108 protein-coding genes, 1 tRNA gene and 1 riboswitch (2 of these 110 running past the window's edge) are annotated in these 115,343 nt (G+C 43.7%); of the genes, 100 read left to right on the forward strand and 9 right to left on the reverse strand.

Annotated elements, in window-relative coordinates; all coding sequences use genetic code 11:
• The 6 genes from DWW70_RS00995 to DWW70_RS01020 all read left to right on the forward strand — a co-directional run.
• A protein-coding gene (locus DWW70_RS00995; RefSeq protein ID WP_118649114.1) for a DAK2 domain-containing protein crosses the window boundary here: on the forward strand, positions 1–891 show its 3' portion. 801 nt of this gene lie to the left of the window's left edge; 891 of the gene's 1,692 nt are visible here — the last part of the coding sequence; its start codon lies beyond the left edge, outside the window; its stop codon occupies positions 889–891.
• Between the two features lie 42 nt (positions 892–933).
• Positions 934–2,970, forward strand: a complete 2,037-nt coding sequence (recG, locus tag DWW70_RS01000) for an ATP-dependent DNA helicase RecG (protein ID WP_118649115.1) — start codon at positions 934–936, stop codon at positions 2,968–2,970.
• A 20-nt stretch (positions 2,971–2,990) separates the two neighbouring features.
• Complete coding sequence (locus DWW70_RS01005; RefSeq protein ID WP_118649116.1) at positions 2,991–4,583, forward strand: cellulase family glycosylhydrolase; 1,593 nt, start codon at positions 2,991–2,993, stop codon at positions 4,581–4,583.
• A gap of 104 nt (positions 4,584–4,687) precedes the next feature.
• Positions 4,688–5,254 carry a 16S rRNA (guanine(966)-N(2))-methyltransferase RsmD gene (rsmD, locus tag DWW70_RS01010; RefSeq protein WP_055144569.1) on the forward strand — a complete coding sequence of 189 codons (567 nt, stop codon included), beginning with the start codon at positions 4,688–4,690 and terminating at the stop codon, positions 5,252–5,254.
• A complete protein-coding gene (gene coaD, locus DWW70_RS01015; RefSeq protein WP_022216541.1) occupies positions 5,247–5,735 on the forward strand; it encodes a pantetheine-phosphate adenylyltransferase in 489 nt (162 codons plus the stop codon). Before rsmD ends, coaD begins: the two co-directional genes overlap by 8 nt.
• A 46-nt stretch (positions 5,736–5,781) precedes the next feature.
• Entirely contained in the window at positions 5,782–6,528 is a 747-nt protein-coding gene (locus tag DWW70_RS01020; protein WP_022216540.1) for a hypothetical protein, read from the forward strand.
• Positions 6,529–6,553: 25 nt separating this feature from the next.
• Here DWW70_RS01020 and DWW70_RS01025 read toward each other — a convergent pair whose 3' ends face one another.
• Both DWW70_RS01025 and DWW70_RS01035 read right to left on the reverse strand, forming a co-directional pair.
• Positions 6,554–7,096 (reverse strand): hypothetical protein, encoded by a 543-nt coding sequence (locus DWW70_RS01025; protein WP_147360128.1) that lies wholly within the window; start codon positions 7,094–7,096, stop codon positions 6,554–6,556.
• 424 nt (positions 7,097–7,520) lie between these two features.
• Entirely contained in the window at positions 7,521–8,765 is a 1,245-nt protein-coding gene (locus DWW70_RS01035) for a tRNA(Met) cytidine acetate ligase (protein ID WP_118649118.1), read from the reverse strand.
• Positions 8,766–9,055: 290 nt separating this feature from the next.
• Between DWW70_RS01035 and recA the strand changes: the two genes are divergently transcribed.
• From recA to DWW70_RS01065, 6 genes are all read left to right on the forward strand, one after another.
• Positions 9,056–10,114 (forward strand): recombinase RecA, encoded by a 1,059-nt coding sequence (gene recA, locus DWW70_RS01040; RefSeq protein WP_118649119.1) that lies wholly within the window; start codon positions 9,056–9,058, stop codon positions 10,112–10,114.
• The gene (locus tag DWW70_RS01045; RefSeq protein ID WP_118649329.1) at positions 10,107–10,727 is read left to right on the forward strand and encodes a regulatory protein RecX; all 621 of its coding nucleotides are present in this window, start codon (positions 10,107–10,109) and stop codon (positions 10,725–10,727) included. The genes recA and DWW70_RS01045 overlap by 8 nt, the downstream gene beginning before the upstream one ends.
• A gap of 74 nt (positions 10,728–10,801) precedes the next feature.
• Positions 10,802–12,355, forward strand: coding sequence for a ribonuclease Y (gene rny / locus DWW70_RS01050; protein WP_118649120.1), 1,554 nt, complete (start codon positions 10,802–10,804; stop codon positions 12,353–12,355).
• A 107-nt stretch (positions 12,356–12,462) separates the two neighbouring features.
• Positions 12,463–13,017, forward strand: a complete 555-nt coding sequence (locus DWW70_RS01055; RefSeq protein WP_055222571.1) for an NUDIX hydrolase — start codon at positions 12,463–12,465, stop codon at positions 13,015–13,017.
• Between the two features lie 225 nt (positions 13,018–13,242).
• The gene (xerD, locus tag DWW70_RS01060) at positions 13,243–14,121 is read left to right on the forward strand and encodes a site-specific tyrosine recombinase XerD (RefSeq protein WP_055144557.1); all 879 of its coding nucleotides are present in this window, start codon (positions 13,243–13,245) and stop codon (positions 14,119–14,121) included.
• A gap of 34 nt (positions 14,122–14,155) precedes the next feature.
• Positions 14,156–15,004, forward strand: coding sequence for a formate/nitrite transporter family protein (locus DWW70_RS01065; protein ID WP_055222574.1), 849 nt, complete (start codon positions 14,156–14,158; stop codon positions 15,002–15,004).
• A 196-nt stretch (positions 15,005–15,200) separates the two neighbouring features.
• On the opposite strand, the gene aroC is transcribed toward DWW70_RS01065, so the two are convergent.
• A complete protein-coding gene (aroC, locus tag DWW70_RS01070; protein ID WP_022216531.1) occupies positions 15,201–16,298 on the reverse strand; it encodes a chorismate synthase in 1,098 nt (365 codons plus the stop codon).
• A 286-nt stretch (positions 16,299–16,584) separates the two neighbouring features.
• On the opposite strand from aroC, the gene DWW70_RS01075 reads away from it, so the two are divergent.
• The 19 genes from DWW70_RS01075 to DWW70_RS01165 all read left to right on the forward strand — a co-directional run bounded on the left by DWW70_RS01075 (position 16,585) and on the right by DWW70_RS01165 (position 40,838).
• A complete protein-coding gene (locus DWW70_RS01075) occupies positions 16,585–16,755 on the forward strand; it encodes a chorismate--pyruvate lyase (RefSeq protein ID WP_117549008.1) in 171 nt (56 codons plus the stop codon).
• Between the two features lie 128 nt (positions 16,756–16,883).
• On the forward strand, positions 16,884–17,150 hold the full coding sequence (gene rpsO, locus DWW70_RS01080) for a 30S ribosomal protein S15 (protein ID WP_004851136.1): 267 nt from the start codon (positions 16,884–16,886) through the stop codon (positions 17,148–17,150).
• Positions 17,151–17,455: 305 nt separating this feature from the next.
• Positions 17,456–19,552: a polyribonucleotide nucleotidyltransferase gene (locus DWW70_RS01085; protein WP_022216529.1), complete on the forward strand. Its 2,097-nt coding sequence runs from the start codon at positions 17,456–17,458 to the stop codon at positions 19,550–19,552.
• A gap of 158 nt (positions 19,553–19,710) precedes the next feature.
• Positions 19,711–22,113 carry a GH36-type glycosyl hydrolase domain-containing protein gene (locus DWW70_RS01090; RefSeq protein WP_055222577.1) on the forward strand — a complete coding sequence of 801 codons (2,403 nt, stop codon included), beginning with the start codon at positions 19,711–19,713 and terminating at the stop codon, positions 22,111–22,113.
• Positions 22,114–22,189: 76 nt separating this feature from the next.
• Positions 22,190–22,882: a ClpP family protease gene (locus DWW70_RS01095; protein WP_055144542.1), complete on the forward strand. Its 693-nt coding sequence runs from the start codon at positions 22,190–22,192 to the stop codon at positions 22,880–22,882.
• A gap of 59 nt (positions 22,883–22,941) precedes the next feature.
• Entirely contained in the window at positions 22,942–23,823 is an 882-nt protein-coding gene (locus tag DWW70_RS01100; protein WP_118649121.1) for an undecaprenyl-diphosphate phosphatase, read from the forward strand.
• A gap of 21 nt (positions 23,824–23,844) precedes the next feature.
• Positions 23,845–26,742 carry an FtsK/SpoIIIE family DNA translocase gene (locus tag DWW70_RS01105; protein ID WP_118649122.1) on the forward strand — a complete coding sequence of 966 codons (2,898 nt, stop codon included), beginning with the start codon at positions 23,845–23,847 and terminating at the stop codon, positions 26,740–26,742.
• Positions 26,743–26,761: 19 nt separating this feature from the next.
• On the forward strand, positions 26,762–28,432 hold the full coding sequence (locus DWW70_RS01110) for a formate--tetrahydrofolate ligase (protein ID WP_118649123.1): 1,671 nt from the start codon (positions 26,762–26,764) through the stop codon (positions 28,430–28,432).
• 12 nt (positions 28,433–28,444) lie between these two features.
• Complete coding sequence (gene folD, locus DWW70_RS01115) at positions 28,445–29,287, forward strand: bifunctional methylenetetrahydrofolate dehydrogenase/methenyltetrahydrofolate cyclohydrolase FolD (RefSeq protein ID WP_117549001.1); 843 nt, start codon at positions 28,445–28,447, stop codon at positions 29,285–29,287.
• Between the two features lie 28 nt (positions 29,288–29,315).
• Entirely contained in the window at positions 29,316–30,629 is a 1,314-nt protein-coding gene (gene rimO / locus DWW70_RS01120; RefSeq protein ID WP_118649124.1) for a 30S ribosomal protein S12 methylthiotransferase RimO, read from the forward strand.
• Positions 30,626–31,150 (forward strand): CDP-diacylglycerol--glycerol-3-phosphate 3-phosphatidyltransferase, encoded by a 525-nt coding sequence (gene pgsA / locus DWW70_RS01125; protein ID WP_118649125.1) that lies wholly within the window; start codon positions 30,626–30,628, stop codon positions 31,148–31,150. The genes rimO and pgsA overlap by 4 nt, the downstream gene beginning before the upstream one ends.
• Positions 31,151–31,390: 240 nt before the next feature.
• A complete protein-coding gene (locus DWW70_RS01130) occupies positions 31,391–32,806 on the forward strand; it encodes an acyl-CoA carboxylase subunit beta (protein ID WP_015534885.1) in 1,416 nt (471 codons plus the stop codon).
• A 15-nt stretch (positions 32,807–32,821) separates the two neighbouring features.
• The gene (locus DWW70_RS01135) at positions 32,822–33,799 is read left to right on the forward strand and encodes an OadG family protein (RefSeq protein ID WP_118649126.1); all 978 of its coding nucleotides are present in this window, start codon (positions 32,822–32,824) and stop codon (positions 33,797–33,799) included.
• A 19-nt stretch (positions 33,800–33,818) separates the two neighbouring features.
• A complete protein-coding gene (locus DWW70_RS01140) occupies positions 33,819–34,199 on the forward strand; it encodes a biotin/lipoyl-containing protein (RefSeq protein ID WP_015534886.1) in 381 nt (126 codons plus the stop codon).
• Between the two features lie 41 nt (positions 34,200–34,240).
• Positions 34,241–35,371, forward strand: coding sequence for a sodium ion-translocating decarboxylase subunit beta (locus DWW70_RS01145; protein ID WP_022216519.1), 1,131 nt, complete (start codon positions 34,241–34,243; stop codon positions 35,369–35,371).
• Between the two features lie 33 nt (positions 35,372–35,404).
• Positions 35,405–36,811, forward strand: a complete 1,407-nt coding sequence (locus tag DWW70_RS01150) for an oxaloacetate decarboxylase subunit alpha (RefSeq protein WP_055273021.1) — start codon at positions 35,405–35,407, stop codon at positions 36,809–36,811.
• Positions 36,812–36,909: 98 nt separating this feature from the next.
• Positions 36,910–38,169 (forward strand): NAD(P)/FAD-dependent oxidoreductase, encoded by a 1,260-nt coding sequence (locus tag DWW70_RS01155; RefSeq protein WP_118649127.1) that lies wholly within the window; start codon positions 36,910–36,912, stop codon positions 38,167–38,169.
• A 40-nt stretch (positions 38,170–38,209) separates the two neighbouring features.
• On the forward strand, positions 38,210–38,872 hold the full coding sequence (cmk, locus tag DWW70_RS01160; RefSeq protein ID WP_118649128.1) for a (d)CMP kinase: 663 nt from the start codon (positions 38,210–38,212) through the stop codon (positions 38,870–38,872).
• A gap of 16 nt (positions 38,873–38,888) precedes the next feature.
• The gene (locus DWW70_RS01165) at positions 38,889–40,838 is read left to right on the forward strand and encodes a bifunctional 4-hydroxy-3-methylbut-2-enyl diphosphate reductase/30S ribosomal protein S1 (protein ID WP_055222594.1); all 1,950 of its coding nucleotides are present in this window, start codon (positions 38,889–38,891) and stop codon (positions 40,836–40,838) included.
• Between the two features lie 71 nt (positions 40,839–40,909).
• Here DWW70_RS01165 and DWW70_RS01170 read toward each other — a convergent pair whose 3' ends face one another.
• A complete protein-coding gene (locus tag DWW70_RS01170) occupies positions 40,910–41,968 on the reverse strand; it encodes a ribonuclease H-like domain-containing protein (protein WP_118017567.1) in 1,059 nt (352 codons plus the stop codon).
• 202 nt (positions 41,969–42,170) lie between these two features.
• On the opposite strand from DWW70_RS01170, the gene ruvA reads away from it, so the two are divergent.
• The 10 genes from ruvA to DWW70_RS01220 all read left to right on the forward strand — a co-directional run bounded on the left by ruvA (position 42,171) and on the right by DWW70_RS01220 (position 51,459).
• Positions 42,171–42,773, forward strand: coding sequence for a Holliday junction branch migration protein RuvA (ruvA, locus tag DWW70_RS01175; protein WP_022216514.1), 603 nt, complete (start codon positions 42,171–42,173; stop codon positions 42,771–42,773).
• Between the two features lie 25 nt (positions 42,774–42,798).
• Positions 42,799–43,806 (forward strand): Holliday junction branch migration DNA helicase RuvB, encoded by a 1,008-nt coding sequence (ruvB, locus tag DWW70_RS01180; RefSeq protein ID WP_022216513.1) that lies wholly within the window; start codon positions 42,799–42,801, stop codon positions 43,804–43,806.
• A gap of 13 nt (positions 43,807–43,819) precedes the next feature.
• Positions 43,820–44,221 carry a cell division protein ZapA gene (locus tag DWW70_RS01185; RefSeq protein ID WP_015534892.1) on the forward strand — a complete coding sequence of 134 codons (402 nt, stop codon included), beginning with the start codon at positions 43,820–43,822 and terminating at the stop codon, positions 44,219–44,221.
• Complete coding sequence (locus DWW70_RS01190) at positions 44,211–46,565, forward strand: peptidase U32 family protein (protein ID WP_118017569.1); 2,355 nt, start codon at positions 44,211–44,213, stop codon at positions 46,563–46,565. Before DWW70_RS01185 ends, DWW70_RS01190 begins: the two co-directional genes overlap by 11 nt.
• A gap of 23 nt (positions 46,566–46,588) precedes the next feature.
• Positions 46,589–48,088, forward strand: coding sequence for an FtsW/RodA/SpoVE family cell cycle protein (locus DWW70_RS01195; protein ID WP_118017571.1), 1,500 nt, complete (start codon positions 46,589–46,591; stop codon positions 48,086–48,088).
• Positions 48,069–49,520: a peptidoglycan D,D-transpeptidase FtsI family protein gene (locus tag DWW70_RS01200; protein ID WP_071849453.1), complete on the forward strand. Its 1,452-nt coding sequence runs from the start codon at positions 48,069–48,071 to the stop codon at positions 49,518–49,520. The genes DWW70_RS01195 and DWW70_RS01200 overlap by 20 nt, the downstream gene beginning before the upstream one ends.
• 121 nt (positions 49,521–49,641) lie before the next feature.
• Positions 49,642–50,094, forward strand: coding sequence for an NUDIX hydrolase (locus DWW70_RS01205; RefSeq protein WP_118649129.1), 453 nt, complete (start codon positions 49,642–49,644; stop codon positions 50,092–50,094).
• Between the two features lie 63 nt (positions 50,095–50,157).
• Entirely contained in the window at positions 50,158–51,012 is an 855-nt protein-coding gene (locus DWW70_RS01210; protein ID WP_117548991.1) for a class B sortase, read from the forward strand.
• Positions 51,013–51,057: 45 nt separating this feature from the next.
• Positions 51,058–51,141, forward strand: a tRNA-Leu gene (locus tag DWW70_RS01215).
• Between the two features lie 96 nt (positions 51,142–51,237).
• A complete protein-coding gene (locus tag DWW70_RS01220; RefSeq protein ID WP_118649130.1) occupies positions 51,238–51,459 on the forward strand; it encodes a hypothetical protein in 222 nt (73 codons plus the stop codon).
• Between the two features lie 110 nt (positions 51,460–51,569).
• Here DWW70_RS01220 and sigE read toward each other — a convergent pair whose 3' ends face one another.
• On the reverse strand, positions 51,570–52,307 hold the full coding sequence (gene sigE, locus DWW70_RS01225) for an RNA polymerase sporulation sigma factor SigE (RefSeq protein WP_015534897.1): 738 nt from the start codon (positions 52,305–52,307) through the stop codon (positions 51,570–51,572).
• Positions 52,285–52,740 carry a sigma-E processing peptidase SpoIIGA gene (locus tag DWW70_RS01230; protein ID WP_022216507.1) on the reverse strand — a complete coding sequence of 152 codons (456 nt, stop codon included), beginning with the start codon at positions 52,738–52,740 and terminating at the stop codon, positions 52,285–52,287. Before DWW70_RS01230 ends, sigE begins: the two co-directional genes overlap by 23 nt.
• A gap of 292 nt (positions 52,741–53,032) precedes the next feature.
• On the opposite strand from DWW70_RS01230, the gene DWW70_RS01235 reads away from it, so the two are divergent.
• The 3 genes from DWW70_RS01235 to DWW70_RS01245 all read left to right on the forward strand — a co-directional run bounded on the left by DWW70_RS01235 (position 53,033) and on the right by DWW70_RS01245 (position 56,493).
• Complete coding sequence (locus tag DWW70_RS01235; protein ID WP_158547577.1) at positions 53,033–54,727, forward strand: S8 family peptidase; 1,695 nt, start codon at positions 53,033–53,035, stop codon at positions 54,725–54,727.
• A 101-nt stretch (positions 54,728–54,828) separates the two neighbouring features.
• A complete protein-coding gene (locus tag DWW70_RS01240; protein WP_117548989.1) occupies positions 54,829–55,521 on the forward strand; it encodes a CDP-alcohol phosphatidyltransferase family protein in 693 nt (230 codons plus the stop codon).
• 87 nt (positions 55,522–55,608) lie between these two features.
• A complete protein-coding gene (locus DWW70_RS01245) occupies positions 55,609–56,493 on the forward strand; it encodes a phosphatidylserine decarboxylase (RefSeq protein WP_117548988.1) in 885 nt (294 codons plus the stop codon).
• Positions 56,494–56,606: 113 nt separating this feature from the next.
• On the opposite strand, the gene DWW70_RS01250 is transcribed toward DWW70_RS01245, so the two are convergent.
• Positions 56,607–56,981, reverse strand: a complete 375-nt coding sequence (locus DWW70_RS01250; RefSeq protein ID WP_173794552.1) for a metal-dependent transcriptional regulator — start codon at positions 56,979–56,981, stop codon at positions 56,607–56,609.
• Between the two features lie 267 nt (positions 56,982–57,248).
• Here DWW70_RS01250 and DWW70_RS01255 point away from each other — a divergent pair, with 267 nt between their 5' ends.
• From DWW70_RS01255 to DWW70_RS01530, 56 genes are all read left to right on the forward strand, one after another.
• A complete protein-coding gene (locus DWW70_RS01255; RefSeq protein ID WP_004851067.1) occupies positions 57,249–57,458 on the forward strand; it encodes a FeoA family protein in 210 nt (69 codons plus the stop codon).
• 53 nt (positions 57,459–57,511) lie between these two features.
• Positions 57,512–57,733 (forward strand): FeoA family protein, encoded by a 222-nt coding sequence (locus tag DWW70_RS01260; protein WP_022216503.1) that lies wholly within the window; start codon positions 57,512–57,514, stop codon positions 57,731–57,733.
• A gap of 131 nt (positions 57,734–57,864) precedes the next feature.
• The gene (feoB, locus tag DWW70_RS01265) at positions 57,865–60,354 is read left to right on the forward strand and encodes a ferrous iron transporter B (RefSeq protein WP_117548987.1); all 2,490 of its coding nucleotides are present in this window, start codon (positions 57,865–57,867) and stop codon (positions 60,352–60,354) included.
• Positions 60,355–60,526: 172 nt separating this feature from the next.
• The gene (locus DWW70_RS01270) at positions 60,527–60,682 is read left to right on the forward strand and encodes a FeoB-associated Cys-rich membrane protein (RefSeq protein ID WP_004851061.1); all 156 of its coding nucleotides are present in this window, start codon (positions 60,527–60,529) and stop codon (positions 60,680–60,682) included.
• A gap of 112 nt (positions 60,683–60,794) precedes the next feature.
• Positions 60,795–60,891, forward strand: a riboswitch (ZMP/ZTP riboswitch).
• A gap of 112 nt (positions 60,892–61,003) precedes the next feature.
• Positions 61,004–61,717 (forward strand): IMP cyclohydrolase, encoded by a 714-nt coding sequence (locus DWW70_RS01275; RefSeq protein ID WP_022216500.1) that lies wholly within the window; start codon positions 61,004–61,006, stop codon positions 61,715–61,717.
• Between the two features lie 35 nt (positions 61,718–61,752).
• Positions 61,753–62,931 (forward strand): phosphoribosylaminoimidazolecarboxamide formyltransferase, encoded by a 1,179-nt coding sequence (locus tag DWW70_RS01280; protein ID WP_118649131.1) that lies wholly within the window; start codon positions 61,753–61,755, stop codon positions 62,929–62,931.
• A gap of 186 nt (positions 62,932–63,117) precedes the next feature.
• Positions 63,118–63,936 carry a tetratricopeptide repeat protein gene (locus tag DWW70_RS01285; RefSeq protein WP_118017583.1) on the forward strand — a complete coding sequence of 273 codons (819 nt, stop codon included), beginning with the start codon at positions 63,118–63,120 and terminating at the stop codon, positions 63,934–63,936.
• Between the two features lie 27 nt (positions 63,937–63,963).
• A complete protein-coding gene (locus tag DWW70_RS01290) occupies positions 63,964–64,767 on the forward strand; it encodes a GTP pyrophosphokinase (protein WP_022216499.1) in 804 nt (267 codons plus the stop codon).
• 11 nt (positions 64,768–64,778) lie between these two features.
• The gene (locus tag DWW70_RS01295) at positions 64,779–66,164 is read left to right on the forward strand and encodes an RsmF rRNA methyltransferase first C-terminal domain-containing protein (RefSeq protein ID WP_117548986.1); all 1,386 of its coding nucleotides are present in this window, start codon (positions 64,779–64,781) and stop codon (positions 66,162–66,164) included.
• Positions 66,161–66,928 carry an SDR family NAD(P)-dependent oxidoreductase gene (locus DWW70_RS01300; RefSeq protein ID WP_243003551.1) on the forward strand — a complete coding sequence of 256 codons (768 nt, stop codon included), beginning with the start codon at positions 66,161–66,163 and terminating at the stop codon, positions 66,926–66,928. Before DWW70_RS01295 ends, DWW70_RS01300 begins: the two co-directional genes overlap by 4 nt.
• Positions 66,929–66,988: 60 nt before the next feature.
• On the forward strand, positions 66,989–67,558 hold the full coding sequence (locus DWW70_RS01305; RefSeq protein WP_117548984.1) for a hypothetical protein: 570 nt from the start codon (positions 66,989–66,991) through the stop codon (positions 67,556–67,558).
• 6 nt (positions 67,559–67,564) lie between these two features.
• On the forward strand, positions 67,565–68,569 hold the full coding sequence (locus DWW70_RS01310; protein ID WP_118649132.1) for an RluA family pseudouridine synthase: 1,005 nt from the start codon (positions 67,565–67,567) through the stop codon (positions 68,567–68,569).
• Positions 68,570–69,103, forward strand: coding sequence for a Holliday junction resolvase RecU (locus DWW70_RS01315; RefSeq protein WP_118649133.1), 534 nt, complete (start codon positions 68,570–68,572; stop codon positions 69,101–69,103).
• Positions 69,104–69,234: 131 nt separating this feature from the next.
• Entirely contained in the window at positions 69,235–70,485 is a 1,251-nt protein-coding gene (gene hisZ / locus DWW70_RS01320; RefSeq protein WP_117548981.1) for an ATP phosphoribosyltransferase regulatory subunit, read from the forward strand.
• Between the two features lie 58 nt (positions 70,486–70,543).
• Entirely contained in the window at positions 70,544–71,194 is a 651-nt protein-coding gene (hisG, locus tag DWW70_RS01325; protein WP_055144488.1) for an ATP phosphoribosyltransferase, read from the forward strand.
• 50 nt (positions 71,195–71,244) lie between these two features.
• The gene (gene hisD / locus DWW70_RS01330; RefSeq protein WP_117548980.1) at positions 71,245–72,537 is read left to right on the forward strand and encodes a histidinol dehydrogenase; all 1,293 of its coding nucleotides are present in this window, start codon (positions 71,245–71,247) and stop codon (positions 72,535–72,537) included.
• 37 nt (positions 72,538–72,574) lie between these two features.
• Positions 72,575–73,177, forward strand: a complete 603-nt coding sequence (gene hisB / locus DWW70_RS01335; protein WP_015534907.1) for an imidazoleglycerol-phosphate dehydratase HisB — start codon at positions 72,575–72,577, stop codon at positions 73,175–73,177.
• A 17-nt stretch (positions 73,178–73,194) separates the two neighbouring features.
• The gene (gene hisIE, locus DWW70_RS01340) at positions 73,195–74,469 is read left to right on the forward strand and encodes a bifunctional phosphoribosyl-AMP cyclohydrolase/phosphoribosyl-ATP diphosphatase HisIE (protein ID WP_117548979.1); all 1,275 of its coding nucleotides are present in this window, start codon (positions 73,195–73,197) and stop codon (positions 74,467–74,469) included.
• 18 nt (positions 74,470–74,487) lie between these two features.
• A complete protein-coding gene (gene alaS / locus DWW70_RS01345; RefSeq protein WP_117548978.1) occupies positions 74,488–77,151 on the forward strand; it encodes an alanine--tRNA ligase in 2,664 nt (887 codons plus the stop codon).
• A gap of 148 nt (positions 77,152–77,299) precedes the next feature.
• Entirely contained in the window at positions 77,300–77,476 is a 177-nt protein-coding gene (gene rpsU, locus DWW70_RS01350; protein WP_004851031.1) for a 30S ribosomal protein S21, read from the forward strand.
• 112 nt (positions 77,477–77,588) lie between these two features.
• Positions 77,589–77,864 (forward strand): YabP/YqfC family sporulation protein, encoded by a 276-nt coding sequence (locus DWW70_RS01355; protein WP_015534910.1) that lies wholly within the window; start codon positions 77,589–77,591, stop codon positions 77,862–77,864.
• Between the two features lie 4 nt (positions 77,865–77,868).
• Positions 77,869–79,140, forward strand: a complete 1,272-nt coding sequence (locus tag DWW70_RS01360) for a sporulation protein YqfD (protein ID WP_118649134.1) — start codon at positions 77,869–77,871, stop codon at positions 79,138–79,140.
• A gap of 28 nt (positions 79,141–79,168) precedes the next feature.
• Positions 79,169–80,191, forward strand: coding sequence for a PhoH family protein (locus DWW70_RS01365; RefSeq protein WP_022216489.1), 1,023 nt, complete (start codon positions 79,169–79,171; stop codon positions 80,189–80,191).
• Between the two features lies 1 nt (position 80,192).
• Positions 80,193–80,705, forward strand: coding sequence for an rRNA maturation RNase YbeY (ybeY, locus tag DWW70_RS01370; RefSeq protein ID WP_015534911.1), 513 nt, complete (start codon positions 80,193–80,195; stop codon positions 80,703–80,705).
• Positions 80,692–81,789, forward strand: coding sequence for a DUF3048 domain-containing protein (locus DWW70_RS01375; RefSeq protein WP_015534912.1), 1,098 nt, complete (start codon positions 80,692–80,694; stop codon positions 81,787–81,789). The genes ybeY and DWW70_RS01375 overlap by 14 nt, the downstream gene beginning before the upstream one ends.
• 90 nt (positions 81,790–81,879) lie before the next feature.
• Positions 81,880–82,287 (forward strand): hypothetical protein, encoded by a 408-nt coding sequence (locus tag DWW70_RS01380; RefSeq protein WP_055273004.1) that lies wholly within the window; start codon positions 81,880–81,882, stop codon positions 82,285–82,287.
• A gap of 37 nt (positions 82,288–82,324) precedes the next feature.
• Positions 82,325–83,569 (forward strand): aminoacetone oxidase family FAD-binding enzyme, encoded by a 1,245-nt coding sequence (locus DWW70_RS01385; protein WP_118649135.1) that lies wholly within the window; start codon positions 82,325–82,327, stop codon positions 83,567–83,569.
• Positions 83,556–85,199 (forward strand): NAD(P)/FAD-dependent oxidoreductase, encoded by a 1,644-nt coding sequence (locus tag DWW70_RS01390; protein ID WP_118649136.1) that lies wholly within the window; start codon positions 83,556–83,558, stop codon positions 85,197–85,199. Before DWW70_RS01385 ends, DWW70_RS01390 begins: the two co-directional genes overlap by 14 nt.
• Positions 85,192–86,052, forward strand: coding sequence for a glutamate 5-kinase (gene proB, locus DWW70_RS01395; RefSeq protein WP_022216486.1), 861 nt, complete (start codon positions 85,192–85,194; stop codon positions 86,050–86,052). Before DWW70_RS01390 ends, proB begins: the two co-directional genes overlap by 8 nt.
• 2 nt (positions 86,053–86,054) lie before the next feature.
• The gene (locus tag DWW70_RS01400) at positions 86,055–86,288 is read left to right on the forward strand and encodes a DUF896 domain-containing protein (RefSeq protein ID WP_015534916.1); all 234 of its coding nucleotides are present in this window, start codon (positions 86,055–86,057) and stop codon (positions 86,286–86,288) included.
• An 8-nt stretch (positions 86,289–86,296) separates the two neighbouring features.
• The gene (locus DWW70_RS01405; RefSeq protein ID WP_118649137.1) at positions 86,297–86,869 is read left to right on the forward strand and encodes a 5-formyltetrahydrofolate cyclo-ligase; all 573 of its coding nucleotides are present in this window, start codon (positions 86,297–86,299) and stop codon (positions 86,867–86,869) included.
• Between the two features lie 10 nt (positions 86,870–86,879).
• Entirely contained in the window at positions 86,880–87,911 is a 1,032-nt protein-coding gene (locus tag DWW70_RS01410) for a patatin-like phospholipase family protein (RefSeq protein ID WP_118649138.1), read from the forward strand.
• A gap of 53 nt (positions 87,912–87,964) precedes the next feature.
• Positions 87,965–89,416 carry a tRNA (N6-isopentenyl adenosine(37)-C2)-methylthiotransferase MiaB gene (miaB, locus tag DWW70_RS01415; protein WP_015534919.1) on the forward strand — a complete coding sequence of 484 codons (1,452 nt, stop codon included), beginning with the start codon at positions 87,965–87,967 and terminating at the stop codon, positions 89,414–89,416.
• Between the two features lie 29 nt (positions 89,417–89,445).
• Positions 89,446–92,043, forward strand: coding sequence for a DNA mismatch repair protein MutS (gene mutS / locus DWW70_RS01420; protein WP_118649330.1), 2,598 nt, complete (start codon positions 89,446–89,448; stop codon positions 92,041–92,043).
• 16 nt (positions 92,044–92,059) lie between these two features.
• Positions 92,060–94,189: a DNA mismatch repair endonuclease MutL gene (gene mutL / locus DWW70_RS01425; protein WP_118649139.1), complete on the forward strand. Its 2,130-nt coding sequence runs from the start codon at positions 92,060–92,062 to the stop codon at positions 94,187–94,189.
• Between the two features lie 11 nt (positions 94,190–94,200).
• A complete protein-coding gene (gene miaA, locus DWW70_RS01430; RefSeq protein ID WP_199669312.1) occupies positions 94,201–95,157 on the forward strand; it encodes a tRNA (adenosine(37)-N6)-dimethylallyltransferase MiaA in 957 nt (318 codons plus the stop codon).
• Positions 95,154–96,440, forward strand: coding sequence for a methionine gamma-lyase family protein (locus tag DWW70_RS01435; RefSeq protein WP_117548968.1), 1,287 nt, complete (start codon positions 95,154–95,156; stop codon positions 96,438–96,440). Before miaA ends, DWW70_RS01435 begins: the two co-directional genes overlap by 4 nt.
• A gap of 59 nt (positions 96,441–96,499) precedes the next feature.
• Positions 96,500–97,228, forward strand: a complete 729-nt coding sequence (radC, locus tag DWW70_RS01440; protein ID WP_015534923.1) for a RadC family protein — start codon at positions 96,500–96,502, stop codon at positions 97,226–97,228.
• Positions 97,228–98,094, forward strand: a complete 867-nt coding sequence (gene mreC / locus DWW70_RS01445) for a rod shape-determining protein MreC (protein WP_070099076.1) — start codon at positions 97,228–97,230, stop codon at positions 98,092–98,094. Before radC ends, mreC begins: the two co-directional genes overlap by 1 nt.
• A 22-nt stretch (positions 98,095–98,116) precedes the next feature.
• Positions 98,117–98,626: a rod shape-determining protein MreD gene (gene mreD / locus DWW70_RS01450; RefSeq protein ID WP_022216476.1), complete on the forward strand. Its 510-nt coding sequence runs from the start codon at positions 98,117–98,119 to the stop codon at positions 98,624–98,626.
• On the forward strand, positions 98,626–101,463 hold the full coding sequence (locus tag DWW70_RS01455; RefSeq protein WP_118649140.1) for a penicillin-binding transpeptidase domain-containing protein: 2,838 nt from the start codon (positions 98,626–98,628) through the stop codon (positions 101,461–101,463). The genes mreD and DWW70_RS01455 overlap by 1 nt, the downstream gene beginning before the upstream one ends.
• A 46-nt stretch (positions 101,464–101,509) precedes the next feature.
• Positions 101,510–102,214, forward strand: coding sequence for a septum site-determining protein MinC (locus DWW70_RS01460; RefSeq protein WP_055144455.1), 705 nt, complete (start codon positions 101,510–101,512; stop codon positions 102,212–102,214).
• Between the two features lie 25 nt (positions 102,215–102,239).
• Complete coding sequence (minD, locus tag DWW70_RS01465) at positions 102,240–103,031, forward strand: septum site-determining protein MinD (protein WP_022216474.1); 792 nt, start codon at positions 102,240–102,242, stop codon at positions 103,029–103,031.
• Positions 103,032–103,047: 16 nt separating this feature from the next.
• A complete protein-coding gene (locus DWW70_RS01470; protein ID WP_015534928.1) occupies positions 103,048–103,377 on the forward strand; it encodes a cell division topological specificity factor MinE in 330 nt (109 codons plus the stop codon).
• Positions 103,328–104,491 (forward strand): FtsW/RodA/SpoVE family cell cycle protein, encoded by a 1,164-nt coding sequence (locus DWW70_RS01475; protein WP_118649141.1) that lies wholly within the window; start codon positions 103,328–103,330, stop codon positions 104,489–104,491. Before DWW70_RS01470 ends, DWW70_RS01475 begins: the two co-directional genes overlap by 50 nt.
• 10 nt (positions 104,492–104,501) lie before the next feature.
• Complete coding sequence (locus DWW70_RS01480) at positions 104,502–104,897, forward strand: methylglyoxal synthase (RefSeq protein WP_022216472.1); 396 nt, start codon at positions 104,502–104,504, stop codon at positions 104,895–104,897.
• 52 nt (positions 104,898–104,949) lie between these two features.
• Positions 104,950–105,945 carry a D-alanyl-D-alanine carboxypeptidase family protein gene (locus DWW70_RS01485; protein ID WP_242859623.1) on the forward strand — a complete coding sequence of 332 codons (996 nt, stop codon included), beginning with the start codon at positions 104,950–104,952 and terminating at the stop codon, positions 105,943–105,945.
• Positions 105,946–106,018: 73 nt separating this feature from the next.
• Positions 106,019–106,438 carry a hypothetical protein gene (locus tag DWW70_RS01490; RefSeq protein ID WP_015534931.1) on the forward strand — a complete coding sequence of 140 codons (420 nt, stop codon included), beginning with the start codon at positions 106,019–106,021 and terminating at the stop codon, positions 106,436–106,438.
• A gap of 94 nt (positions 106,439–106,532) precedes the next feature.
• Positions 106,533–107,939, forward strand: a complete 1,407-nt coding sequence (locus DWW70_RS01495) for an HlyD family efflux transporter periplasmic adaptor subunit (protein ID WP_118649142.1) — start codon at positions 106,533–106,535, stop codon at positions 107,937–107,939.
• A 22-nt stretch (positions 107,940–107,961) separates the two neighbouring features.
• On the forward strand, positions 107,962–108,657 hold the full coding sequence (locus DWW70_RS01500; protein WP_015534934.1) for a YggS family pyridoxal phosphate-dependent enzyme: 696 nt from the start codon (positions 107,962–107,964) through the stop codon (positions 108,655–108,657).
• Between the two features lie 12 nt (positions 108,658–108,669).
• Positions 108,670–109,323, forward strand: a complete 654-nt coding sequence (locus DWW70_RS01505) for a cell division protein SepF (RefSeq protein WP_015534935.1) — start codon at positions 108,670–108,672, stop codon at positions 109,321–109,323.
• Between the two features lie 25 nt (positions 109,324–109,348).
• A complete protein-coding gene (locus DWW70_RS01510) occupies positions 109,349–110,065 on the forward strand; it encodes a DivIVA domain-containing protein (RefSeq protein WP_015534936.1) in 717 nt (238 codons plus the stop codon).
• A gap of 32 nt (positions 110,066–110,097) precedes the next feature.
• Positions 110,098–111,183 (forward strand): 3-dehydroquinate synthase, encoded by a 1,086-nt coding sequence (aroB, locus tag DWW70_RS01515; protein ID WP_118649143.1) that lies wholly within the window; start codon positions 110,098–110,100, stop codon positions 111,181–111,183.
• A gap of 23 nt (positions 111,184–111,206) precedes the next feature.
• Positions 111,207–111,725, forward strand: coding sequence for a signal peptidase II (lspA, locus tag DWW70_RS01520; RefSeq protein WP_118649144.1), 519 nt, complete (start codon positions 111,207–111,209; stop codon positions 111,723–111,725).
• Positions 111,726–111,728: 3 nt separating this feature from the next.
• On the forward strand, positions 111,729–112,652 hold the full coding sequence (locus DWW70_RS01525; protein WP_118649145.1) for an RluA family pseudouridine synthase: 924 nt from the start codon (positions 111,729–111,731) through the stop codon (positions 112,650–112,652).
• 183 nt (positions 112,653–112,835) lie between these two features.
• Positions 112,836–113,450, forward strand: a complete 615-nt coding sequence (locus DWW70_RS01530; RefSeq protein WP_022216466.1) for a cytidylate kinase-like family protein — start codon at positions 112,836–112,838, stop codon at positions 113,448–113,450.
• A gap of 157 nt (positions 113,451–113,607) precedes the next feature.
• Here DWW70_RS01530 and DWW70_RS01535 read toward each other — a convergent pair whose 3' ends face one another.
• Positions 113,608–114,327, reverse strand: coding sequence for a tRNA 2-thiocytidine biosynthesis TtcA family protein (locus DWW70_RS01535; RefSeq protein WP_118649146.1), 720 nt, complete (start codon positions 114,325–114,327; stop codon positions 113,608–113,610).
• 30 nt (positions 114,328–114,357) lie between these two features.
• Positions 114,358–115,343, reverse strand: the 3' portion of a protein-coding gene (locus DWW70_RS01540) for a tyrosine-type recombinase/integrase (RefSeq protein ID WP_055144446.1). Its footprint extends 79 nt past the window's final position; the window shows 986 of its 1,065 coding nt (coding positions 80–1,065); the start codon falls outside the window, past its right edge; it ends in the stop codon at positions 114,358–114,360.

Here is a 115,343-nt window from a genome sequence, read left to right on the forward strand (position 1 = left end):
GACTCGATAGTATGTGTATCTCTTGATGATATAGTTAAGATACATGTGCATACCAACCATCCTGGTCATGCATTTGAAAAGGGTCTTACACTTGGATACCTTACTAATATGAAGATAGACAACATGAGGATAGAGCATCATGAGCGTGTTATCGGTCAGGCAGAGCGCGATGAGGCCGAGAAGCAGGAGGAAGAGAGGCAGCACAGAAAGCAGGAGCATAAGGAGCCTCGTAAGAAGTATGGATTTATTACGGTATCCATGGGTGATGGTCTCAAGACTCTTTTTGAAGAGCTTGGAGCAGACCGTGTTATAGAAGGCGGACAGACCATGAATCCAAGCACTGAGGATATGCTCAATGCGATCGATGATGTGAATGCCGAGAATATATTTATACTCCCGAACAATAAGAATGTTGTTCTTGCGGCTAATCAGGCGGCAACTCTGTGTGAAGATAAGAATATAATTGTGATTCCAACCGCGAATGCTCCTCAGGGCATAAGCGCCATGATCGCATTCGACAGTACAGTCGATGTGGACGAGAACAGATCTGCCATGAAGTCGGCTGTCAAGAATGTCAAAAGCGGACAGGTAACTTATTCCGTAAGAGATACCTCGATCGATGGAAAGGCCATCAAGGAGGGCGATATCATGGGTATCGGCGATAAGGGGCTTGTCAGTGTTGGAAATGATATAGAGAATGTAACATTTGAACTGATCGCAGATGCGGTCGATGAGGATTCAGAGGTTATAAGCATATATAATGGTGCTGATGTGTCCGAGGATGATGCGCAGAAGCTTGCTGGCAGAGTGGAGGAGGCATATCCGGATGTTGATGTGCAGTGCTACTATGGCGGACAGCCGATATACTATTATATAGTATCTGTGGAATAACTTTCTGTGTATCTGTGAGATCCGTTGTGAAGAGGTGTATGTATGGAATTGAATGACTCCATAAAGACAATAAAAGGCATAGGTGACAAGACTGCGTCGGCATTTGCCCGGCTTGGGATAGAGACGGTGAACGATCTGCTTCTCAATTACCCCAGGACATATGTCACCTATGAGGATCCGGTGGATATATCAGATCTGCAGGCGGGAAGCAGGCAGTCCGTGAGGGCTGTTGTGAACAGCCGTGCGGAGGTCAGAAAAGTACATGGACTGACCATAGTAATATTGTACGCAAAGGATTTCTCTGGGACAATTAAACTTACCTGGTTTAATTGTCCTTTTTTGCGTAATTTCTTTCATATAGGTCAGGAGTTTGTGTTTGTAGGAAATGTGGCTTATAAGGGCGGTATGATGACCATGACGCAGCCGGAATACTACACTGATGATAAATACGGCGAACTTACGCATGTTTGGCAGCCGGTGTACACGGTAACGCCCGGTATAACCTCGAAGACCATACAGAAGGCTGTGAGAGGCGCAGAGGAAGCCATAGACAGGCTTGAGGATTACCTGCATGACAATGTGCTTGATGAGTACCATATTATGGGTATACAAAAGGCTATCCACTCGATTCATTTTCCTCAGGATGAGCAGAAGCTTAAGGGGGCTGTGAAGAGGATGGCATTTGATGAATTTTACAGCTTTATATCAAACCTTCACAGGATAAAAGACGACAATGTGTATGCAGAAAATACATGTATAATAAACTGTGATGAGGAGGTCAGGACGTTTATTGAGAACTTGAGGTTCAAGCTTACCGGGGCGCAGATGAATGCGGTGCGTGATATGCTTGACGATATGCGCTCTGAACATGTCATGAACAGGCTGGTTCAGGGGGATGTCGGATCAGGAAAAACCATAGTTGCAGCAGCCGGATTATACGCAGTGGCTGCAAGTGGCTATCAGGGAGTGATCATGGCACCGACTGAGGTTCTGGCGGTTCAGCATTACAAGGAGCTCAGTTCACTGTTTGAGCCATACGGAATATCTGTGGGACTTCTGACGGGTTCCATGACAGCGAAAGAGAAAAGAGAGATGTACAGCCGCATCAAGAATATGGATGTGCAGGTTGTGGTCGGAACACATGCCCTCATACAGGACAAGGTGGAGTATGGAAGACTGGCGCTCGTTGTAACTGATGAGCAGCACAGATTCGGTGTAAAGCAGCGCGAGAGACTTGCGTCAAAGGGAGAAGCTCCGCACACGCTTGTTATGAGTGCCACACCTATTCCGAGAACCCTTGCGATCATCATGTATGGCGATCTTGACATTTCAGTTATAGATGAGCTCCCGGCGGGAAGAATCCCGATCAAGAACTGCGTTGTGGATGAGAGCTACAGGAAGACGGCTCTCGGCTTTATCATGAAGGAGGTCTCACAGGGGCATCAGATATATATAGTCTGCCCGATGGTGGAGGCCAGCGAAGTTCTGGACGATGTTGCAAATGTGACCGAGTATACGGAGGAGCTGAAGAAGTCCATCAGGGATGGATATGGCGCTGACACTTCGGTGGTATGTTTACACGGTAAGATGAAGGCGGAGGAAAAGAACAGGATACTCCAGGACTTTGCGGATGGTAAGATAAGCATTCTTGTCTCAACTACGGTCATAGAGGTTGGAATAAACAATCCAAATGCCACAGTTATGATGGTGGAGAATGCAGAGCGTTTTGGCCTTGCGCAGCTCCATCAGCTCAGGGGACGTGTAGGAAGAGGGAATCTCCAGTCGTACTGCATTTTCATGAGCGGAAAAAAGGACAAGGATACTATGGAGAGACTGAATGTTCTGGAGAAGTCAAATGACGGCTTCTATATAGCCGGTGAGGATCTCAAGATGAGGGGCCCGGGCGATTTCTTTGGAATAAGACAGAGCGGGGAGCTGATGTTCAAGGTTGGGGATATATACAATCATGCTGACATGCTTAGGGCGGCGCAGGACGTATACGACCGCTATGGACAGGAGATAGATGCGAAACTGATAAATAAAGGGGATGACAGGCTGTACACTATGCCTGTATTATAAATAAAAAAAGGGGGTATACCATGAAAAATAAGAAAACGATAGTTATGGGAATAATTATTGGCATTTTGCTGATAATTATAGCGGTTATGGGATATGTGATCGCTTCGGGAAAGAAAGGTGATTCCGTTAAGAAAGAAACGCTGCAGGAGACTTCTGCAGGCACAGAAGAAGTGAAAAGTGCTGACAATACGGGCGATACAACTGAGCCGTCAGAAAAACAGGATGACCAATCCTTGGATATTGCAGGCGATTTCTATGCTGAGATAGGACATGATACAACGTGGGAGGCAGATGGCAAAAAGTGTGCTACAGAGAGCATCAACATATATAACAACACATCTGCGTCTGCAAAGGATTGGAAGCTTGAGATTACATATAAGGGAACTCCGGCTGTAGATCAGATATGGGGCGGAGAGTACAAGATATCAGGCAAAACAGTGTCAATAAAGGCCGTGGATTACACCCAGGAGATACCGGCTAAGGGCAGTATCAACCTCGGATATAATTTCTCTTCAGATGACCTCGCCGTTGGGAAATACGTGCTGTATGTAAATGACACACAGTACAGCGGAGATGGTCTTAAGATGGCAGCTTCAGCGCCTGAGAAGACCGATAGCAATGAAACAAGCGGAGGCGGGAAAAATACAGAATCCGCTGCCACTGAGAAGAAAAACAATACAAATGTTCCGGGAGAGATCCCATTTGAAACACATGGAAAACTTTCGGTAAAAGGAACGGATATAGTGGACATGAATGGAGACAAATATCAGCTTAAGGGTGTCAGCACCCATGGAATCACATGGTTCCCTGATTATGTGAATAAGGAAGCCTTTGAGACTCTGCGGGATGACTGGGGTGCAAATCTTATAAGACTTGCGATGTATACGGATACAGGAGACAGCTACGGATACTGCAGTGGCGGAGATAAGGACGAGATACTTGCTCTTGTCGACAAAGGAGTTAGTGCAGCGACTGAGCTTGGCATGTATGTCATAGTTGACTGGCACATACTAAGCGATAGTGATCCGAATAATCATATAGATGATGCAAAAGAATTCTTTGACAAGGTATCTAAGGAATATGCGGCACAGGAGAATGTCATATATGAGATCTGCAACGAGCCGAATGGTGGAACCCAGTGGAGCAGTGTCAAGTCGTATGCCGAGACCATAATACCGGTCATCAGGGCAAACGACAAAGATGCTCTGATAATCGTGGGAACTCCAAACTGGAGCCAGGATGTCGATATTGCGTCACAGGATCCGATAACCGGTTATGACAACATCATGTACGCAGTGCATTTTTATGCGGCTACCCACAAGGATGACCTGAGAAATAAGGTTAAGACGGCTCTGGACAACGGACTTCCTGTATTTGTGAGTGAGTTCAGCCTGTGCGATGCATCGGGCAATGGAGGTATTGATTACGATTCATCTGACGAGTGGTTCAAGCTTATAAACGAGAATAATCTCAGCTATTCATCATGGAGTCTGTGTAACAAGAATGAGACATCGGCACTTATAAAGTCCGATTCAACAGCCACGGGCAGCTTATCCGATGGAGATCTGTCTGACACCGGAAAATACGTGAGAGACAGAATAATGGGAAAATAGTGTGAAGATTGGAAGCTTTTCTTGTAATTTGGCAAAAGGCATGGTATAAGAATGTCTGGCAGGAAAAGTTTATGATATACAGTACATATAGATAGGAGAAGAATATGAGGGTTATTGCCGGCAGTGCAAGAAGTCTGAAGCTGGTGACGATTGATTCGATGGACACCAGACCGACAACGGACAGGATAAAAGAAACCTTATTTAATATGCTCTCAAATGATATTCCGGGATGCCGGTTCCTTGATGTGTTCAGCGGAAGCGGAGCTATTGGAATAGAGGCGCTCAGCCGTGGGGCAGCCATGGCGGTATTTGTCGAGAACAGCAGAAAAGCAGTGGAGTGTATCAATAAAAACCTTGCGTTTACGAAGCTTGCCGACAGGGCACAGGTCTTGTCAGCGGATGCAGTTCAGGCAGTGGGGATGCTGGAGAGACAGGGACAAGCATTTGACGTAATATTTATGGATCCGCCATATGGAAAGCTTCTGGAAAAGGCTGTGCTTGAAAGACTTGCAGGTTCACCTCTGATGGATGATGACACAATGGTCATTGTGGAGTCTGATCTTGACACGAATTTTGATTATCTTGATGATCTGGGACTGGAGCTTTATAAGACGAAGAAATATAAGACCAATAAACATACATTTATATATAGGAGACTGGAAGATGAGTAGAGCTATTTATCCGGGAAGTTTTGATCCGGTGACACTTGGCCATTTGGATATAATTAAGAGATCTGCGGAAATGTTTGATGAGCTGATAGTCGGGGTGCTCAATAATACCGCAAAATCTCCATTGTTTTCTTTGGAAGAACGTGTTAATATGTTAAAGAATGTAGTCTCAGATATCCCAAACGTGAAAGTTATGGGTTTTGGAGGACTGCTGGTGGATTTTGCAAGACAGAACGACGTGAAGGTCATAGTGAGAGGTCTTCGGGCTGTGTCGGATTTTGAGTATGAATTACAGATTGCCCAGAGCAACAGGAAGGTTGCCCCGGATATTGACACGGTTTTTCTTGCGACCAGTATTGAGTATTCGTACCTGAGCTCAAGCGTAGTCAAGGAATATGCGAGCTTTGGTGTGGATGTTCATGATTTTATCCCGGAGGAGATCAGGGATACATTGAGAGATCGATATTCGATAGACAGAGATTGACAGGCGAAGGAAGAATTTTTGGATAGATTATTAGGAGGAGAAAAACATGGCAAGAAAAGGTATTGAAGAGATGATCAGTGAGATAGAGATATTTATTGACAATTGTAAGTATCAGCCATTGTCATCCAGTAAGATTATTGTGCCAAAGGAAGATCTGGAGCAGATGGTGGGCGAACTCAAGCTCAAGCTGCCTAATGAGATAGAGAGATGTAAGAAGATCATGAGAAACAAGGAGGCTATACTTGCGGATGCAAGAGCCAGAGCTGATTCTATCATCACAGAGTCTGTTGCAGAGGCAAACAGACTGGTTGATCAGAGCCAGATAGTTGAGCTTGCCAACATCAGAGCGAATGAGATAACAGACATGGCGAGAAGCCAGGCTGAGCAGATCATCGCTGAGGCGAATGCGGATGCCAAGGAAGTCAGAGCAGGTTCCATGTACTATTCAAAGGACAAGCTCACAGAGATAAGCCAGTATATAAATGCAACACTTCAGGCAGAGAGAGCGAACTATGAGAACCTCATTAAGTCTCTTGAGGACAATGCGGCAAGAGTTACAGACAATATGGCAGAGCTTGATTCAAGTATAGCTCAGATCAACGGTGTTCCTGAGCAGGTACAGCCAAGTGCTGACGATTCAGCATTTGCTGATGATGACAACACAGATTACAATGTATACGGCAAGACAGAGTATTCATCAGACGACTCTGACGATGAGGATTATGATGACGAGGATTACGATGATGAATATGACGACGAGGATGAGGATGATGAGGAGTTCCTCGACGAGTAATCACGCCAGATGATACAGGATGTATTTACAGACACATCATATAGAAAATGAAACACAGGAAGGCACATACTATTTTCCCTGTTGTGTATTTGATGAAAGACAGCCCGGATATTCTTATCATATCACGGCTTTGGAACAAGGCGGATAGCCCTCCAAAGGCAGTGAGTGAGAGAATGAGGGCTGTCTTTATTTTTGTGGAAATATCCATGCTGTATAATACTGGTACACCGCTGCCTATCTCCAGATATGTGGATATTATGGTGCATGCATCGCCTGAAAAGTAGCTGCACATAAGATTTCCTGCAATGGCAAATATGACCATGTACACACCGATCACAGTTATATTGTGTACCGAGCTGCTTATTATGTCAGAATACGTATTTTCTGGATTCCCTGAATTGAGGCTCTGGTTGTCTGATGATACCTGGACTGTTGCGGCAGTAAGCAGCTCCGTGGAAGTGCTGGAGCGGTGGGATGACATACATGACAGAGTAAGCGCTATTACAGTATAAATGATCTGTGGAAGATATACAGCCTCGATCAGCCGTGCAAACGATATATATTCCATCAAATGATCCCTATATATGTAATTGTAAAGAAACATCGGACTTATATTGTTGCACATCGGGAGAAGGCTCTGACATACGTTTTCAGAGATGACCCTCTTTCGGTAAAAGAAAGCTATGATGATTGTGCCTGTGGGAAAACCGCATAGTAGACCTATTATAAAGATGATCGCATATGCGCAGCATTTTGATACCTGTATCGATCTGAGAAAGCTGGTTATAACACCGGTCAGCAGCATAAAGGGGAGCAGGATAGGTACAATGGATGAGTACCATAGCTGTAACCCCTGGGTGCATCCGGATCTGATGATGTCTGAATTTAAACATGCAAATATTATAATTGAAGCTGTTAGAATTATATAACATACGTTCTTCATATGCTAATTGTATTCATTTTATAGAGCAAATATGATAAATAAGAATATGTTATATAACTATGACAGGTTGTTCAAAATCGGTCTTTATACTGATTTTGTATTTGTTGTATACCATGTTTCTGTATATGTCTGCGGCTTTTATGTCGTATGAGAACATGGACAGACCTGTGGAATCTGTACTTTTGTATATCTCGGCTGAACGGGTTATGATCGGTACCTGCGAAGCCTTTTTCATGCTTTTTATCACGGCACCTGCATCTTTTTTTAGTCCAAGAAGCTTGATGTAGGCTATCCAGCCGTTTTCTTTAAAATGGGAATAGTCATCACACCTCAGGTCTGTGATGGTGTGCAGCAGACCTCTCTGAATGTGCGAGAGAGTATAATTCCTACATTTAAGTGCTGTTGCGGTCTCAGTAAAGGATAGATTTGTGTCAAGCCTGGAGAGACGGTTGCAGAGATCTCTATCCATGTCAACGATGTCATCCGTGCACGGAGCAAGTATCCTTCGTGCTGACAGGAGATGAGACAGGTCGTCGTCGAACATCGGAAATGACTTTCTGTACGCGTTTTGCAGGATGTTGTAGCAACTGTCAGGAATGTGGCGCCTTAAGCTTTCAACATCACCTGACCGGAGCAGCTCACGTATGGCTGAGGCCGAACAGATGTCGTTGTCGGTGGCAGTGCTGTTGTATTCTGATAAGATCCTTCTGATCGGGACAGGTTTGATCCTGGAGTCTGTCTGTATAAGAGTAGCAATATACTCTATGGCCAGAATGTTGTTCGGGCTTGCCAGGATACGGTCAAGATCAGCGCTGGTATAACCGGTAAGGTTCTGGTTCTGCAGATACTCGGAGATGGCGGCTGCTCTGGCTGATCCATATGAGATGCCCGAAGATACGGATTTTTTTATGAATTCCGATACCTGTGGCGGTTCATTGACGGTGAGTTCGGCAATTTTTTGCAGAAGATCCATGTCATCACATTCTGCGCCGAATGAGATATAGTCTATGCCATCAAGAGCGTTCATCATGCAGACTGCGGCATGTGCATAGTCTCTGGCACTTGATGATGCGTATACAAATGGAATCTCGAACACAGCGTCTACACCGCATCTCAAAGCAATCTCGGTTCTTGTGTGCTTATCTGCTATGGCAGGAACGCCTCTCTGAAGAAAATTGCCGCTCATAAAGCATATGACATGTTCGGCACCAGTTAGAAGCTTCGCCTGCTGTATCTGATATTCGTGTCCCTTGTGAAATGGATTGTATTCGCAAACTATGCCTACTGTGCTCATGGCTCCTCCTTGAAATGCGTGTTTTATAACCTGTCACGATTTATAATGCCTTTGTCGGTAAAGTTTATTCTATCTTAATAATTAATGGCTGTAAAGTGTGTTATAATGACGGACATAAAGATGTTAAGTGAAAAATTCAAGATGCGGCATTGTTCTGATGCCGATGATCCCCACATACCAGACAGATATTGATTAATTAAGTGAAGGCAGCCAATTTATGGTTGACAAAGTGGCAATAATCTAATAGTATATTAAAAGATAATCGAACATATGTTTAGGAGGAAAATATAATGGCGAATAATTCCGGTAATGTAAATATTGATGATAAGAGAAAGGCATTGGATGCCGCTATAGCACAGATAGAGAAGCAGTATGGTAAGGGTTCGGTGATGAAGCTTGGCGATTCCAATGCGAATATGAATATAGATGTGATCCCTACAGGATCCCTCAGCCTTGATATAGCACTTGGACTTGGCGGTGTGCCTAGAGGAAGAATCATAGAGGTGTTCGGACCTGAGTCGAGTGGTAAGACGACGGTAGCACTTCACATTGTTGCTGAGATACAGAAGAGAGGCGGAATCGCAGGCTTTATAGATGCCGAGCATGCGCTTGATCCGACATACGCCAAGAACATAGGTGTAGATATAGACAATCTTTACATATCACAGCCTGACTGCGGAGAGCAGGCTCTTGAGATCACAGAGACCATGGTCAGATCGGGAGCGATTGATGTCGTTATCGTGGACTCTGTTGCTGCACTTGTACCAAAGGCAGAGATAGACGGAGAGATGGGCGATTCGCATATGGGACTTCATGCCAGACTTATGTCACAGGCGCTCAGAAAGCTCACTGCTGTTGTCAGCAAGACCAACTGTGTTGTCATATTTATCAATCAGCTCAGAGAGAAGGTTGGAGTTGTGTTCGGTAACCCTGAGGTTACAACAGGTGGTCGTGCACTTAAGTTCTATGCTTCCGTAAGACTTGACGTAAGAAGAATTGATACGCTCAGACAGGGCGGTGAGATCGTAGGTAACAGAACAAGAGTTAAGATAGTTAAGAACAAGGTGGCTCCTCCATTCAAGGAGGCTGAGTTCGATATCGTGTTCGGCAAGGGTATATCTAAGGTCGGAGATATTCTTGATCTTGCTGTTGCGAACGACATAGTGGATAAGTCCGGTGCATGGTACGCATACAACGGCAATAAGATAGGTCAGGGAAGAGAGAATGCGAAGGCATATCTTGAGAACAATACAGCTATCTGTGATGAGATAGAGCAGAAGGTAAGAGAGGCGGTTGGTGTTGCCGGAGAGTCTGCCGAGAACACTGTAGATGATGGAGCAGATGAGTAGGATCGCAACTGTCACTGATATCAGGAAGATCGATGATAAAAGGTTTTGTCTGTTTGTGGACTATGAGCCTTTTTCATCGGTCTATGCATCGGATATACGAAGATTACATCTTGCCTGTGACGGTGAGATAGAATGGAGTAAACTTGAGGAATTCAGACGGGACTATCTGTTCAAACGTGCCATGAACAAGGTTGTGAACTCCATAAAGTTTTCGGACAAGTGTGAATACGATATCAGGCAGAAGCTTAAGGATCTGTATTACGACGAAGAGATCGTGGATCAGACCATCGACAAACTGAAGTCGTATGGATATATAGATGATTACAGGTATGCATGTGGATATGTACGCAGAAACTCCGCTAAAAAAGGCATTCGTGTCATACGATTTGAATTGCAGGCAAAGCATATAGGCCAGGATATTATCGATCTGGCTGTGGAAGACTCAGACATATCAGATGAAAGCGACAGGATAACATATATTTTACAAAAAAAATACACTGTGGAAGAACTGACTGAAAAGCGTGATAAAGTCTATGCATACATGTACAGCAAGGGTTTTGACAGGCGTAAGGTTTCTGAGTGTATACGAAATATTGTCTCTGATATTACTTGACATAACATCTTAAAAATATTAAACTTAAATAGTTGTATTCTTGTACAATGAAAACTTAATAAGGAGGTGCTCCTGTGAATTCACCAATAGTATGGGGAATAATCGCTGTTGTTGTAGTTGCACTGCTTGTTGCTACATGGTTTATCGCTATTGCATATCGCAAGAACATAGTAGAGACCAAGATAGGAAGAGCAGAGTCACAGGCAAGAGAGATTATTGACGAAGCTCAGAAGACCGCCGAGGCTAAGAAGCGCGAGATACTGCTTGAGGCAAAGGAAGATTCCCTTAAGACACGTAATGACCTTGAAAAGGAAGTAAAGGACAGACGTGGAGAACTTTCACGTATGGAGAAGAGAATTCTTGCACGTGAAGAGAATCTTGATAAGAAGACTGAGGCAGTTGAGAAGAAGGAAGCTAGTTTAGCTAACAAGGAAAGCGTGCTGGACAAGCAGAAGGCTAAGGTTGAAGAGTTACAGGCGAAACGTTTACAGGAACTTGAAAGAATTTCAGGTTTGACCTCTGAACAAGCAAAAGAATACTTATTAAAGACTGTTGAAGATGAAGTAAAGCATGAAACAGCAGTTATGGTCAAGGAATTAGAAACCAGAGCTAAAGAAGAAGCGAACAAGAAGGCGAAGGAGTATGTTGTCAATGCAATACAGAGATGTGCGGTTGATCATATCTCAGAGACAACGATCTCATTAGTTCAGTTACCTAACGACGAGATGAAGGGTAGGATAATTGGTAGAGAGGGTAGAAATATTCGTACCCTTGAAACTCTCACAGGCGTAGATCTTATCATAGACGATACTCCTGAGGCAGTTATCTTATCAAGCTTTGATCCGGTAAGACGTGAGGTAGCAAGAATTGCACTTGAGAAACTCATCGTGGATGGTAGAATTCATCCAGCCAGAATCGAAGAGATGGTTGAGAAAGCGCAGAAGGAAGTTGAAAACATGATGCGCGAGGAAGGTGAAGCTGCTACTCTTGAGGTAGGAATTCACGGAATCCATCCAGAGCTGGTAAGACTTCTTGGAAAGTTGAAATTTAGAACAAGCTACGGACAGAACGCATTGAAGCACTCTGTTGAGGTAGCTCAGTTGTGTGGTTTGTTGGCCGGAGAGATAGGTGTCGATATCAAGGTTGCAAAGCGTGCTGGATTACTCCATGATATAGGTAAATCACTTGATCATGAGATGGAGGGTTCACATGTTCAGATCGGTGCAGATCTTTGTAGAAAGTACAAAGAGTCAGCGCTTGTTGTCAATGCGGTAGAGTCACATCACGGTGATGTTGAGCCTGAGTCATTGATAGCACTTCTGGTACAGGCTGCAGATACAATTTCTGCTGCAAGACCGGGAGCAAGAAGAGAGACCTTGGAGACTTATACTACAAGACTTAAGAAGTTAGAGGATATTGCTAATTCTCATAAGGGTGTAGATAAGACATTTGCTATTCAGGCAGGTAGAGAAATTCGTGTAATGGTAGTTCCTGAGCATGTAAGCGATTCTGATATGGTATTGCTGGCTAGAGATATTGCAAAGCAGATCGAAGACGAGCTTGAGTATCCTGGACAGATTAAGGTAAATATTATAAGAGAGTCACGCGTGACAGATTACGCAAAATAAAAATTAGGGTTTGTAGAGATGATCTACAAACCCTTTTTATGATTTGTCATATACAGTTTACAATTCTTATGCATGATAAACTATAAAACGGGAGGTGAGATTAAAAGATGGAAAAATTCAAGAGGATAAAGACGGAAGTGGCATACAGAGCGCATGTGTTTGATGTATATAACGACTATCTTGAACTGCCTGACGGCAGAGATGTTGTATATGATCTGATAAAGCATCACCCGGGAGCGTGCATTCTTCCGGTGAAAGACGATGGATCGCTCATACTGATAAAGCAATACAGGAATTCTATTGATGATATAACCTACGAGGTTCCGGCTGGTTTTATCGATGAGGGAGAGTCTCCTGAAGATGCAGCCAGAAGAGAACTCAGGGAAGAGACAGGGTTTACCGCGAAGGTTGTGGAGTATGTGACTAGAGCAGTTCTGGCTATCGGTACAAGTGATGAACAGACTTACGTGTATATAGGCAGGGAACTTACCAGAGGAATATGTGCATTGGACGAGAATGAATTTATAGAGACCGAGGAGATAGGTCTTGATGATGCACTCAATATGATAAGAGATGGCAGGATAGTGGATTCCAAAACAATAATTGCAATCTACGCATATTGGGGTAAGAAATGCTCCCAAACAAGCAATCACATAATTTGAAACATAGAAAATTCAACTGAAACATTGTCGGAATTAAAAAATGTGAAATATTTTTGAAAAGAATTATGTCAATATCTAGTATACATAATTTGATCGCGCACCGCATTTTGTACTTTTATTAAAAATGCCGTGAAGCCTTGATTTTACTTGTTAAAATAGTGTTTGATTTTATTTACATTTGTATTTATAATATAATTCAGTCTACATAACTAAGGGGATAAATTAGTGGAACAATACATAGACAGATATGTTGATTATTTAAGAAATGTAAAAAAATCCAGTGAGAATACTGTTGCATCATATCGGAGAGATCTGATAAAATTCTACAGGTATTTTGACGAGAAGGGTATAACGAGGATTGATGATATTAATGAAACTTATATCACTTCGTATGTGTTGGAAATGGAGAAACAGGGGATGTCCATGGCTACGGTGTCACGTAACATTGCATCCATAAAGTCATTCTATGCCTATCTCATGAGGGAGAGGATAGTGAATGATGATCCAACGGAGAATATCAAGCCTCCGAAGATCGTGAAGAAGGTTCCTGAGACGCTTACCATAAGTGAGGTGAACAAGCTTCTCGACCAGCCTACCAACAAGACTCCAAAGGAGATCAGGGATAAGGCGATGCTGGAGCTGTTGTATGCTACAGGAATACGTGTTACAGAGCTTGTGACATTGAAACTCACGGATGTCAACATAAAGCTTGGGTTCATTGAGTGCCACGACGGCGACAGGGTGAGGACTGTTCCGGTTGCGGAGGTTGCTCAGAGAGCCCTCAGCAGATATATTACTGAGGTGCGCGATGATATGAGTGGAGGCAGTGATTATCTGTTCTTCAACTGCAAGGGTGCACCTATGACGAGACAGGGATTCTGGAAGATAATAAAGTATTATGCGGCTAAGGCCGGCATAGATAAGGATATAACACCTCATATGATAAGGCATTCATTTGCCTCACATATGTTGGGGAATGGAGCGGATATAAAGTCTGTTCAAGAGATGCTTGGACATGTGGATATTGCGACAACCCAGATATATCTTACAAATAAGCAGAGTAAGCTCAAGGAAGAATATGCAAAGGCATATCCGAGGGCCTAACAAATAACTTATAAACTAAGGAGACAATTAAATCATGGAAAACAATTACTACGTTCCGGCACAGATCATTGAGAATAATCTCAAGGGTGCTGTTGGAAAGGCAAATCTCAAGCTGTACAAGATGATCATGATGGGATTCTTTGCAGGAATGTTCATTGCGATAGGAGCTGAGGGATCAAACCTTGCGGTGCATACGGTGGACAATTTCGGACTTGCGAAGACTCTTGCAGGATGCATATTCCCTGTAGGACTCATGATGTTATCGATTATCGGTGCAGAGCTGTTTACCGGAAACTGTATGATGATAACAGCGGTTATTGATGGTAGGATAAAGCTTGTGCAGATGCTCAAGAACTGGGTTATTGTATATCTCAGCAATATGCTTGGATCAGTTGTGACTGCAGCTCTTATATATGGAAGCGGTCAGTTTGATAATTCAGCAGGCGGCCTTGGCGCTTATACCATCAAGGTGGCTATGGGTAAGACAGGCCTTGATTTTTGCAATGCGTTCATGTCGGGAATAATGTGTAATGTTCTCGTGTGCATCGCGGTTCTCATGTCATCTTCGGCTAAGGATATAATTGGAAAGCTGTTTGCATGCTTCTTCCCGATAATGGTATTCGTCGTGTCAGGTTTTGAGCACTGCGTTGCAAATATGTACTATATACCTGCAGGTCTGATGGCTGCATCAAACAGCAAGTACGTGGACAAGGCATGCGAGCTCTATGGATATACCGCACAGCAGATAAGTGACCAGCTCACAGTGGGACATTTCTTCAGTAAAAATCTCCTCCCTGTAACGCTTGGTAATATCATCGGCGGTGGTCTGATAGTGGGAATTGGACTTTACATCATCAACAAGCCTAAAAAGGTGGAAGAGTAGAATCTGGCGCCAGACTTATAGGCAACAAGGTCAGAATGATGGACTGAATAAATGATGGAATGAAAAATAAGATAGATAAATAAAAAACAGATGTGGCATGATTTGAGGAATCACCCCTGGATCATATCACATCTGTTTTTTATTATTTACATTTTATCGCATTATTGTTTGTCGCAATTTTCAGTTTGTTTGACAATTACTTATAAAAGTCAATTATCTTGTCCATTCTGGATGACATATTCTCAAATATAAGATCAAGGATCGTCAGGGCGGTCATGGCCTCGACGACCACAACAGCTCTCGGCCCAATGATAGGATCGTGGCGGCCTCTGATCGAGACCTCTATGTTATCCCTGGACTTGTTAACGGTTTTCTGTGTGGATGCGATGGATGGGGTCGGCTTGAAATGCGCCTTGATGATTATGTCTGAACCATCGCTCATTCCGCCGAGAATACCTCCGGCGTGATTGGTCTCCTTGTCTACGTTATAACCGTTCATGACAAATGCATCATTGTTATATGAGCCTCTTGCAGTGGATACCTCGGTGCCGTCGCCAATCTCGACAGCTTTCACAGCTCCGATGGACATAACTGCCTTTGCGAGGCATGCATCCAGTTTGTCAAATACCGGTTCACCGATACCTGCCGGCATTCCATGCACGATACATTCAACACCAGAGCCTATGGAATCGTTCTCCGCCATGCAGTCTTGAAGAAGGATTGATGCCTTCTCGTAGGCATCCGGGTCTGGCATATTGAGGTCGTTCTTAAGTATATAGTCAGCGTCAAAATTGTTCCTGTCTATATGTACATCACCGATGGAAGATACGTAGGTAGTTATGGTGATACCGAGTTCCTTCAGTATCTTTGAGGCGATCGCACCGGCTGCAACTCTGCCGATGGTCTCTCGTCCCGATGAACGGCCGCCGCCTCTGTAATCCCTGAAGCCATATTTTTCATCAAATGTATAATCTGCGTGGCCTGGTCTGTAATATGTGGCGATATCTCCGTAATCCCCGGAGCGCTGGGATGTATTTCTCACCATCATGGATATAGGAGTTCCGGTTGTCTTTCCCTCGAAAATTCCTGACAGTATCTCTATGGTATCGGATTCCTTTCGAGGCGTTGAGAACTGTGAAAATCCGGGTTTTCTGCGATCCAGAAATACCTGTATATCTTCCTCACACAGTGGAAGACCGGCAGGGCAGCCGTCAACGACAACTCCCAGAGCTTTTCCGTGGGATTCTCCCCATGTGGTGATGGTAAATTTATTTCCTATGGTGGAACCTGCCATAATATATCTCCTTTCAAATGCGGCGAAACCTGCCGCTCTCTATTCGGCAAATGAACTGCAGAGTCCTGCAGCGCAAATGTCCACGCGCACTATTATAGCATAGATAAGTTTGTGATAACAAGAAATAAGTTGGAATGCTGTAAAGTGTGAAAGCGTATAAGGCGAATGTCAAACCGGGAATATTACCGGCCGGGGTTGTAATGAAATATGTTATATATTAAAATATCTATGAAATAAATGAAAGAACACGGCTGAAAGCACAGCCGGACATAAGGTGGTCAAGAAAATGGAGAAATATTATATAGTAAAATCGATAGACGGAGATTACGCAAATCTTGCTGATGAGAATGATCTTGGCGGTGAGACAAAGCTCGTTGCAAGGGCGCTGCTTCCGGAAAGTATAGCGGAAGGAACAAGGCTGCACTATGCATTTTTGCAGTATGAAATTGCGGATTAATTTCCTCTTTACAAAACCAGACACATATGTTATCCTACACAAGGTCAACTGACACTTAGTTTGAGGACACCTCTAGGCCTTTTGCCCGGTGTCAGTCATGTATATTATTTTATAGGAGGATTGTTATTATGATAACAAAAGAGCAGAAGCAGGAAATCGTAGCTAAGTACGGCAAGGATGCAAACGACACAGGTTCAACAGAGGTTCAGATCGCACTTCTTACAGCAAGAATCAACGATCTCAACGGACATTTCAAGGCTAATCCAAAGGATCATCACTCAAACCGTGGTCTTCTTAAGATGGTTGGTCAGAGAAGAAACCTTCTTGCATACCTCAAGAGCAAGGATATCGAGGCATACAGAAAGCTCATCGAGAGCCTTGGACTTAGAAAGTAATTTCTATTCGAGCCTTAATACAATAACAATTATGGGAATCATGTGTACAAGCATGATTCCTTTTTATTTGCCCGGACACATTTTTATGGTATCAAATAGTGTAAACAGAGGTGTTTGGATATTGTATTTTTTATATTCGTATGATAAAATTTAAAAGATTGTGGAATGACATATCGAGACTTCTATAAAGAATATCATGGATCATCGCTGAAAGATGGCAAAAAGGTTATAAGACATGGTGTTTTTTATAGTTGTTTCGACGTCTTCCACAATACAAATAAATATTAAATCAAGGAGATTTTGAGATGAGTAAGGAATTCAAGAGATACCAGAAAGAGATCGCTGGCAGAATGCTCACTGTTGATATCAACAGAGTAGCTGCACAGGCAAATGGTGCTGCATTTATCAAGTACGGTGACACAACAGTGCTTTCAACATGTACAGCTTCAGAGAAGCCAAGAGACGGAATCGATTTCTTCCCACTTTCAGTAGAGTATGAGGAGAAGTTATATTCAGTAGGAAAGATACCTGGAGGATTCAATAAGAGAGAGGGTAAGGCATCAGAGAACGCTGTCCTCACATCACGAGTAATCGACAGACCTATGAGACCGCTTTTCCCTAAGGATTATAGAAATGATGTAACACTCAACAACCTTGTTATGTCAGTAGATCCAGAGTGCAGACCGGAGCTGGTTGCAATGCTCGGATCATCTATCGCAACATGTATATCAGACGTTCCATTTGACGGACCATGTGCCATGACACAGGTAGGTCTCATCGACGGAGAGTTCATCATCAACCCAACACAGAAGCAGTGGGATGAGGGTGATCTGAAACTCACAGTTGCATCTACATCACAGAAGGTTATCATGATCGAGGCCGGTGCAAATATTGTACCTGAGGCTAAGATGATCGAAGCTATCTACATGGCTCATGATATCAACCAGGACATCATCGCATTTATCAATGAGATAGTAGCTGAGGTTGGAAAGCCAAAGCATTCATATGTAAGCTGTGCAGTTCCAGAGGAGCTCTTTGCAGCGATTAAGGAGATCGTTCCTCCAGAGGCTATGGAGGAGGCTGTATTCTCAGACGAGAAGCAGGTTCGTGAGGAGAACATCAGACAGATCACAGAGAAGCTTGAGGAGGCATTTGCAGACAACGAAGAGTGGCTTGCAGTCCTTCCAGACGCTATATACCAGTATCAGAAGAAGACAGTAAGAAAGATGATCCTCAAGGATCACAAGAGACCTGATGGACGAGCTATCAACCAGATCAGACCACTTGCTGCTGAGGTTGACATCATTCCTAGAGTCCACGGCTCAGCTATGTTTACAAGAGGACAGACACAGATCTGTAACGTATGTACACTTGCTCCACTTTCTGAGATCCAGAGAGTTGACGGACTTGACGAGAACGTTACATCCAAGAGATATATGCACCACTACAACTTCCCTTCATACTCAGTAGGAGAGACAAAGGTTTCAAGAGGACCTGGACGTAGAGAGATTGGACACGGTGCACTTGCTGAGAGAGCACTTCTTCCTGTACTTCCAAGTGAGGAAGAGTTCCCATATGCGATCAGAACCGTATCAGAGACATTTGAGTCAAATGGTTCAACATCAATGGCATCAACATGTTCATCATGTATGTCACTCATGGCTGCCGGTGTTCCTATCAAGGCTATGGTTGCCGGAATCTCATGCGGACTTGTAACAGGTGATACAGACGACGATTACATCGTACTCACAGATATCCAGGGACTTGAGGACTTCTTCGGAGATATGGACTTCAAGGTAACAGGTACAACAGAGGGTATCACAGCTATCCAGATGGATATCAAGATTCACGGACTTACAAGACCTATCGTTGAGGAGGCTATCGCAAGAACACGTGAGGCAAGACTCTTCATCATGGAGACATGTATGAAGCCGGCCATCGCAGCTCCAAGACCAACGGTCAATGAGTTCGCGCCAAAGATCAAGCAGATCAAGATCGATCCAGAGAAGATCGGTGAGGTTATCGGACAGAGAGGTAAGACTATCAACACTATCATCGAGGAGACAGGTGTTAAGATCGATATCGATGATGAGGGAAGAATCTCTATCTGTGGCGTAGAGCAGGCAGGTATGGACAAGGCTATCGAGATGATCAACATGATCGTAGAGCCTCTTGAGGTTGGCAAGAACTACCATGGTAAGGTTGTAAAAGTTATCGACTGTGGAGCTATCGTATCGCTTGCACCTAACAAGGATGGACTCATCCACATCTCAAAGCTTTCAGACAAGAGAGTTGCAAAGGTTGAGGATGTTGTAAATGTAGGTGATGAGGTTGACGTTAAGGTCATCAAGATCGACGAGAGAGCAGGAAGAATAAGCCTGAGTCTCAAGGATGTACAGTAAATAACAGTTCTGAGCTAAACTATAATAAGGATATTTTTTATAAGGGTAAATTTGATGTCTCGAAGCCGGTCTGTCATATGGCCGGTTCCGGGGCATTGTAGTAAATAAAGGCATACATAAACAAACTAAAAAATAAATGCAGATTTAAGGGGGAACATATGAGATACGGTTATTTTGACGAACAGAACAAAGAGTATGTAATTGACAGACCAGACACCCCGGCACCTTGGGCAAACTACCTTGGTTCACCGGAATACGGAGCTATAATCTCCAACAACGCAGGAGGCTACAGCTTTGAGAAGTCAGGAGCAAACGGAAGAATACTGAGATACATATTTAACAGCTTTGATCAGCCTGGAAGATATGTATATCTTCGCGATGATGACACAAAGGATTACTGGTCAGCATCATGGCAGCCGGTAGGCAAGAGTCTTGATGTGTATAAGAGTGAATGTCACCATGGAACGGCATATACAAAGATGTATGCAGAGTATTCTGATATCAAGTCAGAGGTGATGTATTATGTTCCACTTAACAAGACACATGAAGTGTGGAAGGTGAGAGTTACCAACAACTCTGATAAGCCTCGTAACCTTTCAGCTATCGGATACTGTGAGTTTACAAATGACTGCAATTATGAGCAGGATCAGGTAAATCTCCAGTATACACTGTTCATAACCAGAACATATTTCATGGACAACAACAAGATCCTTCAGGTCATCAATGAGAATGTTGAGAAGGCTGAGATCAATGGAAGTAAGGCAAACAAAAGATTCTTTGCACTTGCCGGAAGTGATGTTGCATCATACTGTGGTGACAAGGAGGAGTTCCTTGGAAGATATCACGGCTACGGCAATCCGATCGGAGTTATAAATGGAGATCTTGGCAACAAGCTCAACTACAACAGCAATGCCTGCGGTGGACTCCAGACAAAATTCACACTTGCTCCGGGCGAGTCAAAGGATTTTGCATTCATAGTCGGAATGAAGGACAATGACGCTGCAAATGCTGTCATAGCCGGATACGCAGATCCTGCCGCAGCATGTCAGAAGGAGCTTGACGAGCTGATCGAGTATTGGCATTCAAAGCTCAACAACTTCCAGGTGCACACACCTAGTGATTCATTCAACAACATGGTAAATACATGGAATGCATACCAGTGTTTCATGACATTCATATGGTCAAGAGCTGCATCGTTCTCATACTGTGGTCTGAGAAACGGATATGGATACAGAGATACAGTTCAGGATATCCAGGGCGTTATCCACCTTGCACCTGAGATGGCTCTTGAGAAGATCAGATTCATGCTGTCAGCACAGGTTGACAACGGCGGTGGACTTCCACTTGTAAAGTTCACACATAACGCAGGTCATGAGGATACACCGGATGATCCATCATATGTACAGGAGACAGGACATCCTGCATACCGTGCAGATGACGCACTTTGGCTGTTCCCAACTGTATATAAGTATATTGCTGAGTCAGGCAACCTTGACTTCATAGACGAGGTTATTCCATTTGCCAACAAGGATGAGGGTACAGTTTATGAGCATCTTAAGAGAGCGATAGATTTCTCCATGAACAGACTTGGAGATAATGGTATGCCGGCAGGACTCTGGGCAGACTGGAATGACTGTCTGAGACTTGGAAAGAGAGGCGAGTCAACATTTGTTGCAATGCAGCTCTACTATGCGATGACAGTTATCAAGTATTTTGCTGAGATGAAGGATGATGCAGAGTACATAGATTACATCAATAGCATTCAGTACAAGATGGGTGAGACCATTCAGGAGAAGTGCTGGGAGGATGACAGATTCATCCGTGGATACAAGGAAGGCGGACAGGTCATCGGTTCAAAGAATGATCCTGAGGCAAGCATGTGGCTGAATCCTCAGTCATGGGCAGTTATAAGCGGACTTGCCACAAGAAAGCAGTCTGAGATCGCCCTTGAGTCTGTTCACAGGGAGCTTAACACAGAGTACGGTGTGAGACTTATGTTCCCACCATACAGAGAGCATGCATTTGACGGAGCACTCATGCTTCTGTTCAATGCAGGAACAAAGGAGAATGCGGGTATATTCTCACAGCCACAGGGCTGGATAATACTTGCCGAGGCGCTCATGGGACATGGAAACAGAGCGTTTGAGTATTTCAACGAGAGCTCCCCTGCATCCATGAATGATAAGGCAGAGATCAGAAAGCTTGAGCCATACTGCCATGGACAGTTCACAGAGTCTGTTGGAAGTCCATTTGAGGGTCGCGCTCATGTACACTGGCTTACAGGTACAGCATCCACATGTATGGTTGGCTGCGTTGAGGGTATCATGGGTATGAGACCAGACTTTGGCGGAATCAAGATCGCGCCTTCAGTCCCATCAGACTGGAAGGAGTTTGAGATCGAGAAGATGTTCAGGGGTAAGAAGCTCTCAATCAAGGTTCAGAATCCTGATGGACATGAGAGCGGTTTCCAGAGCCTCACATTAAATGGTGAGAAACTTGAGGCCAATTATATCCCTGCTGACAAGCTTGCTGATACAAACGATATCGTGCTTGTAATGTAATGAATATAAATACATTATTTATACCATATTAAGTTAAGAAGGGCTCAGCCCTTCTTAATTTTTGCCCTGATGCAGAATGAGTGGATTGGGGTTGGAAGGTGGTGCAGGCGAAGTGGAATCGGTATCGATCGCTGAGAGGTTAAAACTCACTGACAACATACATGTTATGGATGTTCCAGGTGGAGGTTATATCCTGTTATGTGGAATATATGGAGAGATTGAGGGGCATGACAAGCTTCCTGCCGGTATGAAGAGTACAAGCTACGAGAAGCTGCTTCCGGTGATAGCCCAGGCAGAAAACTGCGGAGATGTAAAGGGAGTCTTGACTCTGATAAATACGGTCGGAGGCGATGTTGAGTCCGGACTTGCCATATCTGAGATGTTGTCCAGCCTGTCAAAGCCGGTCGTCAATATCGTGCTTGGCGGCGGACATTCCATAGGAGTTCCTCTGGCGGTGTCGGGAAATGTGTCTTTTATAGTGCCGACCGCAACGATGATAGTTCATCCAATAAGGACAAATACGGCGGTGCTTGGAGTTAAGCAGAACTTTGAATATATAGAGAAGATGCAGGAGAGGATCATACAGTTCACAGTGGATCACTCATCTATAGACAGGAAAGAACTGGAGAAACTTATGTTTAACACGACAGAGCTGACCAAGGATGTGGGCTCGGTTCTGATAGGAAAACAGGCTGTCGAAAAAAGGGTTATAGACAGGATCGGTGGTATGTCGGCGGCTTTAAAAACGCTGTATGACTTGATTAATTAAGAAAATGATAGTAAAATTCCATAGGATATTGTATAAACATCGATCAAGGGAGGTTGGTCATGAGCTTATTACAGGCAATTTTGATGGGAATAATACAGGGAGCTACAGAATTTCTTCCAGTCAGCAGTTCGGGACATCTGGCTATTTTCAAGAATATTTTTGGAGTGGAGACCGATACGGGTATATTATTTGACATACTGCTCCATTTTGGCACGCTGGTTGCCATATTTATAGTCTACTGGGCAGATATAAAGAAGCTTGTTATAGAGGGACTCAAGATAGTTGGAGACTGCTGTGTCAATCTGGTAAATTTCATAAAGAACAAGACCTCGAAGGAGGAACAGATATATCCGTATAGGAAGATCGTGTGTACGGCATACAGAAAGTTTGTTATGCTCATACTCGTGTCAACTCTTACGACGACGGTGATCGCAGTCCCATTTGACAAAGCTATAGGACATGCGGGAGATACACTTTTGATACCGGGTATCTGTCTGTGTATAACATCTGTTATCCTGTATTTTGCGGACAGACTGCCGGTTGGTAAGAAGAGTGCGGCAAAGGCTACATACAGAAACGCCATATTTGTAGGTCTGGTACAGGCTGTTGCTACGCTTCCGGGAATATCAAGATCCGGAAGTACGATAACTGCAGGTCTGGCATGCGGCTACACAAGAAAATTCACGGTAAAGTATTCATTTATAATGTCGATACCGGCTGTTCTGGGAGCAGTTATACTGGAGATACCTGATCTGTTTAAGTCATCTATTTCAGGAACTGATGTTGTAAATTACATAGTTGGAATGGTAGTTGCAGGTGTTGTTGGATATTTATGTATAAAATTTATGCTTTATACGGTCAAGAAAAAGAATTTTAAGGGTTTTTCCATATATTGTATGATCGCGGGAATCGTGTCTGTAATATGGTATTTTGTTGCTTAAGATTTAGAATAGAGGTAGAAAATGGCTGCTGGTAATAAAAAGTCATACAAGAACAATACATCAAAGAATGGCACGTCCAAAAACGCTGCGTCTAAAAAGACTGTGGCAAAGAACTCTTCAAAAGGCGGATCAAATAACAGGACATCTGCGAAGAAGAATACTGCATCGAAAAAAACATCTGCCAGATCAAAGGCTGCCATAGAACGCAAAGCCCGGGAAGAGGAACTGGCAAGGCAGAAGCAGATGAGAAGTGAGATCATACTCATAGTTCTCTTTGCATTTTCGGTATTTCTGCTACTTGCAAACTTCAGGATCTGCGGAATAGTGGGAGATACCGTATCGGGATTTTTCTTTGGAATAATCGGTTTCAGCGAGTACATATTCCCGGTATATCTGTTTGTGTCGGCTGCCTATCTTATATCAAATGATTTCAGGGGGAAGATCGTCAAAAAGGTTGTATATTTTGGCGTTGTGCTCATCCTGTTGTCCATGGTATTTCAGGCTATATATTCATCGACCTTTGAGTCGGTCAAGGTCCTGTACATGGATGGGTATAAGGACAGATCGGGCGGAGGAGTTATATGCGGAGGAATATTCTTTGCGATAAGGACACTGCTTGGAGTTCCGGGTGCGTGCATAGTAATATTTATAGCTGCGGTTATCATGTTCATTCTCATAACGGAGATATCAGTTATAGACGAGATCAAACTTTTCATAGCATCTATCCGTGAGCGCAGAGAAAGCGATGATGACGAACAGTATGAAGATGAGGAGTATCAAAGTGACAGATATGACGATGGTTATTACTCACATGATGTAAATGATACTCCGGTTCGCAGAGTGAGACCATCGATGGCAAATCTCAATGTGTACAGCAGCGATAAGTCCAAGGATGACAGAGCTTCCGACAGGACTGCTGCAACGCAGGTCAAGCCAAGGAAGACTAAGCCACAGAAGAATGTAGAGAGGGAGCCTGCCAGGGATTTCTTTGCCATGGAGGATGTCCACGAGCTCACTCCAGGAGATGGCGCTGTGGATATGTCCTATGATGAATTTAACAATGATATAGAGAAAATCGTCATGACCGACAGAGAGGAGATCGTCAATCCAGTTCAGATAGACAGAGAGGATCCTGTGCATAAACCGGTGCGGAAGCCTGCACCTGTGAAGAGAAGAAAGCCGATGGTCGTAACTCCTGAAGAACCAAAGCTGGCTGCTGTGGACACTGATATGGAGGATGCAGAGATACTTTCATTTACTGATGATGCGGAGGATGTCCTTGCGGGAGCGGTAAATGGCAATATGCATCCAGAGAGTGTGTCAGATTACAATCCGCTCTACGACTCTGCATTTGCGGAGGAGGAGAAGACGGATACCGCGGCTCAAAGCAAAAAGAAGCCGGCGGTACAGACTGAGAGCTCAAAGCAGTATCAGGAGGGAAGAAAATATAAATTCCCAACGGCAGATCTGCTGTCCCAGCCTAAAAAGACGAACAATTCCAACAGGGATGCCCATGTCAGGGAGACAGCCATCAAGCTTAAGAATACCCTCGAGACATTTGGCGTCAATGTAACCATAACAAACTATAGCTGCGGTCCTGCTGTAACGAGATTTGAGATGCAGCCGGAGCAGGGTGTCAAGGTCAGCAAGATACTGAACCTTGCGGACGACATAAAGCTCAACCTTGCGGCTGCGGATATACGTATAGAGGCACCGATACCTGGCAAGGCAGCCATAGGAATAGAGGTCCCTAACAAGGAGAACTCAATTGTGGCGTTCCGGGAGCTTATAGAATCAGATAATTTCAAGAACCTCAAGTCCAAAGTGGCATTTGCGGTTGGTAAGGATATAAGTGGACAGGTCATCGCAACGGATATTGCCAAGATGCCGCATCTTCTGATCGCTGGAGCCACAGGTTCGGGTAAATCAGTGTGTATCAATACACTTATAATGAGTATACTGTACAAAGCCACACCGGAGGAGGTAAAGCTCATAATGATAGATCCTAAGATGGTTGAGCTTGCATGCTACAATGGCATACCACACCTTCTGATACCGGTCGTAACAGATCCAAAGAAGGCGGCAGGGGCACTCAACTGGGCTGTCATGGAGATGACAAGAAGATACCAGCTTTTTGCTGAGCACAGTGTACGTAATATACAGGGATATAATGACAAGGTTGAAAATGCCGTTATAGCGGGAGCTGATGGAGAAAAGCTGACCAAGATGCCACAGATAGTGGTCATAGTGGATGAGCTTGCAGATCTTATGATGGTTGCCCACGGCGAAGTCGAGGATGCTATAGTGAGACTTTCACAGCTTGCCAGAGCAGCGGGTATACATCTTGTCATAGCAACACAGAGACCGTCGGTTGATGTCATAACAGGTCTCATAAAGGCAAATGTTCCATCGAGAATAGCATTTGCAGTTTCGTCGGGAGTTGATTCCAGAACCATACTTGATATGGTAGGAGCAGAGAAACTTCTTGGAAAGGGAGATATGCTGTTCTATCCGACAGGCTATCCTAAGCCGGTCAGAGTACAGGGCGCATTTGTGTCGGATGATGAGGTTACAGCGGTTGTTGATTTCCTCAAGAAGAACAATGGCGTGGGAACATATGATGAGGAGATATCTAAATCAATATCCGGAAATGGTGGATCAGGCGCCACAGCGATAGGTGGGGCTTCAGCCAGTGATAAGGATGAATATTTCGTGGAAGCGGGAAGATTCATTATAGAGAAAGAAAAAGCTTCTATAGGTATGCTTCAGAGAACGTTCAAGATAGGCTTTAACAGAGCCGCAAGGATCATGGATCAGTTGATGGCCGCGGGAGTAGTTGGCCCGGAGGAGGGCACAAAGGCCAGAAAGATCCTGATGACTCAGGAACAGTTTGATGAATATATAGACACTAATTTATAAAAAGCGGAGGATAAGAGCTATGATGACAGACATTGAAATTGCACAGAAGGCTGAGATGAAGCACATAAGGGAGGTTGCTGCAAAGCTCGGAATATCAGAGGATGACCTCGATCTCTATGGAAAGTATAAGGCAAAGCTCTCAGATGAGCTTATAAAGAAGGTTGAGGGCAACGAGAACGGAAAGCTTATCCTCGTTACAGCCATCAATCCAACACCTGCAGGAGAGGGAAAGACGACAATCACTGTAGGACTTGGTGAGGCTATGGGACAGCTTGGAAAGAAGGCGGTTATCGCACTTCGTGAGCCATCACTTGGACCATGTTTTGGAATTAAGGGTGGTGCAGCCGGCGGCGGATATGCACAGGTAGTACCTATGGAGGATCTCAACCTCCACTTTACAGGAGATTTTCATGCTATAACATCTGCAAACAATCTCCTTGCAGCCATGATGGATAACCATATCCAGCAGGGAAATGCACTGAGAATAGATGTGAACAGAATAGTGTTCAAGAGATGTATGGATATGAACGACAGAGTTCTCAGACACACAGTTGTCGGACTTGGAAAGCGTGTCGATGGAGTGCCTAGAGAGGACGGATTTGTCATCACAGTTGCATCGGAGATCATGGCTATTCTCTGTCTTGCAAGTGACATGAAGGATCTTCAGGAGAGACTTGGCAGAATAATCGTTGCATACAACATGGACAATGAGCCTGTGACAGCGGCTGATCTCAAGGCTGTAGGAGCTATGGCAGCGCTCTTAAAGGATGCCATCAAGCCAAACCTTATCCAGACACTTGAGCATACACCGGCAATCGTACACGGCGGACCATTTGCAAATATAGCACATGGATGTAACAGTGTAATGGCTACAAAGACAGCATTAAAGCTTGCAGATTATGTAATAACAGAGGCAGGATTTGGCGCAGATCTCGGAGCTGAGAAGTTCTTCGATATCAAGTGCCGTATGAACAACCTTAAGCCGGATGCGGTGGTTCTGGTTGCTACAGTAAGAGCACTCAAGTACAATGGCGGAGTTGCAAAGGCAGATCTCGGCGAGGAGAATCTCGACGCGCTTAAGGCTGGTATAGTAAACCTTGAGAAGCATATTGAGAATCTTCAGAAGTATGGCGTTCCTGTTGTTGTTACACTGAACAGATTTGTCACAGACAGCCAGGCAGAGCTTGACTTTGTCAAGGAGTTCTGCGAGGACAGAGATTGCGATTTTGCTCTTGCAAATGTATGGGAGCAGGGAGGCAAGGGTGGTATAGACCTTGCAAATGCAGTGCTCAACACGCTGGAGAACAAGAAGAGCAACTTCAAGGTGCTCTACGATGACAGCCTGTCAATAAAGGATAAGATAAATTGTATCGCTACAGAGATATATGGCGCGGATGGTGTTACATACAGCGCAGAGGCCAGCAAGGCCATCGCCAAGATCGAGGAGATGGGATTTGGTAACTTCCCTGTATGTATGGCAAAGAACCAGTATTCTTTGTCAGATGATCCAAAGAAGCTTGGAAGACCTACAGGATTCGATATAAATATCCGTGAGGTTTATGTCAGTGCAGGAGCAGGATTTGTGGTAGCGATTACCGGAACTATCATGACCATGCCTGGACTTCCAAAATCCCCTGCGGCAGAAAGGATTTATGTTGATGATGACGGCAAGATCGTCGGATTATTCTAGGAGGACAAATAAATGTATAAGCTTATAGATGGTAAGGTTATATCAAAACAGATAAAGGATGAGCTCAAGGAGAAGGTTGCGGGACTCAAGGCAGAGGGCGTAGAGATATGCCTTGCTGTCATTCAGGTCGGAAATGATCCTGCATCGTCAGTATATGTTGGAAATAAGAAGAAGGCATGTGAGTATATAGGAATAGGTTCACTGTCATATGAGCTCCCAGAGGAGACAACTGAGGAGGAGCTTCTTGCACTTATAGAGAAGCTCAACTCTGACGACAAGGTGAACGGAATACTTGTACAGCTCCCGCTTCCAAAGCATATAGATGAGGATAAGGTCATAAAGACCATATCTCCAAAGAAGGATGTGGACGGCTTCCATCCGATGAGTGTTGGTGCACTCAGCATAGGACAGCCGGGCTTTGTGTCGTGTACACCAGCCGGAGTTATCCAGCTCATCAAGAGATCAGGAATAGAGATAGAGGGTAAGGAGTGCGTGGTACTCGGCAGAAGCAATATAGTAGGCAAGCCTATGAGCATGCTGCTGCTCCGTGAGAACGGAACCGTAACCGTGTGCCATTCCAGAACAAAGAATCTCAAGGAAGTGTGCAGACGTGCTGATATACTCGTGGTGGCAATAGGAAAGCCAGAAATGATCGATGCATCTTACATCAAGGAAGGCGCAACAGTTATAGATGTGGGAATCCACAGGAATGAGAATAATAAGCTCTGCGGTGATGTGGATTTTGAATCAGCCAAGGAGGTTGCCGGAGCGATAACTCCTGTACCTGGCGGAGTCGGCCCTATGACCATAGCCATGCTCATGTCAAACTGCGTGGAATCAATAAATATAAACTAAGAACAAGTGCAAAATTATTGGAGAACAGATGAAAGTATTACTCATATCACTAGGCTGTGATAAAAATCTGGTGGACAGCGAGGTCATGCTCGGTTTGCTGAACAAAGCCGGCCACCAGCTTACAAATGATGAGACAGAGGCAGATGTAGTAGTTGTAAATACCTGTGCGTTCATCAGCGATGCGAAAGAGGAAAGCATCAACACCATCATCGAGATGGGAGAACTGAAGAAAACCGGAAAACTAAAAAAGCTTATCGTTGCGGGATGTCTGTCCCAGAGATACAAGGACGAGATAATGAAGGAGCTTCCGGAGATCGATGTCATTATTGGTGCGACCAATTACGATAAGATAGTTGAGGCAATAGGAACCGACGAGGAGGCGATCGTAGATGATATAAATTATACTCCAAGGCCGATTGCCGAGAGAATAGTAACGACAAATGCGTCGATGGCGTATTTTAAGATCGCAGAAGGTTGTAATAAACTGTGCACTTATTGTATAATACCTCACATACGAGGCAGATACAGAAGCATGCCGATGGACAGCCTGATCGCATCCGCTGAAAAGCTTGCGTCTGATGGTATAAAGGAGATTGTCCTTGTGGCACAGGAGACTACGCTGTACGGAGTTGATCTGTATGGTGAGAAGAAGCTTCCAGAGCTTCTCATAAAACTCAGTGAGATAGAAGGCATAGAGTGGATAAGACTTCTGTACTGTTATCCGGAGGAGATAACAGATGAATTAATAGAGGTTATGGCCACGAATCCGAAGATCTGCCATTATGTCGATATACCTATCCAGCATTCTGAGAATGCGATACTTAAGAGAATGGGCAGACGAACCAGCAGAGAGGACATTGTGGAGCTTGTCGGCAGACTGAGGACAGCCATGCCGGATATAGCCATCAGAACCACGCTCATATCTGGTTTCCCAGGTGAGACACAGGAACTGCACGATGGTCTGGTCGACTTTGTTGACGAGTGCGAGTTTGACAGGCTTGGAGTATTCACTTATTCGCCTGAGGAGGGCACTCCGGCTGCGGAGTACGAGGATCAGGTGGATGGAGAGCTGGCTGCAAAGTGGCGCGATGAGATCATGGAGCTTCAGCAGGAGATTTCCTATGAGAAGAACCAGCAGATGATCGGAAGCACCCAGAAGGTTCTCATTGAGGGATATCTGGTCGACGATGATGTATATGTGGGAAGAACCTACAGAGATGCTCCGGGGGTTGACGGAATAGTGTTCGTCAGCGCACCATATGAATTGATATCCGGTTCATTTGTGGATGTGAAGATAACCGAGGCAAATGAATATGACTTGACAGGAGTGATAGTAGAATGAATTTACCAAACAAATTGACAATACTAAGAGCTATAATGATTCCATTCTTTCTCGTGTTTTTATATATGTCACCGGGATGGTCGAAGTGGGTGGCACTTGGAATATTCATAGCCGCATCACTTACAGATATGCTTGACGGAAAGATTGCAAGAAAATACAATCTGGTTACCAATTTTGGAAAATTCATGGATCCTCTGGCAGATAAGCTGCTGGTATGTTCGGCACTCATAGCACTGTCGGATCTGAACAGGATCCCAGCATGGATCGTTATAGTGATCATAGCGCGTGATTTCATAATAAGCGGATTCAGACTTATTGCGGCAGAAAAGGGAATTGTTATTGCTGCCGGATGGTGGGGAAAGATCAAGACAACGGTTCAGATGATCATGGTAGGATTTCTGATAGCTGATCTCAAGGTGTTCTACATCTTTGATCAGGTGCTCATCTACCTTGCACTTGCACTGACACTTATATCTCTTGGAGATTATCTGTATCACAACAGAGAAGTCCTCAAGAACTAAAACAGTAAAAAATAAAACAGATTTTATAATTCAACGGGGAATTTGGGGTATACTTTTGTTTGAGGGTATATTTTACACATATTCCCTGTTTTATTTTGAAAAATAATCGCTTACAACGCCGATAAACCTTTGGTGGTTTTTTCGATTTTACTTGAAATATGACGACAAAGGCTTTACAATTATACTCGGCGAAAATTGGACTATATATAGTCCTAAAATAAATTAAACGGAGGGCTAAAAATGAGCAACACACCAAGCTTGTCAGCAAGTGACAGAATTTCAATGTTACTTGATGACTCAAGTTTTGTTGAAATCGGCGCATATGTAACTGCTAGAAATACAGATTTCAACATTCAGGACAAGGATACTCCAAAAGACGGCGTAATAACCGGTTATGGAGTGATCGATGGCAATTTAGTTTATGTTTACAGCCAGGATGCAAAGGTGCTCGGCGGTTCTATAGGCGAGATGCATGCCAAGAAGATCGCAAACCTTTACGACATGGCAATGAAGATGGGTGCACCTGTTATCGGGCTGATCGATTGTGCCGGACTCAGACTTCAGGAGGCTACAGATGCTCTTAATGCATTTGGAGAGGTATTCATGAAGCAGACTCTTGCATCAGGTGTAATACCACAGATCACAGCTATATTTGGTACATGCGGTGGTGGTGCAGCACTTATACCTAATCTCACAGACGTAACATTCATGACTAAGGAAGGAGCTAAGCTCTTTGTTAACAGTCCAAATGCTCTGGATGAGAACCGTGCAGAGAAGCTTGACACTGCAGCAGCAGATTATGTTGCAGAGAACACAGCAAATGTTGACGCAGTATACGACACAGAGGCAGAGCTTCTCGGTGCAGTGAGAACTATGGTAGGTCTTCTTCCATCAAACAATGAGGATGATGGCGATTGCGCAGTATGTGAGGATGATGTGAACAGAATCATTCCAGATCTTGCTACAAAGGCAGGGGATGTGAAGGCTGTTATAGCAGATATCACTGATGATGAGTTTGTATTCGAGCTCAAGAAGGATTTTGCAGATGACGTTGTTACTGCATTTATCAGACTTAACGGTGAGACAGTTGGTGTTGTCGGAAACCAGAAGGATGTCATGACAACAGCCGGTGCATATAAGGCAGAGGATTTCGTAAAGCTTTGTGATTCATTCAATATCCCAGTTGTCACACTTGTAAACATCAAGGGATTTGCAGCAACTGTAAAGGAAGAGAAGACTATCTCAAAGGCTGTTGCAAAGCTTACTTACGCTTATGCCAACGCAACAGTGCCAAAGGTAACTGTTATGCTTGACAAGGCATATGGTACAGCCTACACAGTTATGTGTTCAAAGGCTATCGGAGCTGATGTTGTATTTGCTTGGCCTAAGTCAGTTATCGGAACAATGGATCCAGAGATGGCTGTAAAGATCATGTATGAAGATGAGATCGCAGCAGCCGGTGACAAGCTTGCTTATATCAAGGAGAAGAAGGCTGAGTACACAGATGCTCTTTCAGGTGCCGTATCTGCAGCGAGAAGAGGCTACGTGGATGATATCATCGAGCCTGATGCAACAAGAAAGAGAGTTATAGCAGCACTCGATATGCTTTTTTCTAAGAGTGAGGACAGACCATTCAAGAAGCATGGAACAATATAAAGGAGTGACAACTTAATGGAAAAGATAATAAAGAAAAAGTTATTATTGATAGTTTCTATGTTAGCTGTTACATTTGCACTTGCCGGATGTTCGTCTTCAGACAAGAAAGTAGAATTTGACTATGACGGAAACACATTGGTTCAGATAGCAGAAACACAGGCTACGAATTACATGCAGGTTGCGCAGGTTGAAGATGTATATAATTTCTATGTGGATGAAGAGGCAAATGGCGGTCAGGTAGATGAAACGACTGCTGATGCATTAAAGGTTTTTTCAACGATTGAGTCTGACTATGGTAAATTCCAGCAGTTTAAGCCGGTCAATCTCGAAGATGAAGATGATAAAACAATACAAGAAGTTGATGACAAGGTTGTTGTTACATTATATGCAGAATGTGCAGAAAAAGAAGCTATAGTAAAGGCAACATTTGTAGACAATTCGGTAACTTACAATTTCCAGAAGTATTCAGTGATGGCTCAGAATCAGTATTCAGAAGAAGAGGCTGATCAGATGCTTGCATCAAATGGTGTTTATCCATACAAGATTTCCGAATTTGAAGTTGCTGCTAATCAGACACTTAAGGACAAGATGAAGGATGCGGGAGCAAATACCCTCATAGGTATGGGTATCGTGTTTATAGCACTTATCTTCATATCATTCATAATTTCACTTCTCAAGTATGTTCCGGCTCTTTTGGACAAGGAGACAAGAGAGAAGAGAAAGGCTGAGAAGGCAAAGAAGGCTCTTGGAAGCGTTGCAACATTAAATGTTGACAAGGAGGATGAGACTCCTGCAGGAAACGCACCTGCTCCGGCTGGAATAGTAGACATTGTCAACACAGCGACCGGTGAGAGCGTTATGAACGACTCAGAGATTGTTGCGGTTATATCAGCAGCGGTTATGGCGGCACAGGGCGGAAAGACAAGAGTTCGTGTAAACTATCCAAGTAACGATAAGTTGGTTGTAAGACCAAGAAAAAAGAATAAGAGATAATTATAGGAGGATAATTGTTATGAAGAATTATAGAATCACAGTTAATGGCACATCATACGATGTATCAGTTGAAGAATTATCAGGTGGCGCAGCTCCAGTAGCAGCACCTGTAGCAGCAGCTCCAGTGGCAGCACCTGCACCAGCAGCAGCTCCTGCAGCTCCAGCACCAGCAGCAGGCGGCGCAGGAAGCGTTAAGGTTTCATCACCTATGCCTGGTAAGATCCTTGCAGTAAAGGCTAATGTTGGCGATTCAGTAAAGAAGGGTCAGGTAATCCTTATCCTTGAGGCTATGAAGATGGAAAACGAAGTTGTTGCTCCAGAAGATGGTACAATCGCAAGCATAGACGTTACAGTAGGCGCTAGTGTTGAGTCAGGCGATACACTTGCAACACTCAACTAATTGCTTGAATTAGAATAAATCTTATAGGAGGAAACAACTAAATGGGCAGCACAATAGTTGACGTTTTGACAAATTTAGCTAATCAGACCGGTTTTGCAAGTCTTGACTGGAAGAACTACGTTATGATCCTTATAGCGTTTGTATTCATGTACCTTGCAATCGGAAAGGGCTTTGAGCCACTTCTTCTTGTCCCTATCTCATTTGGTATGTTTCTTGTAAACATGTTCCCAGATATTATGGCAGAGGGCGGCTTGTTACATTATTTTTACCTGCTTGATGAGTGGAGTATCTTACCTTCGCTTATATTCATGGGTGTAGGTGCCATGACAGACTTTGGTCCGCTTATTGCAAATCCAAAGAGCTTCCTGCTTGGCGCTGCAGCTCAGTTCGGTATTTATGCAGCTTACTTCCTTGCATTCCTTATGGGATTCAATGGTAAAGAGGCTGCAGCTATATCAATCATCGGTGGTGCTGATGGTCCTACATCTATCTACCTTGCCGGTAAGCTCGGTATGGGTGGAACACTTCTCGGACCTATAGCAGTTGCGGCATATTCATATATGTCACTGGTTCCAGTTATCCAGCCACCTATCATGAAGGCTCTCACAACAAAGAAGGAGAGACTTGTTAGAATGCCACAGCTCAGACCTGTAACCAAGATCGAGAAGATTCTCTTCCCTATCATTGTTACACTTGTGGTAGTTCTTATACTTCCAACAACAGCTCCACTTGTAGGTATGCTGATGCTTGGTAACCTCTTCAGGGAGTGCGGCGTTGTAAAGCAGCTCACAGAGACAGCTTCAAACGCTCTTATGTATATCGTTGTTATCTTACTTGGTACTTCAGTAGGTGCATCTACAAGTGCAGAGGCATTCCTTAAGATGAGTACACTTAAGATAGTATTCCTTGGTCTTGTCGCATTCGCATTTGGTACAGCAGCCGGAGTTCTCTTCGGTAAGCTCATGTGTTGGGCGACAAAGGGTAAGGTTAATCCGCTTATCGGTTCAGCTGGTGTATCAGCCGTTCCAATGGCAGCCAGAGTTTCACAGAAGGTTGGATCACAGTATGATCCTACAAACTTCCTTCTGATGAACGCTATGGGACCAAACGTTGCAGGTGTTATCGGTACAGCCGTAGCTGCAGGTACATTCCTTGCAATATTTGGAATTTAATCAGAATTTATATAATTATAGGAGGACGATAAAATGGCAGATAAGAAACCGATAAAGATTACGGAAACTGTACTGCGTGATGCGCATCAGTCACTTATAGCTACTCGTATGACAACCGAGCAGATGCTTCCTATCATCGACAAGATGGATAAGGTTGGTTATCATTCAGTAGAGTGCTGGGGCGGTGCAACATTTGATGCATCACTCAGATTCCTTAAGGAGGATCCATGGGAGAGACTCAGAAAGCTCAGAGATGGATTCAAGAATACAAAGCTGCAGATGCTCTTCAGAGGACAGAATATCCTCGGATACCGTCATTATGCAGATGATGTTGTAGAGTATTTCGTACAGAAGTCAATCGCAAATGGTATTGATATCATCAGAATATTTGACTGTCTGAACGATCTTAGAAACCTTCAGACATCAGTTAAGGCTTGTAATAAAGAGGGTGGACATGCCCAGGTAGCTCTTTCATATACACTCGGTGATGCATATACTCTGGATTACTGGAAGGATATGGCAAAGAGAATCGAGGATATGGGAGCAGATTCAATCTGTATCAAGGATATGGCCGGACTTCTTGTTCCAAATAAGGCTACAGAGCTTGTACAGGCACTCAAGGATGGTTCAAGCCTTCCAATTCAGCTTCATACACATTACACATCAGGTGTAGCTTCAATGACATACCTCAAGGCTGTAGAGGCTGGATGTGATGTCATCGATACAGCAATCTCACCTCTTGCGCTTGGTACATCACAGCCTGCAACAGAGGTTATGGCCAAGACATTTGAGGGAACAGAGTTTGATCCAGGTCTGGATCAGAAGCTTCTGGCTGAGATAGCAGACTACTTCAGACCACTCAGAGAAGAGTGGATCGCAAGCGGTCTCTTAAATCCAAAGGTTCTTGGCGTTAACGTTAAGACACTTCTCTACCAGGTACCTGGTGGAATGCTTTCAAACCTCGTATCACAGCTCAAGGAGATGGGTGCTGAGGATAAGTTTGAGGCCGTTCTTGAGGAGGTTCCAAGAGTTCGTAAGGACTATGGTGAGCCGCCACTTGTTACTCCTTCAAGCCAGATCGTTGGCACACAGGCAGTTCTCAACGTTGTAACAGGCGAGAGATACAAGATGTGTACAAAGGAGTCAAAGGCACTTGTACGTGGCGAGTATGGTCAGTCAGTAAAGCCTGTTGATCCAGAGGTTAAGAAGAAGGTTATCGGCGATGAGGAGCAGATCACATGCCGTCCAGCAGATCTTCTTGAGAACGAGCTCGACAAGATTGAGAAGGAGATGATCCAGTACAAGAAGCAGGATGAGGATGTACTCACATATGCACTGTTCCCACAGGTTGCAACTGACTTCTTCAAGTACAGAGAGGCTCAGGATAAGAAGGTCGATGTCACACTTGCTGACAAGGACAGCACAGCTTATCCAGTTTAATAACTGAATTCATAAGGTCAGCTATATAAATGATCATAAAAAGGGACGGAGCTCCGCGAGCGGAGTCTCTGTCCTTTTGTTTAATATATGGAGATAATATGACAGGGAAAATAGTGGTTATAGGTGCAGGAGCTGCAGGGGTAATGGCTGCACTGACAGCGGCACAGAAGAATAAGGTCATTCTCATTGAAAAGAATGACAGGATCGGAAAAAAGTTATTTATAACAGGTAAGGGACGTTGTAATGTGACAAATGCATGTGACGCTGACGGATTTTTTAATTCAGTGGTCACGAACAGCAAGTTTATGTACAGCTCCTTTTATACATTTGACAACAATATGATAATGGACTATCTTGAGAAGGCCGGATGTCCGCTCAAGATAGAACGCGGAGGAAGAGTGTTCCCGACAAGCGATCATTCTTCAGACGTTATAGGAGCATTCAAAACTCTTATAAACAGAAATAAAAATATAAGTCTGTATTTGAATACGAAGGTTACAGGAATCAATATAGAGGATGGCAGGATAAAGAGTGTTGACGTATCAGGAGATAACGGCGGGACAGGCAATGACAGGATATACTGTGATGCTGTTATAATTTGTACCGGCGGAAGATCGTATCCACTCACGGGATCTACCGGAGACGGATACAGACTGGCAGAATATATGGGTCATACGATAAAGCCGTTAAGTCCATCACTGGTTCCGTTTGAGATAGAAGAGAAATGCTGCTCCATGATGATGGGACTGTCGCTTAAAAACGTGGCACTTCACATAAGCAGTGGAAAGAAGAAAATATTTGACGAACAGGGGGAGATGCTGTTTACCCACTTTGGCATAAGTGGGCCGCTGGTGATCAAGGCCTCCGCATATATACACAGGTATATTGGAAAAGATATAGACATGTACATAGATCTGAAGCCGGCTATGGACAGAGATATGCTTGATGCCAGACTCCTCAAGGATTTCAAGAAATATGCAAACAAAGACTTCAAGAATTCTCTTGGAGATCTGCTTCCGATCAAGATGATAGATGTGGTTGTGGAGAGATCCGGTATCAATCCGTATAAGAAGGTCAACTCAGTGACCAGGGAAGAAAGACAGAGACTTATAGATGTTCTGAAGGAATTCAGACTTACATTTGTGGGGCTTCGGGGATATGATGAGGCTATAATCACAAGAGGCGGAGTGAGCGTAAAAGAGGTAAATCCTTCCACCATGGAGTCTAAGCTTGTGGGGGGCGTGTATTTTGCCGGAGAACTGCTGGATATCGATGCGCTGACAGGTGGATTTAACCTGCAGGTGGCGTGGTCGACTGGATATCTGGCTGGACTTTCTGCTTCCGAGAGTTTACAATAGGCGTGGACGACAGTCAATTTAATTACAGGGAGACGAAGATATGAATATAGCAATAGATGGACCTGCAGGTGCAGGCAAAAGCACGATAGCAAAAAAGGCGGCAGGCGAGCTTGGTTTTATATATGTGGATACAGGTGCCATGTACAGGGCGGTGGCTGTATATCTCACAGAAAGCGATATATCTGCCAGCGATGAAGACCTGGTGGAGAAAAGCATAGCGGACATTTCCGTGGAAATAAAATATGAGGATGGAGCACAGCAGGTCTACCTTAACGGCGAGAATGTAACAGGAAAGCTGAGAACTGAGGCTGCTGGTAATATGGCTTCAAAGGCATCTGCACTTCCATGCGTCAGGGAAAAGCTTCTGTCACTCCAGCGGGATCTCGCTGCTTCAAATGATGTTGTCATGGATGGAAGGGATATAGGAACAAATATACTTCCTTCAGCAGAGCTCAAGGTATATCTTACCGCCTCTTCGGCAGTGAGGGCCAAAAGAAGATATGACGAGCTTGTCGCAAAGGGCGCTGAGAATATTGATATAGAGAAGATAGAGCAGGATATAATCCAGAGGGATAAGCAGGATATGGAGAGAAAAACAGCTCCTTTAAAGAGGGCTGATGACGCGGTTCTTATCGACAGCTCAGATATGACGATAGAGCAGGTTACAGACACTATAGTCAGACTTGCAAGAGAGAGAATGTAATACAGGTGGTTTAGATATGGAGATATTACTTGCAAAGAGTGCCGGATTCTGCTTTGGCGTTCAGCGTGCGGTGGATACAGCATACGAACATGCTGACGAGGAAAATGTGTATACTTATGGTCAGATAATACACAATGAAGAGGTGGTTGGTGATCTTACAAAGCACGGAGTGCAGGTGATCGACAGTGATGACGAATTGCTTGAGATAAAAGACAGCAAGGTCATAATCAGATCCCATGGCGCTGAGAAAAGGATATATGACATTCTGGAGGCTGGTGGGAATACGGTGATAGATGCGACCTGTCCATTTGTCAAGAAGATACACAACATAGTGCGCGAGGAAGGACAGAAAGGAAATACAGTCGTCATCATAGGCGACTCAAGCCATCCCGAGGTGAAAGGAATCGTGGGCTGGTGTGTAGAGCCTCCGGTAGTCATAGGTTCCGAGGAGGAGGCTGAGGCTTTTGTAAGAAAATATATTGACGGAGAGGTCAAAACAGCGGATAATATATCGATAGTTAGTCAGACAACTTTTAATTACAGAAAATTTAATTATATTGTTGATATTATTCGAAATAAATTGTATAATGTTACTGCTTATAAGACTATCTGTAATGCTACGTCCGTGCGTCAAAGGGAGGCGCAGGAGATTGCATCAAAGGTAGATGCCATGATTGTTATAGGTGGTCGGAACAGCTCTAATACTCAGAAGTTATATGAGATTAGTAAAAAAGAATGTGAGAATACTTACTATATACAGACACTCGTTGATTTGGATTTGACTACTTTTGAATCCGTTAGTAGGGTAGGTATTACAGCTGGGGCATCTACCCCAAACAAAATTATTAAGGAGGTTCATGGTAGGATGGACGAGATGAATTTTGAAGAATTATTAAAGAATGATGAGAGCAGAGTCTCAATCAAGACAGGAGAGATAGTAGAAGGTAGAGTTATCGATGTTAAGCCTGATGAGATTCTGGTAGACATCAGCTACAAGTCAGATGGTATTATTCCTAGAAGCGAGTATACCAACACACCTAATGCAGATCTGACAGAGCTTGTACATGTTGATGATCCGATAACAGCCAAGGTTGTTAAGACAAACGATGGCGAGGGATCAGTTCTTCTCTCATACAAGAGAGTTGCTGCAGAGAAGGCTAATGAGAAGCTTGAGGCTGCTCTTGAGTCAGGAGAGATCCTTACAGGTAAGGTTGTTCAGGTTGTAAGCGGTGGACTTAACGTTATGTACGATGAGACAAGAGTATTTATCCCTGCTAGTCTTGTTTCAGATACATACGAGAAGAATCTTGACAAGTACCTTGATCAGGATATCGAGTTTGTACTCACAGAGTACCAGCCAAAGAAGAGAAGAATAATTGGTAACAGAAAGCAGATCGTTGCAGCAAGAAAGGCAGAGGCTGCAAAGGCTCTGTTTGATAGAATAGAAGTTGGAATGATAGTTGAGGGTGTTGTAAAGAACGTTACAAGCTTCGGTGCATTCATAGATCTCGGTGGAGCAGATGGACTTCTTCACATCTCAGAGATGTCATGGGGAAGAGTTGACGATCCTAAGTCAGTTCTCAAGGTTGGTGATACTGTTAAGGCATTCATCAAGAACATTGACGGCGAGAAGATTGCTCTCAGCCTTAAGTTTGATGATACAAACCCATGGCTTAACGCAGCAGAGAAGTATGCTCCTGGAACAGTAGTTACAGGTAAGGTAGCAAGAATGGCTGATTTCGGTGCATTTATCGAGCTTGAGCCAGGTGTTGACGCACTTCTCCATGTATCACAGATCTCATATGAGCATGTTAACAAGCCAGAGGATGTATACAAGGTAGGCGATGAGGTTGAGGCAGTTGTTGTTGAGTGCAATGCAGATGACAAGAAGATCAGTCTCAGCGTAAAGGAATTACTTCCAGCTCCAGAGTATACAGATGATGTAGCAGAGGACACAGAGGAGTAATCTGATATATAGACAGTTAAGAAAACCGTAGTCGATAATGACTACGGTTTTTTTATGCCAGAATATTTATATCAGAATAGTTTGTTCAGGACTGCAAGGATATAGGCGTGGGATTGATCACATTTTTCGTGTAATTCGGTGCTGTCCGAAAGAAAACGGTTTCCTTTAAGATCTGTATCATAGAATATCTCTCCGTGAAATCCTGGTGGACAGGGTATGAAGCTGCCGGTCTTGATGGTGAAAGCATTGTCCTTTGTCGCTTTTTCCTTGTGGGCATCGTCCACATAAGCCGCCATTGATTTGTGTATGGCCATGTGCTCCATAGGTAGATAGTAATAATTTTTGTAGTCCTTGAAGAAGTATTTCATTTCGGTGTCCCGGGTCTTTGGAACGACCACATGCATATGTGTGTCACATGCATTTACAAGAATTCTATTCAGGGATTCCGTTATGCGGCATGGAAGCTTTGGAATGGAACAGTTGTATGTTATTGAATCGATGGTATCGGATATATCATCTATCTGAAAGTCATCAGGAATATGAGGGATATTCACAAATTCAGATATAGATATAAGCCCTCTTATATCGTCATGGTTATGGGTGAGCATATCGTCAAGCAGAGATTCGTCGTGAGAACTCAGATAATGCTTGTAGGCGGATATAAGATCGCCTCCTGATATAAAAGTATTTCTCTGGAAGTCGATCAGATGCTCTATGTCAAACTGCTTAGCCGAGTCCAGACGCAGAAGCTTTTTGTATTTTCTGGTTGTTCTATATATATCCACGCTCTGTATATTGTCAAGCGTAGTGTCCACGTCGAATTGCTCCATCTTTTTCAGCAAGTAGGGGATGTCAAAGGTATCGCCGTTGTATGACACCAGTATTTTGTGATTCTTTAGGATCTGTTCAAAATGGGACAGCATTTCAGGCTCTGAAGTTCCGTTGTCATTGAATATCAACTGGGTGCGAAATGCACTGTCTGAGAAATATGAACATCCGATCAGATAGAGATCCGAACGTTTGGCGCTGAGGCCGGTTGTTTCTATATCAAAATAGAGTATATCCGACAGCTCGTCCGATATGTGAGCTGTATCTACATTTATGTCTTCAGTATATTCAAAAATTTTCATAATGGCTCCTTTTGGTTCCTTGCGTAAGGTACATTATAGAACATGCATTGTTCTGCAATATATATAGTAGCTGTCGTTTTTCAAAAAAGCAAACATATATTCACAATTGATAAATAATATGATATAATTACGAAGATTTAGTGTCGGTTTCTATGCGATTTTGAGATACCGTCATATATTACAGGACAGGAAAAGTTAACGGATGATTTCATATATTCGAGGAGCACTTGAAATAAAGGGTGACAATTATATAGTGATCGAGTGTGGTGGAATAGGGTATCAGCTCATGGTATCCGGAAAGTTTATGGAGAAGCTTCCACCGGTACATTCAGAGATAAAAGTAAGCACATACATGTATATACGCGAGGATGAGATAAGTCTGTTTGGCTTTGAGAACGCAGATGAACTCAATGTGTTCAAGATACTGCTGGGAGTGAGTGGTGTGGGGCCAAAGGTAGCCATGTCTCTTCTGTCAACACTCACCGTGAACGAGCTCAGGCTTGCGGTCATATCTGAGGATGTAAAGGCCATATCAAAGGCTAATGGAATCGGGGCAAAGGGCGCTTCGAGGATCATTCTGGAGCTCAAGGATAAGCTGAGTATGGAGGATATGATAGATGCAGCATACAATGATTCGGTTGCTGTGCAGACCGCTGCAGGCGATGTGAGAACAAATGTCATATCGGCTCTCACAGCACTTGGATATTCAGGTGTTGAGGCGGGACGTGCTGTTTCGCGTGTAGATGGTTCAGCGGATATGGATGAGGAGCAGCTCCTTAAGGCGGCACTCAGATTTATGATATAGAATATTGATCAGATAGGTAGAAAAAATGGGCAGAATTATTTCAACAGAAAGCTTGGACATAGAAGAACAGAAAAGTGAATATAATCTCAGACCTCAGTATCTGTCGGAGTATATTGGACAGAAAAAGGTCAAGGATAATCTGCACATATTCATAGAGGCGGCGAAGAAGAGAAATGAGCCACTGGATCATCTGCTTCTGTATGGACCGCCGGGACTTGGTAAGACGACGCTGTCGACCATTGTGGCAAATGAGATGGGGGTAAATATCAAGATCACCTCGGGACCTGCCATAGAAAAGCCCGGTGAGCTTGCCGCGATACTCAACAATCTGTCGGACAACGACATTTTGTTTATCGATGAGATACACAGACTCAGCACACAGGTTGAGGAGGTGCTCTATCCGGCTATGGAGGATTACGCAATAGATGTTGTGATAGGCAAGGGCGCAGGTGCAAGGTCGATCAGACTTGATCTGCCAAGATTTACACTGATAGGTGCAACGACGAGGGTCGGAATGTTGTCGGCTCCCCTAAGGGACAGATTTGGAATGGTGGACAAGCTGGAATTTTATACCCATGACGATCTGAGAGAGATAGTGATGAGGTCAGCGGAGGTTCTTGGAGTTGACATAGACGAGGAGGGTGCACTTGAGATCGCAAGAAGATCAAGAGGTACACCGAGACTTGCGAACAGACTTCTCAAGCGCTGCAGGGATTATGCTGAGGTGTGTCATGACGGCCATATAGATCACGATGTTGCTAAGGCCGCTCTGGACAAGCTTCAGGTCGATTCCATGGGACTGGACGTGAACGATAGAAATATATTAATGACAATGATAGAGAAATTTGCAGGAGGGCCTGTCGGTCTGGATACACTGGCGGCTGCCGTCGGTGAGGATCCGGGCACGATAGAGGATGTGTATGAGCCGTATTTCATAATGAATGGATTCATAAACAGAACTCCCCGGGGAAGAGTTGTCACTGATCTATGTTACAGACATTTTGGACTGGATGCATTTATAAAGGATAAGTAAAGGAGAATGGGATATGGCACAGAAGAATGATATCAAGGTGGTAATCAACAATAAAGTATATACATTGAGCGGCCAGGAGAGCGAGGACTATCTCCAGAATGTGGCGACATATATCAATGGCAAGATAGCAGAATGTCAGTCGTCTGAGGCGTACAGGAGATTTAACGCAGAGTATCAGAATGTTCTGCTTGCACTGAATATAGCCGATGACTACTTTAAGGCAAAGGATCAGGTCAATCAGATGCTCACCGAGGATGACGACAAGGATAAGCAGATATATGATCTGAGACATGAGGTTATCGAGGTGCAGATAAAGTATGAGTCTGCACAGAAGATGATAGAGGAATACAAAGAGAAGATAAGTGAACTTCAGAGACAGATCATAAAACTTGAAGCGGAGAAAAATGTTAAATAAGACTGAAATTTTGGCACCGGCGGGCAACACGGAGGCGGTGAAAGCTGCAGTCAATGCATATGCAGACGCAGTATATCTTGGAGGCAGTATGTTCAGTGCCCGGGCATTTGCCGGTAATTTTGATGAAAAAGAATTGCTTGATACCATAGACTATTGTCACAGATTCGGAGTGAAGGTCTATATGGCGATCAACACACTGCTTAAGAATGAAGAGATTCAAAGGCTCCCATCATATGTGGAGCCTTATTACAGGCAGGGCGTGGATGGGATAATTGTACAGGATATGGGAGTTGTCTCCGTTCTGGGCAAGTCGTTTCCAGACCTTCCACTGCACGGAAGTACACAGCTCAGCGTGTCCAGTTCACAGGGCGCTGCGTTTCTGAAAAGCATAGGCATGACCAGATTTGTGCCATCGAGAGAATTGTCATTGTCAGAAATCACAGAGATCAAGAAAAATGTTGATATAGAGGTGGAGACATTTGTCCACGGAGCGATGTGTTACAGCTATTCCGGAAGGTGCCTGATGAGCAGCTTTGCCGGAGGAAGAAGCGGTAACAGGGGAAGGTGCGCCCAGCCGTGCAGAAAGCAGTATGACTCAAATGGTGTAAATGAGTATATGCTCAGCTTGAAGGATATGTGCATGTTAAAGAGTCTGGGAAAGCTCATAGATGCGGGAATTGATTCTTTCAAGATAGAGGGAAGAATGAAAAAGCCAGAGTATGTGGCTGCAACCGTGACTGCGTACCGTGAGGTCAGAGATGCTTATCTGGCGGGCGAATCAGTGGAGAAACTGGCAGAGGAGCAGGAGAAGAAGCTTCTCGATATATATAACAGGGGCGGATTCTACTCAGGTTATTATTACACATCCAATGGCAAAAAGATGCTTGCGAACAGCAGACCGAACCACACAGGAATTAAGGTTGGGCGTGTGAATGCGGTAGAAAAGCCATATGTGGATATAAAACTTGACGAGAATGTATCCGCAGGCGATGTCCTTGAGATAAGAGGCAGAAATGGTGATGTGGAGCTCACATGCAATGTGGCGGCAAAAGCGGGAAAGAATGTCAGACTTAAGGCGAAGTCATTCAGGAGCATTGCAAAGTTCAATGATGTATACCGTACAAGAAACGGTAAGCTTCTGGAAGATATACAGAATAATATAATAAATGCCGACAGGAAGATAGAGCTCGCTGCACATGTCAGTGCGTATGCGGATCAGCCATTAGAGCTTAAGCTTTCAACTGTAGAAGGAAAGTGTTCTGTCTCAGTCGAGGGGCCTGTGTGTACACAGGCACTTAACAAGCCTGTCACGAAGTCGCAGATAGTTGACAAGATCAAAAAGACAGGCGGTACAGATTATGTGCTCGGGGATATAACTGCTGATGTATCTGACAACCTGTTTGTACAGATAAGCGCAGTGAACAACCTGAGGCGGGAGGCGCTTGAACAGCTTGGACTGCAGATCTCACAGAGTTACAGGCGGGATGGCGGTGCAGTAAGAACTGGCCTGCCTGGCGCTGAAAGACCTCTTGAAAATGTAAAAAACAACACTGTTCACGGTGTTACAGTTGGAGTGTCGGACGCTGACCATGTAAATATTGTTAAGAATTATAAATGGGTCAGCAATGTAATAGTAGATTATAATGTCAGAAAATATGCAGATGAATTGAAGCAGGCCGGATTCAGAGTGATCCTTGCTCTGCCTGAGGTATTGCGGCAGAGAGAGCTTGACAGATATTCAGGCCTTTCCGGTGAACTTGGTTCATTTGACGGTGTGATGATCAGAAATTATGACGAGCTGGGAATTCTAAAGAAGTTGGACTATAAGGGACTCGTGATCGCGGATGCCAGTCTCTATGCGTATAATGATAATGCGTTTGATTTCTATAGAGAGAATATGGGTGATGTGTGCTTTATGTGCTCAAACGAGCTCACACTTGATGAGATACATGGTCTTTCATATGATACACTCATAAAGCTCTATGGTCATCAGAAGGTTATGATCACTGCAAACTGTATAGCAGGCAATTACATGAACGGTTGTGCCTCAAGGAAGATGTCCAGGAATGTCCTGACGGATGACAGGGGAAACAGATTCTATGTCAGAAATGACTGTGCGCACTGCTATAACATTATATATAATGGTGTTCCTACAAATATGATAGACAGACTGGCTGAAACCGGTATTTCAGATAAAGACTGTTATATTGAATTTACTATTGAGGATACTAATAAAGTGAAGGATATAATGGACAGTCTGGAGATTGCCCTGTCAGGGGGGAAAGCGGTATCCATGTCTGTAGATCAGTATACCAGGGGACATTATTACAAAGGAATCGATTAAGACTTTTTGATAAAGGTGGAAACATGATAACAATAGTAACGGAGATAGCGAAGTATTTGATCATATTTTTTATGGTTTTATACACCGTAAAATGCTTTACGGTTTTAAAGCCTGTGCCTGCCGATAAGAAACGGCGGGCGCTTAATGTGCAGATATTTTATGTGTTCATGATACACTTTCTTTGCTATCTGACATTATATCTGCATTATGAGAAGAAGAGCATACTTATATTTTATCTGTTGCAGATGATAGTATCCATAACATATATGGTTTCATATCATACCATTTATAAGGGCTCATCGAGACTTATAACGAATAACATGTCATTCCTTCTTCTCATAGGTTATGTCATGCTGACAAGACTTGATTTTGACCTGGCGAAGAAGCAGTTTCTATTTGCCACGATCATGTTGGTGGTGACTGCATTTGTGCCATTGTTTGTGGTCAAGTTCCCGCAGATAAAGAAATGGACTATATTCTATGCGGTGTTTGGTATAGGCTTCCTGTGCACGGTGTTCATCCCGCATGTGGGAGTTGATAAATATGGTTCAAACAACTGGATAAGCATAGGCGGAATATCGATGCAGCCTATGGAGATAGTCAAGATCATATTTGTATTCTTCCTTGCCAGCTCATTTGAAAAGGCAAAGAACTTTAAGGATATGATGAAAACAATCTGTGTAGCAGGACTTTTCATGCTGGTTCTTGTGGCGGAGACGGATCTCGGTGGTGCGGTGATCTTTTTCATGGTATTTGTCATGATGCTGTACCTTGCCACTGGTAAGCACAGCATACTCATAGGCGGAGGCCTCGGAGGTTCGGTTCTTGCTGTGGTTGGATATATGCTTTTGAAGGATCATTTCAGCCATGTCACCATGAGAATCGATGCATGGCTTAACCCGATTGAATATATAGATGGAAGTGGATATCAGGTTGCACAGAGTCTGTTTGCGATAGGCTCGGGCGGATTCGAGGGATCGGGTCTGTGCCAGGGACTTCCGACATCGATACCGGTCGTGTCCAGTGATTTTATATTTGCTGCGATATGTGAGGAGCTTGGAGTTATATTTGGACTCTGCCTGCTTCTTATGTATCTGAGCTGCTTCATATATTTCATCAATATATCGATGAAGATAAGAGATGCTTTTTATAAGAATGTAGCCTTTGGTTTTACAATATGCTTCATATTCCAGATATTCCTGAACGTTGGCGGTGTTGTGAAATTCATACCATCTACGGGTGTGACGCTGCCGCTTGTGAGCTATGGAGTGAGTTCGGTTGTCAGCACACTCATTATATTTGGAATAATTCAGGGTATATGTGTATTAGAGAACAGTGGAGTTGATAAAAATGTCAGACAGGAAAGTATCAGCAGGGAAGAGTGGCCAGAGACCCCAGTCGCGGTCAGGGACCAGTCAAACAGCGGTGAAAAACAACGCAAACAGAAAAAGTCAGTCCAGCGCAAAGCAAAGACAGGATACGACAGGAAAGAGACGAACTCAGATGAATTCTGGGGAGAATAGTGACATTCTTGACAAGAAGACAAATGACAAAAAGAATGTGCCTGTTCTGGTTATAACATATTTTGTTGTCATAATATTTATCTGTATGTTTGCATATATTATCGTGTTTATGGTGAGGGATTCAAGAACATTCATCGCCAATTCATACAATGGGAGACAGTCTCTCTATGCGGAGAAGATAAAGAAGGGAAGCATCATATCCAGCGATGGAAATGTCCTTGCGGAGACATTGACGGATGATGATGGAAATGAGTACAGAAATTATCCATATTCCAATGTGTTCGCACATGTTGTCGGATATGACAGCAACGGACAGGCGGGACTTGAGATGAGCTCCGCGTACTATCTCCTGACATCAAACCAGAACATAATCACGCAGACATACAACAAGCTCAGGAATGAGAAGAGTCTGGGAAACAATGTCATAAGTACACTGAATACCACGCTGCAGAGCACGGCTTACGATGCACTGGGATATAATGACGGCGCTGTTGTGGTCATGGAACCGGATACTGGAAAGATCCTTGCCATGGTCTCAAAGCCTGATTTTGATCCGAACTATATAGACAGTGTGATAGAGGATTCACAGGATTCTGACAGCTCTTATCTGTTGAATCGTGCAACACAGGGTCTGTATCCACCTGGTTCAACCTTCAAGGTACTCACGGCTCTGGAGTATATTCATGAGAACAGCAATTATCAGAAATATTCGTATGAGTGCGAGGGCGAGGATATATTTGACGGAGTACAGATACACTGCTCAGATTATGCGGTTCATGGAACTGTGGATCTGGCGGACTCACTGGCGAAATCTTGTAACACTTCATTTGCCAATATAGGAATGAAGCTCAACAAGCAGTCGTACAAGGATCTGTGTGAGAAGTTCCTGTTTAACAAGGATCTTCCTTATGACGGATATTACAGAAAATCAGTATTCGAGTTAAATGCAACCTCAGATGATTCGGAGATACCGCAGACAGCCATAGGACAGGGCGACACACTTATAACACCTCTGCACAGTGCCATGATCATGAGCACCATAGCAAACGGAGGAGTCATGATGTCCCCATATCTCATCGACAGGATAGAGACATGCGATGGCAATCTTGTAAAGACATTCAAGCCGAACACCTACGGTAAGATCATATCTGCATCTGACGCAAGACTTCTGAAGGATCTGATGCTTGGCGTAACATCATATGGTACGGCATCGGATGCATTTGCAGATTGCTCATATACCATAGCCGGAAAGACAGGTACTGCGGAGTTCAACGACAACATGGATTCACATTCGTGGTTTGTTGGATTCTCAAATGTTGATGATCCGGATATTGTCGTATGTGTCATAGTTGAGAATGCAAGCTCAACTGGAGCTTCAGCAAAGTATATTGCCAGACAGCTCTTTGACGCATACTATAATTATGTGAAATAATTGCACAAAATGATGCGTATGCCCTTAATACGTGATCATATTTACTTTAAAAATAATTTGACATATGATATACTGACTTCAAGTTTTAATTACACACCCGGAAGAAACAGGAGGAATTGCAGTGATAGAAGCAACAAGCTGTGGAGGGGTGGTAATCTTCAGAGGAAAAGTATTGTTGTTGTATAAGAATTACAAGAACAAATACGAAGGATGGGTTCTCCCCAAGGGAACTGTTGAAAAGGGCGAGGAGCACGATGAGACCGCCTTGCGAGAAGTGAAAGAGGAGACAGGTGCAAGCGCATCTATAATCAAATACGTGGGAAAGAGCAATTACACTTTTAACACGGCATTTGATGTGGTAAATAAGGATGTTCATTGGTATCTCATGATGTCTGACAGCTATTACAGCAAGCCACAGAGAGAAGAGTATTTCGTGGATTCCGGTTACTACAAATACCATGAAGCCTACCACCTTCTGAAATTTCCTAACGAGAAGCAGATACTTGAACAGGCATATTCAGAGTATGTTGATCTTAAGAAAAAGAATCTGTGGGGAAACAAGAAGTATTATTAATCAACAAAAGGACTTCTGTATGCAGGTACAGAAGCCTTTTTAGTTTTCTTTTGAGGGTAAGACATGAATAAAAAGAATGCAGGCAGATCAAAACAAAAGAAAAAGAGAACAGCAAAGGATATAGTTCTGGACATACTGCTGGTCGTTTTTTTACTTATAGCAGTTGGGAGCGGTGCGTATCTTGGAAGGTATTATTATATTGCGAAGAATGCGCAGAATAACTTCAATGATCTTAAAGGAATGCTCGATACCGATGGGGATGATACCGAAAAGGTTACGGTGGAGGTCTCGGATAAAAGTAAGGACAATGGCGAGAAGAAGATACTCAAGAAATTCGAGAAGTTATACGAGAAGAACAGTGATATTGCAGGATGGCTCACGATCGATGGCACGACCATAGATTATCCGGTCATGTACACTCCCGATGACAACGATTATTATCTGCATCTGGACTTCGATAAGAACTGGAGTGATCCGGGTACACCGTTCATAGATACGAACTGCAGGCCGTTTGATGACAGAACGGACAATGTTCTCATATACGGACATAACATGAAGTCGGGAATAATGTTCAGAGAGCTGCTTCAGTATGAGGACGAGAGCTTTTATAAGAAGCATAAGAATATCAAGTTTGACACGTTGTATGAGACCGGAACATACGAGGTCATCGGTGCATTCCGATCGGAGATATATCCTGACGATGACACGGAGCACTATCATTATTATGAGTTCTTTAACGCTGCGGATAAGGCGGAATTTGATGAATATATTGATTTTGTCAAGTCAAACACATCATATGACAGCGGTGTTACGGCTGAGTACGGTGATGAACTCATCACACTTTCAACATGCGCTTCACACACTGAGGATGGCAGATTTGTCGTGGTTGCGCGAAGGATAACAGGGGATGATAAGTAGTTGACACTAAATGGGGCATGTGTTAATATAACAAATGTCGCAAGCGCCGGCTTGTCGGAATTGGCAGACGAGGCAGACTCAAAATCTGTTGGTGGCAACATCGTGCGGGTTCAAGTCCCGCAGCCGGCATTATATTGAGCCTGAAACCTGAGTAGAATCAAGGGTTTCAGGCTCTTTTGGTATACGTGGGAATAAGATCTTGAAATGAATGGGCGGTGATATATTATGATGAGTAGAAAGGTAAAACAGCAGGTGAATTCGGCTGTGAATGAGTTGGATATGAATCTGGCGAACAATTACAAGGATCTGGCGCATAAAGCCTTGAAGGAACTTGATGAGCTGGTTACGAAGCTTAATGAGGAGGGGCAGCTCAAGGAAAAGGACTACACCAAACTGAGGGATAAAGTGGATGATTACAAGAGACGTATGGTGGGATATCATCACTGACAGTATGTCAGTATGTCATAATGACATAATATCGTCACTGAAAGATTATGACCGGGAGACTGCAGAACAACGGATGTATGCAGCTTCCCGGTCATATTTGTCTGTGTGTATCAGTATTGCTTCATTATCTCTCTGCGAAGCTTCTTGATTATTCTTTTTTCCAGCCTGGATATGTAGGACTGGGATATTCCCAGGAGATCAGCCACCTCCTTCTGAGTCTTTTCTACCCCACCTATGGTGTTTATTCCATACCGCAGTTCTATGATGGTGCGTTCCTTTTCACAGAGCTTTGATATGGCATTGTCGAGGAGATTGTAGTCTACCTCTGTCTCCAGATCACGGTAGACTACGTCCTCATCCGTTCCCAGAATGTCGGACAGAAGCAGTTCGTTGCCGTCCCAGTCAACATTCAGCGGTTCATCGATGGACACCTCTGTTCTGAGCTTGCTGTTGCGACGGAGAAACATGAGTATCTCATTTTCAATACATCTTGATGCGTAGGTGGCAAGCTTTATGTTTTTGTCATTTTTGAAGGTGTTTATGGCCTTGATGAGACCGATCGTGCCTATGGATATCAAATCCTCAATTCCGACACCCGTGTTGTCAAATTTTTTAGCAATGTATACGACAAGTCGCAGATTTCGCTCTATCAGCATTTTCTTTGCGGAATCCGACTGGTTGTTTGTGAGTTCGTTTATGACCACGGCCTCCTCGTGTGGCTCCAGCGGGGCGGGAAGTACCTCGGTTCCTCCAATATAATATATATCTTTGCCGCTTTTCAGGGAGCGCAGTGAAATATTGCTGGCAACAGTAAATTTGAAGTCGTTACCCCTTATTGTGTTTAACATGTCTTTTGCCTCTTTTCATATAATATTTGCTTAAAAGAATACATTTGTCTGTGTGAAGTATATTAAATGTATTTGGGCTGATACCGATCAGTGGTCTGTGTTCCATGTATGAGCTGTCGATGAACATGTAGTCAATGTCCATGGCGAGCATAAGCTGATTTCCGGAGCATATTGTATTGTAGGGAATTATGTGTATTCCGGCCGGAATGTCATCACGGTAATCATATTCATATATGGAAGACGGTTTTTTGATGTAGTCATCGAGCAGTGGAGTCAGTTCCGGTGGAGCCAGTTCGATGGCTACGGCGTATGTAGTCACGGCGACGTTGCGTCCTGTGAGATTGCATCTTAGCGTGTTACCTGTGTCCAGGTAACCGATAGCATTGGTGATCCTTGAATGTCTGCCTAGTAATACATTTGTCAGAAAGTTCAAATAATTCACTTCTTTTCATGTAGTGCAATTGGAATTATATATGTGGGCTGGTAAGAAAATGGTCGTATTACAATAAATGAAGCATCGATATTTCGATTGAATTTTTAATTTGTTGATGGAAATGTGGTTAAGTTTTTCAATATACGACTATATATTTGAAAAATGTGTATAAATCTGTGGATAATGTGGAAAAGTGCTAAAACATCCTAAAAAGTGCGAAATAAGCAAACAATTTGCGACATAGAGCGATATTTTGTGCAATATAATGATAAAAAATGAGAAATGTATATGTATGGATGACAAAATAAGTCCTGAACTTAAACTTGCCATGGATGCGGATGGTTACATGCCGTACAGTAGTCTTTATCTTGGATATAACGCATCCGATGATTCGTGGATGCTGATAATCAGACATTCCGGTGACATAGATGATCTTGAGGGAGATATTCTGAATAGCTGCGTTTATCTGCTCGGGGGATATGCCATAGTGAACGTGTATTCCTACAATATAAAAAGGCTTCAGGAGGAGCCGAGGGTACTTTATATCGATAAAGCTCAATATTACAGTTATGGTGCGGGTGTCGCCTATGACAGATACGTATCCTGCATAACGGAAAATTTCATGTCGAAGTATGGGCTCACAGGCGAAGGCGTATGTATCGGAATTATAGATAGCGGCGTGAATATCCTCAACCGGGAATTTGCAGATGACGCCGGCTCCAGGATAGTCATGTATTGGAACCAGAATACAGATTATGAAAGGACTTACCCAAACCGCTATGGTCTTGGACGGATATATGATCAAAGTGAGATCGGGCAAATGTATGAGGACAGGCGGCTGCCCGGTGTCATGGGAGAGCAGCACGGCACGGAGGTTGCATCTGTGGCCGCCGGGAGCAATATAGGAGTGGCGGGAAAAGCCCGGATCATTGTCGTTGAACAGTCGCTTGAACGCGCGCTGCCGGACACGATAGGTATAATGATGGGGATAGATCTGCTTGTGAGATACAGCATGGAGACTGGAACTCCGGTAGTGATAAATCTTTCATATGGAAATAACTTTGGAGCCCATGATGGCACGTCGACACTTGAGCTGTTTGTTAATTCTGTGGCCCAGATGGCTAAGGTGTGTGTTGTCACGGGTTCAGGAAATGACGGTGGAAGACAACTGCATACCAGCGGTATGCTTGGAAATGTAAGCTATGCGAGTATTGACATTGCGGTGGCGGCCGGTGTGAAAAACTTTGGCCTGCAGATATGGAAAAACTATATCGACAGCTTCGATGTGCTCGTCTATTCGCCGTCCTACGACCTTGTGGCGTATCTCACGGAGGGACAGATAGTATCCGGGGCGTATTATGGGAGCACGGAGGTGCTTGGGATATTCCAGGGGCCTTCACCTTACAATGTCAAGCAGCTCATATATGTATTTTTCCAGTCTGAGCCCGGGGATATAGAGCAGGGAATATGGCATGTGAGGATTGCACCGAAGAGCATTGCAAATGGGATATTCAATGCGTATCTACCCGGTGACAGTTATGTGACGGGGCAGGTTGCATTTGAGAATCCTTCGGTGTATGGAACCCTCACGATCCCGGGTACGGCATCAAATATAATAACGGTGGCTGCCTATGATCAGGTAAATGCATCCATAACGGGATTTTCTGGCAGGGGTTTTACGTCGGATAATGCCATAAAACCGGATATTGCAGCTCCGGGTGTCGGAGTGACTGTCAGCTATGGTGAGTATGGATACGGAAATGCCGATGGCACATCGCTGGCGGCGGCATTTGTGTCTGGCTGTGCGGCACTTATCATGGAATGGGGGATAGTCCTGGGGAACGATCCATATATGTACGGAGAGAGGGTTAAGGCTCAGCTTATAAGGGGAGCAAAGCCTCTCGGTTCACTGGGCAGTTACCCGAACAGATATACAGGCTGGGGGACCGTGTGTATGGAAAACAGCTTCAAAGGATTAATTGTATGAAAGATTTGCAAAAAGATGTGGTTTTATGTCAAGTAATTGTGTATAATTTAATTCGTACGTGTTTTTGCAAGTATAAAAGAAAAAAACGGGGTATTTCACACATGGTAGGATTTTATAATTATACAGTTATTTTGACATATATGAGCCTGGTGTCATCTATCACAGGCATGTTCTTTACATTTACCGGACACCTTAGCATAGGAATATTGTGTCTTGCACTTTCCGGTCTGTTTGATGCATTTGACGGAAAAGTCGCAAGGAGCAAGAAGGATAGGACTATGGATGAGAAGAGATTTGGTATCCAGATAGATTCTCTCTGTGACCTGGTGAGTTTTGGAGTTTTTCCTGTTGTATTGTGCTGGTATTCAGGAATGAACACGCCGTTTGGAATGGTTATTCTTGCACTGTACTGTCTGGCTGGAATGATAAGACTTGCATACTATAACGTGCTCGAGGAGAAGAAGAACAATGACGATGATGATGCTGAGGTCATAGAGCAGCCGGATGGAAGAAAGTATTTCCATGGAATGCCGATCACCGCAATATCGGTGGGGCTTCCTATAATATACGTTACGTCACCTTTGCTTGGGTCCTCTTTCCCAATTCTGCTTCATGGAATCATGATACTTGCAATGATACTTTTCATAACAGATTTCAGATTCCCTAAGCCAACCACAAGGGAACTTATGGTGATAATTGTCATTGTGGCAGTTGCCGTAGTTTGGCTTATGATAAGATACATGGTCAGACGTCATATCATAACTATTCCTTATTTTATATCCCTTCTATTATAAGTGTATAGGAGCTATGGAAAATAAAAGATATAGAAGTAATTTGGCTATACCGGATATACAGAAGCGATGAAGGATGATGTATAAGATATGATAAAGAACAAATATGCAATATACAAAAGATCAAAACATAATGAGGGTGTATCGACACAGGACAGAGTCCTGCGCCTGTTATATGGCAACAGAGCGGGACGTATGGTGCTGGGATGGCTGATCAGACCAGAGGTGTCAAAGCTTGTGGGAAGATTCATGGACACTGGATTATCCAGAATCATGATCAATCCATTCATTAAGAAAAATGATATTGATATATCTGTGTGTCAGAAGAATGAGTTTGACTCATATAACGATTTCTTCAAGAGAAAGCTGGTGCCGGGAGCAAGGACCATAGATATGACCGATGAAGGTTTTGTGAGTCCATGTGACAGCAGGCTTACGGTATATGATATAGAAGACACAGAACGACAGACTTTCAATATAAAGGATTCAGAGTACACGGTGGCATCCCTCCTCAGGGACAAAAAGCTTGCGAGGCACTACAGAGGTGGAAAATTGTGGCTGTTCAGACTGTGTGTCGATGATTATCACAGATACATATATAACGTGTCTGGAAAGCAGTCTGATGTCAGACGTATAGAAGGCTTATATCACACAGTTAACCCTATAGCCAGTGAATATTACGACATTTACAAAGAAAATACCAGAGAGTATTGTCTTATAAGGACGCAGGATGCGGGAACCATCATTGATATGGAGGTTGGAGCACTTCTGGTTGGTCGTATAGTTAACAGGTATGTGGATTCCACGGATGTCAGAAGAGGAGAGGAAAAGGGCTATTTTGAGTTTGGTGGCTCAACAATCATTCTTCTCATCCAGAAGGACAAAGTCGCTCCTTTAGACAGAATAGTTGAGAATTCTAGAAAAGATATTGAGACCAGAGTCAGACAGGGCGAGCTGGTTGGATATGTACGTTAAGAGCAATATTATATATTCCATATAAAACAGGAACAGCGTATAGCTTGCTATGGAGCTATACGCTGTTCCTGTTTTGTTGTTTATCCAGTCTGTGTCAGAACTTATATTCTATATTATTCATTTATAGAATTCACATGCCTCTTGATGGCCTCAAAAGTCTCCTGGCTTATAACGTGTTCGATCTTGCAGGCATCCTCGGCTGCGGTCTCTTTTGCAACGCCGAGACTTGTGAACCATGAAGACAGAAGCTGGTGCCTCTCATATATCATCTCTGCAATTTTTTTACCGGCTGTTGTGAGAGTTATGTATCCTGAGTCGCTTACTTCTATATAACACATCTCCCTGAGATTCTTCATAGCAACGCTTACACTTGATTTCTTATAGCCAGTCTCGTTGGCAACATCAACGCTTCGGACGACCGGAAGCTTCTGGCTGAGGACGAGAATGGTTTCAAGATAATTCTCTACTGATTCATTCGTGGTCAACATTATTATATATCCCCCTTATATTTAACATTATAAATGTATCTGTATCAATGTAGCAATTATAAATAATATATCATAAATGAATTTTTTATTCAATTTGATAATTGAAATACGAATTTCGACAAATAGGCACTTTTTGTCAATAAAAGAGCCGTGTTTTGTTCGATTAGTCCAAAATGATTAATATTATTGACATCTAATTAATGTTAGTATATACTAACCACGATATGAAAATCAGTGGTTTAAGTTGCTAGTTAAGGAGGTGCAATTATGCCATTAACATTTGCAAAACCGGGAGAAGCCAATGTGATCAAAAAGGTTGGCGGGAGAGAGAAAACACGATTGTTTCTTGAAAAACTGGGCTTTGTTGAAGGTAGTGTTGTAACTGTCGTGGCAGAGAATGCAGGTAATCTTATCGTTAATATCAAAGATTCCCGTGTTGCCATTGATAAAGATATGGCCAGCAAGATACTTGTATAGGTGTGATTATATGTATCTGACTGACGACAAAAGTATGTAAAAGGAGTAAGATCATGAGCACATTAAAAGATGTCAAGGTTGGCAGTACTGTCACTGTCAAGAAGATTGCAGGCGAGGGTCCTGTAAAGAGACGTATCATGGACATGGGCATCACAAAGGGTGTACAGGTTTATGTTCGTAAGGTTGCCCCTCTCGGTGATCCTGTAGAGGTTACTGTAAGAGGCTATGAGTTATCAATACGTAAAGCTGATGCTGAGATCATAGAGGTAGAGTAACAGCTTATTTTTTTGTTCATACGTTAGTATATGCTAACATATGATAGAAAAGGCTAATATGAAGTACGCAGACGCCGTGCGTAAGCACCTTTAAATGCGTCTGCACAATACAATAGGAAAGAGGGTAAACAATGTCAGTAAAGATTGCACTTGCAGGAAATCCTAACTGCGGTAAAACAACATTATTCAATGCTTTAACTGGCGCTAACCAGTACGTAGGTAACTGGCCAGGTGTTACAGTTGAGAAGAAAGAGGGTAAGCTTAAGGGTAACAAGGATGTTATCATAACTGACCTTCCTGGTATCTATTCACTTTCTCCATACACTCTTGAGGAAGTTGTTGCCAGAAATTATCTTATTCAGGAATATCCTGATGCCATCATCAACATTATCGATGGTACTAACATAGAGAGAAACCTTTATCTCTCAACACAGCTTATTGAGCTCGGAATCCCTGTTGTCATGGCTGTCAACATGATGGATCTTGTAAAGAAGAACGGTGATTCCATCAACATCAAGAACCTGAAGGAAGCTCTTGGATGTGAGGTCGTTGAGATCTCAGCTCTCAAGGGTACAGGTATCGATGAGGTTAAAGAGAAAGCTATCGCTGCAGCAAAGTCAAAGTCAGCAAATGCAAGAGTCCACAGCTTTGATGAGGCTGTTGAGACTGCAATCGAGAGCGTAAGCACTAAGCTTGACATGGAGGAGAACAGAAAGAGATTCTTCGCGATCAAGCTCATCGAGAAGGATAGCAAGATCATAGAGCAGATGAAGAATGCTCCAGACTGCTCAGCAGAGATCAAGAAGCTTGAGGATGACTTCGATGATGACACAGAGAGTATCATCACAAGTGAGAGATATTCATATATTTCATCGATCATTGACAAGTGTGTAAAGAAGGCTGCTAAGGGGCAGAAGCTTACAGTATCAGATAAGATCGACCGTGTTGTAACAAACCGTATCCTTGCACTTCCTATATTCGTGCTCATCATGTGGCTCGTATATTATATAGCAATGTCAACAGTAGGTGCATGGTGCACAGACTGGACAAATGATAACCTGTTCGGCGATGGTTTCCATCTCTTCGGAATTGGAAGCTCAGCTTATGAAGATGCATCAGGTGACTATGATGCAGCAACAACAGCACTCGATGCATATGGCGTACTCGTAACAGATGACGAGGATGCAGTTGATGTAGATGCCACAAAGGCAGCCATCGAGGCAAATACAAACACAGAGGCAAGCGTTAAGTATGAGATGGAAGATGAGGAGACACTCGATACATACGATATCGATGTTTACTACTCAGAGGTTCCTGCAAATGCTAATAAAAAGACAACAAACGCAATGTCATATCTTGATGCAGTTGATTACTTCAACGAGACACAGATGGCAGAGATTGATCCTGCTGATTATGGCGTATTTGTTCCTTCAATCCCAGATCTCATCTCTGCAGGACTTGACAAGATTGGATGTGCAGACTGGTTACATGGACTTATCATCGATGGTATTGTAGCCGGTGTTGGTGCTGTACTTGGTTTCGTACCTCAGATGCTCGTACTGTTCATCTTACTTGCAATCCTTGAGTACTGTGGATATATGGCACGTATCGCCTTCATCATGGATCGTATCTTCAGAAAGTTCGGTCTCTCAGGAAAGTCATTCATACCTATCCTTGTAGGTACAGGTTGTGGTGTGCCAGGTATCATGGCTTCACGTACAATTGAGAATGAGAAAGACCGTCGTATGACAGTCATGACAACAACATTTATACCATGTGGTGCTAAGGTTCCATTTATCGCCATGATCGCCGGTGCTATATTCGGTGGTTCATCAATAGTTGCAACAAGTGCTTACTTCATCGGTATTGCAGCAATTATATGTTCTGGTATAATACTTAAAAAGACAAAGATGTTCGCCGGAGATCCATCACCATTCGTTATGGAGCTTCCACCTTATCATATCCCAACAGTAGGTTCTGTACTCAGAAGCATGTGGGAGCGTGGTTGGTCATTCATCAAGAAGGCTGGTACAATAATCACACTTTCAACAATCGCTGTATGGTTCACAACATACTTTGGATTTGTTGATGGTTCATTCCAGATGCTTGATGAGAGCCAGATCGATTACAGTATCCTTGCAAAGATCGGTAATGCGATAGCATGGATCTTCGTTCCACAGGGCTGGGGCAACTGGCAGGCAACTGTAGCATCTATCACAGGTCTTGTTGCCAAGGAGAACATCGTTGGTACAATGGGTATCCTCTACGGTGGTGGAGACGGTACAGTTTACCAGGCACTTGCAGGCGCATTCACAACAGCAAGCGGATTCTCATTCCTTGTATTCAACCTTCTCTGCGCACCATGTTTCGCAGCTATGGGTGCTATCAAGAGAGAGATGAACAGTGCTAAGTGGTTTTGGTTCGCAATCGGATATCAGTGTGGATTTGCTTACCTTGTAGCACTTGTTGTATACAGAATCGCAGGTCTCTTCACAGGAGCTTGTACATTCGGTGTATGGTCAGTAGTAGCAATTGCACTTGTTGTTCTGTTCTTCTTCATGCTGTTCCGTCCGGATCCAAACAAGAAGGTAAAGACAAGCAAGGAGTTCCTCAACGCTTAACTTTTCATAAGGAGGGACCCACGTAAGTGGGAGAAATCCTTCAGAGGAAGCGCGCTGATGTGCGCGTAGGTCATCAAGCTTCGCTTGACGACATATTATGAAGCACGCAGACGCCGCGCGTAAGCGCATTTAAATGCGTCTGCTCCATATAATATAAAAGGAGTGGTGACTTATGTCAGAGTATCTTGGTACAATCATTGTGGCAGCCATAATCGTTCTGATGGTGTTCTTCATTGTCAGAGGTATGGTGAAGGATAGAAAAAAGGGCAAACACATATGTGGTGGCGACTGTTCGAGCTGCCATGGCGGATGCAGTCACAAGCTCTAAATAAAATAATAGTTGTAGTAATATATATGGGGTGCGCTGTAAGTTATGACAACGCACCTTTTTATGTGAGATAACACTTGAAATAACAAAAGATTTACTATATTATAAAAACATGTTGGTACACGACTGGCGGAGACAGCCGATGGGCTGGTAGGAATTACCTACAGGGAGTGTACTGTTAAGACAAGCCGACCGCCTGGGCAAGCAAATATATCAGGACATGTATTTGTGTGCGCAGGTGGCCGGCTTTCTTTTTTAGGATGCTTTGCAGCATAACATCAGCTCACAGGTACGAGAAAACACATGGAGGTACAACAGAAAATGGAAATGTTATCACTTGAGAAGGAACTTAGCGAAAATGCATATCCAGGACGCGGAATCGTTATCGGTGTGTCCGAGGATGGTAAGAAGGCAGTGACAGCTTATTTCATCATGGGAAGAAGCTCAAACAGCCGTAACAGAGTATTTGTGACAGAGGGCGAAGGAATCAGAACAGAGGCGTTTGATCCATCAAAGCTTGAGGATCCAAGCCTTATCATCTATGCACCTGTAAGAGTTCTTGGCAACAAGACTATAGTTACAAATGGCGATCAGACAGACACTATATATGACGGACTTGACGATGAGCTCACATTTGAGCAGTCACTCAGAAGCAGACAGTTTGAGCCTGACGGCCCTAACTACACACCTAGAATCTCAGGTGTCATGCACATAAAGAATGGTGTGTTCGACTATTCAATGTCCATACTTAAGAGCAACAACGGCAACCCTGCTGCAAATAACAGATACACATTCTCATACGAGAACCCTGTAGCCGGTGAGGGACATTTCATTCACACATATATGCACGACGGCAATCCACTCCCAAGCTTTGAGGGTGAGCCAAAGTGGGTTAAGATATCCGGAGATATCGACGAGTTCACAGATAAGGTATGGAACAGCCTCAACGAGGACAACAAGGTGTCACTGTTTGTCAGATATATCGACATCGCAACAGGCGAGTACGAGACAAAGATTGTGAACAAGAACAAGTAGGTAATAACAAGAAAAAATAAAGGAGATATTTGATCATGAACGAGATTCAGTTAAAGTATGGTTGTAACCCAAATCAGAAGCCATCAAGAATATATATGGAGGATGGCAGTGATCTTCCTGTCAAGGTTTTAAACGGCAAGCCTGGATACATCAACTTCCTTGATGCATTTAACGGATGGCAGCTCGTAAAGGAACTCAAGGCGGCAACAGGACTTCCAGCAGCAACATCATTCAAGCATGTTTCACCAGCAGGCGCTGCAGTTGGACTTCCACTTAACGATACACTTGCAAAGATCTACTGGGTAGATGATCTCGGAGAGCTCTCACCACTTGCATGCGCATATGCAAGAGCAAGAGGTGCTGACAGAATGTCATCATTTGGTGATTTCATCGCACTTTCAGATGTATGTGACGCAGACACAGCACGCCTTATCAAGAGAGAGGTATCAGATGGTGTTATCGCTCCTGGATACACAGATGAGGCTATGGAACTTCTCCTTGCAAAGAAGAAGGGAAATTACAACATCATCCAGATAGATGAGAACTATGTTCCTGCTGAGATCGAGAGAAAGCAGGTATACGGTGTTACATTTGAGCAGGGAAGAAATGAGCTCAAGATCGACAAGGATCTTCTGTCAAACTTTGTTACAAAGAACAAGGATCTTCCAGAGCAGGCTGAGATCGATATGAAGATCGCGCTCATAACACTCAAGTATACACAGTCTAACTCTGTATGTTATGTAAAGGGTGGACAGGCTATAGGTATCGGAGCCGGACAGCAGTCAAGAATCCACTGTACAAGACTTGCAGGACAGAAGGCAGACAACTGGTTCCTTCGTCAGTCACCACAGGTTATGGAACTTCAGTTTGTTGACGGACTTGGAAGAGCCGACAGAGACAATGCCATCGACGTATACATGGGTGATGAGTATGAGGACGTTCTTAAGGAAGGCGAGTGGCAGAAGAGATTCAAGGTTAAGCCTGAGGTGTTCACAGCAGAGCAGAAGAAGGCATGGCTTGCGCAGAACACAGATGTTGTCCTTGGATCAGATGCATTCTTCCCATTCTCAGACAATATAGAGAGAGCTCACAAGAGCGGTGTCAAGTACATTGCACAGCCTGGCGGATCAGTTCGTGACGATCTTGTTATCGAGTGTGCTGACAAGTACGATATGGTCATGGTATTTACAGGAATCAGATTATTCCATCACTAATCTGCCAGGCCTGTCGGCGTCAGATATTGTATTTATAGAAGAATTGAGGGCGGTTTTGCTGATGAAAATCAGCAAAGCCGCTTTTTTACTTTATATTATTGTTGGATTGTGCTAATATAAAATGATGTATAAACTGCGGTAGCTATGCCGTGTAATAAAAATACTGTGATTCAAAGGAGATAACATATGTCTAGACGTAAACGCAGCATATTTAAAGAGAGAAGAAAGATCAACTATAAACTTATTTTTACATTGGTGATACTTGCATGTGTGGCTGTATTGCTGATCTCTTACGCCATATCGGCAATAGTGTCACAGAAGGATGAACTTTACGATCAGGGCGTAAAATATTACAAGTCAGGTTCGTATCAGGAGGCAATAGATTCATTTGACAATGCCCTGACAGAGAATCAATTGTTCTCAAAGAAAAAGGATCAGAATATAAAGCTGTATCTGGCTGATGCGTATCTCAAGAGCGCGCAGTACACAGAGGCTGCAAATACATACAACGAATTGATACAGGATTCATTTACCGGTTCTAATGTAAAAGATTTGAAGGAGCTGGCAACTGCACTCAGTGATTTCTCACAGGGAAATTATGGCGGGGCTCTCGATGTGCTTCTGAAGCAGGCGGAGACATATCCGGAGCTTTATATGTACATAGGAACATGCTACGCAGTTACTGATGAATCCGATAAGATGTTTGAGAGCTATGAAAAATATGTCCAGACATTTGGATTCAACTCGTATGTATATGCCATGTACGGTTCATATTATCTGAATAACGGTGATATGGAGTCTGCGATCGCATATATTACAAATGGACTTGACAGTGGAGACAAGATATACAGAAAAGAGCTCCTGATGCTTGAGATAACATATTATGAGAAGAACGAGGATTACGATAAGGCTTATGAGATAGCGGGACAGCTTGTGTCTGAGTATCCGGATTATGAGAAAGGACAGAAGGAGTTTACATTCCTGAGCACAAGAGTGTCACAGTAGTATTTGTATTGGGAGGAGTTATTTTATATGGAGATTCAGCTTTGGAAGGAGATACTGTCTCCTTACGAGCAGGCGGTTGATGAGCTTCTCGTGAAGTTCAACCACATAATAATGCAGTACAAGAGTATGGGAAAATACTCACCTATAGAGAGTGTGACCGGAAGGGTGAAAACGGTCTCCAGTATTATCGATAAGCTTCAGAAGAAGAATATTCCTATGGACCGGATCGTTGAGGAGATGGATGACATAGCCGGAATCAGGATCATGTGCCAGTTCACCGAGGATATCAGCAAGGTGGTTGAGATCATACGTGGCAGACAGGACATGAGGATACGCGAGGAGAAGGATTATATAGCAAATGCCAAGGCCAGCGGCTATCAGAGCTATCACATCATACTTGATTACGATGTATATACGGTAAATGGATGCACCACCATACAGGCGGAGATCCAGATAAGGACAATGGCGATGAACTTTTGGGCAACCATAGAACATTCATTGCAGTACAAGTACAGGAAGGGAATTCCAGAGGATATAAGGGCGAAGCTCAAGAACGCTGCGGATGCCACCGTTGCACTTGACAGGGAGATGTCTTATGTCCGCGGAGAGATCATGGATGCACAGAATTCGTTCAATATCAAGGCGAATATAGTTTCGGAGATCATTGTGAATATCCAGAATCTGTACAAGGTGGGAAATCCAAGAGAGATCCAGAAGATTCAGGATGAGTTTTATTCTATATATAAGAAGGATGATATGGAGCTGCTTGAGAATTTTGCAAAGCAGCTTGACATAATAGCTGAGGGTTACAAGGCCCAGAGCGTAAGATAAAGGAGTTTGTTATGGCTTTACCAAAGGCGTTTGACGAGAGGATCAGAATACAGCTTGGCGATGAATACGAGGATTATATAAAGTGTTTTGACAGTGATATGTATCATGGAATCAGGGTGAATACATCCAAGATATCCGTGGAGGACTTTCTGAAGATAAGTCCTTTCGAGCTGGAGCCTGTGCCATGGACTAAGAATGGTTTTTACTATGATCACAGGAAGTATACGCCGTCCAAGCATCCATACTATTATGCGGGGCTCTATTATATACAGGAGCCAAGTGCCATGACACCTGCCAGCGTTCTGGATATAGAGGATGGAGATGTGGTACTAGATATATGCGCGGCACCGGGAGGCAAATCCACCGAGCTTGCGGCGAAGCTTAATGGCACAGGAATACTTATATCCAATGATATAAGCAATTCAAGAGCCAAGGCGCTTCTGAAGAACCTGGAACTTTTCGGAATAGGAAACATGTGTGTGGTAAGTGAACCTCCAAATAATCTGTCAAAGGCATTTGAGGGTACATTCGATAAGATACTTATAGATGCACCGTGTTCCGGAGAGGGCATGTTCAGAAAATCCTCATCGATGATGACTGCATGGGAGAACAACGGAACTGAACTTTTTGCCGGACTGCAGAGAGGAATATTAAATGAAGCGTGCAAGATGCTGAAACCGGGCGGAAAGCTGCTTTATTCCACATGTACATTTTCCCCCGAGGAGGATGAGAGGTCGGTGGAGTATCTGCTGTCGATAGATGACAGTATGCATCTTGTGGATTTTCCTAAATATGAGAAATTTGATGACGGCAATCCGGCCTGGGGAGAGACCGGCAATCCTGAGCTTGTGAAATGTTCAAGACTGTGGCCTCATCACGTGAAGGGCGAAGGTCATTTCATAGCTCTGTTTGAAAAGGATCAGGATGACTCATATAGAGGAAACTTAACATACTCGTTCAAGTCGTACAGGCCGGATGAGGATTTCATCGCATTTATAAAGCATGTATCTGAGTCTGCGGGTATAAAGACAGACAGGATAGAGGAAAATAAGGGAAGACTTTATTATATATCAGAGGGAATGCCTGATGTTAAGGGACTCAGGCTTTTGAGGCATGGACTGTTCCTCGGTGAGGTCAAGAAGAACAGATTTGAACCGAGTCAGTCACTTGCGATGTATCTCAAGTCAGATCAGTTTGACAATGTTGTGAGTTTTTCGGCGGATGACATAAGGGTCATAAAGTATTTAAAGGGAGAGACCGTCGAGCTGGAAGATGATCAGGATATAGAGAATGGGTATGTGCTTGTCTGCGTGGATGGATATCCGCTCGGGTGGGCCAAGAACAACAGAGGAGTATTAAAAAACAAATATTTATCGGGATGGAGGATGATGTCATGAGAAAGGTAGCTATAATCACAGGAGCATCTTCAGGGATTGGAAGAGAATTTGCAATTCAGATAGCACAGAAATACAGAACTGTCGACGAGATATGGCTTATCGCCAGAAGAAAGGACAGGCTTGCAGAGGTAAAGGCTGAGATAAATGCGGTCAGCGGAAAGCTTGTCAGGATACTTGCGCTTGACCTCACAAAGGAAGCAGATATCAAATTCTACAGAAATCTTCTCGAGAGACAGGATCCGTCAATAAGAGTCCTGGTCAATGCGGCCGGATATGGAATAGCGGGACATTTTGAGAATATGACAGTGGACGATGTCACGGGAATGCTCGACCTCAACTGCAAGGCGCTGGCAGCCATAACTCATATTTCATTGCCATATATGGCAGGCCCATCAAATATAATCAATCTTGCTTCGTCAGCGGCGTTCCTGCCTCAGCCATCATTTGCAATATATGCGGCATCAAAGTCGATGGTTTTAAGCTTTTCAAGGGCACTTAACAGAGAGCTTGCAGGCAGGGGAATCACAGTTACGGCTGTATGTCCGGGACCTGTCAAGACAGAGTTCTTTGACGTTGCCCAGAAGTATACCAAGTCAAAGCCTTACAAGATGGTGCTCAGAGCAAATCCTGTCAAGGTCGTAAAAAGAGCATTATTTGACGCATATTACATGAGTGATATATCAGTTTATTCACCGCTCATGAAGGCGTTCAGACTTGTGAGCAAATACCTGCCTCACAATTTGCTGATCAGATTTATGAAGTAGATATATGGGCTGCAGGCGGACATAGCTCTACAGCCAGACCAGAGATAAATGGAGGATGATATGGAAAAAGGACAACACGGATACATGAACAGGCATAAGAGAAATGTTCTTATAAGTATCATTGTACTTGGATTGTTTGTTATAGCCGGAGTATTCTTTACTGTGGCTATGTTTGACACAAGAAAGACTGTATTTATAGTCATACCGATACTCGTCGCCCTGCCGCTCGCAAAACAGCTTGTGGCATACATAATGTGTGCGGGGTTCAAGGAACTCACGAAGAATGAGTACGCTAAAATTGAGAAGTTATCATACTTTGGGGATCCGTCACTTGTATATGATGTGTCGATAAGCAGGTACGAGGGAATATTGTATTTCCCTGCTGCGGTCATAAGAGATGGCAGAATGTTGTTTTACTACAATGGTGGATATGGCAAAAAGATACCTGATGAGGCAGCGCTCAAGAAGATCATTACAGAGGCTCTGGCAGACCAGAAAAAATATGTTGTGATCATAGCCACAGACATTGATGGTTTTGTGGCAAAGGCCGAGAAGATCAAAGCACCTTCAGATGAATTTGTCGGTGCCGATGAGAAGATCAGAAACAGATTATATGAGCTGGGAATATAGAAAAAAATGAGAGAGATAGTTATTTCAAAGAACGAAGCCGGCCAGAGGCTTAACAAGCTGGTCATGAAGTACCTTAACAAGGCTCCTTCAAGCTTCGTCTACAGGATGATAAGAAAGAAAAACATAAAACTTAATAATGGCAAGGCGGTTGGAAATGAGATCGTGTATGTTGGGGATGTGATACAGCTCTATCTGTCGGATGAGACCATAGAATCATTCAGGGATGACAGCGTGAGAGCCGGTGCTTCCACAGGTGGAAACAGGTTTAAACCGGAGATCATATATCACGACCACAACATACTTATAGTCAATAAACCGGCGGGTGTATTGTCACAGAAGGCATCGAAGGACGATTACTCGATCAATGAGAGTGTCATCGATTATCTGCTTGACAATGAGTATATAACTGAGACTCAGCTCAGAACCTTCAAGCCATCTATATGCAACAGGCTGGACAGGAATACCTCCGGCCTTGTTCTGTGTGGTGTGTCACTTATGGGAAGCCAGGAGCTGTCGAGGATCATAAGGGAGAGACGCATAGACAAATATTACTACACCATAGTCAAGGGTAATATGACGGAGACGCAGGATATTACGGCATATCTCGTGAAGAATGATAAGAAGAACACTGTGACAATACGTGACAGCGTGGAGGAGATACGCAGGGCTGCCGGGGACTTGGGCTATGATAAGATCCATACCATATTCCAGCCGGTCAGAACAAATGGAAAATATACAGAGCTTAAGGTAAAGCTCATAACGGGTAAGACCCACCAGATAAGGGCACAGCTCCAGCACATGGGGTATCCGGTGATCGGTGACCAGAAGTATGGTGACAGGGAGACAAACATATATTTTAGACAGACATACAAGCTTAGAAACCAGATTCTGCACTGCGGCGAGGTGGAGTTTACCGATGTTGTCGGTGGACTGGACTATCTGACGGGCAAGAGCTTCTCAGCATTCAAGCCTGATATGTATAAAAGAATAGAAAAGGATTTGTTTGAATAGATGGCTACATGGAATTCGCGAGGACTTCGTGGCTCCACACTGGAGGATATGATAAACCACACAAATGAATATTACAGACAGAAGAACCTTGCGCTGGTCCAGAAGATCCCGACACCTATCACGCCGATAAAGATTGACAAGGACAGCAGCCAGATCACTCTGGCGTATTTCGAGAAGGATTCAACCGTCGACTATATAGGTGTTGTCCAGGGAGTTCCGGTATGTTTCGATGCGAAGGAATGTGCCACTGACACATTTACAATGCGCAACATTCATGAGCATCAGATAAGGTTCATGGAGGATTTCGAGAGACAGAACGGTGTAAGCTTCCTTATCGTAATGTTCTCGGGACGAAATGAACTGTATTATATGAGATTCGAGGAGCTTAAGGGATATCTTGAGAGAGTCCAGAATGGGCATGCCAACAACTTCAAGTACAATGAACTTGATCCCAATTTCTTTATAAGAGCCAAGGGTGGTGCATTGGTACATTATCTTGAACCTCTAAGCAGGGATCTTGATGATAGAGGTTGACAAATACAATGCGCTTTAATATAATGTGCACGTTGATATGCTACCAAAGTAGCAAATTATCGCTTTAATGTGATGAAGTATAATAAAGAACGTGAAGCATGGCAAAGTTTAATTGACAAGGAGATATGATTATGCAGGACAAACTGTTACAGACCCCGGATGGAGTGAGGGACACCTACGATGTAGAATGTAAGAAGAAGAGAAAGGTTATGCATGAACTCCACCATATTCTGGAGTTATACAGCTATCATGATATAGAGACACCTACATTCGAGTTTTTTGATATATTTAACAGAGACAAGGGCTCAGCACCTTCCAATGAGATGTACAAGTTCTTTGACAGGGACAACAATACTCTGGTGCTCAGACCTGATATAACACCTTCGATAGCAAGATGTGTTGCAAAGTATTATGCAGATGAGGAGCTTCCGGTCAGACTCTGCTATACGGGTAACACATATACCAATACACTTAAGCTTCAGGGTAAGCTTAAGGAAGTTACACAGATCGGTGCCGAGCTTGTAAATGATGATTCATCCGCTGCTGACGCTGAGATAATCGCAACTGTGATAGACTGCTTCAACGAGATCGGGATCAGTGATTTCCAGATCGAGATAGGCCAGATCGACTACTTCAAGGGGCTTGTGGCTGAGTCGGGAATCAGTGAGGACGAGGAGAATCAGATAAAGGAGTATATCCACATCAAGAACTTCTTCGGACTTGAGGAATATGTGGATGCGCTTGATATAAGTGAATCTCTTAAGAAAGCATTTGTTGCATTTGACTCTCTGTTCGGCGGAATATCCATGCTTGACAAGGCAGAGGGATATGTGTCAAATGAGACATCACTTGAAGCTGTGAAGAGACTCAGAAGAGTATATGCAGCTCTTGAGTGCTATGGATATCAGGATCACATAAGCTTTGATCTCGGTATGCTTGACGGATACAACTACTATACAGGAATCATATTCCGCGGATATACTTACGGAACCGGTGACGCTGTTGTCAAGGGCGGCCGTTACAATAACCTCCTTAAACAGTTTGGAAAGGATGCACCGTCTATCGGTTTTGCCTTCACTGTTGAGGAGCTCATAATGGCCATGAACAGACAGAATATAGACATAGATGTGGATTATTCCAATACGATCATCCTCTATGATATAGAGAATCAGGGCAAGGCGATCAAGGCCGGCATGAAGCTCAGAAGTGAGGGACGGAAGATAGAACTCATAAGAAAGTCACAGAAGAAATCTGTTGACGACTATATTGAGTATGCGGGAAGAGAACATTTCTCAGGCCTTATATATTTTGAACAGTCAGGCGATGCGGTGGCATACGATCTGATAAGCCGATCACACTCCAAGTGGGATGGCAATTTATAGAAGAAACTTTTACGGCTTGATTGAGAATAGATTGAATTAGATGAAAGGTTATGGAGAGATGAGATATTTAACATTTGCCCTTGCTAAGGGGCGACTTGCAAAAAAGACACTTGCGCTGCTTGAACAGATAGGTATAACATGTGAGGAGATGAAGGATCCCGACACAAGAAAGCTTATATTTGTGAACGAGGAGCTTAAGATGAAGTTCTTCCTGTCAAAGGCCACAGATGTTCCTACTTATGTAGAATATGGTGCGGCCGATATAGGCGTTGTAGGTAAGGACACAATACTTGAGGAGGGAAGAAACCTGTATGAGGTCATGGATCTCGGTTTCGGAAAGTGCCGCATGTGTGTATGCGGACCGGCATCTGCCAGAGAGCTTCTCAAGAAGAATGAGATCATAAGAGTTGCAAGTAAGTATCCGGTGATCGCAAAGGATTACTTCAACAACCGTAAGCACCAGACAGTTGAGATAATCAAGCTCAATGGTTCAGTGGAGCTCGCTCCTATAGTTGGACTTTCAGAGGTGATCGTAGATATAGTTGAGACAGGAAGCACACTCAGGGAGAATGGACTTGAGGTGCTTGAGGAAGTTTGTCCACTCTCAGCCCGCATGGTTGTGAACCAGGTAAGTCTCAAGATGGAGAATGAGAGGATACACAAGCTGTTGGAAGATCTCAACAGACTTATAAAGGAAGAGAACAAGTAACATATATAGATAATATAACAAATTGATAATCACACGGAGGCATAACAGAGATGAGAATCGTAAAGCTTAATGCAGAGACAAAGAAGGATCTTCTGAAGAATCTTCTAAAGAGAAGTCCAAGTAATTTCGGTAATTATGCAGAGACTGTACAGGGAATAGTTGACGATGTGAGGGATAACGGTGATGCCGCACTCTTCTCATACACAAAGAAGTTCGACAAGGCAGAAATAACAGCAGATAACGTGAAGGTTACACAGGAGGAGATAGACTACGCATATACACAGGTCAGCCCTGAGCTCCTGGACGTTATCAGAAAAGCCAAGAAGAACATTTGGGAGTACCATGAGAAGCAGAAGCAGTATAGCTGGTTTGACTCCAAGCCAAATGGAACTCTTCTCGGACAGAAGGTTACAGCACTTGCATCTGTAGGTGTCTATGTTCCGGGTGGAAAGGCTGTTTACCCTTCATCAGTTCTGATGAATGTTATGCCGGCAAAGGTTGCAGGCGTTGAGAAGATAGTCATGACAACTCCATGTAATGCTGAGGGTGAGGTGTACGCCACAACACTCGTTGCAGCAAAGGAAGCAGGAGTGGATGAGATATACAAGGCAGGCGGCGCGCAGGCCATAGCTGCCCTTGCATACGGAACAGAGTCAGTACCTAAGGTTGACAAGATAGTTGGCCCTGGAAACATATTTGTCGCTCTTGCAAAGCGTGCCGTATACGGACATGTCAGCATAGATTCCATAGCCGGCCCATCAGAGGTAATGGTACTTGCCGATGAGACTGCCAATTCTAGATACGTGGCTGCAGATCTGCTGTCACAGGCAGAGCATGACGAGATGGCATCAGCCATACTTGTGACCACATCAGAGGAGCTTGCCGAGAAGGTATCAGTTCAGGTTGACAAGTTCATCGATGAGCTTTCAAGAAAAGAGATAATGAGAAAGTCTATAGACAATTACGGGTATATTCTTCTTGCAGACAACATGAGCGATGCCATAGATGCTGTCAACGACATTGCATCAGAGCATCTCGAGATCGTCACAGCCAATCCATTTGACGTGATGACAAGAGTGAAGAATGCTGGAGCTATATTTATCGGAGAATACTCATCAGAGCCTCTTGGAGATTACTTTGCAGGCCCTAACCATGTACTTCCAACAAACGGTACAGCAAAGTTCTTCTCACCGCTTTCAGTAGACGATTTCATCAAGAAATCCAGCATAATCTACTATTCAAGAGAGGCACTTGAGGCAGTTCACACTGACATTGAAGCATTTGCCAAGGCTGAGCAGCTCACTGCACATGCCAATTCAATAGCAGTAAGATTTGAAAAATAAGACATAATGATATAGAATATGGGAAGGAGACAGGGATATGGCAGAGAAAGCAGCTAGAATCGCCAAATGTACAAGAACGACAAACGAGACAGACATAACCCTCGAGTTTAATATAGATGGAAAAGGACAGTCAAAGATCGACACAGGAATCGGTTTCTTTGACCACATGCTCACAAGTTTTGCGAAGCATGGTTTCTTTGATCTCAACGTTACAGTCAAGGGAGATCTGTATGTGGATTGTCACCACACCATTGAGGATGTGGGAATTGTGCTGGGCAAGGCCATAAAGGAGGCTCTTGGAGACAAGAAGGCCATCAAGAGATTTGGCAATTTCTTCCTGCCGATGGACGAGACTCTCGTAATGTGTGCCATAGATCTGTCGGGAAGACCATATCTTGTCTATGATCTGAACCTCCGCACAGAGAGGGTTGGATACTTCGACACACAGATGGTCAAGGAATTCTTCTATGCAGTATCATACGCTGCTGAGATGAATCTCAATATTAAGCAGTTCTCAGGGGAGAACGATCACCACATCATAGAGGCCGCATTCAAGGCATTTGCGAAGGCTCTTGATGAGGCGACAACTTATGACAGAAGATTAAACGGAAAGGTGCTTTCTACCAAGGGCACACTTTAAGGAGGTGCTGGTTCACTATGGATAATGATATGATCTGCAAAAAGATAATTCCATGTCTGGATCTGAACAATGCGGTCGAGATGGCAAAATATTACAATGATGCCGGAGCTGATGAGATAGCTTATTTTGACAGCAAGGCAACAAAAGATGGCAGAGAACCCAATGTTGCCATTATAAGACAGATATGTGACAGTGTTGATATTCCACTTATTGCCTGTGGCGGTGTGAGGGAGCTTGAAGATGTCAAGAAGCTTCTGTATGCAGGTGCATCCAAGGTATGTATGAAATCTGCGGCACTGAACACGCCGGAGCTTGTCACTGAGGCTTCTGACAGATTTGGTTCAGAGCGAATAATCTGTACTATAGATCTGAGTGAGTGTGATGATCCTGTCGGATATGCCAGAAAACTGAAGGCGCTTGGAGCGGGAGAACTTCTGCTGCTTCACAACAACATGGTGCCGGAATATCTGGATATAGTAAAATCCATAAGAGAAAATGTTGCACTTCCTGTTATAGTTTCTACATATTCCACTAACGGGGAAGCTGTGGCAGAGATGCTCAATGAGACAAATGCTGAATCAATTTCTCTGTACAATCTCCAGAAGATGGATATAATGGAGATTAAACAGCGTTGCCGTGAGGCAAATATAGATGTGGATCTGTTTGAATCGTCCATGCCTTTTGAGGCGTTCAAACTCAATTCGGATGGACTTATTCCATGTGTTACACAGCACTATAAGACCGGTGAAGTGCTCATGGTCGCTTATATGAACAAGGAGTCGTATGAGAAGACCATCAGAACAGGACGCATGACATACTGGAGCCGCAGCCGCAATGAGTTGTGGACCAAGGGTGATACATCCGGTCATTATCAGTTTGTCAAATCTCTTACGATAGACTGTGACAAGGACACCATACTTGCCAAGGTGTCACAGATAGGAGCTGCGTGTCATACAGGCAGCCGTACTTGTTTCTTTACAGATCTGGTGAGAAAGGAGTACAATGATACCAATCCTATGAAGGTATTCGAGGAGGTATACAATACCATACGCGACAGAAAGGATCAGCCAGGAGATGATTCTTATACCAATTATCTGTTCGGCAAGGGTATTGACAAGATCCTGAAGAAGGTCGGTGAGGGAGCTACGGAGATAGTCATAGCTGCCAAGAATCCTGATTCAGAGGATATAAAATATGAAATATCTGACTTCCTTTATCATCTCATGTGTCTGATGGTAGAGAGAGGAATCAGCTGGAAAGATATTACAGAAGAACTGGCTGACAGAAGATAGAGTGGAGGATATTAGACAATGCAAAATTATGGCGTGAACGAACTGAGAAAAATGTTCCTGGAATTCATGGAGAGCAAGGGTCATCTTAGAATGAAGAGCTTTTCACTTATTCCACACAATGACAACAGCTTACTGCTGATCAATTCAGGTATGGCACCACTTAAGCCTTACTTTACAGGTCAGGAGGTACCACCTAGAAGACGTGTGACAACATGTCAGAAGTGTATCAGAACAGGAGATATCGAGAATGTAGGTAAGACAGCCCGTCATGGTACATTCTTTGAGATGCTGGGTAATTTCTCATTTGGCGATTATTTCAAGCATGAGGCTATATCATGGACATGGGAGTTCCTCACAGAGGTTGTAGGACTTGACAAGAACAGACTCTATCCATCGGTTTACCAGGATGACGATGAGGCATTTGATATATGGAATAAGGAGATCGGTGTCGATGCTGACCGTATATTCAGATTCGGCAAGGAGGACAACTTCTGGGAGCACGGAGCTGGTCCTTGTGGTCCTTGTTCAGAGGTTTACTATGACAGAGGTGAGAAGTATGGCTGCGGTAAGCCCGGCTGTACTGTAGGCTGTGACTGTGACAGATACATGGAGGTTTGGAACAATGTATTTACACAGTTCAACAATGACGGACACAACAACTACACAGAGCTTGAGCAGAAGAACATAGATACAGGTATGGGTCTTGAGAGACTCGCAGTTATTGTTCAGGATGTTGATTCTATATTTGATGTTGATACGATCAAGGCTCTCCGCGACAAGGTATGTGAGATGGCAGGCGTGGAATATGAGACAGATCATGAGAAGGATGTATCGATCAGACTTATAACTGATCATATCCGTTCAGTTACATTCATGACATCAGATGGTATCGTTCCATCGAACGAGGGCCGTGGTTATGTTCTTAGACGTCTTCTCAGACGTGCTGCAAGACACGGAAGACTTCTCGGCATCAATGGCAAGTTCCTGTCAGAGCTTGCAAAGACAGTTATCGAGGTGTCAGAGGATGCATATCCTGAACTCAGTGAGAAGAAGGAATATATCTTCAATAAGATAGACAAGGAAGAGGAGAGCTTCAATAAGACCATAGATACAGGTCTTGCGATCCTCAAGGATTATATAGACGAGACTAAGGCTGCAGGTGAGAAGGTTCTCTCAGGTGACAAGGCATTCAAGCTCTATGACACCTATGGATTCCCTCTTGATCTCACAAAGGAGATCCTCGAGGAGGAGGGGATCGAGGTTGATGAGGACAGATTCACCGAGTGCATGAATATCCAGAAGGAGACTGCAAGAAAGGCCAGAAAGACCACAACATACATGGGTGCAGACGCAACCGTATATGAGCAGCTTCCTGTTGACATGACATCTGAGTTTGTCGGATATGACAAGCTGACATACAAGTCAACTATATCAGCCATCACAACAGAGGTTGGTGAGGGTGATGATAAGAAGTCAGTTCTTGCAGATACTGTATCTGAGGGAGCACAGGCTTCAGTTATAGTTCCTGAGACACCTTTCTACGCTACCATGGGTGGTCAGATCGGTGATAAGGGAATCATCAAGACAGAGAACGGTACATTCGTTGTTGAGGATACTGTCAAGGTTGTAGGCGGCAAGATCGCACATATCGGTTATGTTGAGTCAGGCGAACTCAATGTTGGTGATGAGGCAGAACTCACAGTTGATGCTGAGAACAGAGCACTCATATGTAACAACCATTCCGCAACACATCTTCTTCAGAGAGCACTCAAGATGGTTCTCGGAGATCATATAGAGCAGGCAGGTTCACTCGTTGAGCCGGGAAGACTGAGATTCGACTTTTCACATGATCAGGCGATGACTAAGGAAGAGATCAAGAAGGTTGAGGATATTGTAAATGAGCAGATCCAGCTCGATATACCTGTATGCACGGATGTAATGTCTGTAGATGAGGCTAAGAAGACCGGAGCCATGGCTCTGTTTGGTGAGAAGTATGGTGAGAAGGTCCGTGTGGTATCAATGGGAGACTTCTCAAAGGAGCTCTGTGGTGGTACACATGTTGCCAGCACAGGAGCCATAAAGACATTCAAGATCATATCAGAGGCCGGTGTGGCCGCAGGTACAAGACGTATCGAGGCACTTACATCTGTCGGAGCACTTGATTACTACAGAAATGTAGAGCAGGAGCTCATGGATGCTGCAAAGGCAGCTAAGACTGATATCCATGGTGTGGCATCAAGAATAGAACAGCTTCTTGCAGAGGTTAAGGAGCTTACGAATGAGAATAAGAAGCTCAAGGATAAGATGGCAAAGGAGGCAGCTGGAGACGTTCTTTCAAGTGCTATAGACAAGGACGGAATCAAGATCCTCACAGCGGCTATCCCAGATACAGATATGAATTCACTGAGAAACCTCGGAGATGACTTCAAGAGCAAGCTTGGTGACAGCGTTGTTGTTCTTGCATCTGCAAAGGATGGCAAGGTAAATCTCATTGCCATGGCTACAGACGGCGCAGTTGCTAAGGGAGCCCATGCCGGTAATATCATCAAGGCCGTGGCTGGCCTTGTAGGTGGTGGCGGCGGTGGTCGCCCTAACATGGCTCAGGCCGGTGGAAAGAATCCTGACGGAATCGAGGCAGCTCTTGCCCAGGCGGTTACAGAGGCTCAGAATCAGATAGCTTAAGGTTTCGTGACAGATATTTTATTAATTTGTCATTTTCCTGTTGACGATTAGGAATTTTATGTATATAATACATTTTGTGCTTAAAAATACCCAATCAGTTGTTATTTGGTAGCATAATTTTACAACTGGAGGGAGGTCAGGTGAGAGAATGTCAAGTGTAATAGTTAAAGAGAACGAAAACTTAGATAGCGCTCTTCGCAGATTTAAGAGAAATTGTGCGAAGGCTGGTATTCAGCAGGAGATTCGTAAGAGAGAGCATTACGAAAAGCCTAGTGTAAAGCGTAAGAAGAAGTCAGAGGCAGCTAGAAAGCGCAAGTACAAATAAATCATAGTATATATATTTGATTTTAAATTGATTTCTAAGAGTACCGAGTTTATTCGGTACTCTTTTTTTATGTGTATTCATATAATGTTCCAAAAGCGTTATGGTGGTATTCATGAAAGACAGAGCGAAAAAAGTTATAGCATTTGAACCTCCGTGCTGGTGTCCGGACTCGGCGGGAACGACCTCCAGACTCACCATGTTCAACAATGATGAGCTAGTGATAGAGAATTTCAGACATGTGATCTACTCTGACGACGAGAGAGTGTCTGTTAAGACCCGGAAAGGGATATTGAATATATATGGGGAAAGATTACAGATCGCTTACTACGCATCCTATGAAGTGAAAATATGCGGTTCGATAAACAGTGTAGATTGGCTGACAGTGTGACTGCATGAATATTAGAAGGGAAATAAGAGGTGTGTGCTATGTGAGCTGTGACAGCCGCGCAGCTCTGCGCCTGATGAATATATGCAGCCATAAAGGAATACGTACATGGTGCGAGAGGGATGTAAAGAATAACAGAAAAAAGAATGGCAGTAAACAGAATGACAGTAAATGGAATGGCAAGGCGGAAAACTTCTGCATATACTCCGATGACAGAAAAAGACTTGAAGAGATAGCGGACAAATGTATGATAGATATCCGAATAGCTGAGAAGAAGACTCTGAGAACCGTTTTGCTGGGCAATAGGAAGAGAATCTCGATATTGCTCGGAGTTTTATTGTTTTTGCTGTTTGTATACTGGGAATCAGGGTATGTATGGTACATAGAAATTGATGGATGTGAGGATTATACAAGTGAGGAAGTTGAAAATCTTATTGAGATGGAGTATCCGTGCTATGGACATCGGAAAAAGAGTATTGATCTGAGTGAGCTGACAGACATGCTGACGGATAATCTTGGTGAGATATGCTGGGCGTCCTGCAGCATCAGTGGGACAAAGCTTACCGTTGCGCTTAAGGAGTCCGTGGATGTCTTTACAGTTCCGGAAGTTGACAGACCGTGTGACCTCGTGGCAACAATGGATTGTACGATCTATTCCATTGTTGCATCGGCGGGGACGCCTGTTGCATCGGTTGGAGATGAAGTGAAAAGAGGGGATACTCTTATATCAGGAACAGTTAACATATGCAATGATGACAGTGAAGTTGTGGATACGGTATTTGTACCTGCTTCCGGAGAGATATATGGTATTTGCGATGTAGAATACAGAGATGTGGTTGAGAGCGAGTTCCAGGAAAAGGAGACTACAGACAGGAAGGTAAACAAAGTAGATATAAAAATTGGACGCCGGGTGTTTACACCGTATAAAACTGCTGCTTCCGACGGTTCATACGACCTTTCCGCCGAGGAAAAACGGCTGCATATCGGCGATATGTATTTTCCGTTATCCGTGAATATAGAGCGAAAAGTATTCTATAAAGTAAATACACGTAAGCTTACGGAGAAGGAGCAGAAAGACAGACTTAACCAGCATCTGCATGTTTATATTGGCAAAATGCAAGAAAAAGGGGTGCAAATTGTCCGAAAAAATGTTATTATTACTAATGAACGCGGTGAGGCTTCGGCTGAAGGCGATATCAGTATCAGACTTCCGGTTGCTGTGCCGAGATATATTGACGTAAACAATACATCGGGGAGCGAAGAGGTGGAGCCTGACTGACAAATAATAATGACAGGGGATACAAGTATTGAGCGAATATTCAGAATCCGTAACTGTTGCATCAAACTATATACAGACTGTGTTTGGACAGTTTGATGCCAATATAAAAAAGATTGAGAAAGAATACAGTGTGTCAATGATACTTCGCGATGACAAGCTTAAGGTCAGCGGTTCCGAGGAAGGCGTGAAGAAGTCTATTCAGGTTATAGAACAGCTCTTCCAGATGGCAGACCGTGGCTCGTCCATCGATGAACAGAAGGTAGACTACACTATATCGATAGTCAATGAACACCCGCAGGAGGCTAAGGAGAGTCTTGCTGAGCTTGACAGGGACATAATCTGTCACACGATGAGCGGCAAGCCGATCAAACCGAAGACTGTCGGACAGAGAACATATGTCAATTCAATAGAAAAGTCCATGATAGTATTCGGAGTGGGCCCTGCCGGAACAGGAAAGACTTATCTTGCCATGGCAAAAGCCATAACGGCATTTAAGAATAATGAGGTTGGAAGGATCATACTTACAAGGCCGGCCATAGAGGCCGGTGAGAAACTGGGATTTCTTCCGGGTGACCTTCAGAGCAAGGTTGATCCTTATCTTAGGCCGCTCTATGATGCATTGTATGAGATAATGGGTGCTGATGCATTTATGAAGAATATGGAAAAGGGACTGATCGAGGTTGCTCCTCTTGCCTACATGAGAGGAAGAACTCTTGATAATGCGTATATTGTGCTGGATGAGGCCCAGAATACCACTCCTGCCCAGATGAAGATGTTCCTTACCAGAATAGGATTTGGCTCAAAGGCCATAATAACAGGAGACCTTTCACAGAAGGATCTTCCACACGACGCGCAGTCAGGTCTTGATGTTGCACTCAAGGTGTTAAAGGATATTGATGACATAAGCATTTGCCATCTGACGAGTCTTGATGTTGTGAGACATCCTTTGGTGCAGAAGATCGTAAATGCGTATGAGAAATATGAGGATAAGAGGAGCAGACAGGCAAAGCCTAGAAAAACCACAACTGCTCAGAAAAACAGAGGAAAATAATATGTCAGTTAATATTGAGAATGAGTATGGAGATATTGATATTAAGAATTATGAGGATGTCATAACAAGTATCGTCCAGGCTTCGCTGGAATTCGTTGGGTGTCCATATCCCTGCGAGGTGAACGTGCTGCTCACGGACAATGACTCCATACATGAAATCAATAACCAACAGAGGAATATAGACAGGGCGACAGATGTTCTGTCATTTCCACTGATTGATTATACAATTCCTGGAAACTTTGATGGTCTCGAGGATAGCCGGTGTGACTACTTTGATCTTACTACAGATGAACTGCTATTGGGAGATATCGTTATATCTATTGATAAGGTGTATGAGCAGGCAACTGAGTACAATCACTCAAAGACGAGAGAGCTGGCTTTTCTTGTAGCCCACAGCATGCTCCATTTGTCAGGATATGACCATATGGAGGACGATGAGCGCAGGGTCATGGAAGAGATGCAGGAAAAAATACTTACAATGAAAGGATATACAAGAGACTATGAGGAGAATTAAGACGGGATTAGTTCTGGCAACCGCTCTTGTGATGGGATTATCACTTTTTGGATGCGGCTCGAAGAAAACGGAGGAGAATGTCACTACAACGGAGGCTAAGGCAGAGGTGGATGTATCACAGGCCGATATGATGAAGTCTGCCACAGCGGTTGATGAGACTTACCATGAGGGAGTATATAATGATCTTACAGGCGAGTGGAACACCGACAGAAAGGAAGAGTACGGAAGACCGATCGCTATAATGATCAACAATATTGAGAATGCGATTCCTCAGTCAGGCATAGGCCAGGCTGATGTTTTATATGAGTTTGTCGTTGAGGGCGGAATAACAAGAATGCTTGCAATATTCAACGACTATGACAATCTTGAGAAGGTCGGTTCGATCAGAAGCTGCAGACCTTACTATGTTACAACTGCCATGGAGTTTGATGCTATATACATGCATTATGGTCAGTCTCCACAGGGACAGGAGGAGCTTGACAGGACAGGAATAGATCATATAAGCGGACTTGGTGGAGAAGGATCTGTATCTTTCTACAGATCATCAGACCGCGAGGCTCCACACAATGTGTACACAAACAGCGATATGATCAAGGCTGGTCTTGATTATCTTGGATGCTCAACTACCCACAACAAGGGATACAAGAGCAAGTTTGAGTTCAATGAGGAAGATACGGTTCCTGAGGGCGAGTCTGTAAACAAGCTCACACTCAACATGTCAGTTTACACACAGCCTTGGTTTGAATATGATTCAAAGAATAAGGTATATAACAGATTCCAGTATGGTGACAAGCAGATCGATGACCTCACAGGAAAGCAGCTCACATTCAAGAATATCATCATACAGTTTGCTCACTACACCAGCATTGATGATCACGACAGACAGATGATCGATCTCGTTGGCACAGGAGACGGATACTATGTTTCAGATGGAAAGATCGTTCCTATCACATGGACAAAGTCAACCGATGACTCCGTGACAAAATATTCAACAGCAGATGGAAAAGAACTTCAGCTCAATCCGGGCAAGACCTATGTCACAGTATTTGAGAGTGATAATAAGGCCGGAGTTGTATGGGAATAATACAGACATAAACCACATATATTAACAAAGACAGAAGATGGGATGGAATATCCTGTCTTCTGTTTTTTGTTATGAAGAGAAGGTGTGGTAATGTTTAAAAGAATTATATATTTTTTTGTTATCATTATAGCGGTATTTGTGTTATCTTTTATAACTAGAGAGATCGTGGTGAGCACGGCGTGCAGATCCGGAGACAGTAAAAGTGTGTATAGAGAATTTGACGGTATGGATAGCGGGCATATATTACCCATATCAAATGAGAGTGAACCGGAGCTTTACGGGGGGCTCGTGATTGCTGCTGAGGGTGGAACACCACATGGCAGTTTCTATGTGAGCACTTATAATGGACATGTGGCGGTGTACAACAGATTTGGCAGTCTTTGCAGGGAGACGACTCGTACAGTGGATTCATTGGACAAACGTATAAGAGAACTGATCCACAAGCACGTGTATTTCAATGATATAGATGACATGAACAGGTTTATTGACAGCCTGTAAAACGTATGATAAATGATTATGGGAAAGGTGTATCGGAATGATTTATGATATTATAGTTATCGGCGGTGGCCCGGCTGGGATGACAGCCGCAATAAAAGCAAAAGAGACAGCACCATCGGCTTCGGTAAAGCTTATAGATAAAAACAAAAAACTCGGAAAGAAGCTGTATGCGACGGGAAATGGCAAATGTAACATTGCAAATACGAAGCTTGATCTGTCGTGCTATTCCAGTGCAAATGAATTTTTCCCATTTCAGTTCGTAACAACGGACAGTCATAATGATGTCATGGATTTTTTTGAAAGTCTTGGTGTTTCCAGCTATGATGATAATGGATATATATATCCTGCATCGCTGCAGGCATCTACCATAGTGTGGGCACTGACGGACAGGCTCAAAATTCTTGGTATAGAAAACAGCACATCGGAGGAAGTCCTGAGTATAAAACAGGAAAAAGATGGTACATATATTGTAGACACAGACAAAGGCGGGTATAGGACGACCCAGGTGATACTTGCACCCGGAGGTGCGGCTGCGCCAAAGCTTGGCGGATCTGATAGAGTATACAGACTTCTGGATGATCTGAATGTACGGTTTGTGAAACCGCATCCGGCTCTGTGTAAATTAAAATGCCATGAATATATATCTGATATGTCAGGGGTACGTGCAAAGGCTGTTGTCCGCCTAATGTGTGATGGCGAGGAGTATGACCACGAGAGAGGCGAGGTTCAGTTTGCATCGGGATATCTTTCGGGCATAGCGGTTTTTAATATGAGTATACAGTGTATAGACCTGATGGAGACTGGCAAAAAGCCATACATAGAACTTGAACTTGTTCCGGACATCAGTGATGATATGCTGGCGGACAGGATGAGACGATTTGCCGAGGTAAATGGCAGACGGAGAGTCGAGGCGATGCTCAATGGTATTGTCAACGAGAAGATCGCCGGGTATATTATAAAAAGTCTTGGTATCAAAGCTTCTGAAGCAGCCGGACTTGACGCGGCTGATATAACATCCATATGTGATATGCTCAAACATATGAGATTTAACATAGATGGATTCGGCAGCTATGAGGACAGCCAGGCGGCAAGCGGTGGAGTTGACACATTGCAGCTCAGGGCAGATAACCTGGAACTTGATGGACACAGAGGCTTATACGCCGCTGGAGAGTATGTCGATGTGACCGGCAAATGTGGTGGATATAATATAATGTGGGCTGTTATAAGCGGCATGAGAGCTGGGGAGTCTGCAGGAAAGAGAATAAAAGATGATCAGAATTAACAATGTAAAACTGCAACTTGGATTTACAGAGGCAGATGTTAGAAGTGTTATTAAAAAGACGCTGAAGACAGATAAGGAGTTTGAGTATATTTTTTTCAAGCTGTCTCTTGATGACAGGCGGAGAAACCAGGTGAAATATATTGCATCCATAGATGTGGATGTTCCGAATCCGGAAAAAATATTGAAAAGACTTCACAATAATAATGTTATGTTAACAAATGCTACCCAATATAGATTTCCGGAGCCGGGAAATGTCAAAATGACCTATAGGCCTGTGGTGATAGGAACAGGACCGGGTGGCTTATTTGCTGCACTGTATCTTGCCAGAGCCGGATACAGACCGGTTGTTTTTGAGCGCGGCATGGATGTTGACAGGAGAATGGAGCATATAGAGAGATTCTGGAAGGGTGAGGAAGGACTTGATCCAAATTGTAATGTACAGTTCGGAGAGGGCGGCGCAGGAACCTTTTCGGACGGCAAGCTGAATACGGTCATAAAGGATGGCTCGGGCAGACGCACTGAGGTCATGCGGACATTTGTGAAGTATGGTGCAGATCCGTCCATAATGTATATAAATAAGCCACATGTCGGCACTGATGTGCTGTCTGGTATTGTAAGGAATATGCGTGAGAATATAAAGAGTCTTGGCGGAGAGGTACATTTTGATTCACTTTTTACCGGTTATGATCAGATCACACAGGATGAGGTGTGTGTACATATAAAGAACCTTTCAGATGGCAGTGAGAAGGAATACAGGACAAATGCCCTTGTTCTGGCACTTGGACACAGCTCAAGGGATACTGTGGAGATGCTTTACAAAAAAGGTGTTCCGATGGAGCCAAAGCCATTTGCCATGGGACTTCGTATCGAACACAAGCGAGCAGATATAGATGTCATGAAGTATGGCGATGATCCGGCGTATGCAAAGCTGCTGCCGGCGGCAGACTACAAGATGACGCATCAGGCGTCAAATGGCAGGGCTGTATATTCATTCTGTATGTGCCCTGGAGGTTACGTGGTGAATGCATCATCCGAGCACGGTGAGACGTGTGTGAATGGTATGAGCTACAGCGGCAGGGATGGTGAGAATTCCAACAGCGCCATTGTGGTAAATGTTACCCCGGAGGATTACGGATCAGATCATCCTCTTGCGGGAATGAAGTTTCAGAGAAGATGGGAGAAGGCCGCATACGAGGCCGGACAGGGGGCTGTTCCGGTGCAGCTCTTCGGAGATTACAGAAGGGACATTCCTACGGAAAAGCTGGGCGGTGTTAAGCCTCAGATTAAGGGTAAGTACAGGCTTACAAGCCTCAAATGCTGTTTGCCAGAGTATATAAAGGATGCTATAATAGAAGGAGTTGTGTCCTTTGATAAGAGGATGCCGGGATATTCATCTGACGATGCAGTTCTCTCAGGAATCGAGGCCAGAACCTCATCACCTGTTCGTATGATACGAGGCGATGAGCTGCGCTGTGAGGGGACATGTATATACCCGTGCGGGGAAGGCGCGGGCTATGCAGGGGGAATAACCTCATCCGCTGTCGATGGTATGAAGGTGGCCGAGGCCATAGCATCCAGATTCAGCAATGAGGCAATAACAGACGGTACACAGGAGAATATAAATGGATAGAGAGTATTTGAAAGACAAGAAAAAGATAGTAATAAAGATTGGTTCATCTTCACTTATTCACGAGGAGACGGGTGGACTTGACTATACAAAGCTTGAGAAGCTGGTGCGCATCATATGTGATCTGAGAAATCAGGACAAGGATGTGGTCCTCGTATCATCGGGAGCCATCGGAGTCGGAGTACAGGCGCTGGGACTTGCCAGAAGACCTAAGACGACCTCGCTCAGACAGGCGTGTGCTGCAGTGGGACAGGGACAGCTAATGATGATATATCAGAAGCTTTTTCAAGAGTATCACAGCACAGCAGCTCAGGTTCTGCTAACATTTGATGTTATATCGTCGGATGAGAGGAGAAAGAATGCCATCAACACATTCAACGAGCTTCTTCAGCTCGGTGTCGTACCGATCGTCAATGAGAACGATACGGTTGCCATCGATGAGCTGGATGACAGCGTGGCATTTGGCGACAATGATACATTGTCTGCCATAGTTGCATCCATGATCCATGCAGATCTCCTGATACTTCTCACGGATATAGACGGTCTGTACACTGATGATCCACACAATAACCCTGATGCAAAGCTTATACCAGAGGTGAACTGTATAGACGACCATATAATGGATATGGGTAAAGGTGCAGGCTCCAAGTACGGAACCGGCGGAATGACGACCAAGATCGCAGCCGCCAGGATAGCAACCAACTCCAACTCGGATATGGTCATAGTATCCGGAGCGGATATGGACAATATTGTTAAGGTAATGAACGGAGAAAGTATAGGAACTCTGTTCACAGAATATAAGGATCATGACTTTGACGTTGTCAGATTTATTTTGAATAAGGAGTATCTTATATAGTTATGAAAGAGACGATAATCGATGCGGCAAAGATCGCACGTATAAATGAGTTATATCACAAGTCCAAGGCTGAGGGGCTCACCGACGCTGAGAAGAAAGAGCAACAGCAGTTAAGGCAGGAATATATATTTGCTGTGAAGAATAATCTCAGGAGCACGCTCAACAATATAGATATCAAAGAGAAGGACGGCTCCATAACCAGACTTCAGGACCTTGATCCTACAAGAAAGGCGTAGGCTGGCTTATGAATAGCGAGGATAGTGTAAATTCCGGCAGCAAGGAAGTTATAAGAAAAAGAATAAAAGCAGTCAGAAATGACATGGACAGGGATGATCGTGCGCAGAGATCAAAACTTATATGCAGACGGCTGTCAGCGCTTCCTGAATATGTGAATGCCATCAATATATGTGCATACATCTCCAAAGGGAACGAAGTGGATACAAGGCTCATAGTTGAGAGGGCGTGGGCGGATGGAAAGCATGTATATGTTCCAAAGGTTTATGGACAAGACATGGAGTTTATTGAGATCACAGACTACGAGGAACTTGCATCCGGAAACTTTGGGATACTCGAACCGGTTTCTGATGATTTTGAGGAGATCGAAGATGGGCTTATGTTCATGCCCGGGATTGCATTTGATCACAGCCGCAACCGCATAGGCTTTGGCGGAGGGTATTACGACAGATATCTGGCGAGGCATGCAGGGCTTGTCACGGTGGCACTGGCGTATGAATTCCAGATAGTTGATAAGATAGACAGTGAACCTACAGATATCAGACCACATATCATAGTAACAGAATCGGAAGTTATATCATAATGGAGGGTCAATGAACAGAGACGAGATAACAGCAAAGATCGCTGAACTTGAAAAGAAGATACAGATGGATAAGTTGCAAAATGCCGGGGCGGATGATGCCGGAAAAGTTGCAGGACGCACTCAGTCCGGTGATAGGGCTGACAGCTATGCGCTGTGCCTTGGCGGTGGCGGCGGTAAAGGTGCGTACCAGCTCGGGGTGTACAGAGCACTTGCAGAGTATGGACTTATGGACAAGGTCACAGTCATATCAGGAACTTCCATAGGTGCGATAAATGCCGTGCTTTTCGCGTGCAATGATCCTGACAGAAGCGAGGAGGCATGGAAGAAGATACATTTTGAGACGGTGTTTGACGTTGATCCTGATCTGATGTTCAACGACAAATCGGGATTCATGTCGCGCAGGGAGATGATAAAGCTCATGGACAGCTATGTGGATTACGGAAAGCTGTCTGATGGGCAGGTCACCGTGTATGCAGCCATAGCTGAGTGCGCGCAGGAAGGTGAAAGACAGGCTGAGTATATAAGCCTTGCAGGAATGGATGCGGAGGAGATCAGGACAGTCGTCATGGCATCATCCACCCTGCCTATGCTCTATGAGTCTGTGACTTATAACGGTAAGGAGTATTGTGATGGCGGTCTTGCCGACAATGTTCCGGTGAAGCCTCTGTATGATATGGGATACAGGAATATCGTTGTGTGCGGCCTTAATCCCGACTCAAAGAAAGACATATCTGCATATACAGATGCGGATATCATAGAGATATATCCAAGTGTAAGCCTGGGAGATCTGATAGATGGAACCTTGAATTTCTCTGCAAATTCAGTAAAATTCAGAAGCCTGCTCGGTTATAAGGATGCCATGAGGGCACTTAAGGTTCATTTTGAGAATGATCCTGATTACATCGCGGCGCTGGATCATTACAAGGATATTGATCTTGCGGATATACAGACTCAGATGAGGATGGATGCCGCGGATTCCAGCGTGAAAAATACTATGGATAACATAGGCAGGATACTTGGTAAGCTGGGCATAGAGGAATAACTCCAGAAGGATTTACGCAGCTTTAAAGAAATAGATAAGGATACATAGAGATTATGAATGATTTGGAAAAAGTTATTGACGGCATAGATCTGGGGCTTCCAGCTCCGTTTGAGGAACCGGAGAGGCAGTATTATTTTATAAAAAAGGGCAGGGAGTATGTCACAGCAAGAAGCAAAGAGCTGGGACGTGACCTTACCTGTTCCATACAGACATTTGGCTGTCAGATGAATGTCCGGGATTCTGAGAAGCTTGCCGGAATACTTGAGCAGATGGGATATGTTAGGACCGAGTCCGAACATGCGGACTTTATAATATATAACACATGTACGGTCAGGGAGAATGCCAACAGAAAGGTTTATGGTCACCTTGGTCTCATGAAGCACCTCAAGGAGAAAAATCCTGAGATGAAGATAGCTCTGTGCGGATGCATGATGCAGGAGCAGCATGTGGTGACAACCATAAGCAAGAGCTATAGGTTTGTCGATATGGTATTTGGAACACACAATGTATATAAGCTTGCTGAGATATTTGTGAGCAGGATAGAATCCGGAAGCATGGTCATAGATATCTGGAAGGATGCCAAGGAGGTCGTGGAGGATCTTCCTGCGGTGAGGGAATTCCCATTCAAATCAGGTGTAAATATCATGTTTGGATGCAACAATTTCTGTACCTACTGTATAGTTCCATATGTAAGAGGAAGGGAGCGAAGCAGAAATCCGGAGGATATCATAGCTGAGTGTGAGAGGCTTGCTGACGACGGAGTGGTGGAGATCATGCTCCTCGGGCAGAATGTCAATTCATATGGAAAGAATCTTGAGCATCCGATCACATTTGCGGAACTGCTGAGGCGTGTGTGTGCCATAGAGAAGATACAGAGAGTAAGATTCATGACCTCACATCCAAAGGATCTGTCGGATGAACTGATAGATGTCATCGCGGAGAATCAAAAGATCTGCAGACATCTCCATCTGCCGGTACAGTCGGGCTCGACAAAGATACTGAATGCGATGAACAGACGGTACACAAAGGAGTCATATCTTGCACTGGTTGACCGCATAAGGGCGAAGATTCCGGAGATATCACTCACCACTGATATAATCGTGGGATTCCCTGGTGAGACCGAGGAGGATTTCCTTGAGACCATGGACGTGGTTGAGAAAGTACAGTATGACACCGCATTTACATTTATATATTCAAAGAGAACAGGAACTCCTGCCGCCGGAATGGAGAATGGTTCCACAAAGGAAGAGATACAGGATAGATACAACAGGCTTTTAAGGCGTGTGCAGGAGATAAGTGATGTGAAGACCATTGCGATAAAGGGACAGACACAGCCGGTTCTGGTTGAGGGCTTTGACGAGAAGGGCGACGGCCTTCTGACCGGAAGACTCTCCAACAACATACTTGTCCATTTCCCTGGGTGTGCGGAGATGGTTGGAAAGATCCTGAATGTAAAGCTTGTTGAGTGTAAGGGATTTTATTACATGGGTGAATTAGCAGAATAGGAGTAGTTGAAGTGGCAGCATTAACACCAATGATGGCTCAGTATATGGAAGTTAAGAATCAGTATAAGGACTGTATTCTCTTCTACAGACTGGGAGATTTCTACGAGATGTTCTTCGACGATGCCCTGACGGCATCCAGGGAACTTGAGATAACACTGACCGGCAGGGACTGTGGTCAGGAGGAGCGGGCACCGATGTGTGGTGTTCCGTATCATGCTTGTGACATATACCTGAACAAGCTGATAGAGAAGGGCTACAAGGTAGCCATATGTGAGCAGATGGAAGATCCGAAGCTCGCAAAGGGTATAGTAAAAAGAGAAGTTATACGTATAGTTACGCCTGGTACAAATATGTCCCAGGCTATTCTTGATGAGACGAGGAATAACTATCTCATGTGTATATTTGGCTGTAATGATGAGTATGGTGTGGCCGTATGCGATATCACAACAGGGGAGTTCCGTTCCTGTCATATCTCATCTACATCCAAGCTGTACGACGAGATAAACAAATATTCCCCGACGGAGATCATAGGGAATGAGGTTTTTCTGTCATGTGGCCTGAACTTTGATTACATGAAGGAGAAGATGAAGATAACGATATCGGAGGCTCCGTCTCATTATTTTAACGATGACACCTGTGAGGATTTCATTAAAAGACAGTTTAAGGTCGGATCAATAGATGGTCTCGGCATAGATGAGCAGGAGGATATGCTGCTGTCAGCGGGCGCACTTCTCCAGTATCTACATGAGACACAGAAGAACTCACTGGATCATATCAACAGAATAGATATATATTCCATAGAGGACTTCATGATCATAGACAGCTCATCCAGAAGAAATCTGGAGCTGACAGAGACACTCAGGGATAAGCAGAAGAGAGGCTCACTACTCTGGGTGCTTGACAAGACCAAAACGGCCATGGGAGCGAGAATGCTCAGAAATATGATAGAGCAGCCCCTTATCCACAAAGATGATATAGAAGCCAGACTTGACGCGATAACAGAGCTCAACGACTCTGTCATAACCAGAGACGAACTCCGTGAGTACATGAATACCATATACGATCTCGAGAGACTTATGACGAGGATATCGTTAAGAACAGCGAATCCGAGAGATCTTCTGGCATTTAAGACGTCCATACAGCTTCTTCCATTTATAATACAGCTTCTCGGTGAATTCCATTCGGATGAGCTCACCGAGATCAGGGATGGAATAGATGATCTGCAGGATCTCTATGACCTTCTTGACCGTGCCATAGTTGATGATCCGCCTATACTTATCAGAGAGGGCGGAATATTCAAAGATGGCTATCTTGAGGACATAGACACTCTGAAGAATGCCACAACTGATGGCAAGAACTGGATCGCAGAGCTTGAGGCCAGAGAGAAGGAAAAGACCGGAATCAAGAATCTCAAGATAAAGTTTAATAAGGTGTTCGGATATTATTTTGATGTAACCAATTCATATAAGAGTCTTGTGCCGGATTATTTCATCAGAAAGCAGACACTTGCCAATTCTGAGAGATACACAACCGAGGAGCTTGACAGACTGGCTGGAGTTATACTCGGATCATCCGACAAGCTTGTTGCGCTGGAGTACAACACATATGTTGAGCTCAGGGACACCCTTGCTGCAGAGCTCACAAGGGTACAGAGAACAGCACACAGCATAGCCATGCTCGATGCTCTGTGTTCACTCTCATATGTGGCTGTTGCAAATGGGTATGTTAGACCTGAGATCAATACAGATGGAGTCATCGACATAAAGGACGGACGTCATCCGGTCGTTGAGAAGATGCTGAACAACGATATGTTCATCACAAACGACACATATCTGAACAACCATGAGAGCAGGATATCTATCATCACCGGTCCTAACATGGCTGGTAAATCCACATATATGAGACAGACTGCTCTCATAGTTCTCATGGCTCAGGTTGGAAGCTTTGTCCCTGCGGCATCTGCCAATATAGGCATATGCGACAGGATATTTACAAGAGTGGGAGCTTCCGACGACCTTGCATCAGGACAGTCCACATTTATGGTGGAGATGAGCGAGGTCGCAAATATACTCAGAAATGCCACGAAGAACAGCCTTCTCATCCTTGATGAGATAGGTCGAGGAACAAGCACATATGACGGTCTGGCGATCGCCTGGGCTGTCGTTGAGTATATAAGCAACAGTGAACTGCTCGGAGCAAAAACTCTGTTTGCGACACATTACCATGAGCTCACGGAGCTTGAGGGTAAGCTGTCGGCAGTCAACAACTACTGTATAGCGGTCAAGGAAGACGGAGACGACATAGTGTTCCTCAGAAAGATCGTCAAGGGCGGTGCCGACAGAAGCTACGGTATACAGGTTGCAAAGCTTGCCGGTGTGCCGGATGTCGTTATAGCAAGAGCAAATGAGATATGTAATCAGCTTATAGACAAGGACATAACCACCAAGCTGAAGGAGATAAAGGTTACAAATGATTTCAAGCCGAAGAAAGAAGACACTCAGATGTCAATGTTCGGCTCACTTGCCGAATCACAGGTGATCGAGGACATAAAGTGTGTTGATCTGTCCAACATGACACCTATGAAGGCGTTGCTTTATTTAAATGAATTGCAGGAGCGACTTAAATAATAAGGAGCGATAAGTAATGATAAAAGTATTAGACCAAAATACGATTAACAAGATAGCAGCCGGTGAGGTTATAGAGAAGCCGAGCTCGGTCATCAAGGAGCTTGTGGAAAATTCCATAGACTCAGGTGCCACAGCGGTAACCGTCGAGGTAAAGGGAGGCGGACTGTCATTTCTCAGAGTCACCGACAACGGAGCAGGTATAAAGAAGGATGAGGTTAAGCTTGCATTTCTCAGACATGCCACAAGTAAGCTTGTGACAGTCGAGGATCTCCTGAGTATCTCTTCTCTTGGTTTCCGTGGTGAGGCACTTGCAAGTATAGCGGCGGTTGCCCAGGTGGAGATGATAACCAAGACCGCTGATGATGTGACCGGTCTCAGATACCAGATACATGGCGGTAAGGAGATATCCAGCGAGGAGATAGGTGCTCCGGGTGGAACAACCATAATTGTCAGAAATCTTTTTTACAATACACCGGCGAGAAAGAAGTTCATGAAGACTGATGCCACGGAGACAAGCTATATCTACGACTTGATGTGCCGTATATGCATGTCACACCCGGAGATCTCATTTAAGTTCATTGCAAATGGAACAGACAAGCTGTTCACATCAGGCAATGGCAAACTCAGAGACATAATCTACCATATCTATGGAAGAGACATCACCTCAAATCTTCTTGAGATAAATGCGGAAAATGACTATATGAAGATCTCCGGATATATAGCAAGACCTTGTATATCAAGGGGCAACAGATCATTTGAGGGCTACTATGTAAATCACAGATATATAAAGAGTGCGGTGCTCACCAAGGCGATCGAGGATGCTTTCAGGACATTTGTCATGATACACAAGTTTCCATTCACCGAGATCAATTTTCAGGTGAGACCTGATCTCCTCGATGTAAATGTACATCCGACCAAGATGGAGTTGAAATTCGCCAACAGTCAGGATATATACAGCTTCACCTACAATGCCATAAGGGAGACACTGTTATTCAAGGAGCTCATTCCTGATGTGGCGCCGGGGAAGGATCCGAAGCCGGAGACATTTAAGCAGAGGGATGTTGGAAATGCACCGGAGGCATTCGAGAATAAGAGGCGTGAGGCGATAGTCAGGGCAGAGGAGAGGACTGTACCGCAGAGTCAGCCTGAGCAGCTTCGTTCGGCAGAACCGCAGAGTCAGCCTGAGCAGCTTTGTCCGGCAGAACCACAGACATTACCACAGCCGGTCCGCCCGGTTATAGAGATCATAGATGAGACTAGCAGCTCAAACAATAAAGGATCAGACGTCATAGATAATAACAAGACGGAGAAGCCGGCAGGAAACTACATATATGCGGATAGAAAGAATGATCTGGGGAGATCTGTAGTACAAAACAGGAATGTGGTAAACGAGAGTCCGGCATATACAGCTCCGGCACCTGCTAGACCTTCGGTCACAGCGGCGACACCAGACTCAACAGTATCTGCAGTTTCAGATGAAGCTTCAGATACTGACTACGATGAAGAAGCCAGAAAAAAGTACGTCCAGCAGGATATGTTCCAGGAGAAGTTCCTGACAAGGGAAGCCCGTGCAAAGCACAGACTAATAGGACAGCTTTTCAAGACATACTGGCTCATAGAGTACGATGGCAAGTTCTTCATAATGGATCAGCATGCTGCCCATGAGAAGGTCAAGTACGAAGAGCTTATGGAGAATTACAAGAATAAGAAGATATACTCACAGTATCTTATGCCTCCTGCGGTCGTTACACTCAGTGCCGCAGAGATAGAGTTCCTTCATGAGAATATGGAGATGTTCGAGGCGCTTGGATATCAGATAGAGAACTTCGGAGGCAGGGAGTTTAAGCTGAACGCTGTACCTGACAACTTGTTTGGTCTTGATGGCAGAGAGCTTTTCATAGACTTCATAGCTGATGCGAGCAGCAGTGCGAAAAAGGTGACCGTAGACACATTTATACATAAGCTTTCCACCATGGCGTGTAAGGCTGCGATAAAGGGTAATACGGAGATAAGCTTCAAGGAGGCTGACGCACTTATAGATCAGCTATTAAAGCTTGAAAATCCATACACATGTCCTCACGGACGTCCGACTGTCATATCCATGACGGAGGCGGAGATTGAGAAGAAGTTTAAGCGAATAGTATAGGAGATAACAGGATGGATAAGAATATGAAACCACTGATAATCCTCACCGGCCCCACGGCTGTCGGCAAGACGGCACTGTCCATAGGACTGGCAAAGGCGGTGGACGGCGAGATCATATCCGCAGATTCCATGCAGGTATATAGAAAGATGAATATTGGAACGGCGAAGATAGAGCCGGAGGAGATGCAGGGGGTAAGGCATCATCTGATAGATATTCTGGATCCGGCAGAAGAGTTCAACGTTGTGCTTTTCAAGAAATATGCTCTTCGTGCTATGGAGGATATATATTCCCGGGGAAAAATTCCAATCATAGTAGGCGGTACTGGCTTCTATATCCAGGCGCTTTTGTATGATATAGATTTTGAGGAAAATGACAATGATATGTCATACAGGGAAAAGCTGCAGAATCTTGCAGATACCCACGGCAACACATTTCTTCATGATATGCTTGCGGAGGTCGATCCTGAATCCGCCAAGAAAATACATGAGAATAATGTTAAGAGGGTGATCCGGGCTCTGGAATTTTACAAAAAGACGGGCATGAAGATATCTGAGCACAATGAGACGGAGTCCCAGAAGGAGTCACCATATAATTTTGAATATTTTGTGTTAAATGATGACAGACAGAAATTATATGATAGAATAGACAGACGGATAGATATCATGCTTGAGGCAGGGCTTCTGGACGAGGTAAAACTGCTTGTGAGCGAGGGTTACAGCAGGGAGCTGGTGTCAATGCAGGGGCTTGGCTACAAGGAGATAATCGATTATATTCAGGGCAGATGCACTCTGGATGAGGCAGTATATACGCTAAAGAGAGATACAAGGCATTTTGCCAAGAGACAGATCACATGGTTCAAGAGGGAAAAACATGTGACCTGGGTTGATAAAAGTGAGTACGACAGCGAGTCTGAAATATTGTCATTTATGCTGGACAGGCTTCGCGAAAAGGAGATTATACAGAGATGAAAGATATGTTAAAGGATTACTACAGATCACTGAATGTGGATGAAAAGGTGTTTGAATACTGCAACAGTGTGGAGGAGAAACTTAAGGATAGATTCGCAGCCATCGATGCTGTGAGTGAGATCAACCAGCTCAAGGTCCTGAAGGCCATGCAGGACAACAGATTGTCCGAGGCGCATTTTGCCGGCTCTTCAGGCTATGGCTATACAGATGACGGAAGAGATGCCCTTGAGAGGATATATGCAGATGTATTCCACACGGAAGATGCTCTTGTCAGGACACAGATAGTGTGCGGAACCCATGCACTCTGCACGGCCATGTTTGGTAATCTGCGCCCGGGAGATGAAATCCTTGCCATAGCGGGAAAACCGTATGACACACTGGATGAGATCATAGGCATCCGTGAGTCCAGGGGGTCACTTGCAGAGTATGGTGTCACATATGCCCAGGTAGATCTGCTACCGAATGGAAACTTTGACATTGACGGAATAAAGAATGCGATCAATAGCCGCACAAGACTTGTGGAGATACAGAGATCTAAGGGATATGCAGTCAGAAAGACGCTGTCTGTACAGCAGATCGGTGAGGCCATAAAGGCGGTCAAGAGTGTAAATCCTGATATCATATGTATGGTAGATAACTGTTACGGAGAATTTGTACAGGATATAGAGCCGTCGGATGTTGGGGCTGATCTGGTAGTCGGCTCTCTTATCAAGAATCCGGGAGGCGGACTTGCACCGATAGGAGGTTATATATGCGGTAAGAAGGAGTATGTGGAGAATGCTTCATACAGACTCACGACTCCGGGACTCGGCAAGGAGGTTGGAGCCTCACTTGGCAATACAAAGGCTCTCACTCAGGGACTTTTCATGGCACCTACAGTTACTGCAAGTGCGCTTAAGGGTGCGATATTTGCAGCAAATGTATACGAGGGACTGGGCTTTAAGGCTGTTCCTGACAGCACAGAGGACAGATACGATATTATTCAGGCTGTTGAGCTTCAGACTCCTGAGAGGGTCGTGGCATTCTGTGAAGGAATCCAGGCTGCAGCGCCGGTTGACAGTTATGTAAGACCTGAGCCTTGGGACATGCCGGGCTATGATTCACCGGTCATCATGGCCGCTGGAGCATTTGTGTCTGGTTCATCCATTGAGCTCTCAGCGGATGCACCTATGCGCCCACCTTATGCGGTATATTTTCAGGGGGGACTTACATATCCCCATGCCAAGTACGGCATAATAATGTCATTACAGAAAATGGTAGAAAAAAACCTTATAGTATGGTAGATTAATTAGTCGGCCATATAAAATTTTCTCTGGAGCTTGGAGAGGCGGAAGGAGGAAATATGGATAAAAATTATTGCAAAGAGAATTTTGCAGGAGGACTTTCGGTCTCCATGAAAGAAATGTCGGAGACTGAGAGACCGTATGAGAAGAGCTTTAAGTATGGAGTTGAGGTTCTCACAGATGCTGAACTTCTGGCAGTCATCCTCAGAACCGGAAGCAGGAAGGCAAATGCGCTGTCCACAGCCTACAGGATACTGGATGCCCATCCGGTCCACAAGGGTATAGTGGGGCTTAATTACCTGACTGTGAGTGAACTTGAAGAGATAAGCGGAGTTGGAAAGGTAAAAGCAATACAGATGAAATGTCTGGCTGAGATATCCAGGAGAATGGCCAGGGCTTCATTTAAGCCGTTTTTGTCGTTCCAGTCCCCACAGAGCATTGCGGATTATTTCATGGAGAACACAAGATATCTCGAAAAGGAATACGTGTATCTCCTCATGTTTGATGCGAAGCATAAGCTCATAAAGGATGTCCGCATTTCAGAGGGAACAGTGAACAGTTCGATGTTATCTCCGAGAGAGGTGTTTGTGGAGGCGCTCAGATACGATGCTGTCTATATCATACTTGTGCATAACCACCCATCCGGAGATCCGACTCCGAGCGGTCAGGATATAGATATTACCAGAGAGATGGACAGAGCTGGGGAACTGATAGGGATAGAGCTTTCAGATCATATTATTTTAGGAAATAACTGCTATGTCAGCTTAGCTGAGCGAGGTATTTTATAATGAAACGAAGACGAAATAGGAACAGAAAAAGAATAGAGATCACACCGAGATATTTTTTGCTTGGACTCACAGGCTTTTGCGTTGTGCTCATGCTTGTATCTCTCTTTGCGGGGGGAATATTTGCACCGGTGAGGAATTTTACCAACATATTTGTCCAGCCCATGCAGAAAGGGGTAAATACCATAGGCAGATGGGTTCAGAGCAAAACTGAGGCATTCCAGAATTACGACGCACTGTTAAAGGAGAATGAAACACTCAAGGATCAGCTTGAACAGAGTCAGAAGCAGGTGGCACAGTACCAGCAGAATTCGTATGAGCTCGAACGTCTTCAGGCACTTTATGAGCTTGATCTCCAGTATTACGATTATAAGAAGACTGCTGCCAGAGTCATATCAAAGGATACCGGCGGATGGTTTCAGGTGTTCTATGTCGACAAGGGAACAGATGATGGTGTTGTCGAGGGCTGCAATGTCATGTATGGCAACGGCCTGTGTGGAATAGTCACAGAGGCCGGAAAGGATTATGCCAAGGTAAGAGCCATCATAGACGATACATCAAATGTAAACGGAATGATATTACCGTCAGAGGCTATTTGTAATGTTGAGGGAAGTGTCAGCAATTATGAGAATGGCTATCTTATCGCTGAAAACATTGACAAGGACGCAGAGGTCGGAGTCGGCGATCAGGTCGTCACATCCTATGTGTCAAGCAAATATCTGTCGGGAATTAACATAGGGTATGTAACAAAAATAGAGGAAGATTCCAACAATCTTACAAAGACTGCATATATCACTCCGGCATGTGATTTTTCAAAGATACAGGAGGTACTCATAGTCCTCCAGACCAAGAAAACTGTTTCGGAGTAGAAGTAAAGAGGTTAAACAGACATTGAGAAGAGTTATCACACTTGGATTATTAATCATAATATGTTTTGTGCTTCAGTCAGCACTTTTTCCATATATTTCAGTTGCGGGTGCGACTCCCAATCTGATGCTCATCCTCACGGTGTCCTTTGGACTTATGAGAGGTCGAAAAGAGGGAATGCTGGTGGGATTTTTCTGTGGCTTTTTATATGATCTGTACTTTGGCTTTGCCATAGGCCCTTTTATGATCATATATATGCTCATTGGATACTGTAACGGATTTTTCCACAGACTGTACCTCGTGGAGGATGTACTGCTGCCTATCATCATCATAACACTTGATGATTTCATATTTAATTTCATAACATTTATAATATTCTTTGTAATGCGTAACAGACTCAGTTTTGGGCTGTACATGAAGGATATTATTTTGCCGGATATGATATACACAGCCATACTTACGATGATAGTATTCAAGCTGTTTGTCTTTATAAACAAGCGGCTGAAACGCGCTGAAAAAGGAAGTGAGACATAGTGATCAGAGATATATTAGAGATAATCAAAGATTTTATAGTAGAAAAGTTAAAGAGCCGTATTTTTTATGTCACTCTGTTTTTTTTGTGCCTGTCAGGCGTGCTTGTGTACAGATTGTTTAATCTTCAGATCATAAATGGAGAAAAATATCAGTCCAGCTTCCAGTACAAATCACTTAAGACGGTGTCGGTCAAGGCCACCAGAGGAAAGATTTTCGACTGCAACGGAAAACTGCTTGCATATAACGAATCTTCATACAATCTGAGTTTCACCAGCAATGCAGACCTCACTGAGGCGGCAGACAAGAAGAATATGTCGGTCAATGAGCTAAGAAATGAGATAGTTTATAAGACGATACTTATACTTGAGCAGAATGGAGACAGTCTGTCCGTGGAGCTTCCGATCAAGCTGGATGCAAATGGCAACATGAAATTCACGATAAGCGGCTCACAGCTCAATACATTTTATATGAATGTTTATGGTGCAAGCTCAGTTGATGCCCTCACCGATGCACAGAAGAATGCTACAGCAAGGGAAGTATTTGACTATATGAGAAGTGATGAACTTTTCAATATCTCAGGTGATTATTCGGATGCCTATGTGCTCAAGATCCTTGCCGTGAGATATGAGGTATGGCTCAACAGATACCAGCAGTACATGACAGTGGATATCGCCAACAATATAAGTCAGCAGAGCTATGCTGCGATAACTGAGAATATGGATACACTGCTCGGAATGGATGTGAGTATTGAATCAAACAGAGTATACAATGATGCCATATATTTTTCGCATATAATCGGATATATCGGCAACATTTCAAATGAGGAGCTCGAGGAGTACAATGCGAAGCTTGACGAGAATCAGCAGTATGATTCCAATGATATGGTTGGAAAGCTTGGTTTGGAACAGTCGTACGAGGATCAGCTTCGTGGTGTTGACGGTTCCCAGAAGATGTACGTTGACAACATGGGAAAAGTCCTTGAGATTATAGAAAAGACTGATTCTGTTGCAGGAAACGATATTTACCTCACACTTGACTCTGATCTTCAGAAATACTGCTACAACGCACTTGAAAAGGAATTGTCGTATATTCTCCTTGCAAATCTCAAGAACGTGACGACATCCAAGGAGAAAGAGGATATACCTATAACGGATGTGTACTCGGCATTCTTTGACAACAACATTATAGACATAAAGGCCCTTAATGCTGCGAATGCAACTGACAATGAAAAGAATGTGTACAACACATTTGTATCAAGCAAGCAGTACACACTCAATGCGCTTTCGGACATTCTGAAGAGCAGTCACACGGAACTGTATAATCTTTCGGATCAGTACAAGGATTATATGGAGTTTATATGCGAGACGCTGAGCTCAAACGGCATATATGACAGCAGTGCAGTGGATAAGGACAGTGACACATATAACAACTATGTAAATGACAAGATATCATTATATGAGTATCTGAAATACTGCATAAGCCAGGGAGTAATAGACATAACCGGCATTCAGACAAGCAGTGATTATTATGATACGGATGAGATATACAATGTTATTGTCGATTATGTACTCAAAGAATTTGAGGATGACTCCGATTTCGACAAACGAGTCTTCAAATATATGATATTATCAGGTGAAATAACAGGTTCCCAGGTAATATACCTGTTATACGACCAGGGAATCCTTAATAGTACAACAGACGAAGATTACGAGGAATTTACGTCAGGTGTCCTCAGCAATTTTGAATTTATTTACAGAAAGATCAAAAAGCTTGAGATAACACCTGCCATGCTTGCTCTTGACCCATGCTCGGGATCCATCGTGGTGGTCGATCCGGCGACAGGAACTGTAAGGGCTATGGTAAGCTACCCAAGCTACGACAACAACAAGCTCACAAATGTGATCGATCCTGACTATTATGCCAAGATAACAGAAGATAAGACGACCCCTATGTACAATCGTGCAACCATGCAGAGAACTGCACCGGGTTCCACATACAAGATGCTCATTGCTGCAGCTGGTCTGCAGGAGGGCGTTATAGACGTTGGATCAGTTATAACTGATTACGGTACATTCTCAAAGGTTGTTCCTTCACCGGCCTGCTGGCTCAGAAGCGGACACGGAACACTTGGTCTCGCTGACGCCATAGAGGTATCGTGTAACGGTTTCTTCTATGAGGTTGGATACCGCCTTGCCACAGACAGCAAGGGAGTATATCAGGATGCACAAGGTATAGATAAGATACAGAAGTACGCTTCGTTATTTGGACTTGACCAGAAGTCAGGTGTGGAGATAGAAGAGATGGATCCGCATGTGTCAGATACTGATGCGGTACGTTCTTCTATCGGACAGGGTACAAATAACTATGCGCCTGTCCAGCTTGCCAGATATGTGACAACCATCGCCAATGAGGGCAACTGTTATGACCTGACACTGGTGAACGAGATAAAAAATATAGATGGAAGGGCAGTGTATAAGAGTGACAACGTTCCTAAGAATACAGTTGATCTGACGGACGGCCAGTGGGCGGTCATAAAACAGGGAATGCGTCAGATGGTAAGTGACCACACAAGTCCATCGGCTCTTATAAATCAGATAAATGTCAATGTTGCCGGCAAGACGGGAACAGCAGAGGAGGATACCACAAGGCCGGATCACGCATTGTTTGTGTCATTTGCGCCTTATGAGAACCCTGAGGTCAGTGTAACATGTGTTATTCCACATGGATATACATCGGGTAACGCAGAGGAGCTTGCCGGAATGGTGTACGCATATATGTATGACCCTGACAAGCTTGATACGCTTGACATAACAGGAAACAACCAGATGTCAGATTAATTGAGATACCAAAGATATATCACAGAACCTGTGTGTAGGAAATAATATGACAGGAGCAGATGATATGGATGGTATGGACAGATTATCAATCAAGGCAGACAGATCAGGCATAGTTGTCTATGTACCGGCGGCTATGTCTGTAAATGATATCTGCTGCGATCTGTATTGCAGGATCCTCGATAATATAAGTGCCTTCCAGAAAAAAGGAACTGTATGTATATCTTTCAGGGGATGTACCCTGGAGCGTGGAGACACGGAGGAGATAATCAGTTTTTTAAACAGCATTGATAAGATTCATGTCAGATTTGCAGCTAAACCTGACATAGATCAATATACAGGTTCCGGTGTCCGGGATGATGGGGATCGTGAACCACAACAGGCAAAAGTCAGTATGGCTTTGCCGGATATGACTAAAACGCACAGTGACAATGAAAGACCATATATCTTCCGCGGCGACATAGGGAGAAAGCAGACCCTTGAGATCAGGGGAAATGTCATTATCCTCGGAGATGTTGCCAGGGATGCCAGGGTTGTATCCGGTAAGAATATCGTGGTCGTTGGGGAACTGGCGGGAGCTGCCATAGCGGGTAAGCTGGCGGCTGGAAACAATTTCATAATAGCGATGAGAATGTGCCCACAGCTTTTGCAGATAGGAAAAGCGAAAAGTACAGGAATCAGACTTCCGGGTGCAAAAAGAATGCCAATGATAGCTACGAATGATGAAGGGATTATAAATATAACCTACATATGATAGTAAATTTAGGAGGATTTTTATTATGTGTGAAGTTATTGTTGTTACATCAGGAAAAGGCGGAGTTGGCAAGACGACCACATCGGCGAACATAGGAACCGGTCTTGCGTCCCTCGGGAACAGAGTGGTGATGATAGATACAGATATAGGTCTCAGAAACCTGGATGTTGTGCTTGGCCTGGAAAACCGCATAGTCTATAATCTGATAGATGTAATAGAGGGAAACTGCAGATATAAGCAGGCTCTTATAAAGGCGAGGAATTACAACAATCTGTACCTGCTGCCTTGCGCGCAGACCAGGGATAAGACAGCGGTCAGCCCGGAACAGATAATCAAGCTCATAGACGAGATAAGAGACGAGTATGACTACATAATCATTGACTGCCCGGCCGGTATAGAACAGGGCTTTAAGAACGCCATAGCTGCTGCTGACAGGGCTGTCATAGTGACAACTCCCGAGGTCTCGGCCATAAGGGATGCAGACAGGATAATCGGTCTGCTCGAGGCGTATGGAATTGAAAAACAACACCTCATAATCAACAGGATAAGATATGATATGGTCAAAAAGGGCAATATGATGTCCGTCGATGATGTGGTTGATATACTTGCAGTGGATCTGCTTGGAGTGATCGCCGATGATGAGGACATAGTCATATCGACAAACAAAGGAGAACCGGTCGTGTGCAGCAACACGAAATCGGGACATGCATATATGAATATATGCAGAAAGATAGTGGATGATTCCCTTGAAGTTGAAGATTATTATTCAGGGAAGAACCGCTCACTGCGTTCGCTTTTCAGACGTAAAAGAGCCTGAAGGGAGGAATAAGGGGATGAATAAGATATATTTATATAACACAGGAAGTTATGCCAAAGAAAGGCTTATAAGCATGCTGGCTTCAGACAGGATAGGGTGTAATCCGGATTTCCTGGACGATATGAAGCATACCATAAAGCAGGAGATAGACAGATACATCAATGTAAAGGAATCAGATATCGATATCCAGGTCAAGGAGCGTATGCTAGTGGCATATATTCCATTGTTAAGCGTGGATACAGAGAAGAAGGATAACGAATATACATACAGAACAACAGGACGAGGATCAGTGAATTATGAACTTATTCAAGAAGGATCAACTGAACTTAAAACAATTCAGTCTTGATCAGAATCAAAAAAAATACAGTATACTGGATTACAATTTCAAATTGTTTTTCCTGATAATAGCAGCCATGGCCATGGGTACTGTGATCATAGTGAGCGTAGATGAGACAAAACTCACAAAGCAGTTGATCGGTGCCGGGGTGTGTATACTGGGAATGATAATAGTATCACTCATAGACTATAATTTCATATGCAAATACTATATGGTACTATACGCTGCAAATATAGTGCTGCTGGGACTTGTACTGGTGGTAGGATCAGGTGCGGATTCCCATGGAGCCAGCAGATGGTTCCAGATATCCGATTCATTTACCATACAGCCATCGGAGTTTGCCAAGATAATACTGATAATCTGCACGGCTGTTTTTCTTGAAAAACATGCGGATGATCTGAACACGGCAAAGACGCTGCTGAAGCTTGCAGCTTTCCTTGCAATACCGATCGGACTTATATTTGCCGAGCCGGATCTTTCAACCACGATATGTATATGTGCAACATTGTTTATAGTCATATTTATAGCGGGGCTCTCACTCAAGATAATAGGTATTGCGGTACTGATACTCATACCATTCTTTGGAGGCTTCTTCTGGTATATCCAGCAGGACAACCTGCCTCAGTTTCTGAACGGATATCAGAGACAGCGTATACTTGGACATATGTATGGAGGCGGATCCACCCAGGATCAGCAGAACAACTCGATCATGGCCATAGGATCGGGACAGTTGACCGGTAAGGGGATCAACAGCTCTGATGTGGCAACCGTAAAAGATACAAATCTCATATCTGAGCAGCAGACAGACTTTATATTCTCGGCAGTGGGAGAAGAATTAGGTTTCATCGGAAGTGTTATTATTATTGCAATTTTACTGCTCATAGTGTTACAATGTATTAGGGTTGCTAGGCGTTCCGGTGATAAAAAGGGAATGTATATAGCAACAGGTATGGCAGCACTGGTCAGCATCCAGTCATTTATCAATATTGGTGTTGCCACATCCATACTTCCGAACACGGGATTACCTTTGCCATTCATAAGTTACGGACTGAGTTCACTCGTCAGTTTGTGTGCCGGAATGGGCATGGTTCTCAATATAAATTTGCAAAAGAAAAAGTATTAGGAGGATTTTCATGAATATTGGTTTGATAGCACATGATGCTAAGAAAAAACTGATGCAGAACTTCTGTATAGCATATAGAGGAATTCTTAATAAGCATGAGCTTTACGCAACAGGAACTACCGGAAGACTTATTGAGGAGGTTACCAATCTTACAGTTCACAAATATATTGCAGGACATCTTGGCGGTGAGCAGCAGCTCGGATCACAGATAGAGAACAATGACATCGATATGGTCATCTTTCTGAGAGATCCGCTTCATCCAAAGAATCATGAACCTGATATAAACAACATATTTACATTGTGTGATACACATAATATTCCGCTTGCGACTAATCTGGCAACTGCCGAGCTTCTTATACTGGCACTTGACAGAGGAGATCTTGACTGGCGTGAATTCTACAAGTAAATATATTTCAGCACCGTTATCAGGCTGTTGAATATATTTCGGAGGTTATATTATGTTTAATCAAAGCAGAATAGGAAAATACATGCGAAGAAGTATCTCTTTGATACTTGTGTTGTCGATGGTCCTTCTGACCGGCTGCGGAAGCAAGACCTACAAAGCTGGAAAACAGCTCGACATAGGTGTGTTGCCTGATCTTCCGGTGTATGGGGAGCTCGGAATGGCATACGATAACGCTGTGATAGCACAGGGCGAGGAGATAGATGCCGCAAACTACAACGGATGTTATGCCGCTATGCTTGTCGATGAGACGACCAAGGATACCATAGTGGCCCATAATGTACATGGAAGGATATATCCGGCAAGTATGACCAAGATCATGACAGGTATACTCGTTATGGAGAGCATAGAAAAGGGAGATATATCCCTTGACGATGTGGTAACTCTCAACAGAAAGGTAACATTTGACGATTGGGATGCCATGGCCAGTGACCTGGTCGGAGGCTGCAGCCTGACGGTCAAGAACCTGCTGTACGGTCTCATGATAACATCATACAATGACTGTGGTGTTATACTTGCAGAGCTGATAGCCGGCAGCGAATCAGCATTTTGTGACATGATGAATAAAAAGGCGAAGGAGATCGGTGCTACAAATACCCACTTTGTCAACTGTCATGGACTTCACGACGATGACCATTACACTACAGCGTATGATCTGTATCTTATAATAAAGGAATTTTCAAAGCATGACCTTGCGTATGTGATAGATTCACTTGATACATATGATTTCACATACACGGATGCAGATGGCAATGAACAGGTGGTAACCATAGAGCCGACAAATGAATTCTTAACTGGTGAGGTAAATTTTCCAGATGGATACTCGATAGGTTCGTGGAAGACCGGAACCACAGAGGAGGCACTCAACTGTCTTATCATGGAGCTTAAGAACGATTCCACCGGTGAAGAGTATATTGCTCTTGTAGCCGGAGCAGATGGAAAAGAGGCACTGTACAGCGCCATGACTGAACTTATAAATAAGGCAAAGTGATGTGTGTATCTGACATATATGATACGGACATTATTTGTATAAATTTTACATCAAGATTCAGGAGGCATGAAAAATGATTCACATTATTGCAGGAGATAAGGGTAAGGGAAAGACAAAGGCACTGATAGATAAGGTCAACAATGAAGTAAAGGTTGTTTCCGGTACGGTAGTATTTCTTGATAATAACAACAAGCATCTCTATGAGCTCAGCAACAGAGTCAAGATGATCAACTGTACAAGCTATGGAATTAGCAAGCTGGATTCGTTCACCGGATTCGTGCGAGGAATAATCTCCCAGAACAGTGATATTGAGAAGATTTATATAGATAATTTTAAGACGGTTGCATACGTTGGAGAGTCACATATCGTTGAGGCATTGGACGAGATAAAGAACATATCCGATATGTTCAATGTTGATATAGTGATCTGTCTGGCAACAGATGTCAATGACGTACCAGAGGATTTCAAGGACTGCGTTATTGCGGCATTATAAGCTGGATGCCGCCTTATATTTCAGATAGAATGTGGTTGGTATATGTATGTTGCCAGCCATTTTCTGTGCCAGAGTAAATTACGGGAGACATATTATGGCGACAATAAAACGAAAAAAACAAAAGACAAAGATCGAACTTCCAAAGCTTAAAATGCCGGGCTTTGGAACATTCCTTTTTGCACTCGTATTCATATATATACTCATCAGGGTCGTTGCGTATGTTAATGATTCTGATCCGATAATATTCACGGTTGAGCAGAGTACGTACGATACTGATTTCACGGCTACAGGGCTTGCGGTAAGAAGTGAGACTGTCATAACCGCCTCGGCGACGGGAACACCATGCTACTATATAAGAGATGGCGAGAAGGTATCCAAGGGTGCAAATATATATGCCATTGACAGCTCGGGCTCCATGCAGGCAGCAATGAGCGACATGCAGGAGAATGGTTCAGCACTTCTCACGAGCGCAGATTACACAAGTCTGAACAATCAGATAAAGATGTTCAAAAATGGATTTTCGGCATCCAATTTTGGTAATGTATATAATTTCAAGACAAGCATCGACAACAAGCTTTTAGAGCTCTATGAGGAGCTTGCTCTTGAGCAGGTCAGCAATGGTTCTTCATCATTTTCACTTGATGCCCAGAAGGCGCCATTCAGCGGACTTGTCACATACTATCAGGATGGATATGAGAGCGTCGATGTGAAGAATCTGACACCTGAGCTTTTTGATAAAACTGTGTATACAAAACAGTCACTCAAGTCAGATGGCCAGGTTTCTGCGGGCAGCGCTGTATGTAAGCTTATCAACGATGAGGAATGGAATATTGCCATATCGCTCAGCAAGGATGAATTTGAGAAGGTTACACAGAATGAATACGCTTCATTTACCATCAATAATTCGAGCAGAAAGATCAGATCGACATACGATAAGATCGAAAAAGATGGTCATTATTATATAGTGGTATCATTCAACAAATATATCGCGCAGTATGTAAATGAAAGATTTCTGGACATCAACTTCATGTTCGAGGAATCCAGTGGTCTGAAGATACCGGCTTCATCCGTAATAACAAAGGATGTATATATGATACCTGTGGATTACCTGACAGGAGGCAGTGGTGATTCAGATCTGACTCATTTTAATCAGGTAACATATGGCAATTCGGGAAGCACTTCAATAAAACAGATATCACCGATAATATATTTTACCGACAAGAGATTCTGTTATGTTGATCCGTCAAGTATAGATTCCGATGCGGTACTGCAGAAGAATAATTCCAAGGAGACATTTTCCGTTGCCACAGCCGCCAAGTATACGATGGATGGTGTTCTGTGTGTATCAAGAGGAACTGCGGAATTCAGAAGAATAGAGGTTATCGTATCGGGCGATGATTACTCGATCATCAAGCCGGATCTTTCATATGGAATATCCAGATATGACAGAATATTACTGGACGGACATTCCATGAAAGAGGGAGAGCTTATATATCAATAGTACAGACACAGGAGATGATAATATGCTTAAAGAAAATTACGAAAAAGTAAAAGAAAACATAGTCAGGGCATGTGAAAAGGCCGGCAGATCACCGGAGGATGTCACTCTGATCGCCGTTAGCAAGACAAAGCCTTTGTCAGATATAGAGGAATTGCTCAGTGATACGGATGCCGTTGATTTTGGTGAGAATAAGGTTCAGGAGCTTGTGGACAAATACGAGAATGTCTCAAGACCTGTAAACTGGCATATGATAGGTCACCTGCAGACGAACAAGGTAAAATACATTGTAGATAAGGTGTGTATGATACACTCCGTTGATTCGTTAAATCTTGCCAAAACCATTGAGAAGGAGGCTGCAAAGCATGATGTCACAGTCAATATTCTCATTGAGGTAAATGTTGCACAGGAAGAAACAAAATTTGGACTGTCATGCGACGAGGTACTTCCGCTTATCCAGGAGATAAAAGATTTCCCTCATATCAGGGTTAAGGGTCTTATGACTATCGCTCCATTTGTGGATGATCCCGAGGACAACAGGGTCTATTTCCGCAAATTGAAAGATTTATCACTTGACATACAATCTAAAAGCATTGATAATATCGATATGAGCGTCTTGTCGATGGGTATGACAAACGACTATGAAGTTGCAGTTGAAGAAGGTGCAACGTTGGTTAGAGTTGGCACGGGAATATTCGGTGCCAGAAATTATAATATTTAAAGGAGAACAATCATGGCAAAGGGAAATACAAAGAAAAGTTTTCTTGATTATTTCAAATTAAGTGATTCAAGCGACGATGACTTTGATGATGATTTGTTTGATGAAGATGAAGATGACTATGAAGATGAAGACGATATGGACGATCGCTTAGACGATGAGTACGATGATGAGGATGATTACGATGCGCCTCAGACAGAGTCCAGAGTGAAGGCTTCACCGCTCAAGTCCTTTAATAAGTACAAAGGTTCTGCATCATCTGACAATGGATCGGCCAGATCAAAAGCTGCAAGATCTTCTCATGGTCAGCAGTCAGGAGCAGGTAATGGAAAGCTCGTATCGATCAACAGCAGATCCAGAGCAATGGATGACAGTGAAGTATTTGTTATCAAGCCGGACGAGTTTGACGATGCGCAGATGATAATCGATCATCTCAATCGAGGACAGATAATCGTAATAAACATGGAGGATCTTGATCTTCCAACTGCACAGAGAATAGCGGATTTCATTGGAGGAGCAAGTTATGCTGTGGATGGTCTGTTTCAGGCTATTTCGGGCAACATATTCCTTGCCACACCTAATGGAACCTACGTATCTGGTGATTTAAGGGAGGAATTGGCTGGAGGATCTCTTCAGGGGGAAACTCTTTCAAGTAAGGCAACTTATTAATATATGTTTTTACGGGGGATTACATATGCTTACACCAGTTGATTTACAACAGAAGAAGTTCACGCATGGAATGGGATATGCGCGAAAAGATGTAGATGCATTTTTTGACATAGTTGTGCTCAGCTACACAGAACTGTATAAGTCCAATGCAGATCTTACCAATCAGGTGAAAACTCTGACTGACAGTTTAGTACATTACAGAACAACCGAGTCAAAGCTTCAGAAATCTCTCATGCTAGCAGAGAAGAATGCTGAGGAGTCTACAAAGAACGCCACTGATAAGGCGAGACTGATAGAGAATGATGCCAAGATCAAGGCTAATAATATAGTGCAGGAGGCCAGGGAGGAGCTTGAGCGCATAGAGGGAAGTATTGATGGAATAAAACAGCAGTACAAGGACTATGTATGTGCATTCAAGGCTCTGATGGAAGCCCATATGAATTACCTTGCCCAGAATCCTATCAATGAGGAGATGGGGCTTAATTTCGACGATGTATTAAGCGAGGGCAGTTCAAATGCTTCTTATTCACAGTCGACACAGAGCGCAGCCATGAATTCGTTTATGAACTCCTATGACGGCGATCCACAGGGCCGTGAGGAATCAACTCTCGGATCAGGAGGCGGCTCAGCCATGGGTGATTCAACACTTGGCGGTGCCGGTGGCGGAAGTGTTACAAGTGATTCGTCTGTATACACAAAGAATCTTGGCGGTAAGTCATTTGTTAATCCATTTGGAAACTAACAATATATTTTATACTAATGGAGAATGTTTATATGTGTAATGCACTCACAGTTCATCTGAATGATGAACCAATCTATGACATTTTCTTTGCAAACGATTTTAATTCCCTGCCTGAGCTTTTAGCCGGACAGGGAATTGCTGATAGAAGGGTATGTATCGTTACAGAGAGTAACGTTGCGCCTCTTTATCTCGATGAGATCAGGACTCAGCTTGATGGAAAATGCAAAGAATTGATATCTATTATATTTGAGGCCGGTGAGTCTCAGAAGAATCTTGATACAGTAAAGATGATCTACGAGAAGCTTATTCTTGCAAAGTTTGACAGAAAAGATCTTCTGGTGGCTCTTGGAGGCGGCGTGACGGGCGATATAACCGGATTTACTGCTGCAACGTATCTCAGAGGCATAGACTTTGTACAGATACCTACAAGTCTTCTGGCACAGGTGGACAGCAGTATTGGTGGAAAGACAGGCGTTGACTTTGATTCATATAAGAACATGGTCGGAGCCTTTCACATGCCAAAGCTTGTGTATATCAATGTGTCAACACTCACCACGTTATCCGATGAGCAGTTTATTTCGGGAATGGGTGAGATCATAAAACATGGACTCATAAAGGATTCTGCATATTTTGACTGGCTTATAGAAAATCACGACAGAATACTTGCAAGGGATAAGGATGTCCTGATGGAGATGATCAGGGTGAGCTGCAACATCAAGAGAGTTGTTGTGGAAAACGATCCTACTGAGAAGGGCGACAGAGCCCTGCTCAATTTTGGACATACTCTTGGACATGCCATAGAGAGATACCTCGACCTTAAGCTGAGTCATGGGGCATGTGTCGGCATCGGATGCTGCCTTGCGTCTGTTATCTCATACAACAGGGGTGACATCACAGAGGACGAGCTTCATAAGATCATACACGCATTTGATATGTTTGGTTTCCCTACTCTTGAGGACCACCCTGTCGATGCAGATGCTGTCATAGAGTACACTAAGAACGATAAGAAGATGGTTGGGGGCAAGATAAAATTTATCCTTCTTCACACTATTGGCGATGCATATATCAATACCGATGTCGTTCCTGATGATATGAAAAAGGCATTTGAGTGGCATTGATGTTCAAAGGAGGAACGGATATTATGAAAAAGAGAATACCGATGGCTATACTTGCCATTATTATTCTTACAGCTTTAGATCAACTGGTGAAACATCTCATATCCACCAACTTTCAGGTTGGACAGACAAGGAAAATAATTGACGGAGTTTTCCAGCTCAACTATGTTCAGAACAGAGGTGCGGCCTGGGGAAGTTTCTCAGGTAAGATCGTTTTCCTGCTTGCGATAACATTTGTTATCCTGCTTGCGGCTATATATGTATACATCAGGCTTGCAGACAATCAGGAAAAGAAATATACACCGCTCAGGATATCACTGGTATTTCTCATATCGGGAGCTGTCGGCAATATGATCGACAGAGTTGCCCGTGGATATGTGGTTGACATGTTTGACTTCTGCCTTATTAACTTCCCGGTATTCAATGTCGCAGATATATTTGTCACATGCAGTTTTATTGTTATAGTTATTCTGGTGCTGTTCAAGTATAAGGATGATGAGCTCTCAGAGATCATACACCAAAAACAGACAGATGGACAGGAATAGTATATGGAAGAATATAACATCGAAGCCAGCAGCGACTGGGCAGGGAAAAGAATAGACAAGGTTCTCAGCGGGTATTTCAGCGATTATTCGAGATCTTTCATAAAGAAGTTATTTGATGACGGATATATTCAGGTCAACGGTAAGGCTTCAAAGCCGAGCTACAGTGTACGTACTGGAGATATTTTTGATATATCTGTGCCGGATCCGGTCAGCATTGACATTGAGCCTGAGAACATACCGCTCGACATCATATATGAGGATGATGACGTGATACTTGTGAATAAACCAAAGGGAATGGTGGTCCATCCGGCACCGGGACACTACAGTGGGACTCTGGTCAACGGACTGATGTACCATTTTAAGGATTCCCTTTCCGGTATAAATGGGGAATTCAGGCCGGGAATCGTTCACAGGATAGATATGGATACAACAGGTGTACTTGTGGTGTGTAAGAACGATAATGCCCATAGATCATTGTCTGAGCAGCTTCACGAGCATAGTATAACCAGAAAGTATTATGCCATAGTCCATGGAAATATCGCACAGGATGATGGTACTGTGGATGCGCCGATTGGAAGAAGTCCTAAGGATCGGAAGAAGATGGCGATCAATACCAGAAATGGCAGACATGCCGTCACACATTACAGGGTTCTGGAGCGTTTTGGAGGAAAGTATACCTTTATTGAGTGTCAGCTTGAGACCGGCAGGACACATCAGATCCGAGTTCATATGGCATCCATTGGACATCCCATACTTGGGGATGAAGTTTATGGACCGAAGAAATGTCCGTTTAAGCTGCAGGGACAGACGCTGCATGCGGGTATTCTCGGTTTTGAACATCCCTCAACCGGGGAATACGTTGAGTTCAAGGCTGATCTGCCGGAATATTTTGAAGATCTTATAAAGAAGCTAAAACTGTTAAATTAATATAATGTAACAAACGAGTATAGACAATTGTCACAAATTACGTGCAATTGTCTATACTTTTTTATTTACAGTTTATTGTATAAATGTTATAATAACCCATATAGGAATTTAAGTATTTTGTACATAAGTAATATATTTTGATATTTCTTACATGGAGAATACGAGAAGATGGGAGTGGTTACTATGGCAGAGAAGAAGATTATTACTATAGGTAGACAGTTCGGAAGTGGAGGCAAGCAGATCGGAGAAGCTCTTGCAGAAAAGATGAACATACCATTTTACGACAAGGAGTTACTTAAAGAGGCAGCAAAGAACAGTGGAATATGTGAAGAGATTTTTGACAGCTTTGACGAAAAGCCTACGAATAGCTTTCTTTACTCACTGGTGATGGATCCATATTCACTGGGATTTGGCAATTCAACAGAGCTTCCTCTCAACCACAAAGTTTTCCTTGCGGCATTTGACACCATCAAGAATCTTGCAGAGAAAGATGGTTCATGTGTATTTGTCGGCAGATGTGCTGATTACGCACTCAGGGATCTGGACAACGTGGTGAATATATTCCTGTATGCAGACATGGATGACAGAACAGCCAGAATCGCCAAGAAGTACAACATAAGTGAATCGAAGGCCAAGGATATGATCAAGAAGGAAGACAAGGCCAGAGCTTCATATTACAACTATTATACATCCAAGAGATGGGGCGAGATGAAGGGATACGACATATGTATCAATACTTCGAAGTACGGCATAGATAAGACGATAGATCTGTTATATGACATTGTAAATAATTATTGATCTCAGTCATGATTATTATTGAAAATTGTAATATATCATCATAATAATGTTATTATAAAATCTTGTATATAAAAAATGACAGTAGGTTGTTTGTTAAACGCTTACTGTCATTTTTGTTTTGTGATTGGATTCATTTTTTATATCTATAAGCTATTAATCAGTGCCTTGACCATCCGTCTATTCCGGCACCCTCGATGGAGGAAAATATACGATCTTTTACATCAGGCACGCGTACTTTGAGTTCGTCTATAATGTCTTTGCTTTCCTGACGTTTTGTGACGCCGTCAGCGGGACAAGGGTTCTTGTAGACTGGAAGATCGTTGGCGCGTGCAAATGCTCTTATTTCGCCTTCCAGGGCGTATATAAGAGGTCTTATGAGTGTGACACCTGATTTCTCCAGATGAGTGACAGGAGAGAAGGTGTGAATGCGCCCTTCATACAGCATGGACATCAGGAAGCTGTCTATAACGTCATCCTTGTGATGGGCATATGCGATCTTGTTGCAGCCAAGTTCTGCAGCACAATCATTGAAGGCTCCTTTACGCATACGGCTGCAGAGTGAACATGGATTAGGTTCCTTCCTGTAATCGAAAACGATCTCGCCTATATGAGTTTTGCAAACCGTATAATTGACTCCAAGTGACTCGCAATATTCCTTAAGTCTGGACGTGTCAAAATCCTTAAATCCAAGATCTACGGTTATAGCTTCAATTTCAAATGGTATGGGATAAAACTTTTTCAGTTTGGACATTGCATATAAAAGTGTCAGACTGTCTTTGCCTCCGGATATTCCTATGGCTATCTTGTCACCGGGACTGATCATATCGTAATCAGTTATAGCTCGTCTTGTATATGATAAAAGCTTTTGTGATTTCATAAAAATACTCCTTAAGTTAACATAATATTATTATGGTTTAATTGTGCGTTTTTCACGAAGCTGTACTTCGTTCCTGAAACGACGTTTTCTGTCCTCATCCATATCAGCGTAGTGTTTTCTTGTTGTATTTACATCCGAGTGGCCTAATACGTCCGCCACCAGGTATATGTCGTCTGTAGCCCTATAAAGCTCAGTGCCAAACGTACTCCTGAGTTTGTGAGGTGTTATATGCTTTAAAGGAACGGAGGTAAGAGAGTATTTTTTTACAATATTCTCAACTGATCTGACAGATATTCTTTTTAATTGACCGGACAGAAATAACGCATCCTCATGGCCTTTTTCCGGTATCAATTTTTTCCTTTCATCAAGATATTCAAGCAAAGCTTCACTTGCCTCATCACTGAAGTATACGTATGCCTCCTTGCCACCTTTTCGAACGATCTTAATCCGCATATTATCGAAATCAACGTCACGTATATCAATTCCAACGCATTCGGATACACGCATGCCGGTGCTGAGCATAAGTGATAAAAGCGCCAGGTCACGGACTTTATTTTTCTCATGATATTTTTTCTGGCGTTCAGTCAGGCCGCTGCCATACTCAACATTATCAAGAAAATCTGCAACCTCGTTTGGCTCCATTCGTATAATTTTCTTATCGTGTATCTTTGGCATGTCGACCTTTTCTGCAGCGTTTGAGCTTATACGGTCGTTTTTATACAGGTATGCAAAAAATACCCGGAGTGCAGATAATTTGCGTTTTAACGCCTGTTCACCGTTGGTGTATGTACGTCCGTTTTTAGTGTAAAGCTTCATGGCATGCAGGAACTCCTCGATGTCCTCGGCCTCAAGTCTGCTGAGATCCTCAGTAGTAATATCAAGTGGAGTTTTATCACGAAAGAATGGGTTATTTTCACATAAATACTCGTAGAATGTTTTTATATCCCTGGCGTAACCAAGGCGTGTTCTTGTGGATGTAGTATTCTCAATTCCACGAAAAGCGATCGTTGCGTATT

The organism is Coprococcus sp. AF16-5 (genome assembly GCF_003479365.1).
In the GTDB taxonomy this organism is placed as follows: domain Bacteria; phylum Bacillota; class Clostridia; order Lachnospirales; family Lachnospiraceae; genus Coprococcus; species Coprococcus aceti.

What these genes read in the sequence shown, in the direction of transcription:
- recG (WP_118649115.1), top strand. Translation starts at nt 934, where the DNA reads ATGGAATTGAATGACTCCATAAAGACAATAAAAGGCATAGGTGACAAG.
- DWW70_RS01005 (WP_118649116.1), top strand. Translation starts at nt 2,991, where the DNA reads ATGAAAAATAAGAAAACGATAGTTATGGGAATAATTATTGGCATTTTG.
- rsmD (WP_055144569.1), top strand. Translation starts at nt 4,688, where the DNA reads ATGAGGGTTATTGCCGGCAGTGCAAGAAGTCTGAAGCTGGTGACGATT.
- coaD (WP_022216541.1), top strand. Translation starts at nt 5,247, where the DNA reads ATGAGTAGAGCTATTTATCCGGGAAGTTTTGATCCGGTGACACTTGGC.
- DWW70_RS01020 (WP_022216540.1), top strand. Translation starts at nt 5,782, where the DNA reads ATGGCAAGAAAAGGTATTGAAGAGATGATCAGTGAGATAGAGATATTT.
- DWW70_RS01025 (WP_147360128.1), bottom strand. Translation starts at nt 7,096, where the DNA reads ATGGAATATATATCGTTTGCACGGCTGATCGAGGCTGTATATCTTCCA.
- DWW70_RS01035 (WP_118649118.1), bottom strand. Translation starts at nt 8,765, where the DNA reads ATGAGCACAGTAGGCATAGTTTGCGAATACAATCCATTTCACAAGGGA.
- recA (WP_118649119.1), top strand. Translation starts at nt 9,056, where the DNA reads ATGGCGAATAATTCCGGTAATGTAAATATTGATGATAAGAGAAAGGCA.
- DWW70_RS01045 (WP_118649329.1), top strand. Translation starts at nt 10,107, where the DNA reads ATGAGTAGGATCGCAACTGTCACTGATATCAGGAAGATCGATGATAAA.
- DWW70_RS01055 (WP_055222571.1), top strand. Translation starts at nt 12,463, where the DNA reads ATGGAAAAATTCAAGAGGATAAAGACGGAAGTGGCATACAGAGCGCAT.
- DWW70_RS01065 (WP_055222574.1), top strand. Translation starts at nt 14,156, where the DNA reads ATGGAAAACAATTACTACGTTCCGGCACAGATCATTGAGAATAATCTC.
- aroC (WP_022216531.1), bottom strand. Translation starts at nt 16,298, where the DNA reads ATGGCAGGTTCCACCATAGGAAATAAATTTACCATCACCACATGGGGA.
- DWW70_RS01075 (WP_117549008.1), top strand. Translation starts at nt 16,585, where the DNA reads ATGGAGAAATATTATATAGTAAAATCGATAGACGGAGATTACGCAAAT.
- rpsO (WP_004851136.1), top strand. Translation starts at nt 16,884, where the DNA reads ATGATAACAAAAGAGCAGAAGCAGGAAATCGTAGCTAAGTACGGCAAG.
- DWW70_RS01085 (WP_022216529.1), top strand. Translation starts at nt 17,456, where the DNA reads ATGAGTAAGGAATTCAAGAGATACCAGAAAGAGATCGCTGGCAGAATG.
- DWW70_RS01090 (WP_055222577.1), top strand. Translation starts at nt 19,711, where the DNA reads ATGAGATACGGTTATTTTGACGAACAGAACAAAGAGTATGTAATTGAC.
- DWW70_RS01095 (WP_055144542.1), top strand. Translation starts at nt 22,190, where the DNA reads ATGAGTGGATTGGGGTTGGAAGGTGGTGCAGGCGAAGTGGAATCGGTA.
- DWW70_RS01100 (WP_118649121.1), top strand. Translation starts at nt 22,942, where the DNA reads ATGAGCTTATTACAGGCAATTTTGATGGGAATAATACAGGGAGCTACA.
- DWW70_RS01105 (WP_118649122.1), top strand. Translation starts at nt 23,845, where the DNA reads ATGGCTGCTGGTAATAAAAAGTCATACAAGAACAATACATCAAAGAAT.
- DWW70_RS01110 (WP_118649123.1), top strand. Translation starts at nt 26,762, where the DNA reads ATGATGACAGACATTGAAATTGCACAGAAGGCTGAGATGAAGCACATA.
- folD (WP_117549001.1), top strand. Translation starts at nt 28,445, where the DNA reads ATGTATAAGCTTATAGATGGTAAGGTTATATCAAAACAGATAAAGGAT.
- rimO (WP_118649124.1), top strand. Translation starts at nt 29,316, where the DNA reads ATGAAAGTATTACTCATATCACTAGGCTGTGATAAAAATCTGGTGGAC.
- pgsA (WP_118649125.1), top strand. Translation starts at nt 30,626, where the DNA reads ATGAATTTACCAAACAAATTGACAATACTAAGAGCTATAATGATTCCA.
- DWW70_RS01130 (WP_015534885.1), top strand. Translation starts at nt 31,391, where the DNA reads ATGAGCAACACACCAAGCTTGTCAGCAAGTGACAGAATTTCAATGTTA.
- DWW70_RS01135 (WP_118649126.1), top strand. Translation starts at nt 32,822, where the DNA reads ATGGAAAAGATAATAAAGAAAAAGTTATTATTGATAGTTTCTATGTTA.
- DWW70_RS01140 (WP_015534886.1), top strand. Translation starts at nt 33,819, where the DNA reads ATGAAGAATTATAGAATCACAGTTAATGGCACATCATACGATGTATCA.
- DWW70_RS01145 (WP_022216519.1), top strand. Translation starts at nt 34,241, where the DNA reads ATGGGCAGCACAATAGTTGACGTTTTGACAAATTTAGCTAATCAGACC.
- DWW70_RS01150 (WP_055273021.1), top strand. Translation starts at nt 35,405, where the DNA reads ATGGCAGATAAGAAACCGATAAAGATTACGGAAACTGTACTGCGTGAT.
- DWW70_RS01155 (WP_118649127.1), top strand. Translation starts at nt 36,910, where the DNA reads ATGACAGGGAAAATAGTGGTTATAGGTGCAGGAGCTGCAGGGGTAATG.
- cmk (WP_118649128.1), top strand. Translation starts at nt 38,210, where the DNA reads ATGAATATAGCAATAGATGGACCTGCAGGTGCAGGCAAAAGCACGATA.
- DWW70_RS01165 (WP_055222594.1), top strand. Translation starts at nt 38,889, where the DNA reads ATGGAGATATTACTTGCAAAGAGTGCCGGATTCTGCTTTGGCGTTCAG.
- DWW70_RS01170 (WP_118017567.1), bottom strand. Translation starts at nt 41,968, where the DNA reads ATGAAAATTTTTGAATATACTGAAGACATAAATGTAGATACAGCTCAC.
- ruvA (WP_022216514.1), top strand. Translation starts at nt 42,171, where the DNA reads ATGATTTCATATATTCGAGGAGCACTTGAAATAAAGGGTGACAATTAT.
- ruvB (WP_022216513.1), top strand. Translation starts at nt 42,799, where the DNA reads ATGGGCAGAATTATTTCAACAGAAAGCTTGGACATAGAAGAACAGAAA.
- DWW70_RS01185 (WP_015534892.1), top strand. Translation starts at nt 43,820, where the DNA reads ATGGCACAGAAGAATGATATCAAGGTGGTAATCAACAATAAAGTATAT.
- DWW70_RS01190 (WP_118017569.1), top strand. Translation starts at nt 44,211, where the DNA reads ATGTTAAATAAGACTGAAATTTTGGCACCGGCGGGCAACACGGAGGCG.
- DWW70_RS01195 (WP_118017571.1), top strand. Translation starts at nt 46,589, where the DNA reads ATGATAACAATAGTAACGGAGATAGCGAAGTATTTGATCATATTTTTT.
- DWW70_RS01200 (WP_071849453.1), top strand. Translation starts at nt 48,069, where the DNA reads ATGAATTCTGGGGAGAATAGTGACATTCTTGACAAGAAGACAAATGAC.
- DWW70_RS01210 (WP_117548991.1), top strand. Translation starts at nt 50,158, where the DNA reads ATGAATAAAAAGAATGCAGGCAGATCAAAACAAAAGAAAAAGAGAACA.
- DWW70_RS01220 (WP_118649130.1), top strand. Translation starts at nt 51,238, where the DNA reads ATGATGAGTAGAAAGGTAAAACAGCAGGTGAATTCGGCTGTGAATGAG.
- sigE (WP_015534897.1), bottom strand. Translation starts at nt 52,307, where the DNA reads ATGTTAAACACAATAAGGGGTAACGACTTCAAATTTACTGTTGCCAGC.
- DWW70_RS01235 (WP_158547577.1), top strand. Translation starts at nt 53,033, where the DNA reads ATGGATGACAAAATAAGTCCTGAACTTAAACTTGCCATGGATGCGGAT.
- DWW70_RS01240 (WP_117548989.1), top strand. Translation starts at nt 54,829, where the DNA reads ATGGTAGGATTTTATAATTATACAGTTATTTTGACATATATGAGCCTG.
- DWW70_RS01245 (WP_117548988.1), top strand. Translation starts at nt 55,609, where the DNA reads ATGATAAAGAACAAATATGCAATATACAAAAGATCAAAACATAATGAG.
- DWW70_RS01250 (WP_173794552.1), bottom strand. Translation starts at nt 56,981, where the DNA reads ATGTTGACCACGAATGAATCAGTAGAGAATTATCTTGAAACCATTCTC.
- DWW70_RS01255 (WP_004851067.1), top strand. Translation starts at nt 57,249, where the DNA reads ATGCCATTAACATTTGCAAAACCGGGAGAAGCCAATGTGATCAAAAAG.
- DWW70_RS01260 (WP_022216503.1), top strand. Translation starts at nt 57,512, where the DNA reads ATGAGCACATTAAAAGATGTCAAGGTTGGCAGTACTGTCACTGTCAAG.
- feoB (WP_117548987.1), top strand. Translation starts at nt 57,865, where the DNA reads ATGTCAGTAAAGATTGCACTTGCAGGAAATCCTAACTGCGGTAAAACA.
- DWW70_RS01270 (WP_004851061.1), top strand. Translation starts at nt 60,527, where the DNA reads ATGTCAGAGTATCTTGGTACAATCATTGTGGCAGCCATAATCGTTCTG.
- DWW70_RS01275 (WP_022216500.1), top strand. Translation starts at nt 61,004, where the DNA reads ATGGAAATGTTATCACTTGAGAAGGAACTTAGCGAAAATGCATATCCA.
- DWW70_RS01280 (WP_118649131.1), top strand. Translation starts at nt 61,753, where the DNA reads ATGAACGAGATTCAGTTAAAGTATGGTTGTAACCCAAATCAGAAGCCA.
- DWW70_RS01285 (WP_118017583.1), top strand. Translation starts at nt 63,118, where the DNA reads ATGTCTAGACGTAAACGCAGCATATTTAAAGAGAGAAGAAAGATCAAC.
- DWW70_RS01290 (WP_022216499.1), top strand. Translation starts at nt 63,964, where the DNA reads ATGGAGATTCAGCTTTGGAAGGAGATACTGTCTCCTTACGAGCAGGCG.
- DWW70_RS01295 (WP_117548986.1), top strand. Translation starts at nt 64,779, where the DNA reads ATGGCTTTACCAAAGGCGTTTGACGAGAGGATCAGAATACAGCTTGGC.
- DWW70_RS01300 (WP_243003551.1), top strand. Translation starts at nt 66,161, where the DNA reads ATGAGAAAGGTAGCTATAATCACAGGAGCATCTTCAGGGATTGGAAGA.
- DWW70_RS01305 (WP_117548984.1), top strand. Translation starts at nt 66,989, where the DNA reads ATGGAAAAAGGACAACACGGATACATGAACAGGCATAAGAGAAATGTT.
- DWW70_RS01310 (WP_118649132.1), top strand. Translation starts at nt 67,565, where the DNA reads ATGAGAGAGATAGTTATTTCAAAGAACGAAGCCGGCCAGAGGCTTAAC.
- DWW70_RS01315 (WP_118649133.1), top strand. Translation starts at nt 68,570, where the DNA reads ATGGCTACATGGAATTCGCGAGGACTTCGTGGCTCCACACTGGAGGAT.
- hisZ (WP_117548981.1), top strand. Translation starts at nt 69,235, where the DNA reads ATGCAGGACAAACTGTTACAGACCCCGGATGGAGTGAGGGACACCTAC.
- hisG (WP_055144488.1), top strand. Translation starts at nt 70,544, where the DNA reads ATGAGATATTTAACATTTGCCCTTGCTAAGGGGCGACTTGCAAAAAAG.
- hisD (WP_117548980.1), top strand. Translation starts at nt 71,245, where the DNA reads ATGAGAATCGTAAAGCTTAATGCAGAGACAAAGAAGGATCTTCTGAAG.
- hisB (WP_015534907.1), top strand. Translation starts at nt 72,575, where the DNA reads ATGGCAGAGAAAGCAGCTAGAATCGCCAAATGTACAAGAACGACAAAC.
- hisIE (WP_117548979.1), top strand. Translation starts at nt 73,195, where the DNA reads ATGGATAATGATATGATCTGCAAAAAGATAATTCCATGTCTGGATCTG.
- alaS (WP_117548978.1), top strand. Translation starts at nt 74,488, where the DNA reads ATGCAAAATTATGGCGTGAACGAACTGAGAAAAATGTTCCTGGAATTC.
- rpsU (WP_004851031.1), top strand. Translation starts at nt 77,300, where the DNA reads ATGTCAAGTGTAATAGTTAAAGAGAACGAAAACTTAGATAGCGCTCTT.
- DWW70_RS01355 (WP_015534910.1), top strand. Translation starts at nt 77,589, where the DNA reads ATGAAAGACAGAGCGAAAAAAGTTATAGCATTTGAACCTCCGTGCTGG.
- DWW70_RS01360 (WP_118649134.1), top strand. Translation starts at nt 77,869, where the DNA reads ATGAATATTAGAAGGGAAATAAGAGGTGTGTGCTATGTGAGCTGTGAC.
- ybeY (WP_015534911.1), top strand. Translation starts at nt 80,193, where the DNA reads ATGTCAGTTAATATTGAGAATGAGTATGGAGATATTGATATTAAGAAT.
- DWW70_RS01375 (WP_015534912.1), top strand. Translation starts at nt 80,692, where the DNA reads ATGAGGAGAATTAAGACGGGATTAGTTCTGGCAACCGCTCTTGTGATG.
- DWW70_RS01380 (WP_055273004.1), top strand. Translation starts at nt 81,880, where the DNA reads ATGTTTAAAAGAATTATATATTTTTTTGTTATCATTATAGCGGTATTT.
- DWW70_RS01385 (WP_118649135.1), top strand. Translation starts at nt 82,325, where the DNA reads ATGATTTATGATATTATAGTTATCGGCGGTGGCCCGGCTGGGATGACA.
- DWW70_RS01390 (WP_118649136.1), top strand. Translation starts at nt 83,556, where the DNA reads ATGATCAGAATTAACAATGTAAAACTGCAACTTGGATTTACAGAGGCA.
- proB (WP_022216486.1), top strand. Translation starts at nt 85,192, where the DNA reads ATGGATAGAGAGTATTTGAAAGACAAGAAAAAGATAGTAATAAAGATT.
- DWW70_RS01400 (WP_015534916.1), top strand. Translation starts at nt 86,055, where the DNA reads ATGAAAGAGACGATAATCGATGCGGCAAAGATCGCACGTATAAATGAG.
- DWW70_RS01405 (WP_118649137.1), top strand. Translation starts at nt 86,297, where the DNA reads ATGAATAGCGAGGATAGTGTAAATTCCGGCAGCAAGGAAGTTATAAGA.
- DWW70_RS01410 (WP_118649138.1), top strand. Translation starts at nt 86,880, where the DNA reads ATGAACAGAGACGAGATAACAGCAAAGATCGCTGAACTTGAAAAGAAG.
- miaB (WP_015534919.1), top strand. Translation starts at nt 87,965, where the DNA reads ATGAATGATTTGGAAAAAGTTATTGACGGCATAGATCTGGGGCTTCCA.
- mutS (WP_118649330.1), top strand. Translation starts at nt 89,446, where the DNA reads ATGATGGCTCAGTATATGGAAGTTAAGAATCAGTATAAGGACTGTATT.
- mutL (WP_118649139.1), top strand. Translation starts at nt 92,060, where the DNA reads ATGATAAAAGTATTAGACCAAAATACGATTAACAAGATAGCAGCCGGT.
- miaA (WP_199669312.1), top strand. Translation starts at nt 94,201, where the DNA reads ATGGATAAGAATATGAAACCACTGATAATCCTCACCGGCCCCACGGCT.
- DWW70_RS01435 (WP_117548968.1), top strand. Translation starts at nt 95,154, where the DNA reads ATGAAAGATATGTTAAAGGATTACTACAGATCACTGAATGTGGATGAA.
- radC (WP_015534923.1), top strand. Translation starts at nt 96,500, where the DNA reads ATGGATAAAAATTATTGCAAAGAGAATTTTGCAGGAGGACTTTCGGTC.
- mreC (WP_070099076.1), top strand. Translation starts at nt 97,228, where the DNA reads ATGAAACGAAGACGAAATAGGAACAGAAAAAGAATAGAGATCACACCG.
- DWW70_RS01460 (WP_055144455.1), top strand. Translation starts at nt 101,510, where the DNA reads ATGACAGGAGCAGATGATATGGATGGTATGGACAGATTATCAATCAAG.
- minD (WP_022216474.1), top strand. Translation starts at nt 102,240, where the DNA reads ATGTGTGAAGTTATTGTTGTTACATCAGGAAAAGGCGGAGTTGGCAAG.
- DWW70_RS01470 (WP_015534928.1), top strand. Translation starts at nt 103,048, where the DNA reads ATGAATAAGATATATTTATATAACACAGGAAGTTATGCCAAAGAAAGG.
- DWW70_RS01475 (WP_118649141.1), top strand. Translation starts at nt 103,328, where the DNA reads ATGAACTTATTCAAGAAGGATCAACTGAACTTAAAACAATTCAGTCTT.
- DWW70_RS01480 (WP_022216472.1), top strand. Translation starts at nt 104,502, where the DNA reads ATGAATATTGGTTTGATAGCACATGATGCTAAGAAAAAACTGATGCAG.
- DWW70_RS01485 (WP_242859623.1), top strand. Translation starts at nt 104,950, where the DNA reads ATGTTTAATCAAAGCAGAATAGGAAAATACATGCGAAGAAGTATCTCT.
- DWW70_RS01490 (WP_015534931.1), top strand. Translation starts at nt 106,019, where the DNA reads ATGATTCACATTATTGCAGGAGATAAGGGTAAGGGAAAGACAAAGGCA.
- DWW70_RS01495 (WP_118649142.1), top strand. Translation starts at nt 106,533, where the DNA reads ATGGCGACAATAAAACGAAAAAAACAAAAGACAAAGATCGAACTTCCA.
- DWW70_RS01500 (WP_015534934.1), top strand. Translation starts at nt 107,962, where the DNA reads ATGCTTAAAGAAAATTACGAAAAAGTAAAAGAAAACATAGTCAGGGCA.
- DWW70_RS01505 (WP_015534935.1), top strand. Translation starts at nt 108,670, where the DNA reads ATGGCAAAGGGAAATACAAAGAAAAGTTTTCTTGATTATTTCAAATTA.
- DWW70_RS01510 (WP_015534936.1), top strand. Translation starts at nt 109,349, where the DNA reads ATGCTTACACCAGTTGATTTACAACAGAAGAAGTTCACGCATGGAATG.
- aroB (WP_118649143.1), top strand. Translation starts at nt 110,098, where the DNA reads ATGTGTAATGCACTCACAGTTCATCTGAATGATGAACCAATCTATGAC.
- lspA (WP_118649144.1), top strand. Translation starts at nt 111,207, where the DNA reads ATGAAAAAGAGAATACCGATGGCTATACTTGCCATTATTATTCTTACA.
- DWW70_RS01525 (WP_118649145.1), top strand. Translation starts at nt 111,729, where the DNA reads ATGGAAGAATATAACATCGAAGCCAGCAGCGACTGGGCAGGGAAAAGA.
- DWW70_RS01530 (WP_022216466.1), top strand. Translation starts at nt 112,836, where the DNA reads ATGGCAGAGAAGAAGATTATTACTATAGGTAGACAGTTCGGAAGTGGA.
- DWW70_RS01535 (WP_118649146.1), bottom strand. Translation starts at nt 114,327, where the DNA reads ATGAAATCACAAAAGCTTTTATCATATACAAGACGAGCTATAACTGAT.